The sequence below is a fragment of the Streptomyces sp. NPDC059740 genome (assembly GCF_042733155.1).
Classification (GTDB): domain Bacteria; phylum Actinomycetota; class Actinomycetes; order Streptomycetales; family Streptomycetaceae; genus Streptomyces.
In genome coordinates this window covers 86380-201722 of record NZ_JBHWGP010000009.1, presented here as the reverse complement: position 1 = coordinate 201722, position 115343 = coordinate 86380, and the positions used below count along the sequence as shown (strand labels likewise).

The window sequence follows — 115343 nt, the reverse complement described above, 5'->3', positions numbered from 1 at the left end:
ACCCTCCAGGTCCCGCCGACCGGGGCCGCGGCGCCGAAGCTGCCGGTCACCTTCCAGCCGGATCACAACGGATGATAAGGGGCGAAACCGACAAAGGAGTACCACCATGACCACCATGACCACTCCTGGCCCCGCGGGCCCCGAGAACACCCCCCACCACCCCCGCGGCGACCGGGCCTCACTTCGCCCCGAGCCGGTGGGGCCCGGTACGCTCACCGCCGTGTCACATGCTGAGAAGTCCCACCACGCGCCACCGGGCGGCACCTCCCACCCGGGACCGCCCCGCCCCGAGAAGGTCCGGCCCACGCCCCTCGCGGAGCTGGCGGAGCTGCTGGGCACCCCCGTCCCCGCGGGCGGCCCGGCCACCCGGCCCGGCGTCTCCGACATCGCGGTCACCGGCATCACGCACGACTCGCGCGCGGTGCGCCCCGGCGACGTCTACGCAGCCCTCCCGGGAGCCCGTGTCCACGGCGCGGACTTCGCCGCCCAGGCCGCCGACCTCGGCGCCGCGGCGATCCTGACCGACCCGACCGGCCACGACCGGGCCGCGGCGACCGGGCTGCCCGTCCTCACCGTCGAACGGCCCCGTGCCCGGATGGGCGAACTGGCCGCCGCCATCTACGGCGAACCGGGCGCGGACCTGCTGCAGATCGGCATCACCGGCACCTCCGGCAAGACCACCACGGCCTACCTCGTCGAGGGCGGCCTGCGGGCCGCCTCCCGTGCCGCCGGCGGCGGACTGACGGGCCTCATCGGCACCGTGGAGTCCCGCATCGGTGACGAGCGCCTGAAGTCCGAGCGCACCACCCCGGAGGCCACCGACCTCCAGGCGCTGTTCGCCGTCATGCGCGAGCGCGGCGTCACCTCGCTCGCCATGGAGGTCTCCAGCCACGCGCTGGTGCTCGGCCGGGTCGACGGCTGCGTCTTCGACGTGGGCGTCTTCCTCAACCTCAGCCCCGAGCACCTGGACTTCCACCCCGACATGGAGGACTACTTCCAGGCCAAGGCGCAGCTCTTCACCCGGGCCCGCAGCCGCGTCGGCGTGGTCAACCTCGACGACGAGTACGGCCGCCGCCTGGCCGGCGGCGCCAGCGAGGTCCCGGTCACCACCTTCTCGGCCGAGGGCCACCCCGACGCCGACTGGCGGGCCGAGGACGTCGAGATCGGCGTGCTCGGCTCCACCTTCACCATTCTGGGTCCCGACGGGCAGCGGGTGAAGGCGGCCTCCCCGCTCTCCGGGCCCTTCAACGTCGCCAACGCGCTGGCCGCGGTCACCGCCCTCATCGTCGCCGGCGTCGACCCGCAGACCGCCGCCGACGGTGTCGCGGCGGTACCCGGCGTCCCCGGCCGGCTGGAGCGCGTCGACGCGGGCCAGCCCTACCTCGCCGTCGTCGACTACGCGCACAAGACCGACGCCGTGGAGTCCGTGCTGCGGGCGCTGCGCAAGGTCACCGACGGCCGCCTGCACGCCGTCCTCGGCTGCGGCGGCGACCGCGACCCGCACAAGCGCGGCCCGATGGGCGCGGCTCTGGCACGGCTGGCGGACACCGCCGTGCTCACCTCCGACAACCCCCGCTCCGAGGACCCCCTCGCCATCCTCGCCACCATGCTGGCGGGCGCCGCGGAGGTCCCCAGCCACGAACGCGGCACCGTCCTGGTGGAGGAGGACCGGGCCGACGCCATCGCGGCGGCCGTGGCCCGGGCCGAACCGGGCGACACCGTCGTCGTCGCCGGCAAGGGGCACGAGCAGGGCCAGGACGTCGCCGGGGTGATCCGCCCCTTCGACGACCGGGTGGTGCTGCGCGAGGCCATCGCGGCACGCACCGGCGCAGGCCCCGCGGCCGTCCCCCATGCCGGCGCCGGACACCGCGAACCGACACCGCCCGACCCCCAGGGATGACCTGCCCGATGCGCGCACCACGCCCACCCCGGCCCGCCCGCGGCCGGGGCCCCCGTCCCCCTCGCGACGCCCGCCCCCAGCGACGCCGCACGCACCGCACCGGAGGCACCCAGTGATCTCCCTGACCCTGGCCGAGATCGCGGACATCGTCGACGGCCGGCCCCACGGCATACCGGACCTGGCGGCCGCAGTCACCGGACCCGTCGTCATCGACTCCCGGAGGGTGGTGCCCGGCGGCCTGTTCGCCGCGTTCGCCGGCGAACGCGTCGACGGGCACGACTTCGCCGCCGGCGCGGTCAAGGCCGGCGCCGTCGCCGTGCTCGCCACCCGTCCGGTCACCGTCGACGGCACCCCCGTCCCCGCCCTCGTCGTGGAGGACATGCTCGCCGCGCTCGGCGCCCTGGCCCGCGCCGTGGTGGGGCGGCTCGGCGCGTCCGTCGTCGCCCTCACCGGGTCGGCCGGCAAGACCTCCACCAAGGACCTCATCGCGCAACTGCTCCAGCGCGACGCACCCACGGTGTGGACGCCCGGCTCGCTCAACAACGAGATCGGGCTGCCCCTGACGGCCCTGACCGCCGACGAGACCACCCGTCACCTCGTCCTGGAGATGGGCGCCCGTGGCATCGGCCACATCCGCTACCTCACCGGGCTCACCCCGCCGCGGGTCGGCCTGGTGCTGAACGTGGGCAGCGCGCACATCGGGGAGTTCGGCGGCCGGGAGCAGATCGCCCAGGCCAAGGGCGAACTGGTCGAGGCGCTGCCCGCGGCCGAGGACGGCGGCGTGGCGATCCTCAACGCCGACGACCCCTACGTGCGGGCCATGGCCTCCCGCACCCGCGCCCGCGTCGTCTACTTCGGGGAATCCGGCACCGCGGACGTCAGGGCGGAAAACGTCCGTCTCACGGGCAGGGGTTGCCCTGCCTTCACGCTTCACACACCCTCCGGGTGCGGTGACGTGACCATGCGCCTGTACGGTGAGCACCACGTGTCGAACGCGCTCGCCGCTGCCGCCGTCGCCCATGAGTCCGGCCTGTCCGCCGACGAGATCGCCCAGGCGCTCTCCGAAGCCGACTCCCTCTCACGGTGGCGGATGGAGGTCACCGAGCGCGCGGACGGCGTGACGATCGTCAACGACGCCTACAACGCGAATCCGGAGTCCATGCGGGCCGCGCTGCGCGCGCTGGTGGCGATGGGTGAGGCCTCCAAGGCAACGGGGGGCCGCACGTGGGCGGTGCTCGGCCCGATGGCCGAACTCGGTGAGGAGTCACTGGCCGAACACGACGCGGTCGGACGGCTGGTCGTCCGGCTCAACGTCAGCAAACTCGTGGCGGTCGGCGGCACGGAAGCCGCCTGGCTCGACATGGGTGCCAAGAACGAGGGTTCGTGGGGTGAGGAGTCGGTGCACGTGTCCGACGCGCAGGCGGCGGTGGACCTGCTGCGAGCGCAGTTGCGGCCGGGAGACGTCGTGCTGGTGAAGGCGTCCAGGTCGGTGGGGCTGGAGAAGGTGGCCGCAGGCCTGCTGGAAGGCGACGGAGCAAAGGGCGGGGCCGCCGACCGATGAACTCGATGAAACAGATCCTCTTCTCGGGGACGATCGGGCTCTTCCTGACCCTGATCGGCACGCCTTTGCTGATCAAGCTGCTGGCCCGCAAGGGCTACGGCCAGTTCATCCGCGACGACGGTCCCCGCGACCACCACAGCAAGCGCGGTACGCCCACCATGGGCGGCATCGCCTTCATCCTGGCCACGCTCATCGCGTACGCCCTGACGAAGGTGATCACCGGAGCGGTCCCGACCCTCTCCGGCGTGCTGGTGCTGTTCCTGATGACCGGCATGGGCCTGGTGGGCTTCCTCGACGACTACATCAAGATCGTCAAGCAGCGCTCGCTGGGCCTGCGGGCCAAGGCCAAGATGGCCGGCCAGCTCATCGTCGGCATCGCCTTCGCCGTGCTCTCGCTCCAGTTCGCCGACCTGCGGGGACAGACCCCGGCCTCGGACCGGCTCTCCTTCACCCAGGACTTCGGCTGGTCCATCGGCCCGGTGCTCTTCGTGGTCTGGGCACTGTTCATGATCCTGGCCATGTCCAACGGCGTGAACCTGACGGACGGTCTGGACGGCCTGGCCACCGGCGCCTCGGTGATGGTCTTCGGCGCCTACACCTTCATCGGCATCTGGCAGTGGCAGGAGTCCTGCGCCAACCAGCTCTCCGCCGGACCGGCCTGCTACGAGGTACGCGACCCACTCGACCTCGCCGTCGTCGCCTCCGCCCTCATGGGCGCCTGCTTCGGCTTCCTGTGGTGGAACACCTCGCCCGCGAAGATCTTCATGGGCGACACCGGGTCCCTCGCGCTGGGCGGCGCCCTCGCGGGCCTGGCGATCTGCTCCCGCACCGAGCTGCTCATCGCCGTCCTCGGCGGCCTGTTCGTGCTCATCACCATGTCCGTGGTGATCCAGGTCGGTTCCTTCCGGATGACCGGCAAGCGCGTCTTCCGCATGGCACCGCTCCAGCACCACTTCGAGCTGAAAGGCTGGAGCGAAGTCCTGGTCGTGGTCAGATTCTGGATCATCCAGGGCATGTGCGTGATCGTCGGACTCGGCATCTTCTACGGCGGCTGGCAGGCGGCGAAGTGATGACGCGACCAGGTCCCCTCCCTCCGGACGTCCCCGGGCTCGGACTCGCCGGACGCCACGTGACCGTCGCCGGCCTCGGCGTCAGCGGCGTACCCGCCGCCCGCGCCCTGGCCGCCCTCGGCGCCCGCGTCACCGTCGTCAACGCGGGCGACGGCGACCGCGACCGCGCCCAGGCCGGCGAACTGGAGGCGCTCGGCGTCACCGTGCGCCTGGGCGAGGGCGACACGCTGCCGGAGGGCACCGACCTGGTCGTCACCACCCCCGGCTGGAAACCCACCAGCCCGCTCTTCCGCGCCGCGGAAGCGGCCGGCGTCCCGGTCTGGGGCGACGTGGAGCTCGCCTGGCGGCTCCGCGCCCCCGACGCCCCGCCCTGGCTGGCCGTCACCGGCACCAACGGCAAGACCACCACCGTCCGCATGCTCGCCGCGATCCTGACGGCCGCCGGACTGCGCACCGCCGCCGTCGGCAACATCGGGGTCTCCCTGGTCGAGTCGGTCCTGGAGCGGGCGGAGGACGGCGGCCCGGCCCACGACGTACTGGCCGTGGAACTCTCCAGCTACCAGCTGCACTGGGCCCCCTCGCTGCGCGTCCACTCCGGGGCCGTACTCAACCTGGCACCGGACCACCTGGACTGGCACGGCTCCATGGACGCCTACGCCGCCGACAAGGGCCGCATCTACGAGGGCAACCAGGTCGCCTGCGTCTACAACGCGGTCGACCCGGCCGACGCCGCCACCGAGAAGCTGGTCCGCGCCGCCGACGTGGCAGAGGGGTGCCGCGCCGTCGGCTTCACCCTCGGCGCGCCGGCCCCCTCCCAGCTCGGCGTCGTCGACGGACTGCTGGTGGACCGCGCCTTCGTCGCCGACCGGCAGCGCCAGGCGCAGGAACTGGCCGAGACCACCGACATCGCCCCCGGCTCCGGGCCCGCCGCTCCCCACACGATCGCCAACGCGCTGGCCGCCGCGGCCCTCGCCCGGGCCTACGGCGTGCCGCCCACCGCGGTGCGCGAGGGCCTGCTCGCCTTCCACCCCGAGGCGCACCGCATCCAGCTGGTCGCCGAGACCGGCGGCGTGCGGTGGATCAACGACTCCAAGGCCACCAACACACACGCCGCGCAGGCCTCCCTCGCCGCGTACGAGAGCGTGGTGTGGATCGCCGGCGGCCTCGCCAAGGGCGCCACCTTCGACGAACTGGTCGCCGAGACCGCCCACCGGCTCCGGGGCGTGGTCCTCGTCGGCGCCGACCGCGCCCTGATCCGGGAGGCGCTGGCGCGACACGCCCCGCAGGTCCCCGTCGTGGAGCTGGAGCGGACCGACACTGGGGCGATGCCGGAGGCCGTCGCCGAGGCCGCACGACTGGCCCGGCCGGGCGACACGGTCCTGCTCGCCCCGGCCTGCGCCTCCATGGACATGTACCTGAACTACACCAAGCGCGGCGAGGCCTTCGCCGAGGCGGTGGGGGACCTGGTGGCCGCGGGCCGGCGGTAGGGTCGCCTCCCCGCCGCACCGCCGCCCGCGGCGGCAGACCCGTGGAGGGGAGCAGATGACGGCCCGACCGCCCACTCCTGCCAAGGCCGCGGCCACCCGCCGCCCGCAGCCGCGCCCGGCCCGGTCCGCCGGCACCCCCAATGCGGTCCGCCGTGGCCGCCGCAACCCCCTCGACCAGGCACGCCGTGCCTGGGACCGGCCGCTGACCGCCTACTACCTCATCCTCGGCGGCAGCGCACTGCTCATCACCCTCGGCCTGGTGATGGTCTACTCCGCCTCGCAGATCAAGGCCCTGCAGTCCGGGCTCGGGCCGACGTACTTCTTCCGCAAGCAGCTGCTCGCCGCGCTCATCGGCGGCGTCCTGCTGCTGACCGGGGCCCGCCTGCGGGTGCGCACCCACCGCCGCCTCGCCGTGCCGCTGCTGCTCGGCTCGGCCCTGCTGATGGCCCTGGTGCAGGTGCCCGGCATCGGCGTGGCCGTCAACGGCAACCAGAACTGGCTGGGCTTCGGCGCCTTCCAGATGCAGCCCAGCGAGTTCGGGAAGCTGGCGCTGGTGCTGTGGGGCGCGGACCTGCTGGCCCGCCGCCAGCAGCGCGGCCAGCTCACCCAGTGGAAGCGGCTGCTGGTGCCGCTCACCCCGGTCGCCTTCGCCCTGCTCGCCCTCATCATGCTCGGCGGCGACATGGGCACCGCCATCATCCTCACCGCGATCCTCTTCGGGCTGCTGTGGCTGGCCGGGGCGCCCACCCGCCTCTTCGCCGGCGTCCTGGCGGGGGCGGCGGCGCTCGGCGCCCTGCTCATCGCCACCAGCGCCAACCGCCTCTCCCGGCTCGCCTGCATCGGCGCCACCGACCCCGGCCCGGGCGACTCCTGCTGGCAGGCGGTCCACGGCATCTACGCCCTGGCCTCCGGCGGCATCTTCGGCTCCGGCCTCGGTGCCAGCGTGGAGAAATGGGGCGAACTACCCGAACCGCATACCGACTTCATCTTCGCCATCACCGGGGAGGAACTGGGACTTGCGGGGACGCTGTCCGTGCTCGCCCTCTTCGCGGCTCTAGGCTATGCGGGTATCCGCGTGGCCGGACGCACGGAGGACCCCTTCGTGAGGTACGCCGCGGGAGGTGTGACCACCTGGATCACCGCTCAGGCGGTGATCAACATCGGTGCGGTGCTCGGCCTGCTGCCGATCGCCGGTGTCCCCCTCCCGCTGTTCTCCTACGGAGGCTCCGCCCTGCTGCCCACCATGTTCGCCGTCGGTCTCCTCATCGCCTTCGCGCGCGACGAGCCCGCGGCACGGGCGGCGCTGGTCACCCGGCAGCCGGTCTTCGCCAGGAGACTGGCCGCGGTGAGAAGGAAGACGATGAGACGGCTCGTCAAGGTACGACCGTCCGGAGAGCGGTGAATTTCGGTGCACGTCGTACTCGCCGGTGGGGGGACCGCCGGCCACATCGAGCCCGCGCTCGCCCTCGCGGACGCCCTGCGCAGGCAGGACCCGACCGTGGGGATCACGGCACTGGGCACGGAACGGGGCCTGGAGACGCGCCTGGTCCCCGAGCGCGGCTACGAACTCGGCCTCATCCCGGCCGTGCCACTGCCCCGCAAACCCACCCCTGAGCTGATCACCGTCCCCGGACGGCTGCGCGGTACCATCAAGGCGGCCGAGCAGATCCTGGAGCGCACCAAGGCCGACGCCCTCGTCGGCTTCGGCGGCTACGTGGCGCTCCCCGGCTACCTGGCCGCCAAGCGCCTCGGCGTGCCGATCATCGTCCACGAGGCCAACGCCCGCCCCGGTCTGGCCAACAAGATCGGCTCCCGGTACGCCGCCTACGTCGCCGTGAGCACACCCGACAGCAAGCTGCGCGGCGCCCGCTACGTCGGCATCCCGCTGCGCCGCTCCATCGCCACCCTGGACCGCACCGCCGTCCGGCCCGAGGCGCGCGCCGCCTTCGGCCTCGACCCGCGGCTGCCCACCCTGCTGGTCTCCGGCGGGTCCCAGGGCGCCCGGCGCCTGAACGAGGTCATCCAGGCCGCCGTCCCCACGCTGCAGCGCTCCGGCATCCAGGTGCTGCACGCCGTCGGCCCGAAGAACGACATGCCCCAGGTCGACAACATGCCCGGCATGCCCCCCTACGTGCCGGTACCGTACGTGGACCGGATGGACCTGGCCTACGCCGCGGCGGACATGATGCTCTGCCGGGCCGGCGCCATGACCGTCGCCGAACTCTCCGCCGTCGGGCTCCCGGCCGCCTACGTCCCGCTGCCCATCGGCAACGGCGAGCAGCGGCTCAACGCCCAGCCGGTGGTCAACGCCGGCGGCGGGCTGCTGGTGGACGACGCGCAGCTCACGCCCGAGTGGGTGCAGTCCCAGGTGCTGCCGGTCCTCGCCGACCCGCACCGGCTGCTGGAGATGTCCCGCGCCGCCGCCGAGTTCGGCCGCCGGGACGCCGACGACCTGCTGGTCGGCATGGTCTACGAGGCGATCGCCCAGCGCGGGTAGCGCGACGGGGCCGCACGGCGGCCGAGGGAGACGGGAAGGACGCAAGGTGGCCCAACCGACGACCGCGTCGCGGGGCGGAGACGGAACCCGGCACGGCTCCGGCCGCCCCCGGCAGGGCGCCGGTCCCGGCCGGCGCCCCCCGGCTCCCGACCGCCGCCGCTTCGCCCGCCGCCGCGCAACCCTCGCCTCCCTCGCGATCGCCGTGCTCGCCGCGGCCTTCGTCTCCTGGGCCCTGTACGGCTCCTCCTGGCTGCGGACGGAACGGGTCCGGGTGGGCGGGACACGGGTGCTGACGGCGACACAGGTGGCGCGGGCCGCGGACGTCCCCCTGGGCGGCCCGCTGGCCTCGGTGGACACCGCCGCGGTCGCCCGCCGGGTGCGCGCCGCCCTGCCCCGGGTGCGCACCGTCAGGGTGGTCAGGTCCTGGCCCCACACCCTCTCGGTGCGGGTGGCCGAACGCACCCCGCTGCTGTCACTGCGGCGCGGCGGGAAGTACGGCGAGCTGGACGCCGACGGCGTGTTGTTCGCCACGGTCGCCGCCCCGGCCCGCGGCGTCCCGCTGCTGCACCTGGCCGGCCGGGTGCCGAGCGGTGCCGGCCGGGCGTACCGCTCGCGGCCCTACCGGGAGGCGGCGGAGGTGGTGTCCGCCCTGCCGTCGCGGCTGCGCACCCAGGTCCTTCAGGTCCGCGTCGGCTCCTTCGACGACGTCACCCTGGAGCTGACGGGGGATCGGAGCGTGGTGTGGGGGAGCAGCGAGGAGGGCGCCGCCAAGGCCCGGGTGCTGGCCGCGCTGATGAAGGCGGCGCCCCACGCCCGGCGGTACGACGTCGAGGCGCCGTCGGCTCCGGCCGCGGCGGGGAGTTGACGATCTCGCCGACCGGCCAGCACCCTGGATGACTACCCTTATGGGTGATCACATAGGGTGAAAAGAAAAACGGGAGGTTCGGCGTGTTCGTTGAACGCGCGCCGCTTGTCGACTTAGTGTCTCGTTCCAAAGCACCCTGAGGGCCATCGGAAACCGTGGAAGCCATGGAGTCCGTCGGACTCGTGGAGCACAAACGAGAACACGTCTGACCCTCAAGTAGAGGTTCAGAGTTCGGGTCGGCGCGAGGACATGGCGAGCCAACCCATCGGCATCAGTCGGCGTCCGCACGGAATGTGGGGCGGCGACACGTAACTCGAGGCGAGAGGCCTTCGACGTGGCAGCACCGCAGAACTACCTCGCAGTCATCAAGGTCGTCGGCATCGGCGGCGGTGGCGTGAACGCCATCAACCGGATGATCGAGGTCGGGCTCAAGGGCGTCGAGTTCATCGCGATCAACACCGATGCGCAGGCGTTGCTCATGAGCGACGCCGACGTCAAGCTGGACGTCGGCCGGGAGATGACCCGCGGACTTGGTGCCGGCGCCAACCCGGACGTCGGCCGCAAGGCGGCAGAGGACCACCGCGAGGAGATCGAAGAGGTGCTCAAGGGCGCCGACATGGTCTTCGTCACGGCGGGCGAGGGGGGCGGCACCGGCACCGGCGGCGCACCCGTGGTCGCCAACATCGCGCGCTCGCTGGGTGCCCTGACGATCGGAGTGGTCACCCGGCCGTTCACCTTCGAGGGCCGCCGCCGCGCCAACCAGGCCGAGGACGGGATCGCCAGCCTCCGTGAGGAGGTCGACACCCTCATCGTCATCCCCAACGACCGCCTGCTGTCCATCTCGGACCGCCAGGTCAGCGTGCTGGACGCCTTCAAGTCCGCCGACCAGGTGCTGCTCTCCGGTGTCCAGGGCATCACCGACCTCATCACCACGCCCGGCCTGATCAACCTGGACTTCGCCGACGTGAAGTCGGTCATGTCCGAGGCCGGTTCGGCGCTGATGGGCATCGGCTCGGCCCGGGGTGACGACCGTGCGGTGGCCGCCGCCGAGATGGCCATCTCCTCGCCGCTGCTCGAGGCGTCCATCGACGGCGCCCGTGGCGTGCTGCTCTCCATCTCGGGCGGCTCCGACCTGGGGCTCTTCGAGATCAACGAGGCCGCTCAACTCGTCTCCGAGGCGGCCCACCCCGAGGCGAACATCATCTTCGGCGCGGTCATCGACGACGCCCTGGGCGACGAGGTGCGGGTCACCGTCATCGCCGCCGGCTTCGACGGCGGCCAGCCCCCGGCCCGCCGCGACACCGTGCTCGGCGCCGGCTCCGCCAAGCGTGAGGAGAGCGCGCAGTCCACCGCCTCCTCGCGGTGGCCGCAGCAGGAGACCCGGCCGTCCTCCGGAACCCTGGGCACCGTGCCCACCCGCGAGGAGGAGCCGGTCGCAACCGAGAGCGGAGTCGCGGAGGTTCCGCCGCCGGCCGCCCCTCACGTCCCCCAGGCCCGTCCCTACTCCGACCCCTCTGCCGAGGAGCTGGACGTACCGGACTTCCTGAAGTAGCCGAACCTTCCGACGTGATAGAGCAGCAGCAGGACGTGGGCGGCGCCCACTTCGCCTTCACCGACAGGTGGGGCGGGGTGAGCGCCGCTCCGTATGACCAGCTCAACCTGGGTGGCGCGGTCGGTGACGACCCCGCCGCGGTACGGACCAACCGCGAACGGGCAGCCCGGGCCCAGGGCCTGGACCCCGCGGACGTGGTCTGGATGAACCAGGTCCACGGCCGCGAAGTGGCCCTGGTGGACCGCCCTTGGCCCGCGGACCCCGACCAGGTGCCCCCCGGCGACGCGGTGGTGACCACGCGTCGGGGGCTGGCCCTCGCCGTCCTGACCGCCGACTGCACCCCCGTCCTGCTGGCCGACCCCGTCGCGGGGGTGGCCGGCGCGGCCCACGCCGGCCGGCCCGGCCTGGTCGCCGGCGTGGTGCACGCCGTGGTCGAGGCGATGGTGGCGGCGGGCGCGCAGCCCTCCCGCATCCTCGCCAGGACCGGCCCCGCGGTGTGCGGTGGCTGCTACGAGGTGCCGGCCGCCATGCGGGACGAGGTCGCGGCCGTCGTCCCCGAGGCCCGGGCGACCACCCGCTGGGGGACTCCGGCCGTCGACGTGGTGGCCGGGGTGGCGGCGCAACTCGCCCACCACGGTGTGCGGGACATCACCCACTCCGCCGTCTGCACCCTGGAGTCGGCGGACCACTTCTCCTACCGGCGGGACCGCACCACGGGCCGCCTGGCGAGCTACGTCCGGCTCGACCCCGCGGCGGCACCGGGTGCCGCCCCCCGCACCGACCACCCCGACTCCGACCGGAGGGACCACCCGTGACCGATCGCCGCAGCGAACTGGCGAGCAACCTGGCACGGGTGGAGGAGCGCATCGCGCAGGCGTGCGACCGGGCGGGCCGGGCACGCGAGGAGGTGACGCTCGTCGTCGTCACCAAGACCCACCCGGCCCAGGACGTCCGGCTCCTCGCCGAGCTGGGGGTGCGGCACGTCGCCGAGAACCGCGACCAGGAGGCCGCAGCGAAGGCCGCGGACTGCGCGGACGCCGACCTGACCTGGCACTTCGTCGGCCAGTTGCAGACCAACAAGGTCCGCTCCGTCCTCGGGTACGCCGACGTCGTGCAGTCCGTCGACCGCGTGCGGTTGGTGAGCGCGTTGTCGAAGGAGGCCGAGCGGCGGGGCCGCGAGGTGGACTGCCTGATCCAGGTGGCCCTCGACGCCGGGACCGACGAACGGGCCGGGGTGGAGCAGACCGGTGAGCGCGGCGGGGTGGCGCCCGCCGGTGTGGCGGCCCTCGCCGAGGCCGTCGAGGCCGCGGCGAGTTTGCGACTGCGTGGTCTCATGACGGTCGCGCCGCTCAGCGGACAGTATGCCGGGCGTCAACAGGAGGCGTTCGAGGCGCTGGTGGAAATGTCATCCCGCCTGCGCCTGGAGCATCCGGCTGCGAACATGGTGTCCGCCGGGATGAGCGGGGACCTCGAACAGGCCGTGGCCGCCGGAGCGACACATGTACGCGTCGGCACCTCGGTACTCGGAGTCCGTCCACGGCTCCGGTAACGTCGCCAAGCAGTCGGACCACAGTAGAAAATATGGTCATTACCACCCGAAGGTGGCAGGCCGAACGTGGATCCACGGCCCCCGGTGACCGGTTGACGGGCCTGATCCACCACAGAGCGGAGGATGCGGAGAATGGCCGGCGCGATGCGCAAGATGGCGGTCTACCTCGGCCTCGTGGAGGACGACGGGTACGACGGCCGGGGGTTCGACCCCGACGACGAGTTCGAACCGGAGCTCGACCCGGAGCCCGCCGCTCACGACCGAGGTCGGCGGATGGCGACCCAGGCGCCCACGGAGGCGCACCCGGAGCACGAGGAACCTGTGCGCCCGCGGGAGTCGGTGCTGCCGCCGGCCCAACGGGAGGCCCCTCCGCAGGCTTCCGAAAACGGGCGCTCTGCCCGAATCGCCCCCGTGGCGTCCATCACACCCGAACGTCCGAGTCTGGAGAAGAACGCGCCGGTGATCATGCCCAAGGTCGTGTCCGAGCGGGAGCCCTACCGCATCACCACGCTGCACCCCCGGACCTACAACGAGGCCCGTACCATCGGGGAACACTTCCGCGAGGGCACCCCGGTGATCATGAATCTGACCGAGATGGACGACACCGACGCGAAGCGACTTGTCGACTTTGCGGCGGGTTTGGTCTTCGGTCTCCACGGAAGTATTGAGCGGGTGACGCAGAAAGTGTTCCTGTTGTCGCCTGCTAACGTCGATGTCACGGCGGAGGACAAGGCCCGTATCGCTGAGGGTGGGTTCTTCAACCAGAGCTGAGACGCAACACCGGGCAGACTGTGGCGTGAAGGGCACGCACGACGGCCGTCGGCAGACGACGGGTGAAGGGGAGAGGGACGCGCGAGATGAGTATCGCTGGCCAAGTGATCTACATCGCGCTGTACTGCTTCCTGTTCGTACTGATCTTCCGCCTGGTGATGGACTACGTGTTCCAGTTCGCCCGTTCATGGCAACCCGGCAAGGCGATGGTGGTCGTCCTGGAGGCCACCTACACTGTCACTGATCCGCCACTCAAGCTTCTGCGGCGATTCATCCCGCCGCTGCGTCTCGGGGGCGTGGCGCTCGACCTGTCCTTCTTCGTATTGATGATCATCGTCTACATCCTGATCACTGTCGTGAGGACGGTGTTGTTGGTGTGAACGATACGGTCTTGCCGATTGCCGACGACTACGTTGAGGTGAAGTAGAGATGCCGTTGACCCCCGAGGACGTGCGGAACAAGCAGTTCACGACCGTCCGCCTCCGAGAAGGCTATGACGAGGACGAGGTCGATGCCTTCCTCGACGAGGTGGAAGCGGAGCTGACGAAGCTGCTGCGCGAGAACGAGGACCTGAGGGCGAAGCTGGCTGCCGCCACGCGCGCCGCCGCCCAGTCCCAGCAGCAGAACATGCGCAAGCAGCAGCAGGAGCAGCAGGAGCAGCAGCACCAACAGCAGCAGCAGCGCGGTGGGGCTCCGGTGCCCGCCGCCATATCGGGCCCGCAGCCGGTCCCGCCGCAGCAGCAGGGGATGGGTGGCCCTCCCCAGCTTCCCGGCGGTGCACCGCAGCTGCCCGCAGGCCCCGGTGGACACGGCGGCCCCCAGCAGGGCGGCCCGCACGGTCCCATGGGGCACGGTGGTCCGATGGGCGGCCCGATGGGCGGTCCCGGCGGACCCCAGCTGCCGCAGCCGGGTCAGGGCCCCGGCGGCGACAGCGCCGCGCGTGTGCTGTCCCTCGCACAGCAGACCGCGGACCAGGCGATCGCGGAGGCCCGTTCCGAGGCCAACAAGATCGTCGGTGAGGCGCGCAGCCGCGCCGAGGGCCTGGAGCGGGACGCCCGCGCCAAGGCCGACGCCCTGGAGCGGGACGCGCAGGAGAAGCACCGCGTGGCGATGGGCTCGCTGGAGTCCGCGCGCGCCACGCTGGAGCGCAAGGTCGAGGACCTGCGGGGCTTCGAGCGCGAGTACCGCACCCGCCTGAAGTCGTACCTGGAGAGCCAGTTGCGCCAGCTGGAGAACCAGTCGGACGACTCGCTGGCTCCGCCGCGCACCCCGGCCGCCGCGTCGCTGCCGGCGTCGATGGCCTCGGCCGGTGCCGGTTCCATGAACGGCGGCCACACCATGGGCGGCCAGTCCATGGGGAGCCAGCAGTCCATGGGCGGCCCGTCCTCGGGCAACGGCACCTACGGCAGCCAGCAGCAGATGTCGCCCGCCATGACGCAGCCGATGGCTCCGGTGCGCCCGCAGGGCCAGTCGATGCAGGGCGCGCCCTCGCCGATGCGCGGCTTCCTCATCGACGAGGACGACAACTGACGTCCTCCGGCGCGATGACGCGTCGCTGACAGTTCGGCAATCGGAGACCGGGCCCCGGGAGAGTGATCTCCCGGGGCCCGGTCTCCGTGTGTGCGGGGTGCCCCGGGCGGTGCGCCCTTGGGGCTGTCGCGGCTGCGGCGGCCACCGGTCCCGCCTCGGGGCCGCCCGCCACGCCGGCCTGCCCGGTGCAGGGGGCGCCGGCTCCGGCGGAGTGAGGCGGACATGCAGGAGGGACGCACCCCGGCGGGATGCGTCCCTCCTGCGTCTGCCTGCCGGGACCCGTTACGCCTCGACGCGGCGGAGCCGGAAGGTCAGCCCGAGCGCCTCGTCGGTGAACGGCTCGCCGTAGGAGGCCTCGGCCCCACCCCGGGCGAAGTCGGTGGCGAGGACCTCGTCGGAGACCAGGCCTGCGTGGTCGGTGAGCGCGCGCGCCACCTCCTCGTCGGCCGACTCCCAGCGCAGCGCGATCCGGTCGGCGACGTCCAGGCCGCTGTTCTTCCGCGCCTCCTGGATCAGCCGGATGGCGTCGCGGGCCAGGCCCGCCCGGCGCAGCTCCGGGGTGATCTCCAGGTCGAGCGCCACGGTGGCACCGGAGTCGGACGCCACCGACCAGCCCTCGCGCGGGGTCTCGGTGATGATGACCTCGTCCGGGGCCAGGTCGACGAGTTCGCCGTCCACCTCGACCTGGGCCATGCCCGAGCGCAGCGCGACGGAGAGCGCCGCGGCGTCGGCGGCGGCGACGGCCTTGGCGACCTCCTGGACCCGCTTGCCGAACCGCTTGCCCAGCGCACGGAAGTTGGCCTTGGCCGTGGTGTCGACCAGCGAGCCCCCCACCTCGGAGAGTGAGGCGAGCGCGGTGACGTTCAGCTCCTCGGTGATCTGGGTGCGCAGGTCCGCGTCGAGGCCCTCGAAGCCGGTGGCCGCGATCAGCGCGCGGGAGAGCGGCTGGCGGGTCTTGACACCCGACTCGGCGCGGGTGGCGCGGCCCAGTTCCACCAGGCGGCGCACCAGCACCATCTGCGTGGAGAGCACCGGGTCCACCAACGCGTCGTCGGCCTCCGGCCAGGACGCCAGGTGCACCGAGTCCGGCGCGTCCGGCGTGACCGGCACGACCACGTCCTGCCAGACCCGCTCGGTGACGAAGGGCGTCAGCGGCGCCATGAGGCGGGTGACGGTCTCCACCACGTCGTGCAGGGTGCGCAGGGCCGCCTTGTCGCCCTGCCAGAAGCGGCGGCGGGAGCGGCGCACGTACCAGTTGGAGAGGTCGTCGACGAAGGCGGAGAGCAGCCGTCCGGTGCGCTGCGTGTCGTAGGACTCCAGCGCCTGGGTCACCTGTGCCACCAGCGTGTTCAGTTCGCCCAGCAGCCAGCGGTCCAGCACCGGGCGGTCCGCCGGCGCCGGGTCGGCCGGGCTCGGTGCCCAGCCGGCCGTGCGGGCGTACAGGGCCTGGAAGGCGACGGTGTTCCAGTAGGTGAGCAGGGTCTTGCGCACCACCTCCTGGATGGTGCCGTGGCCCACCCGCCGCGCGGCCCAGGGGGAGCCGCCGGCTGCCATGAACCAGCGCACCGCGTCGGCGCCGTGCTCGTCCATCAGTGCGATGGGCTCCAGGAGGTTGCCCAGGTGCTTGGACATCTTGCGGCCGTCCTCGGCGAGGATGTGGCCCAGGCAGACCACGTTCTCGTAGGAGGACTTGTCGAAGACCAGGGTGCCGACCGCCATCAGCGTGTAGAACCAGCCGCGGGTCTGGTCGATGGCCTCGGAGATGAACTGCGCCGGGTAGCGCTTCTCGAAGAGCTCCTTGTTCTTGTACGGGTAGCCCCACTGCGCGAACGGCATCGAGCCGGAGTCGTACCAGGCGTCGATGACCTCCGGCACCCGCGTCGCGGTGGCCGAGCAGGTCGGGCAGGGGAGGGTGACCTCGTCGATGAAGGGGCGGTGCGGGTCCAGCCCCGACTGGTCGGTGCCGCTGAGCTCGGAGAGCTCGGCGAGCGAGCCCACGCAGGTCAGGTGGCCCTCCTCGCAGCGCCAGATCGGCAGCGGGGTGCCCCAGTAGCGGTTGCGGGAGAGCGCCCAGTCGATGTTGTTCTTCAGCCAGTCGCCGAACCGGCCGTGCTTGACGGCCTCGGGGAACCAGTTGGTGTGCTCGTTCTCCCGCAGCAGCGCGTCCTTGACGGCGGTGGTGCGGATGTACCAGGAGGGCTGCGCGTAGTACAGCAGCGCGGTGTGGCAGCGCCAGCAGTGCGGGTAGCTGTGCTCGTAGGCCAGGTGGCGGAAGAGCAGGCCGCGGGCGTCGAGGTCGGCGACGAGCGCCTCGTCCGCCTTCTTGAAGAACTGCCCGCCGACCAGGCCGAGCCCTTCCTCGAACGTGCCGTCGGGGCGGACCGGGTTGACCACCGGCAGATCGTAGCGGCGGCAGGTCTCCAGGTCGTCCTCACCGAAGGCGGGGGACTGGTGGACCAGGCCGGTGCCGTCCTCGGTGGTGACGTACTCGGCGTTGAGGACGAAGTTGGCGCCCTCCAGCTCCACGAGGTCGAAGGGGCGCCGGTAGGCCCAGCGCTCCATCTCGGCCCCGGTGTAGGTCTCGCCGGTCGCGCTCCACCCCTCGCCCAGCGCCTTCTCCAGCAGCGGCTCGGCGACGACCAGCTTCTCGGCGCCGTCGGTGGCCACCACGTAGCGGACCTCGGGGTGGGCGGCCACCGCGGTGTTGGAGACCAGCGTCCACGGCGTCGTCGTCCACACCAGCAGGGACGCCTGTCCGGCCAGCGGGCCCGAGGTCAGCGGCATCCGGACGTACACCGAGGGGTCGACGACCGTCTCGTAACCCTGCGCCAGCTCGTGGTCGGACAGGCCGGTGCCGCAGCGGGGGCACCAGGGGGCGACGCGGTGGTCCTGGACCAGCAGGCCCTTGTTGAAGATCTGCTGGAGTGACCACCACACCGACTGGACGTAGTCGGGGTCCATGGTGCGGTACGCGTCGTCCAGGTCGACCCAGTAGCCCATGCGGGTCGTCAGCTCGGAGAAGGCGTCGGTGTGCCGGGTCACCGAATCGCGGCACCGGGCGTTGAACTCGGCGATGCCGTACGCCTCGATGTCCTTCTTGCCGTTGAAGCCCAGCTCCTTCTCCACGGCCAGCTCCACCGGCAGGCCGTGGCAGTCCCAGCCGGCCTTCCGCGGCACGTGGTAGCCGCGCATGGTGCGGAAGCGCGGGAAGACGTCCTTGAAGACGCGGGCCTCGATGTGGTGGGCGCCCGGCATGCCGTTGGCGGTGGGCGGGCCCTCGTAGAAGGTCCACTCGGGCCGGCCCTCGGACTGTTCGAGGGAGCGCGCGAACACCTTCTGCTCGCGCCAGAAGTCGAGCACCGCGTGCTCCAGCGCGGGCAGGTCGACCTGCGCGGGCACCTGGCGGTACTGCGGGGTGGGACTCATCGGGGTGTGCCTCCGGCGGACATCGTCTGACGTTCTCCGACCGGAGGGACGAGCGCCGGTTCACCGGCTCCCGCGGTACCACCCTCCTTGACCCGGCGCGGCTCCCGCACCGGGCCCCCTCATTGGGGCGGCGAACGCCGGGTCTACTCGCCGAGCCGGCCGCTGTCGCGGCCCGCGGGCTTTCTTCCGGCGGCTCCGGGGTGATCTTCACGTCGTGCTCGCCCCCGGGCTCCCACCGTCCCCGGGTCGCTCTGGGCCGCCTGCGACGCTACTCGTCCCATCCACGCCTCTCGCCGCCCTCAGTGTAAGGCGCCCGCGACGCACTGCCGACCGCATTACCGCGGACCCCGCCGCGGGCCCGGCCGACCCGCCGCCGCCGGGGCCGTCACTCCACCAGGTGACCGTCCGGTGACGGTGCGTCCCGTTGCTGTCGGCCTATGGGCGTTTTATCGTTCCGCTCACGATTTGCCTCCGCGAACGCGGAGGCCGGGACCGAGGAGGGAGGCGCGGCGAACGGGGCCTGCCGGGGCGGGCCGCCGCGCCACGGAGCCGGCGTTGCGGGCCGGACCGGCCACTGTGAGGAGTGCCGCACCCCGGCCCGGGAAGAAGAGGGCCCCGGAAACGGTTGCGGAGCCCGTCGCCGCGGGTACTGCCGAAGGCGACGGCGGAGCCGGGGCGCCCCGTGCCGCGCCGCGCGCGGGTACCGCCCGCAAGGGAGCACCGCACCCACCACGACGGCCGGCAGGAGCCCGGCCCACCAGACCGCACCGGCGAAGTCGACGGTGCCCGCGAGGAAGACGGGAGCCAGAAGGACGATGGCTAAGAAGACGTCCCAGGACGCGCCGGCGGCGACAGCCGAGCTGGACGAGAGGTCCACCACGGCGGCACCGGCCGCCCCCGAGGACCTGCCCGTCCGCCCGGGGGAGGACCCCTGGTCGGCACAGGAGATCGAGGAGGCGCGCACCGCCCTCACCGAGGAGTCCGAGCGGCTGCGCGGTGAGATCGCCGCCTCCGAGGAGGTGCTGGCCGGACTGCTGCGGGACGGCGAGGGCACCGGTGACGAGGCGGACACCGGCACCGCCAACATCAGCCGGGAGCACGAGATGGCCCTGGCCTCCGGCGCCCGCGAACGGCTGGAACAGTCCGAGCGGGCCCTGGCCCGCATCGACGCCGGGACCTACGGCCGCTGCGAGAGCTGCGGCAACGCGATCGGCAAGGCCCGGATGCAGGCCTTCCCCCGCGCCACCCAGTGCGTGGACTGCAAGCAGCGGCAGGAGCGGCGCTGACCGGCCCCTGCCGCCCGGGCGGGTGAGCTGCCTTCCGGTTGCGGCGTCCCGGGGGCGGCCGGCCGGTGTGCCCGCCGCCCCCGCGGCTCCCCGCCGGGGCCGGGCGGCAGGCGCCGCGGCCCCCGCCGCCCGGTGGTCGGCACCGCGGCGGTGACCTCGGGCTGCGCGGGCGCCGTGCCGTACCCTCGTGCCTGGCGGGCACAGCCCGCCGCGCTGATCTCCTAACGGGCTTGAGGACACGACGTGGCAGAGGCGGAGCGCATGAACGTGCCGGACACCGGCGAGGGGCGGCGCCCGGGCGGCGGAAAGGTGTCGCCTGCCGGCGAGGCGCCACCGGAGCCGACCGGAGCGAGCACCGCACCACCGTCCGAGCCCGCGAAGGCGGCCAAGGCCCCGGAGGCGGCGACGGCGACGGAAACCGCAGCACCACCGTCCGAGCCCGCGAAGGCGGCCAAGGCCCCGGAGACGGCGACGGCGACCGGGACCGCGGAGTCACGGCCGACTGAGCCCGCCGGGACCACTGAGCCCGCCAAGCCCGCCGAGCCGTCCGCCGCCGCCCCCCTCACCCCCGAGGACCGGCCGGCCGAGGAGTCCGCAAAGGCGGCGCAGCCGGCGCCCGCCACCGGCCCCCGGCGCGTCGGCCTGCTGCTGGTGGTCGCCGCCGTGGCCTACCTCCTCGACCTCGGCAGCAAGATGCTGGTGGTCGCCAAGCTGGAGAACGGGCCCGGCGTCGAGGTGGTCGGCAAGCTGCTGCGCCTGTACGTCATCCGCAACGCCGGCGCCGCCTTCAGCATGGGGCAGGCGCTGACCGTCTTCCTCACTCTGATCGCCGTGGTGGTGATCGTGGTGATCGCCCGGATGGCCCGCAGGCTGCGGAGCCTGCCGTGGGCGATCGCGCTCGGCCTGCTGCTCGGCGGCGCCCTCGGCAACCTCACCGACCGGATCTTCCGCAAACCCGGAGTCTTCCGCGGCGAGGTCGTCGACTTCATCGCCCCCGCCCACTACGCCGTCTTCAACCTCGCCGACACCGCCATCGTGTGCGGGGGCATCCTCGTCGTGCTGCTCTCCTTCCGCGGCCTGAACCCGGACGGCACCCGGCACCGCGACTGAAGGCCCCGCGGGGCGTCGTCTCCCCGGCCGGGACCGGCCGGGAAGCGGGGTGTTCCGTCCGTCACAGGCGGGCGGGACGGCGTGCTCCCGGTGGCTGACATACTCGTGGTGTGAGCACCATTCCCGAGACCCGCAGCCTGCCCGTGCCCAACGGCCTGGAGGGCGAGCGCGTCGACGCAGCCCTGGCCCGCATGTTCGGCTTCTCCCGTACGAAGGCCGCCGAACTCGCGAGCGCCGGCAAGGTGCGGATCGACGGCGCCGAGGTGATGAAGTCCGAGCGGGTCACCGCGGGCGCCTGGCTGGAGGTGGAGCTGCCGGCGGCGGCCGCCCCGGTCGAGGTCGTCGCCGAGCCGGTCGAGGGCATGGAGATCGTCCACGACGACGAGGACGTCGTGGTCATCGTCAAGCCCGTCGGCGTGGCGGCGCACCCCAGCCCCGGCTGGAACGGCCCCACGGTCATAGGCGGGCTGGCCGCGGCCGGGTACCGCATCTCGACCTCCGGCGCCGCCGAGCGCCAGGGCATCGTCCACCGCCTGGACGTGGGCACCTCCGGCCTCATGGTCGTCGCCAAGTCCGAGCGCGCCTACACCCTGCTGAAGACGCAGTTCCGGGAGCGGACGGTCGACAAGAAGTACCACGCGCTGGTCCAGGGCCACCCGGACCCGCTGAGCGGCACCATCGACGCACCGATCGGCCGGCACCCGCAGCACGACTACAAGTGGGCCGTGACCGCCGACGGCAAGCCCTCCGTCACCCACTACGACCTCGTCGAGGCGTTCCGGGCGGCCAGCCTGCTCGACATCAAACTGGAGACGGGGCGCACCCACCAGATCCGCGTCCACATGTCGGCCCACCGCCACCCCTGCGTGGGCGACCTCACCTACGGCGCCGACCCGACGCTGGCCAAGCGCCTCGGTGTCACCCGCCAGTGGCTGCACGCCGTGCGGCTCGGCTTCGAGCACCCCTCGGACGGCCGCCGGGTGGAGTTCACCAGTGACTACCCCGACGACCTGCAGCGGGCCCTGGACCGGGTGCGCGCCGAGAGCGCCTGACCGACCGGACCGCACCCGCCCCGAGCCGCACCCGTACCGCAGCCCGCGCCGAAGGACCCCCGCATGACCGAGACCGCCGCCGACCGGCCCACCGCTCCCGCCCACACCCTCACCAGCGTCCGCGGTGACGGTGACCTGACCGCCTGCCACGCGGTGCGCCGCGAGGTGTTCGTCCGCGAGCAGGGAGTCGCCGAGGAGCACGAGATGGACGAGTACGACGTCCACGCCGTGCACCTGCTCGCGCGCACCGCGACCGGCGAGGCCCACGGCACCGCCCGGGTCCTGTTCGGGCCGGCGGCGCAGCGCAAGTACGCCGCCTACGGGCTCGGGCCGGACACCGCGGTGCTCGGCCGGCTCGCGGTCGTCGGCGCGGCCCGCGGCACCGGTCTGGGGGCGACGCTGGTCCGCGCCGTCGAGGCGGAGGCCCGGAGGCTGGGTGCCACGGAGGTCTACCTCCAGGGCCAGGTGCAGGCCCTCGGCTTCTACGAGCGGCTGGGGTACACCGCCTACGGCCCGGAGTTCGACGACGGCAGCGGCATAGCGCACCGGGCGATGCGCCGCCGCGTCGACGCCTGAGGCGGTCCGGGCCGAACCGGCCCGGTCTGCGCCGCCGGGTGCCCGGCCTGCCTACCGGTGGCAGGTGACAACTCCTGCTTCAGGCATGTTCGTGTGCTTTCGTGGCAGGCTTGTGATCGGCCGCCGCACAGAACTGACCGGAGCGTAACTCTCGATGGACCAACTGGCCCTGCTCTTCGTCCTGCTCATCGGGGCGGTGGTCATGGTCCCGGTCGGAGACCGGCTCCGGCTCCCGCCGCCGGTGCTGATGACCCTGGCCGGCGTGGTCCTCGCGCTCCTGCCGTTCGTACCGAACGTCGACGTGCCGCCGCAGTACATCCTCCCCCTGGTCCTGCCGCCCCTGCTGTACGCGGCGGTGCAGCGCACCACCTGGCGCCAGTTCACCGCCAACCTGCGGCCGATCCTGCTGCTCGCGGTCGCCCTGGTGCTGGCCACGACGGCCGCCGTGGCCGCCGTCGTGCAGGCCGTGGTCCCGGGCCTGCCGGTCGCGGTGGCCGTGGTGCTGGGCGCCCTCGTCGCACCGCCCGACCCGGTGGCCGCCACCGCGGTGGCCGGCAAGCTCGGCCTGCCGCGGCGCCTGGTCTCCATCCTGGAGGGCGAGGGCCTCTTCAACGACGTGACGGCCATCGTCCTGTACAACGTGGCGCTGTCCGCGGCGGTCGGCGGAAGCTTCTCCTGGCCCTCGGCGCTCGGCGCCCTGGTGCTGTCCGCGGTGGTGGCCGTCGTGGTGGGCCTTGCGCTCGGCTGGGGCACCAACAAGCTGATGTCGCTGCTGAACGACCCCACGCTCCAGATCGGCATGACGCTGCTGGTGCCCTTCGTCGCCTACGTGCTGGCGGAGGAACTGCACGGCTCGGGCGTCCTCGCGGTGCTCACCTCGGCGCTCTTCCTGGCCGAGTACGCCGCCGACGCCGACGACGTGATGGGCAGGCTGGCCGGCTACACCTTCTGGGAGGTCGTCGACACCCTCGTCACCGGCATCGCCTTCGGCCTCATCGGCCTGGAGCTCCACAACGTGCTGGGCGCGGTGCGCGGCCACTGGACGCAGTGGCTGGGGGCGGCCGGGGCCGTGGTGGGCGTCGTCGTCGCCCTGCGCCTGGTCTGGTTGCTGCCCGCGGCCTGGCTGGCGCAGCGGATACACGCCCACCGCTTCGACGAGGAGATCCCCACCAGCTGGCGCGAGACGCTCATCATGTGGTGGTCCGGCATGCGTGGGGTGGCCTCGGTGGCACTGGCCCTGGCCATCCCGTACACGGTCTCCGGCGGCGGCGACTTCCCGCACCGCGACGAGATGCTCTTCATCGCCTTCGCCGTGGTCCTCGCCACCCTCGTGATCCAGGGCCTCACCCTGCCGCGGCTGGTGCGGATGCTGAAGGTGCGCGGCGACACCGACGCGGAGGACGCTTTGGAGCACGAGCTGGCGCTGCGCGTCGTCAAGGCCGCCAAGCGCAGGCTCAAGGAGATCCAGGAGGTCGAGGAACTCCCCGACGACATGGCCGACCGCCTCTCCCGCGCGGCGCACGACATGGGCGCCCGCATCGCGCCGGACATCGTCGACGAGGAACGGCGCGAGTTCTACGAGCAACGGGTCACGCGGATGAAGAAGGCGCAGCGCCTCCAGCAGGAGCTCCTGTCGGCCGCACGCCACGAGGTGCTGTCGGCCCGCAGCGAGCCGGGCGCCGACCCCGAGGTCGTCGACCGGGTGCTGCGCCACCTCGACCTGCGCAGTCTGCGGATGGCCCCGGGCTCGCCCAACCCGCCGTCGGTGTAGGCGGGGCGGCGCGGCCTCGGCGGCTCAGTCCTCCGGCAGGTCCGACCGGCCGTCCGACAGGCCGGGCGTGAGACCTGCGCCGTCCACCCGGCCGGCCGCGAAGCCCCCGCCGTCCCCCCGCGCCCGGCCGCCGTCGGCCGTCCACTCCCGCCAGCCGGCGGCCGGGGCGGTGGGCAGCCGCGGCAGCGCGTAGGGGTGCTCGGCGTACAGCCAGGAGATCATGCGCTCGCGGACCTCGCAGCGGACCGTCCACAGCGCGTCGGAGTCCCGCGCGGTCATCAGGGCGCGGACCTCCATCGTGGTCGGCGTCGTGTCGGTCACCACCAGGCTCCAGGCGCGCCCGTCCCACGCCTCGCACTCCTTGAGCAGCTGCGGCAGCCGTTCGCGCATGAGCTCCACCGGCGCGGAGTGGTCGAGCTGGAAGAAGACGGTGCCCGTCAACTGGGTCCCGCCGCGGGACCAGTTCTCGAAGGGCTGGCCGGTGAAGTAGGACACCGGCATGGTGATGCGCCGCTCGTCCCAGGTGCGGACGGTCAGGAAGGTGAGGGTGATCTCCTCCACGATGCCCATCTCGTCCCCGACCACCACGGTGTCGCCGATGCGCACCATGTCACCGAAGGCGATCTGCAGCCCCGCGAAGACGTTGCCCAGCGTCGACTGGGCGGCGATGCCGGCGACGATGCCCACCAGACCGGCCGAGGCCAGCATCGAGGTGCCCAGCGCCCGCATGCCGGGGAAGGTCAGCAGCATCGCCGCCACCGCCACCACGGCCACCACCGCGGTGACGATCCGCTGGATCAGCGTGACCTGGGTCCGCACCCGCCGGACCCGCGCGGCGTCCCGGGCGCCGGCCGCGTACCGCGAGTAGCCGGACTCCACCACCGCCGCCGAGACGCGTATCACCAGGTAGGCGGTCGCCCCGATGAGGATCAGCGACAGCAGCCGGCCCATGCCCTCCGCGTGGCGTTCCACCACGTCCAGGCGGGACTTGTCGAAGGTCCCCCGCAGCAGGGCCGTGAGGAGCACCACCTGCAGCGGGACCCGGCAGCGACGCAGCAGGTTCCACAGCGGGGCCTGCGGGTGTGCCGCCGCGCCCCGGCGCAGCACCTGGTCGGCCAGCCAGCCCAGCACCAGCGTGACGACGACCGAGCCGCCCACGACGATCAGCGGACGCAGCACGTCCTCCATCCGTTACCCACCTCAAGCCCTGTCGGGTCGTGTGTGCAGGGACCGGCCCCGCGGGCCGGCCGCCCCTGACACGTCTCTCCACTCCCGCCCGACCGTAACTGGCAGGATGGTGGCAGTGTGATCCGCCGCCGGGGCGGGTCCGTCGATGCGAAGGCGAGTCCCGTGGCCTCCCCAGGCGCCTCCACCGTGATCCTCTTCCACTCCATGTACGGTCTGCGGCCGGCCGTGCACGCCGCCGCCGACCGGATGCGGGGCGCGGGCCACGAGGTGATCGTCCCCGACCTCTTCGACGGGCGGACCGCCGAGAACGCCGAGGACGGCCTGGCGATCCGGGACGAGTTCGGCAACGACGAACTGCTGCGGCGGGCGGTGACGGCCGCCGCGCCCTACTCCGAGAGCGGCCTGGTCTACGCCGGCCTCTCCCTGGGCGGCGCCCTCGCACAGAACCTCGCCCTCGCCGACGAGCGGGCCCGCGGTCTGCTGCTGCTCCACGGCACCTCCGACATCGCCGACGACGCGGCCGTCGACGACCTGCCCGTCCAGCTCCACGTCGCCGACCCCGACCCGTTCGAGCCGCACGACTGGCTGAACGCCTGGTACCTGCGGATGCAGCGGGCCGGCGCGGACGTGGAGGTCTTCCGCCACGCCGGCGCCGGGCACCTCTACACCGACTTCGACCTGCCCGACCACGACGCCGCGGCGGCCGAGGAGACCTGGCGGGTGGTGCTGGGGTTCCTGGCGTCCCTGTGACCCGTAGCCACGACGACTGAAAGGGGCGCGCCGGCTGTGCCGGCACGCCCCTTTTCGTCACTCCGCCCCGCCCGCCTCGGCGGCCGGGGGCCGGAGCGTCACTTCTTCAGCGCGGCGCTCAGCTGCGACTGGAAGGACTGGAGCATCTGCGTCGTGGTGTTGCCGGTCGGCGAGATCTTGGTGCCGTCCATGATGATCGTCGGCGTGCTCTGGACGTCCTTGTTGGCGTTGAACGCGGCCGACATCTGCAGCGCCCAGCGGTCGTAGGTGCCCTTCTTCAGGGCGTTCTCGAACGAGGCGTTGTTCTTCAGCGCGGGCACGGTGTCGGCGACCTGCGTCAGGTACTTGTCGTCCGCGAACTTGTCGGGCCCGGTCTCCTCGGGGTGGTACTTCGTGGAGTACAGCGCCTCCTTGTACTGCAGGAACGCGTCCGGGCTGACGTTGAGGGCGGCGCCCAGCGCACTGATGGCGTTCTTCGAGCCGACGCCGTGGAGCCTGTCGTCCAGGAAGGCGCCGAGGTGGTAGGACGCCTTGTACTTCCCGCCGTCGACGTCCTTGACGATCTGGGACCCCGCGGACTGCTCGAAGGCAGCGCAGGAGGGGCAGCGCGGGTCCTCGTACAGGTCCAGCGTCTTCTTGGCGCCGGACTTGCCGATCACGATGGTGGTGCCCATGTCGCCGCTGGTGTGGGCGGGCTTGACGACCTTGTTCTTCTTGGCCTTCGTCCACGCCGCGTCGGTGGAGACGCCGGTGTTGCTGGCGCCGTCGACGTCGGCCGCAGAGGTCTTGGCGTCGTCCCCGCCGCCCGAGTTGGCGACGGCCACGCCGATGCCGACGGCCGCGGCGATGACCACCACGACGGTGCCGCCGACTATGAACTGGCGCTTGAGGGCGTCCTTCTTCTTCTGCTTCTCGCGCTCGGCGCGCAGCCGCTCGCGGGCTGCCTGCTTGTTGGCCTGGTTGTTGCGGTTGCTCATGGGGTGACCTGCTCCGTGTGGGATGCGGCGTGACGCCGTCGACCGGCCGGGTGCGGCGGGACGGGTCGGGGACCGGGTGCTGCGGGCTCGCCTCAGGCGGCGAGCAGGGAGCGGGGCGGTCCGCGGCGTACGACGCTGTGCACCAGCACGGTGGGGGAGGAGGGCGCGCCCGCCGCGGAACGGAACCGTGGCGGGCGGACCGGAAGGCGGCCGGCCGCGGTACGGGCCGCGGCCACCGCGACCAGCAGCGGCCGGAAGGCGAAACCGGCGGTCGCCCGCACCAGGCCGACCAGCGCGGCCTCGCCGCGGCGCAGCCAGGCGGCGGCCAGCAGCGCCACCGTGACGTGGGCGACCAGCAGGGCGAGCCAGGAGGTCGGCCCCTGGACCGCGGTGGGGTCGGCGGGCAGCTTGGCCAGCGGCGAGCCGACGTCACCGCCGCCGCACAGGAGGTGGACGCCCATCGACCGCAGCGGTCCGGTGACCGGGCCGCCGGCGGGGCCGTAACAGGTGTGCTGCCCGCCGCTGAAGACGGTGTCGGCGGCCAGTTCCAGCGGTACCAGCAGCGCGGCGATGCGGCCGAAGCCGCGTTCCCGTCCCGCGAGGCGGTAGGCCAGCGCGAAGACGGCCACGCCAAGGGCGGCGACCACGGTCAGCGGCAGCGGCGTACGGGACAGCAGGACGTGCGAGGCGGTGGACAGCGTCAGGCACAGCGCGGTGAAGAGCGCCGCGCGCGCTGCCCTGAGTGGAGCCGCCGTTATGTCCATCGCACACGAGTCTGCCATGACGCAGGCCGCCACCGTCTGAGAGATCCCTGAGAACTCCGCGGAGGCGGCGGCCCGGCGGTCACAGCCCCGGGATGCGCCCGTTGCGGAAGAGGTCCACGAAGATCTGGTGGTCGGCGCGGGCCCGGGCGCCGTAGGCGTGGGCGAAGTCGACCAGGTGATCGGCGAAGCCCTCCTCGTCCGCGGCGATGGCTGCCTCGATGGCACGCTCGGTGGAGAACGGCACCAGCGAGTGGCCGCTCTCGTCGTCGGCGGCGGCGTGCATGGCCGCCGTGGCCCGGCCCAGGTCGGCGACGACCGCGGCGATCTCGTCCAGGTCGTCCAGGTCGGACCAGTCCAGGTCGACGGCGTACGGCGAGACCTCCGCCACCAGCTGCCCGGCCCCGTCCAGCTCGGTCCAGCCCAGCCAGGGGTCGGCGTGGGCCTGGAGGGCGCGCTGGGAGATGACGGTGCGGTGGCCCTCGTGCTGGAAGTACTCGCGCACCCGCCGGTCGGCGACGTGCCGGGAGACCGCCGGGGTCTGGCCCTGCTTCATGTAGATCACGACGTCGTTCTCCAGGGCGTCGCTGGTGCCCTCCAGCAGGATGTTGTACGAGGGCAGCCCCGCCGAACCGATGCCGATGCCGCGCCGCCCCACGACGTCCTTGACGCGGTAGGAGTCGGGCCGGGTCAGGCTCGCCTCCGGCAGCGTCTCCAGGTAGCCGTCGAACGCGGAGAGCACCTTGTAGCGGGTCGCGGCGTCCAGCTCGACCGCGCCGCCGTCGGCCGCGAACCGCCGCTCGTACTCGGTGATCTGCGTCATGGTCTCCAGCAGGCCGAAGCGGGTCAGCGAGCGGGCCGCGCGGAGCGCGCCGAGGAGCGGGCCCTCGGCGGTGTCCAGCGTGAAGGGCGGCACGTCGTCGTCCTTGGCGCCGGTGGCGAGCGCCCGGATCCGCTCCCGGTAGGCCGCCGCGTAGGTGCGCACCAGGTCGGTGATCTGCTCGTCGCTGAGCGCCTTCGCGTAGCCGAGCAGCGCCACCGACGCCGCGAACCGCTTCAGGTCCCAGGTGAACGGGCCGACGTAGGCCTCGTCGAAGTCGTTGACGTTGAAGATCAGACGGCCGGTGGAGTCCATGTACGTGCCGAAGTTCTCGGCGTGCAGGTCACCGTGGATCCACACCCGCGAGGTCCGCTCGTCCAGGAACGGGCCGGTGTGGCCGCCGTCCTCGCCCCGCGTCCCGGCGGCCTCCAGATCCCGGTAGAACAGGCAGGCCGCACCGCGGTAGAAGGCGAAGGCGGACGCCGCCATCTTGCGGAACTTCACGCGGAAGGCAGCCGGGTCCGCGGCGAGGAGTTCCCCGAAGGCGGTGTCGAAGACGGCGAGGATCTCCTCGCCGCGCTCCTCGGCGTTCCGGGACGGGACGGGCACGGAAGGCGTGGACGGCATCGGGGGACTCCAGGGGTGGGACGGGTGGATCGCGGACCCCTCCTGCCGCCCTCCCGTCGGACACCGTCAAAGCTGACACAGCGCACCGTCGAAAGGCCCGGCAGGACCAGGTCGTCGGCCGACTCAACGGCTGAGATCTGCGATTGGTGCCCGCGTGTACGCGCAGTGGATCTTACAGGTGGAGGCCCGGCCCCCGGTGGGCTGCACGAACTCAGAGCAATGTGGTCAGCGAGGCGCCCCCACTGGGTCCGGCCGGTCCGTCGAATATGGCGACGACCGGCCGGACTGCCCGTGAGAAAGGTCTTCTTCTCACACCTGCTCACCGCGCATACTGCGACGGTTGGACGTGGGAAATCCTCCTCTGTGCTTTCCCCGGCGACGACCGGATTCACCTGGTGCCGGTCGGAGAAGAACGCTGCGGACTTCGCTGGGATCCATCAGCACATGTAAAGGTTTCCGGACTGCTGCTTGAGGTTCGAGGTGTAGTACCAGCCTTTGGTCTGAGTTCCGGCAATACGCCCGTACACCCAGTAGTTCCCGTAGTCGTTTATCTTCTGGCACCAAGCGTAGAAGATGGTGCCGTAAGGAGCGCTCGCCACCGAACTGCACTCGTTGGCCGGACCGGACTTCAGGCTTCCGGTGCCGCTGCTCAACTTGAAAACGGCGTCGGAGTAGTTGCCGACCGGGCCGTTGGTGCAGGCGGACGTGGCGGCGGCGGTTGCGGTGCCCCCCGTCGCCACCGAGCCGGCGAACACGCTCCCCAGAATCGAAATCGCAGCGATGCTCTTCCTGATCCTCATGATTCCCCTCCCGTCGAGGCTCTTGCGGCCGCCTAGATCATAGGCACCGCCCACCGGGTGAGCGAGGGGTTTGTGTGTGATGGCCAGTGGACCTCTGTGTGAATGGCTGAAATGTGGGCTCGCGTCGCTGAAGGGGGAATGGGTGATGTGGGTGGGTCATTTCGATTGCCGGTCGTCCTGGAGGTTCGGCGAGGCGTCTGGCCCGGAGCCCGGGCGGCCCCGGCCGGCCGTGACCGCTGCTGAGCACGGAGCTCTGCCGATCGGAGCGTCGAGACCGTCCTGAACGGGGCGGGAAGGGCGGCCGGGTCCCCGCCGCTTCCGGACGACTGCCGGCCGCTTGAACGCGGAGCACCCGCCTCGGTCGCCAGTGCGGACAGTGGTGCACCCCTTGCGGGAACGGGGACGCCTTCAGGTTGCCCCGCCCGTTGATCACCCGCCCCGGACGCGGCTTCCGTCGCCGCGCCGCAGGTCGCCGCCCGGACACCCACCCACTGGTGTCACCGGGCCGCCCGCACCCCCTCGCGCCGGTCCGCCGGGACGTAGAATTCCCACCCGTCGTCCGATCCCCGCCGCCCCCTTCCGGAGGTCTCCCACCGTGGCAGCCCCGTCCTCGTCCAAGGCACCCTTCACGCACCTGCACGTCCACACCCAGTACTCGCTGCTGGACGGCGCGGCCCGGCTGAAGGACATGTTCAAGGCCTGCAACGAGATGGGCATGACGCACATCGCGATGACGGACCACGGCAACCTCCACGGGGCCTACGACTTCCACGGGCAGGCGGTGAAGGCTGGCGTCACGCCGATCATCGGGATCGAGGCGTACGTGGCGCCGGAGTCGCGCCGCAACAAGCGCAAGATCCAGTGGGGCCAGCCGCACCAGAAGCGCGACGACGTCTCCGGCTCCGGCGGTTACACCCACAAGACGCTGTGGGCGTCCAACAAGACCGGGCTGCACAACCTCTTCAAGCTCTCCTCCGACGCCTACAAGGAGGGCTTCCTCCAGAAGTGGCCGCGGATGGACAAGGAGACCCTCGCCCAGTACTCCGAGGGGATCATCGCCTCCACCGGCTGTCCCTCCGGCGAGCTCCAGACCCGGCTGCGGCTCGGCCAGTACGACGAGGCGCTGCGCGCGGCCGGCGAGTACCAGGACATCTTCGGCAAGGACAAGTACTTCCTGGAGCTGATGGACCACGGCATCGAGATCGAGCGCCGGGTCCGCGACGGCCTGCTGGAGATCGGCAAGAAGCTCGGCATCCCGCCGCTGGTCACCAACGACTCGCACTACACCTACAGCCACGAGTCGTCCGCCCACGACGCGCTGCTGTGCATCCAGACCGGCAAGAACCTCTCCGACCCGGACCGCTTCCGCTTCGACGGCACCGGCTACTACCTGAAGTCCACGGAGGAGATGTACGCCATCGACTCCTCCGACGCCTGGCAGGAGGGGTGCGCCAACACCCGGCTCATCGCGGACATGATCGACCCCGAGGGGTGGTTCGAGAAGCGCGACCTGATGCCGAAGTTCGACATCCCCGAGGGCTACACCGAGGTCACCTGGTTCAAGGAGGAGGTCCGCAAGGGCATGCACCGCCGCTACCCCGGCGGCATCCCCGAGGACCGGCAGCGCCAGGCCGACTACGAGATGGACATCATCATCCAGATGGGGTTCCCCGGCTACTTCCTCGTGGTCGCCGACTTCATCATGTGGGCCAAGGAGAACGGCATCCCGGTCGGCCCCGGCCGAGGCTCGGCCGCCGGCTCGATCGTCGCCTACGCCATGGGCATCACCGACCTCGACCCGATCACCCACGGCCTGATCTTCGAGCGGTTCCTCAACCCCGAGCGCGTCTCCATGCCCGACGTCGACATCGACTTCGACGAGCGCAGGCGCGGCGAGGTGATCCGCTACGTCACCGAGAAGTACGGCGCCGACAAGGTCTGCATGATCGGCACCTACGGCACCATCAAGGCCAAGAACGCCATCAAGGACTCCTCACGGGTGCTGGGCTACCCGTACGCCATGGGCGACCGCATCACCAAGGCCATGCCCGCCGACGTCCTCGGCAAGGGCATCGACCTCGACGGCATCACCAACCCGCAGCACCCCCGCTACAGCGAGGCGGGCGAGGTCCGGGCGATGTACGAGAACGAGCCGGACGTGAAGAAGGTCATCGACACCGCCAAGGGCGTCGAGGGCCTGGTGCGGCAGATGGGCGTGCACGCCGCCGGCGTCATCATGTCCAGCGAGCCCGTCACCGACCACATCCCGGTCTGGGTGCGCCCCTCCGACGGCGTCACGATCACGCAGTGGGACTACCCGACCTGCGAGACGCTCGGCCTGCTGAAGATGGACTTCCTGGGCCTGCGCAACCTCACGATCATGGACGACGCCCTCAAGCTCATCAAGAAGAACAAGGACGTCGACGTCGAGCTGCTCGAAGTGCCGCTGGACGACCCCAAGACCTACGAGCTGCTGTGCCGCGGTGACACCCTCGGCGTCTTCCAGTTCGACGGCGGGCCCATGCGCTCCCTGCTGCGCCTGATGAAGCCCGACAACTTCGAGGACATCTCCGCCGTCTCGGCCCTGTACCGGCCGGGCCCGATGGGCATGAACTCGCACACCAACTACGCGCTGCGCAAGAACGGCCAGCAGGAGATCACCCCGATCCACCCGGAGCTGGAGGAGCCGCTCAAGGACGTCCTCGGCATCACCTACGGCCTCATCGTCTACCAGGAGCAGGTGCAGAAGGCCGCACAGGTCCTCGCCGGCTACACCCTGGGCCAGGCCGACCTGCTTCGCCGCGCCATGGGCAAGAAGAAGAAGGAGGTCCTGGACGCCGAGTTCGTCAACTTCCAGAAGGGCGCCCGGGAAAAGGGCTACAGCGACGCGGCGATCCAGGCGGTCTGGGACGTGCTGGTCCCCTTCGCCGGCTACGCCTTCAACAAGGCGCACTCCTCCGCGTACGGCCTGGTCACCTACTGGACCGCCTACCTCAAGGCCAACTACCCGGCCGAGTACATGGCGGCGCTGCTGACCTCGGTGCGCGACGACAAGGACAAGTCGGCGGTCTACCTCAACGAGTGCCGCCGCATGGGCATCAAGGTGCTGCCGCCCAGCGTCAACGAGTCCGAGGGCAACTTCATCGCCCAGGGTGACGACGTCATCCTGTTCGGCCTCACCGCGGTCCGCAACGTCGGCCAGAACGTCGTCGACGCGATCATCCGGTCCCGCAAGGCGAAGGGGAAGTACACCTCCTTCCCCGACTACCTGGACAAGGTCGAGGCGGTCGTCTGCAACAAGCGCACCACGGAGTCGCTGATCAAGGCCGGCGGCTTCGACGAGCTGGGCCACACCCGCAAGGGGCTGATGGCGCACTACGAGCCGATGATCGACAACGTGGTGCAGGTCAAGCGCAAGGAGGCCGAGGGCCAGTTCGACCTCTTCGGCGGCATGGGCGGCGACGAGAGCGAGGACACCCCCGGCTTCGGCATGGACGTCCAGTTCACCGACGAGGAGTGGGAGAAGACCTACCTCCTCGCCCAGGAACGGGAGATGCTCGGCCTCTACGTCTCCGACCACCCCCTCTTCGGCCTGGAGCACGTCCTGTCCGAGAAGGCCGACGCGGGCATCTCCCAGCTCACCGGCGGCGACTACTCCGACGGCTCGATCGTCACCATCGGCGGCATCATCTCCGGCCTCCAGCGCAAGATGACCAAGCAGGGCAACGCCTGGGCCATCGCCACCGTCGAGGACCTCGCCGGCTCCATCGAGTGCATGTTCTTCCCCGCCACCTACCAACTCGTCTCCACGCAGCTCGTCGAGGACGCCGTGGTGTTCGTCAAGGGCCGCCTGGACAAGCGCGAGGACATCCCGCGGCTGGTGGCCATGGAGCTGATGGTCCCCGACCTCTCCGAGGCCGGCACCGACGCCCCGGTGACCATCACCATCCCCACCGTCCGGGTCACGCCGCCGCTGGTGGAGAAGCTGGGCGAGGTCCTCACCAGCCACCGCGGCCACACCGAGGTCCGCATCAAGCTCCAGGGAGCGCGCAAGACGACGGTGCTGCGCCTGGACCGCCACCGCGTCCAGCCCGACCCCTCGCTCTTCGGCGACCTCAAGGTGCTCCTCGGCCCCTCCTGCCTGGCGGGCTGAGAGCGGCGGCCCCCGAGGAGGACTCCTGCCGGGGCCCCGGGAACACAGGGCGGCGGCCGGTCACCGCGCGGGCGGCCGGCCGCCGCGTCCACCCCGGTCGGCGCCCCGCGGGCCGGCCGGGGCGGCGGAGCGGCTCAGTTGTGGCCGAAGCGGCGCCGCTGCTTGCGGCCCGGGACGGTGGTGCCGATCTGCGCGGTCGGGTCCGCGGGCGTGGGAGCCTCGGTCGCGGTGCCCGCGGCGCGCGGCGCCTTGCGCTCGGTGGTCCCCGGTTTCTTCTGGTTCCGGTTCTTGGCCATCGTGGTGCCTCCCTGGTCGGGGGTAGCGGCTGCGACGAGCCTGCCACGCAGGGAGGAACATCGCATTTCGGGCGTGTCGCCGCGGAATGCCGCCGGTCACCGGCCTCGCCCCCCTGCCTCCACCCCCGCCACCGGACGGCCCCCACCGCGAGGACGCGGCGGCCGAACGCCGCTCCCCGCGCGGCAGCCGGCACGAAATCCGCCACGCCGAAGATCCAGTTCGGGCTGATAACGCCCCCCGCGTCGGGCAGACTCGCTGCAAGCCGGAGAGCCGGGGGGCCGCCCACAGCGCCCCCGGCGGCGACGGTGGGCCGGGGGGCGACCGGAGACAACACCTGTAGGGAAGAGGGTGGAACGTGGATCGCTGCGTCGTGCTCGTGGACGCCGGATACCTTCTCGGCGCCGCCGCCAGCCTGCTCGCCGGGGAACCCGCCCGCTCCCGCATCACCGTCGACCACGCCTCCCTCATCCGGCAGTTGCGGGAGCGGGCCGAGGCCGACACCGAGAAACCCCTGCTGCGCATCTACTGGTTCGACGGGGCACCGGACCGGGTGCCGCAGCCCGAACACCGCCGACTGCGCGTCATGTCCCGGGTGACCGTGCGGCTCGGCGCCCTCACCCGCAGCGACGGTCGCTGGGCGCAGAAGGGCGTGGACGCGGCGATGCACGCCGAGTTGACCGAACTGGCCCGCAACCGGGCCTGCTCGGACATCGTGTTGGTCACCGGCGACGGCGACCTGCTGCCCGGCCTGATGTCGGCCAAGGAGCACGGGGTCGCCGTCCACCTCTGGGCGGTGCAGGCCGCCGACGGCGACTACAACCAGTCCGAGGACCTCGTCGCCGAGGCCGACGAACGACGGGTGCTGGACCGCTCCTGGATCACCCGCGCCATGCGGGCCAAGGACATCGGCGGCCCCTGCGCACCGCCCCCGGTGCCGCGCCCGGAGATCGCCGCCATCCTCTCCGCCCCCCTCCCCGAGTCCGCAGTCGCCGCCCAGCGCGCCGCCGCCCGCCGGGAGGACGGCCGGGACGCCGCGCCGAAGACCGAGGAGGCGGCACAGGAGGACGCCCGCACCCCCGCCCCGCAACCGGCCCGACCGGCGGCGGACACCCCCGCGGTGAAGGTGGTGCCCACCCCCAAGGACCTCGCCGACCTCGGCAAGGGCGGCCCGCTCGCCGGCACCGCGGCGGCCGCCGCCACCGCGGGCGCCGCCGCCACCCTGCGCTGGTCCTCCGACAAAGGGTGGGTCGACCGGGGCGGCCCGGCCGGCGAGTCGCCCGAGACCGCGGCCCTGCCCACGCTCGCCCAGCTGACCACCGCCGAGCAGCGCTGGGCCGACCGCGAGGAGGACATCACCGCCGTCAGCGGCGACCCCTTCGAGGTCGGCCAGGTCTTCGCCCGCCGCTGGACCGACCGCCTCACCGGCACCGCACACCTGCAGAACCTCTCCACCGAGTACCCCCGCATCCCCCACCGCATCGACGGGGAACTGCTGCGCTACGCCGCCCGGTTCGGCCTGCTGGCACACAAGGACGACCAGATCGACGAGCACGACCGCTACGCGATCCGGGCCGGCTTCTGGCGCGAGATCGACCTGCGCACGGCCGCCGGGCACGCCGCGGTCGGGGACTGACACACCCTCCCGGCCGCCGTCACCACCCGCCACCTCGCGTTCGCCCGTCCGGGTCCGGCCGCGGGCAGGCGCGGCGCCCGGCCCCAGCGCAGCAGCGCCGCGACCGACCGGGCCCGGTCAGACCACGCACCCCCCACCCGCCACGGTAGGGGCTCCGCAGCACCGCACAGCGGCGGCGCGTACCCTCATAGCTCGTGAGCACGGGCACAAAACAGGCCGAGCACGGCGAGATCGTCTGTGCCGTGAGGGACCTGGTCAAGACCTACCCGGCGGTCCGCGGCCGTCGCGGCAGCGCGCCGACCCCCGCGGTGCGCGCCAGCGACGGCGTCAACCTCCAGGTGCGGCGCGGCGAGATCTTCGGACTGCTCGGCCCCAACGGCGCCGGCAAGTCCACCCTCGTCCGCCAGATCACCGGGCTGCTGCGGCCGGACTCCGGCAGCGTCACCGTCCTCGGACACGACCTGGTCCGCCACCCCGAGCGGGCCGCCCGCCTGCTGGGCTACCTCGGCCAGGAGTCCACGGCCCTCGACGAGCTGACCGTCTCCCTCGCCGTGGAGACCACCGCACTGCTGCGGGGCCTGGAAAGGGCGGCCGCCCGCGCCGAGCGCGACGCCGTCCTGGCCGAACTGGGCCTGGTGGAGATCGCCGGCCGGCCCCTGAAGAAGCTCTCCGGGGGGCAGCGCCGGCTCGCCTGCTTCGCGACCGTCCTGGTGGGGGAGCGGCCGCTGCTGGTCCTGGACGAGCCCACCACCGGCATGGACCCGGTGGCCCGGCGCGCCGTCTGGGCCGCCGTCGACCGCCGCCGCGCCGAACGCGGCACCACCGTCCTCCTGGTCACGCACAACGTCATCGAGGCCGAGACGGTACTGGACCGCGTCGCCGTCGTGGACTGCGGCCGGGTCGTCGCCTGCGACACCCCGGCCCGGCTGAAGGAGAGCGTCGCCGGCGAGGTGCGGCTGGACCTGGTGTGGCGCGCCGCGCCGCCGCTGTCCGTCCCCGAGATCGCCGCGCTGGGCGCCAGGGCCCACACCACCGGCCGCCGCTGGACGCTGCGGATGGCGCCGGAGGAGGCCCGGGCGGCGGTCGCCAGCGTCACCGCGGGCCCCGCCTTCGCCGCGCTGGACGACTTCACCCTCGCCACCCCCAGCCTGGAGGACGTCTACCTCGCGCTCGGTGGCGCGGCGGAGAAGGGCCTGGTGAAGGCATGAGCCCCCACGGCACCGGCACGGCCCCCGCCGCGTCGCCCGCCGCCGGTGCGGAACGGGACGGCGACCGGCTCCCGCACCGCCCCGCCGCCCTCGCGCCCCGCGCCCGCCTGGTCCCCGCGCTGGTCGCCGTCTACCGCGCCCAGCTCAGCCGCGCCCGGGTCGCCCGCATCCCGCTGCTGTTCGTCGCCACCTTCCAGTCGGTGGGGATCATGGTGCTGATGCGCGGCGTCGTCGACGGCGGGTCGGAGGCCCGCGCGGTCGTCTCCGGCGCCAGCGTGCTGGTCGTCGCCTTCGTCGCCCTCAACCTGCTCGCCCAGTACTTCGGGCAGCTCCGCGCCGCCGGCGGCCTCGACCACTACGCCACCCTGCCGGTGCCGCCCGCCGCCGTGGTGCTCGGCGCGGCGGCGGCCTACGCCTCCTTCACCGTCCCCGGCACGATCCTGACCGCGGTGGCCGGCAGCCTCCTCTTCCAGCTGCCGCTGGCCCACCTGTGGGTCCTGGTCGCCGTGGTCCCCCTCGCCGGCGCCGCCCTCGCCGGACTCGGCGCCGCCCTCGGCCTGCTGGCCCCCCGCCAGGAGCTGGCCACCCTCGGCGGCCAGCTCGGCATGTCGGCCGCGCTGCTGCTGGGCGTACTGCCGCCCGACCGCCTGCCCGTCCTCGTCGACTGGGCGCGGGACCTGCTGCCCTCCACCTACGGCGTCCAGGCGCTGGCGGACAGTTTCGACGCCAGCCCCGACTGGACGGCCGTGGGCGGGGACCTCGGGGTGTGCGCCGCGGTCGGGCTGCTGTCGCTGACCCTGGCGACCTGGGCCTACCGGCGCGCCGCGGTGCGCTGAGCGGCGACACCGCCGCCAACCGGCCTCCTGCTGCCGGTCGTCCCCGGGCCACCTGGCACGATGGCGGGGTGACCGCACCGCAGCCGCCCTCCGAGCCACCGTCCGAGCGCGCAGCGCACGCCGCGACCGAACCGCCCCCTGGCGCCACCCCGGCGGGGCACCCTGCGCCCAGGACGGGTGCGGCGGAGGCCCTGCTGGGCCCGCGGCCCGCCGTCGAGGCCGCCCGCGCCCTGCTGATCGCCGCGGTGCTGACCGCCTGCGGGCTGCTGCTGGGCCTGCTCTGGGCCCACCTCGCCCCCGCCGTCCCGCTCGTCTCCGACGGCCAGGACGTGTACTACAAGGACACCGAGGGCGAGCAGGCCATCGGCGCCGACGGCACCTTCGCGCTGCTGGGCCTGGCCTTCGGGCTGCTCAGCGCACTCGTCGTCTTCCTGCTGCGGCGCAAAGCCGGCGTGCTGGTCGTCGTCGGCCTGGTCGTGGGAGGACTCGCCGGCTCCTTCGTGGGCCGCGAGATCGGCCAGCTCCTCGGGCCCGCCGCCGACGTCGCGGCGCACGCCCGGCAGCTCGGCAAGGGCGTGGTCTTCGGAGCCCCGCTGCGGCTCCAGGCGCGCGGCGTGCTGCTGGCCTGGCCGGTGGGCGCCGTGATCGGCCAGCTCCTCCTCACCGGCTTCTTCGGGCCGCGGGACCCGGAACCCTGGCAGCCGTCCCTCGACGCCGCGCAGTGGCCGCAGGCCGCGCCCGGCGGGGGAGGGGCCCACCTGGCCGGCGCCCCGGCGGACAGGCAGCACCACCAGGAGGGAGACGGCACGGCACCGGACGGCGAGCGGCCGCACCAGGCACCGGAGCACCACCACGGGGACCACCGGCCCCCCAGGCCCTGAGGAACCGCCCCGGGGGACGTGACGGGACGGGGCGGGACGCCCGGCCTGCCGGGCCCGCACAGGAGGCCGCGCCTTCCCGGGCCGCGGCCGGTCCCGGCCCTCAGGCCCGGGCGATCGGTGCCAGCACGCCGTCCACCAGGCCCACCAGCGCCGCGGGCGCCAGCTCGACCTCCAGGCCCCGCCGCCCCGCGGAGACGCACACCGTCTCGAAGGACTCCGCGGAGACGTCCACGACCGTGCGCAGCCGCCTGCGCTGCCCCAGCGGCGAGATGCCGCCCAGGACGTAGCCGGTGGCCCGCTCGGCCGCCGCCGGGTCGGCCATCACCGCGCGCTTGCCGCCGGCTGCGGCGGCGAGCGACTTCAGGTCCAGCGACCCGGACACCGGGACGACCGCCACCGTCAGGGCGCCGTCCACCTCGGCCAGCAGGGTCTTGAAGACCCGCTCCGGTTCCATGCCCAGCGCCGCGGCGGCCTCCTCGCCGTACGAGGGCGCCGCCGGATCGTGCGCGTAGGAGTGGACGGTGAACGGCACCCCCGCGCCGGTCAGCGCCACCGTCGCCGGCGTCCCCGCGCCGCCCTGGGCCCTGCGGTCCCGCTTCGCCGTGCCGGCCTTCCTCGCCATGCCGGTCCTCCCGCTCGCCGTGCCGGTGTCAGTTGGGGTGCGTGGGTCGGCGGGTGAGCTCGGTGGCCGGCAGCGACGGGAGCTTACCGATCAGGGCCGTCTCCCGGCGCAGCGTCTTCAGCTCGTCCGCCAGCCGCGTGGCGGTGTCGGGGGCCTGGAGCAGCCGCTGCTTGGCCGGGACGTCGAGCACGGTGGCCGCCGCCACCAGGTAGGAGAGCACCGCGGGCTCGTCGGGCAGCTCCTGGCCGCTGCTCAGCGTCCGCTCGTTCGCCCAGGCCAGCCGCTGCTGGTAGGCGCGGAAGGCCCGCTCCACGCCGGCGGCCAGCGCCCCGGCCTCGTCGCCGTCCTCCTCGGCCAGCTCGGTGACCTCGCCCACCAGGTACGGGCCGGAGGCGTCCACCGAGTGCAGCCGGAAACGCGTGGTGCCGGTGGCCAGCACCTCGTAGCCGGGTGCGCCGTCGTCACCGGCCCCGGGCAGCTCCTCCTCGCCGGGCAGCGCGTCCGCCTCCGCCACCGACTCCGCGTCCTTGACCCGGATCGTCGCCGCGTCGGCCACACACCCCACCTGGTGGAAGGCGCGGATCGGCTCGGGTCCGAAACCGGCCGCCGGCCCCACCGCCTGCGCCACCGTCGTGTCCGGCATACCGGTCCCGGTGTGCGCCACCTCGCGGCCGTCGCGGATGGCCACCACCCCGAAGCGGCGCTCGTCCTCCGGCAGGTCGAGAAGATCGCGCATGAGCGCCCGGTACCGGGCCTCGAACACGTTCAGCGGAAGCACCAGCCCGGGGAAGAGCACCGAGTTCAGTGGGAAGAGTGGCAGGCGAACGGAGGTCACAGCCCGCAAGCCTAGAGGAGTGGCCGATCCGCCACACGATGCGGCGGCCCGCCGTCGGGGCGGGGCCCGGGCCGGGCGGACAGCGGAAACCCCGCCAGGAGGGTCCCTGAGGGGTCCTTGCCATATGCCCGCCCGGGTCGCGGACGGCTCATATGGCAAGGACCCCTAAGCCCGCCGCAGGAGGCGTGAGGCGCCCGCCGCGACCGTCGTCGCCAGTACCCAGCCTGTCATGATCAGCCCGGCGGCCAGCCACTGCGAGGTGCCCGTCGGCCGCCAGGCCGCGTCCTGGTGGAGGTCGATGACCGGGAGCAGCAGGTCGGCGCAGTACAGGTACGGGTTCCAGGCGGGCACCTCGTCCGGGTTGAGGGGCTGGGGCGGACGTACCGAGAAGTAGATGGTGGCCAGCGCCCACAGCACCGCCATCCACACCGCGGCCCGCCCGGGGCGGTAGCCGTAGGCCACCGTCACGTCCTGCAGCACCCCCCACGCCTTGCCGGCCAGCGGCAGCGTCTCCCGGCGGCGCCGCTGCTTGGCCAGCAGCACCTCCCGCGCCTCGGCGTCCTCACCGCTGCCGCGCAGCGCCGTCGCCAGCATCTCGTACGGTTCGGGCGCGTACTCCGGGGTAGCCGCCGCCACCCACTCCAGCCGGCGGGTCAGCGGGAAGTGGCCGCGCGGGATGAGGTTCTCGTAGGCGAACCCGGCCATCCACAGCCCGCCCAGGCCCGGCCAACTCGCCGCCTGGTCGACGAGGTTGACGACCTTGGCGCCGGAGAGGACGACCCGGCCCCGCTGCGGACGCTCGCACAGGAACCGCAGCTCGGGCGTCTGTATGCGCCGCAGCGACAGCTCCTGCTCGGACTCCATGACGAAGCGCGCCGCGTCGCAGTCCACCGCGTCGCCGAACCGCCCGTCGTCCAACCGCACCCCGCCCACGCACTCGAAGCGCCGCACCACGGTGCCGCGGGCGGGCGTGTGCGTGGCGGTGTAGGGCGGGGTGGCGCCCGCGCCGGTCGGCGGGGTGAGGCCCGCGGCGTCCAGGTAGAGGGTGCGCTCCACCGTCAGCTGCGGCGCGTTGAGGGCCCGGCGGCCGTGCGGGTTGTCCAGCCGGCTGCCGCGCAGGCTCAGCGACACCCCCACCGTCGCCCCCCGCAGCGACAGCTCACCGTGCGACTCCAGCAACTCCGCCTGGAGGTCCTGGGCGACCGTGAGGCCGTCGGCGGTCACCGAGCGGCCGCGGCGGTCCGCGTACACCACGCTCTCGCTCAGCAGCAGGTCGGTGCCGATGTGCGCGTCGGTCAGCCGTATCCCCGCACGCACCACGCAGCGCGGCAGGTGCAGGTCGCCCTCGGTGGTCAGCCGCGCCGCCTCCACCCGGGGCAGCGCGCACTCGACGATCCGCAGCGTGGTGAACCGGCTCTCCGGCAGCAGCAGTTCCCGCTCGAAGCGGCAGCCGCGCAGCTCCACGAACGGCTCGATGGTGCCGCCCGCCAGGTTCAGCGTGCCCGTGACGCGGGCGCCGGTGAGCTTGAGGGCGCTGACCCGGCCCGGTCGGGGCGGCGGCCCCTGGAGCAGAAGCAGCGCCAGCACCCGCGCCCGGACTGTCCGCTCTGGCCCCCACTCCACGCCCTCCTCGTGCGGGTCGTCGAGTTCGGGGTCGAAGGTGCGCAGGTCGCAGGTGCCGCCCTCGCGGAACGCCTGCCACAGGCTCCGCTCCGCCGGGCTCAGCTCCAGCCCGGCGGGCAGCTCTTCCGCCCCCTCGTCCCCGTCGTGTGTCTCCCGCGGCGTGATCACGCCGGCCCCCTCCTGTGCGTCGCCGGCCTTCGGCCGGATGCCGTGTCCCGTGGTCGCCCGCCTCCTTGAGTCCACCGGGCCGCGGGAGTCGCCCGTGGCGGTCCCGGCCGGTGGCCGTCCGTGTCCACACGGTCTCCCGTGGTCCCTTTCACCCCTCCCCTACCCGCCAGGGTGATTGTTCGAACACGCAGAGTGAGATCGACTCCGGAGTGTCACACGGTGTGTATCACCACCCGATACGCGCGCGTGAACGCATGGACCGGTCTGAGACACTGGAGAGGTGATCTCCCGAATCGATCTGCGCGGCGAGCCCCTCCCCGAAGGCGCCGCACTCCGCGACCTGCTGCCCCGAGCCGAGTTCGACGTGGAAGCCGCCCTGGACAAGGTGCGGCCCATCTGCGACGACGTGCGCCATCGCGGCACCGCGGCGCTGATCGAGTACGCGCGGCGGTTCGACGGGGTCGACATCGAGCGGGTCCGGGTCCCGCAGCAGGCGTTGACCGACGCCCTTGACACCCTCGACCCCCAGGTCAGGGCCGCGCTGGAGGAGTCGATCCGCCGCGCCCGGATCGTCCACCGCGAGCAGCGCCGCACCGACGTCACCACCAAGGTCGTCCCCGGCGGCACCGTCACCGAACGCTGGGTGCCCGTCGAACGCGTCGGCCTGTACGTGCCCGGCGGCCTCGCCGTCTACCCGTCCTCCGTGGTCATGAACGTCGTCCCCGCACAGGAGGCCGGCGTCGACGCGGTCGCCGTCACCTCCCCGCCGCAGGCCGGTTTCGGCGGTCTGCCGCACCCCACCATCCTCGCCGCCTGCGCCCTGCTCGGCGTCGACGAGGTGTACGCCGCCGGTGGCGCCCAGGCCATCGCGATGTTCGCCTACGGCACCGAGGAGTGCCGCCCGGTCAACCTCGTCACCGGCCCCGGCAACATCTACGTCGCCGCCGCCAAGCGCCACCTCAAGGGCCGCATCGGCATCGACGCGGAGGCCGGCCCCACCGAGATCGCCGTCCTCGCCGACGGCAGTGCCGACCCCGCCCACGTCGCCGCCGACCTCATCAGCCAGGCCGAGCACGACACGCTGGCCGCCGCCGTCCTGGTCACCGACTCCGAGGCGCTGGCCACCGCCGTCGAGGCCGAACTCGTCCCGCAGGTGAAGGCCACCAGGCACACCGAACGCATCACCGAGGCGCTCGGCGGCAGGCAGTCCGCGATCGTGCTGGTCGACGGGCTCGACGAGGGCCTCAAGGTCGTCGACGCGTACGGCGCCGAGCACCTGGAGATCCAGACCGCCGACGCCGCCGAGGTCGCCGCCCGCGTCCGCAACGCCGGCGCGATCTTCGTCGGCCCCTGGGCGCCGGTCTCCCTCGGCGACTACTGCGCCGGCTCCAACCACGTGCTGCCCACCGGCGGCTGCGCCTGCCACTCCTCGGGGCTGTCCGTCCAGTCCTTCCTGCGCGGCATCCACGTCGTGGACTACAGCCGTGACGCACTGGCCGAGGTCACCCACCACGTGGTCGCCCTCGCCGAGGCCGAGGACCTCCCGGCCCACGGCGCCGCACTCAAGGCGCGTTTTGCCGGAGGCGAACAAGACCGGCACAGTGACTGGAAGGTCCCCGGCGAGAAGTGAGCGAGAACAGCACCCGCATCGACGACCTGCCCATCCGCGAGGAGCTGCGCGGGAAGTCGCCCTACGGCGCCCCCCAGCTCGACGTGCCGGTACGGCTCAACACCAACGAGAACCCCTACCCGCTGCCCGAGGAACTCGTCGCCCGCATCGCCGAGCGCGTCACCGAGGCGGCCCGCGGCCTCAACCGCTACCCCGACCGGGACGCCGTCGAGCTGCGCAGCCGCCTCGCCGAGTACCTCAGCCGCACCGCAGGCCACCGGGTCAGCACCGAGCAGGTCTGGGCCGCCAACGGCTCCAACGAGGTCCTCCAGCAGCTCCTGCAGGCCTTCGGCGGGCCCGGACGCACCGCCCTCGGCTTCGAGCCCTCGTACTCCATGCACGCCCTCATCTCCCGCGGCACCGGAACCGCCTGGCTCAGCGGTCCCCGCAACGACGACTTCACCATCGACGTCGACGCGGCGGTCGCCGCCATCGCCGAGCACCGGCCCGACGTGGTCTTCGTCTGCTCGCCCAACAACCCCACCGGCACCGCCGTGGACGCCGAAACAGTCCTCGCGCTGCACGACGCCGCGCAGGCCGTCAAGCCCACCATGGTCGTCGTCGACGAGGCCTACGGCGAGTTCAGCCACCGGCCCTCGCTGCTGCCCCTGATCGAGGGCCGCCCCACGCTGGTGGTCTCCCGCACCATGTCCAAGGCGTTCGGCGCCGCCGGCCTGCGCCTGGGCTACCTCGCCGCCGACCCGGCCGTCGTCGACGCGGTCCAGCTGGTGCGGCTGCCCTACCACCTCTCGGCAGTCACCCAGGCCACCGCGCTCGCCGCCCTGGAGCACACCGACACCCTGCTGGGATACGTCGAGCAGCTCAAGGGCGAACGCGACCGACTGGTGGCCGAACTCACCGCGCTGGGCCTGGAGGTGACCCCCTCCGACGCCAACTTCGTCCAGTTCGGCGTCTTCGAGGACGCCCACGCCACCTGGCAGGCGGTACTCGACCGCGGGGTGCTCATCCGCGACAACGGCGTCCCCGGCCGGCTGCGCGTCAGCGTCGGCACCCCCGAGGAGAACGACGCGTTCCTGGACGCGGTACGCGCAGTGACGAAGGAGAACCAGCGATGACCCGCGCAGGCAGCGCCCCGACGCCCGCGACCGGCAACCGCGTCGGCCGGATCGAGCGCACCACCAAGGAGACCTCCGTGGTGGTCGAGATCGACCTCGACGGCACCGGGCAGGTGGACGTCGCCACCGGCGTCGGCTTCTACGACCACATGCTCGACCAGCTCGGCCGCCACGGCCTGTTCGACCTCACCGTCAAGACCGACGGCGACCTGCACATCGACACCCACCACACCATCGAGGACACCGCCCTCGCGCTCGGTGCCGCCTTCCGGCAGGCGCTCGGCGACAAGGTGGGCATCTACCGCTTCGGCAACTGCACCGTCCCGCTGGACGAGTCCCTCGCCCAGGTCACCGTCGACCTCTCCGGCCGCCCCTACCTGGTGCACACCGAGCCGGAGAACATCGCGCCGATGATCGGCACCTACGACACCACGATGACCCGGCACATCCTGGAGTCCTTCGTGGCCCAGGCACAGGTCGCCCTGCACGTCCACGTGCCCTACGGCCGCAACGCCCACCACATCGTCGAGTGCCAGTTCAAGGCCCTCGCCCGGGCCCTGCGCTACGCCAGCGAGCGCGACCCGCGGGCCGCCGGCATCCTGCCCTCCACCAAGGGCGCCCTGTGATCCCCGGCGCACCGCGCGCCACGAACCGAACGGAGCCGCCGCAGTGAACGGCCTGTCGACCGTCTTCATCCTCCTCGGCCTGTTCCTCGTCGGCGGCGTCGTCTCCTTCGTCCGGCAGGGCATGGGCAAGAGCGTCATCGTCCTGCTCGGCGTCGCCTCCGTGATGTGCCTGGTCGCCGGAGTGCTCCGACTCAACGTGTGGAACTGAGGTGAACCCGTGAGCCCCGCCAAGAAGGTCGTCGTCTTCGACTACGGCTTCGGCAACGTCCGCTCCGCCGAGCGCGCCCTGGCCGCGGCCGGCGCGGACGTCACCATCACCCGCGACTACGACGCCGCCATGAACGCCGACGGACTCCTCGTCCCCGGCGTCGGCGCGTTCGGCGCCTGCATGAGCGGTCTGCGCGAGGCCCGCGGCGACTGGGTCGTCGGGCGCCGCCTGGCCGGCGGCCGGCCCGTGATGGGCATCTGCGTCGGCATGCAGATCCTCTTCGCGCGCGGCATCGAGCACGGCGTGGAGAGCCACGGCCTGGACGAGTGGCCCGGAACCGTCGGCCCCCTCAAGGCCGACGTGGTGCCCCACATGGGCTGGAACACCGTCGAGGCGCCCGCCTCCTCCCGCCTCTTCGCCGGCCTCGACGCCGAGGAGCGCTACTACTTCGTCCACTCCTACGCGGTCCACGACTGGGAGCTGGAGAGCGGCAACCCCGCCCTGCGCAGCCCCCAGGTCACCTGGGCCACCCACGGCGAACGCTTCGTCGCCGCCGTCGAGAACGGCCCGCTGTGGGCCACCCAGTTCCACCCGGAGAAGTCCGGCGACGCCGGCGCCGCCCTGCTGCGCAACTGGATCGACACCCTGTAGGCCCGCCGGGCGCCCACCGCGGTGCCCGGCAGACCACGTCCCCGCCCCTCCAGCCGCCCGAAGGTTGACCGACACACCGATGACCAGCAACCGCCTCGAACTGCTCCCCGCCGTCGACGTCCGCGACGGCCAGGCCGTACGTCTCGTCCACGGCGAGTCCGGATCCGAGACCTCCTACGGCGACCCGCTGGAGGCCGCCCTCGCCTGGCAGCGCGCCGGCGCCGAGTGGCTCCACCTCGTCGACCTCGACGCCGCCTTCGGCACCGGCGACAACCGCGAGCGGATCGCCGAGGTCGCCCGCACCATGGACATCAAGGTCGAGCTGTCCGGCGGCATCCGCGACGACGCCTCGCTGGCCGCCGCCCTCGCCACCGGCTGCACCCGCGTCAACCTGGGCACCGCCGCCCTGGAGTCCCCCGAATGGGTGGCGAAGATCATCGCCGAGCACGGTGACAAGATTGCCGTCGGCCTCGACGTGCGCGGCACCACCCTGCGCGGCCGCGGCTGGACCCGCGACGGCGGCGACCTGTACGAGACCCTCGCCCGCCTCGACTCCGAGGGCTGCGCCCGCTACGTCGTCACCGACATCAACAAGGACGGCACCCTCCAGGGCCCCAACCTGGAACTGCTGCGCGGCGTCTGCAAGGCCACCGACAAGCCCGTCGTCGCCTCCGGCGGCGTCTCCTCCCTGGAGGACCTGCGGGCCCTGGCCACCCTCGTGCCCGAAGGTGTGGAGGGCGCCATCGTCGGCAAGGCTCTCTACGCCAAGGCGTTCACCCTGGAAGAAGCGTTGGAGGCTGTGAAGTCATGACCGTGGAGCGCGTGAGGGCAGGCAGTGGCTGGGCAGAGACCATCGGCTCCTCGCGCGCGGTCGCGGCCGGCGACCGGGTCCTGGTCGCCGGCACCATGCCGCTCGTGGAGGGCGTCCTCTACGGCGAGGGCGACCCCTACGAGCAGACGAAGGTCGCCTTCACCAGCGCCCTCGCCGCCCTCGAACCCTTCGGCCTCGACGCCTCCGCGGTCATCCGCACCCGGATGTACCTCACCCATGTGAGGGATGTCGACGCGGCCGGCCGGGCACACCGCGAACTCTTCGGCGAGGTGGGCCCCGCCGCCACCCTGGTGGTGGTCTCCGGCTTCGTCGACTCCCGCGTCCTGGTCGAGGTCGAACTCGAAGCCCACCGCGGCGAGCACTGAGCCCGCCCACCACCACCGAAACCGGAGCCGAAGCACCCATGACCCTCGCGGTCCGAGTCATCCCCTGCCTGGACGTGGACAACGGCCGGGTCGTCAAGGGCGTCAACTTCCAGAACCTCCGCGACGCCGGTGACCCGGTGGAGATGGCCCGCCTCTACGGGCAGGAGGGTGCCGACGAGCTGACCTTCCTCGACATCACCGCCTCCTCCGGCAACCGCGAGACCACCTACGACGTGGTGCGCCGCACCGCCGAGCAGGTCTTCATCCCGCTCACCGTCGGCGGCGGCGTCCGCACCCCCGACGACGTCGACAAGCTGCTGCGGGCCGGCGCGGACAAGGTGGGCGTCAACACCGCGGCCATCGCCAACCCCGACGTCATCCGGGAGATCGCCGAGCGGTTCGGCCGGCAGGTCCTGGTGCTCTCCGTCGACGCCCGCCGCACCGACGCCGGCACACCCTCCGGGTTCGAGGTCACCACCCACGGCGGCCGGCGCGGCACCGGCATCGACGCCGTCGAGTGGGCGCACCGCGCCGCCGAACTGGGCGCCGGCGAGATCCTGCTGAACTCCATGGACGCCGACGGCACCAAGGACGGCTACGACACCGAGATGATCGCCGCGGTCCGCCGCCACGTCACCGTCCCGGTCATCGCCTCCGGCGGCGCCGGCCGGCTGGCGGACTTCGCGCCCGCCGTCGGCGCGGGCGCCGACGCGGTGCTCGCCGCCTCCGTCTTCCACTTCGGCGACCTGCGCATCGGCGAGGTCAAGGGCGCCCTGCGGGAGGCCGGCCACCCGGTGCGCTGAGGCACCGACCGCACCGGTCACGGAGGCGGCGCACCGCCTCCGTGACCGGCCCGCCCCGCCGGCTCAGACCCCCAGTTCGGCCTCCAGGAGCCGGCCCACGGCCTCCTTGTCCCCGTCGAGCTGCACGTCGGCCGCGCCCTGCCGGCCGAAGGCGAACAGGGTCAGCTCGGCCGGCTCCCCGGTGACCGTCACCACCGGCGTACCCCGGTTGGCGACCGCCGTCTGCCCGTTGGGCCGGCGCAGCACCAGCCCCACCGGCGCCTTGCGGCCCAGCAGCCGGCCCATGCGCTCCAGCCGCCGCCACAGCGCGTCCGAGAGCACCGGGTCGGGCTCCCGCGGCTCCCAGCGCTCACCGGCCCGCCGCACGTCCTCACCGTGGACGAAGAACTCCACCGTGTTCGACGCCTCGTCCACCTGCTTCAGCGAGAACGGCGACATCCGCGGCGGTCCGGCCCGGAACATCCGCACCAGCTCGCCGTAGGGCTTCGCGGTGAACTCCGCCTGCACCCGCTCCAGCCGCGGCGCCAGCGGCTTGACGAACATCCCGCCGGCCGCGTCCAGCCGGCGCTCCCGCACCACCAGGTGGGCGGCGAGGTCCCGGGTGGTCCAGTCCGCGCAGAGCGTGGGGGCGTCGGGTCCGGCGCCCTCCAACAGATCGGCCAGCAGGGTTCGTTCACGTTTGGCATGGGTCGTCATACGCCCAGCGTATGCCCGCAGGAGGCCGGGAGGTGGGGAGCGGCCCACCCGTTCGCCCACCCCGCACGACCCGGCCCCCGCAGCCGCCGGGGGGCGGCCCCGACCGCGGTCCGCCGGGGCCGCCCGACCCTCAGTGCCGCAGCAGGTACAGCACGACGGTGACGACCACCGCCGCGACGAAGACGACCGCCAGCACGACGGTGGCGATCCGCGCGTGGCGGTCCAGGTCCGGGGGCGGCGGCAGCAGGTTCACAGCAGCAGCATGCCGCACGGCACAATGGACGGCATGAGCAGCAGCGCCGCCCCGGCCCCCGCGACCCCCGGCACCACCTCCCTGGACCCGGCCGTCGCCGCCCGTCTGAGCAGGAACGCCGACGGGCTCCTCCCAGCCGTCGCCCAGCAGTACGACACCGGCGAGGTGCTCATGATGGGCTGGATGGACGACGAGGCACTGCACCGCACCCTGACCACCGGCAGGTGCACCTACTGGTCCCGCAGCCGCAAGGAGTACTGGGTCAAGGGCGACACCTCCGGCCACGTCCAGCACGTGAAGTCCGTGGCGCTGGACTGCGACGGCGACACCCTGCTGGTCCGCGTCGACCAGGTCGGCGCGGCCTGCCACACCGGCGAGCGGACCTGCTTCGACGCCGACGTGCTGCTGGCGGAGGCGGATGCACCCGGGCCGGCACAGGGTCGGTAGCATCCCTCGGCATGACCGGAACCACTGGAACCGCCACCCCCGACCTCGAGCAGTTCCGCACGCTCGCCAAGGACCGCCGGGTCGTCCCGGTCACCCGCCGGCTGCTCGCCGACGGCGACACCCCCATCGGCCTGTACCGCAAGCTCGCCGGTGAACGCCCCGGCACCTTCCTGCTGGAGTCGGCGGAGGCCGGCAGCTGGTCGCGCTACTCCTTCGTCGGCGTCCGCAGCTCGGCCACCCTCACCGTCCGCGACGGCCAGGCCCACTGGCTCGGCACGCCCCCGGTCGGCGTCCCCACCGACGGTGACCCGCTCCAGGCGCTGCGAGCCACCGTGGAGACCCTCCACACCCCGCGCGACCTGCTGGAGGGCCAGGGCCTGCCGCCCTTCACCGGCGGCATGGTCGGCTACCTCGGCTACGACATCGTGCGCCGCCTGGAGAAGGTCGGCGACCACACCGGCGACGACCTCGGGCTGCCCGAGCTGACCATGCTGCTCACCTCTGACCTGGCCGTCCTGGACCACTGGAGCGGCACGGTCCTGCTCATCGCCAACGCCATCAACCACAACGACCTGGACACCGGCGTCGACGAGGCCTACGCCGACGCGGTGGCCCGGCTCGACGCCATGGCCGAGGACCTCACCCGGCCCACCCCGGCCGGCGCCACCTCGCTGCCCGCCTCCGAACTGCCGCAGTTCACCGCCCGCTGGGGGAGCGAGGGGTACCGGGCCGCCGTCGAGCAGGTCAAGGAGCACATCCGGGCCGGCGACGCCTTCCAGGTCGTCCCCTCGCAGCGGTTCGAGACGCCCTGCGAGGCGAGCGCACTCGACGTCTACCGGGTGCTGCGCACCACCAACCCCAGCCCTTACATGTACCTCTTCCGCTTCGAGGACGGCGTGGACGTCGTCGGCTCCAGCCCCGAGGCGCTGGTGAAGGCGGAGAACGGCGAGGCGCTGCTGCACCCCATCGCCGGCACCCGTCCCCGCGGCGCCACACCGCAGGCCGACCAGGCGCTGGCCGAGGAACTGCTCGGCGACCCCAAGGAGCGGGCCGAGCACCTGATGCTGGTCGACCTCGGCCGCAACGACCTGGGGCGGGTCTGCGAGCCGGGCAGCGTCGAGGTCGTCGACTTCATGTCGATCGAGCGCTACAGCCACGTCATGCACATCGTCTCCACCGTCACCGGCCGCATCGCCCCGGGACGGACCGCCTTCGACGTGCTCACCGCCTGCTTCCCCGCCGGCACCCTCTCCGGGGCGCCCAAGCCCCGCGCGCTCCAGCTCATCGAGGAGCTCGAACCCACCCGCCGCGGCCTGTACGGCGGCTGCGTCGGCTACCTCGACTTCGCCGGCGACCTCGACACCGCCATCGCCATCCGCACCGCCCTGCTGCGCGAGGGCACCGCCTACGTGCAGGCCGGCGCGGGCGTCGTCGCGGACTCCGACCCGGTGGCCGAGGACACCGAGTGCCGCAACAAGGCCGCCGCCGTGCTGCGCGCCGTCCACACCGCCAACCGCCTCGGCCAGGGCTGAGGCGGGGCCCCACCGGTCCGCGGACGGCCGACGGCAAGCTCCGCCGGCCGGTGGGGGATAGTGGTAGGCGTGAGTGCCGCACCCCAGCCCCGTACCAGCCCCGAGACCGACGCAGCCCCCGACGGCCCCGGTGACGCCCCCCGGGCCGCACCGCAGGCCCCGGCCACGCCCTCCGCCCGCCGCTCCCGTGCCGCCGGACGCAGCCTGGCCGTGGCGCTGCTGCTCGGTGCCGCCGGCGCCGCGCTGGCCCTGGTGGCCTCCGGCCGCGTCTGGGCCAAGGCCACCGCCGTCGTCGCGCAGGGCACCCTGCCGCAGACCGCCGACGGCGCCGACGTGACGGGGGTGCCCGGCGCCCTCGCGGTGGTGGGCCTGGCCGCCCTGGTGGCGGTCTTCGCCGTCCGCCGCGTGGGGCGCGTCGTCGTCGCGGCGCTCCTCGCGCTCAGCGGCGCCGGTGTCGTGGCCACCGCGGCCCGCGGCGCCTTCGACGTCTCCGCGCTGCGCGCCAAGGCGGCCACCGCCACCGGCATCACCGGCGCCGCCGTCCACCACGTCACCCACACGCCCTGGCCGTGGGTCGCCGCGCTCGGTGGTCTCCTGCTGCTCGGCGCGGGCCTGCTCGCCCTCGGCTACGGCCGCCGCTGGCCCGCCATGTCCGGACGGTACGAGCGCGCCGGCGCCGCCCCCCGCCCGGCCCGGCCCGCCGCGTCCTCGGGCCCCGAGAGGCCCGAGGACCTCTGGAAGTCGCTGGACCGGGGCGAGGACCCCACCCGGTAGCGGACGGACCCGGCACGTCGGCGACAATGGAGACGAGCGATCACGGCGCCCTGGGGGCGCGAGAAGAGCAACGAGGAGCACTCATGTCGAGCAGTGGCCACGGACACACCCCCGCCGCGTGGACCGGCGTCATCATTTCGTTCATCGGCTTCTGCGTCGCCGGTGTCTGCACGGTGCTGGCCGTCGTGCCCGGGTTCTGGGCCGGACTGGCGATCGTCGCGGTCGGTGCCGTCGTCGGCGGTGCCATGAAGATGGCGGGCCTGGGCCAGAAGCACGAGCTCCCCTCCGCCGAGGTGGCGCAGCGGGCCCGCCAGGCCCAGCCGCAGCGAGGCTGAGAGCCGCCTCCCTCCCGTCGTGACCGTGCGGGCGGGCCCGCGCGCCGGACGGCGTGAGCGCCGCCCGGACACCGGGGAAGCGGCCCCGGGCCCGCCCGTCGCTCACCGGCCCCCGCAGGCCCGCCGGGCCCGGGGCCGCCGCCCGCCCGCGCGCCGCCCGCCCGCGGCGGGACCGACTCGGACGGCCGTCATGGGGCTGCGCGCCCTCGTGCGCCGGCGGACGCTGGCCACTGTGAGCCGCCAGCAGCCCCGCATCACCCGTCCGGGCGAGTCCCCGCCGGGCTTCCCGCCACCGGCGCCCCCTCGGCCGGGTGGCCCGCCCCCCGGCCGTCCCGCCCCCTCCCCGGCCCCCCGCAGCCGCGCGCGCCGGCTGGCCGCCCCACTCGGCGCCCTCGCCGCCGCCGCGGTACCCCTCGCCTGGGTCGGCGTCGTCGACCCGCACGTCCCGGGCCGCTACCCGCCGTGCCTCCTGCTGCGCCTGACCGGCCTGTACTGTCCCGGCTGCGGCGGCCTGCGCGCCACCCACGACCTGCTGCACGGCCACCTCACCGGCGCGCTCCGCGACAACGCCCCCGCCGTCGCCCTCTACGCCCTCCTCGCGGTGGGCTGGGCGGTGTGGACGGCCGCAGCCGCCGCGGGCGCCGGGCGGGTACTGCCGCCGCGGCTGCGGCCCCGCCCCGTGCACGCCTGGGTGCTCGGTGTGCTGCTGCTGGTCTTCTCGGTCCTGCGCAACCTGCCCGCCGGGTCCTTCCTGCGGCCCTGAGCCACCGTCCGCCGGCAGGCACGCCCGGCGCACCCGGCGCGTGGCGCGAAACGCCCCGCACGGGCCGCCGCACCGGTCGCCGGGCGGTTGTCACGCAGCCCGCGTCCACGCAGGTCGGCGCGGTGGGACCCACCGGATGCACGGCACCGGCCGCCGGGCGGATACCATCGGAAAGAAGCCCGTCCAAGCGTCCGGCCCGCCCCGGTCCGGACGCCCCGCAGTCGCAGAAGGAGGCCGCTCGGTGAGTGTGCTCGACGAGATCATCGACGGAGTCCGCGCCGACCTCGCCGAGCGACAGCAGCGGGTGAGCCTGGAGGACCTCAAGGAGCGCGTCCGCATCGCGCCGCCGGCCAAGGACGGCCTCGCGGCCCTCAAGGGCGACGACATCCGCGTCATCTGCGAGGTGAAGCGCTCCAGCCCCTCCAAGGGCGCGCTGGCGGCCATCGCCGACCCCGCGGGGCTCGCCGCCGACTACGAGGCCGGGGGCGCCGCCGTCATCTCCGTCCTCACCGAGCAGCGCCGTTTCGGCGGCTCCCTCGCCGACCTGGAGGCCGTGCGGGCCCGCGTGGACATCCCGGTGCTGCGCAAGGACTTCATCGTCACCGCCTACCAGCTCTGGGAGGCCCGCGCCCACGGCGCCGACCTGGTGCTGCTGATCGTCGCGGCGCTGGAGCAGGAGGCGCTGGTCTCGCTGATCGAGCGCGCCGAGTCGCTCGGCCTGACGCCGCTGGTCGAGGCGCACGACGAGGACGAGGTCGCCCGCGCCGTCGACGCCGGGGCGAAGATCGTCGGCGTCAACGCCCGGAACCTCAAGACCCTTGAGGTGGACCGCGGCACCTTCACCCGGGTGGCGCCCGAGATCCCCGACCACATCGTCAAGGTCGCCGAGTCCGGTGTCCGCGGCCCCCACGACCTCATCGCCTACGCCCACGACGGCGCCGACGCCGTCCTCGTCGGCGAGTCGCTGGTCACCGGCAAGGACCCCAGGACCGCCGTCGCCGACCTGGTCGCCGCCGGCTCCCACCCCGCGATCCGCCCGTGACCGCGACGCCGACCGCCCGCGCCCACCGGACGAGCCCCCGCTCGCGCCGGTGCGTGGCGCGCCCGGCGGTCGGCGTGGCCCGCGACCCGCACGGTGCCCTCGGTCGCGGCTGCCGCCCCCGGGGCTGCCGCGCCCCCGCCCGCCGCATACACGGCCGCCGCGTGCGCTACCACATCGGCAACGAGCCCGGGCAGATCAACGGTCGCCGATGGCGCGGCCGCGGCGCCGCCCCCCGGACCGGCCGCACCGCCGGCTGACGTCCACCGGACGTTCCCGCCGCCGGCCACGGCCCGTCCCGCCCGCCGCCAGGCACCCCCGCACCGCACCCACCCGGTCCTCCCGGGCCCGGGTGCGCCAGGAGCACGCCGCGGCTCGCACGACGGCCGGCGCCGCCGCACAGCAGGCCCCCTCGCAGCCACCGGCAGCCCGCCGGCGGAGCGCCGCGGCCGGGCCGCCACGACCCTGCTTCCCGACATCGACATCCCGGGACGCCGCACGTCCCGAACGAGGAGCCAACACCGATGCCCTCCGAGTACTTCCTCCCCGACCCCGCGGGGCAGACCCCCGACGCGCGGGGGTACTTCGGCGCGTTCGGCGGCAAGTTCATCCCCGAGGCGCTGGTCGCCGCGGTGGACGAGGTCGCCGTCGAGTACGAGAAGGCCAAGGCCGACCCGGCCTTCGCCGCCGAGCTGGACGACCTCATGGTCCACTACACCGGTCGTCCCAGCCCGCTGACCGAGGTGCCGCGGTTCGCCGAACACGCCGGCAGCGCGCGGGTCTTCCTCAAGCGCGAGGACCTCAACCACACCGGGTCCCACAAGATCAACAACGTGCTGGGGCAGGCGCTGCTGACCCGGCGCATGGGCAAGACCCGGGTCATCGCCGAGACCGGCGCCGGGCAGCACGGCGTGGCCACCGCCACCGCCTGCGCCCTCTTCGGCCTGGAGTGCACCATCTACATGGGCGAGATCGACACCGAGCGCCAGGCGCTCAACGTCGCCCGGATGCGGATGCTCGGCGCCGAGGTCATCGCGGTCAAGTCCGGCAGCCGCACCCTGAAGGACGCCATCAACGAGGCGTTCCGCGACTGGGTCGCCAACGTCGACCACACCCACTACCTCTTCGGCACCGTCGCCGGCCCGCACCCCTTCCCGCTGCTGGTCCGCGACTTCCACCGGGTCATCGGTGTGGAGGCCCGCCGCCAGATCCTGGAGCGCGCCGGCCGCCTCCCGGACGCCGCACTGGCCTGCGTCGGCGGCGGCTCCAACGCCATCGGGCTCTTCCACGCCTTCCTCGACGACGCCGACGTGCGGCTCGTCGGCTGCGAGCCCGCCGGCCACGGCGTGGAGACCGGCGAGCACGCCGCGACCCTCAGCCACGGCACCCCCGGCATCCTGCACGGCTCCCGCTCCTACGTCCTGCAGGACGAGGACGGCCAGATCACCGAGCCCTACTCCATCTCCGCCGGCCTGGACTACCCGGGCATCGGACCGGAGCACGCCCACCTCAAGGACTCCGGCCGCGGCGAGTACCGCGCGGTCACCGACGACGAGGCGATGCAGGCGCTGCGGCTGCTGTCCCAGACCGAGGGCATCATCCCCGCCATCGAGAGCGCCCACGCCCTGGCCGGCGCCCTGACCGTGGGGCGCGAACTCGGTCCGGAGGGCGTCCTCCTGGTCAACCTCTCCGGCCGCGGCGACAAGGACATGGACACCGCCGCCCGCTACTTCGGCCTCTACGACGGCCGGGGCGACCACCACACCGAGAACGGCGACGCAGCCGAGGGGGAGCAGCGATGAACAGCGCGACCGTGGAGAACGCGGCCCGGACCACCGGCAACCTCGCCGGCCTGCGCAGTGTCCTGGCCGAGGCGAAGGCCGAGGGGCGGTCCGCCCTCGTCGGCTACCTCCCCGCCGGGTTCCCGACCGTCGAGGCGGGCGTCCGGGCGGCCACCGCCATGATCGAGGGCGGCTGCGACATCGTCGAGATCGGCCTGCCGCACAGCGACCCCGTCATGGACGGCCCGGTCATCCAGACCGCCGACACCATCGCCCTGCGCGGCGGCGTCCGCATCTCCGACGTCATCGCCACCGTCGGCGAGGTCCACGCCGCCACCGGTGCGCCGGTGCTCTGCATGACCTACTGGAACCCCGTCGACCGCTACGGCCAGGAGCGGTTCGCCGCGGACCTCGCCGCGGTCGGCGGCGCCGGGTGCATCCTGCCCGACCTGCCGGTCGAGGAGTCCGCCACCTGGCGCGCCGCCGCCGAGAAGCACGACCTGGCGACCGTCTTCGTCGTGGCGCCCAGCAGCCGCGACGAGCGGTTGGCGACGATCACCGCCGCCGGCTCCGGCTTCGTCTACGCCGCCTCCATCATGGGCGTCACCGGCACCCGCCAGTCGGTGGGCGAGGGCGCCCGCGGCCTGGTGGAGCGCACCCGCGCCACCACCGACCTGCCGGTCTGCGTCGGGCTCGGGGTCTCCAGCGGCGCGCAGGCCGCGGACGTCGCCTCCTTCGCCGACGGCGTGATCGTCGGCTCCGCCTTCGTCAAGCGGCTGCTGGACGCCGGCGACGACCTGGCCGGCGGCCTGGCCGGGGTCCGCGAACTCGCCGGTGAGCTGGCGGCCGGAGTGCGCGGCCGCCGCTGAGGCGCGACGTCCGAGGGCCGGGCCGGTGACCGCTCGCCGGCCCGGCCCTCCGCGTCCGCGGTCCGGCCCGCTGCCCGCCGTCGGTCCCCCGTCCGGGCGAACTTGGCGGGCCGGGGGGTGCGCAGGGGCCGCGGGCTCTCGTTGGTCAGGCTTGTGAGCGAGAACAAGCACAACGAGAAGTCCAGCGCCCGGCAGCGGCTCCAGGAGCAGCGTGAGAAGGAGAAGGCGCGCGCCCGCCGCGGGCGGCAGCTGAAGGTGGCGGGAGCGGTCGTCGCGGTGCTGGCGATCGCCGGCGGCATCGCCGCGTGGTCGGCCTCCCGCGGCGGCAACGGCGAAGGCGGCGACTTCGCCATGGCCAAGGGCACCAGCGACGGCGACAAGCCCGCGGTCCCGGTGGGCCAGGCCCAGGCCCCCGCCACCCTCCAGGTCTGGGAGGACTTCCGGTGCCCGGCGTGCCGGCAGTTCGAGGTCCAGTTCCGCGACGTCGTCCACGAACTGGTCGACTCCGGGCAGCTGCGCGTCGACTACCACCTCGCGACGATCATCGACAACAACACCTCCGGCACCGGCTCCCTCAACGCCGGCAACGCGGCCCTGTGCGCCCAGGACCAGGGGAGGTTCCGCGACTACCACGACGTGCTGTACGCCAACCAGCCCGACGAACGCCAGGACACGTTCGCCGACAAGAAGTACCTGGTCAAGCTCGCGGGGAAGGTGCCGGGGCTGGGCACCGGGCGCTTCCGGAACTGCGTGGAGCACGGCACCTACAACGCCTTCGTCACCAAGTCGGCGAAGGCGTTCAGCTCCTCCGGCTTCTCCGGGACGCCGACCATCCTGCTCAACGGCAAGAACCTCTTCGAGGACCAGTCGGCGCAGATCACTCCGCAGAAGTTCAAGGAGATGGTCCTGGCGGCGGCCAAGGGCTCGGCTCCCTCCACGGGCGCCTCGCCCACCGCCACCCCGCCCTCCGGCTCCCCCTCCTGACAGCCGCCCGGTCACCAGGCCGGCCGTGACCTCCGGGCAGTGGGGGACACGGCCGGTCACCGCCCGTTTACCATTCCGTTGCCTGCGGGGTTTCCGCGGTCGCGGGCGGGCGCGGTAGCGTCGGACCCGCCATGGACCTCGCATACATTCCCAGCCCCTCGACGGGCGTCGTGCATCTCGGCCCGATCCCGCTGCGCGGCTACGCCTTCTGCATCATCATCGGCGTCTTCCTCGCCGTCTGGCTCGGCAACCGGCGTTGGCAGCGGCGCGGCGGCCTGCCGGGCACGGTCACCGACATCGCGGTCTGGGCGGTGCCCTTCGGACTGGTCGGCGGACGGCTCTACCACGTCATCACCACCTACCAGCCGTACTTCGGCGAGGGCGGCCACCCGCTGGACGCCTTCAAGGTGTGGAACGGTGGACTCGGCATCTGGGGGGCCGTGGCGCTGGGCGCCGTGGGCGCCTGGATCGGCTGCCGGCGCCGCGGCATCCCGCTGCCCGCCTACGCCGACGCGGTGGCGCCGGGCCTCGCCCTGGCACAGGCCGTCGGGCGCTGGGGCAACTGGTTCAACCAGGAGCTCTACGGCAAGCCGACCACCGTGCCGTGGGCGCTGAAGATCGACTCGGACCCGGCCATCGGCCGGGTGGGCGGCTTCTACCACCCCACCTTCCTCTACGAGTGCCTGTGGTGCATCGGAGTGGCGCTGCTGGTCCTCTGGGCCGACCGGCGGTTCCGCCTCGGGCACGGCCGGGTCTTCGCCCTCTACGTCGCCGCCTACTGCGTCGGCCGGGCCTGGATCGAGTACATGCGCGTCGACGAGGCCAACCACATCCTCGGCCTGCGCCTGAACGACTGGACCGCGCTGGTCGTCTTCCTGCTGGCCGTGGCGTACATCGTGGTCAGCTCCCGCCGGCGGCCCGGCCGCGAGGAGGTCGTCGAACCCGCCGCGCAGGCCGGCCGGACGGGGACGGGGCCGGGCACCGGCGCCGGCAAGGAGACCGGGGCGGACGCCGAGGGCGGTGAGGACGCCGAGGGCGGTTCCGGCGAGGAGGGCACCGGCTCCGCAGGCGGGGCCCCGCAGGCCCGGCGACCGGAGGACGGGCCCACCGCGGAGAAGTCCGCCAAGGGCCCGGAGCGGGCCACGCAGGAGACCTGAGACCGCGAGCGCCACCGGCGCCGCGCGTCGTGAGGGGCCGCCACTCCCGTCGGGGAGCGGCGGCCCCTCCGTCATGCCCGCCCCGTCCCCACTCCACCGCCCGCAGCTGGGACCGCAGGCCCCTTGGAGCTCCCTGGTTTTCGGTAAAACCGCAGGTCAGCGAAGTAAGTTCGGCCTTCCTTGCTGGCGCGGCCCGGGCTGATCCGCCTACCGTCGAACCCACGCAGAGGCAGGCGCCACCCGGGCCCACGCCTCGCGACCCTCGAGGCAGGTCCGTCACGATGTCCGTCATACCAGCCACCGGGACGATCGGCACCGGCGCGCCCACCCCCGCCACCCCGGGCGACGGGTCGAACGCCGCCGCCCCCCACGACCTCTCCACCCACCGCGACAACCACACCCACCGCGACGTCAACGGCGGCTGGCTGCGCCCCGCGGTCTTCGGCGCCATGGACGGCCTGGTCTCCAACCTGGCGCTGATCACCGGTGTGGCCGGCGGCTCGGTGGCACCGCACACCATCGTCATCACGGGCCTCGCGGGACTGGCGGCCGGCGCCTTCTCCATGGCGGCCGGCGAGTACACCTCGGTGGCCTCGCAGGCCGAGCTGGTCCAGGCCGAGCTGGACGTGGAGCGCCGCGAGCTGCGCAGCCACCCGCAGGACGAGCTCGACGAACTCGCGGCCCGCTACGTCTCACGGGGCGTGGACCCCGACCTCGCCCACCAGGTGGCCGCCCAGCTCTCGGCCGAACCGGAACGGGCGCTGGAGGTGCACGCCCGTGAGGAGCTGGGCGTCGACCCCACCGACCTGCCCTCGCCGCTGGTCGCCGCCGTCTCCTCGTTCGGCTCCTTCGCACTGGGCGCGCTGCTGCCGGTGCTGCCGTTCCTGCTGGGGGCCGCCGCCCTGTGGCCGGCAGTGCTGCTGGCGCTGGTGGGGCTGTTCGGGTGCGGGGCGATCGTGGCCCGGGTGACGGCCCGGAGCTGGTGGTTCAGCGGACTGCGGCAGCTCACCCTGGGGGGTGCGGCAGCCGGTGTGACCTACGCCCTGGGCGCCCTGTTCGGTACGGCCGTAAGCTAGCAGGGCTATGCAAAGTATGCGGCCTCCCGCATAATTAAAGTGTTACTTCTCGGTTTCGTCACAGCCGACCACGGGCATAAGGCCCTGGCCCCTGCCAGCAACGAGGCTCGCGGGGCGCAACCACGCCGGTGCCGTGGGTGTCGGCCGACAGGCGACCCCGCCCGGATCACGCCGATCTGACGGTCTGTCTGTCCGCATCCTGGAAGGCCCTTTCCGGTTTTCGAGAAGGCCTTCATCCTGTAACCTGCTCGAAAATTTTGCGGAGGGCCAGCGTCGTCCCTCGGCACGCCACATGCCACGACGACGTTGGGAGAGCCGATGCGTTCCGCGTCCACGCACTCCGCGATCACCGGCGCCAGCGCCGCCTGGTCGCCCATGGACGGGCGCCCCGCCCAGCAGGGGATGTACGACCCGCGCAACGAGCACGACGCCTGCGGTGTCGGCTTCGTCGCCACCCTGACGGGCGAGGCGAGCCACGCGCTGGTCGACCAGGCCCTCACCGTCCTGCGCAACCTCGAGCACCGCGGCGCCACCGGCGCCGAGGCCGACTCCGGAGACGGCGCGGGCATCCTCGTCCAGGTGCCGGACGCCTTCCTGCGCGAGAACGTCACCTTCGAGCTCCCCGAGGCCGGCGCCTACGCCGTCGGCATCGCCTTCCTCCCGGCCGAGGCCCAGGAGGCCTCCGAGGCCGTCGCCCGCATCGAGGCCATCGCCGCCGAGGAGGGCCTGACCGTCCTCGGCTGGCGCGTCGTGCCCGTCGCGCCGCAGATGCTCGGCAACGGCGCCCGCGCCACCATGCCGGCCTTCTCCCAGCTCTTCGTCGCCGACCGCGACGGCGCGGCCACCGGCATCGCCCTGGACCGCAAGGCCTTCTGCCTGCGCAAGCGCGCCGAGCGCGAGGCCGGGACCTACTTCCCCTCGCTCTCCGCGCGCACCCTCGTCTACAAGGGCATGCTCACCACCGGACAGCTCGAGCCGTTCTTCCCCGACCTGTCCGACCGCCGCTTCGCCACCGCCATCGCGCTGGTCCACTCGCGGTTCTCCACCAACACCTTCCCCTCCTGGCCGCTGGCGCACCCCTACCGCTTCGTCGCCCACAACGGCGAGATCAACACGGTGCAGGGCAACCGCAACTGGATGCGCGCCCGCGAGTCGCAGCTGCGCTCGGCGCTCTTCGCCGGCCCCGACGGCGGCGACAGCCTGGAGCGGCTCTTCCCCCTGTGCACCCCGGACGCCTCCGACTCCGCCACCTTCGACGAGGTCCTGGAACTCCTCCACCTCGGCGGGCGCTCGCTGCCGCACTCGGTGCTGATGATGGTCCCCGAGGCGTGGGAGAACAGCCCCGCCATGGACCCGGCCCGCCGCGCCTTCTACCAGTACCACTCCACGATGATGGAGCCCTGGGACGGCCCGGCCTGCGTCACCTTCACCGACGGCACCCAGGTCGGCGCCGTCCTGGACCGCAACGGCCTGCGCCCCGGCCGCTACTGGGTCACCGACGACGGCCTCGTCGTCCTCTCCTCCGAGGTCGGCGTGCTCGACATCGACCCCTCCCGGGTCGTCCGCAAGGGCCGCCTCCAGCCCGGCCGCATGTTCCTGGTCGACACCGCCGAGCGCCGCATCGTCGAGGACGACGAGATCAAGGCCGGCCTCGCCGCCGAACACCCCTACCAGCAGTGGCTGGACGAGGGGCTCATCGAGCTGCCCGAGCTGCCCGAGCGCGAGCACGTGGTCCACACCCACGCCTCCGTCACCCGCCGCCAGCAGACCTTCGGCTACACCGAGGAGGAGCTGCGCGTCCTGCTGGCCCCGATGGCCAAGGCCGGCGCCGAGCCGATCGGCTCGATGGGCACCGACTCGCCGATCGCCGCGCTCTCCGACCGGCCCCGGCTGCTCTTCGACTACTTCACGCAGCTCTTCGCGCAGGTCACCAACCCGCCGCTGGACGCCATCCGCGAGGAGCTGGTCACCTCCCTGATCTCCTCGCTCGGCCCGCAGGGCAACATCCTGGCGCCCACCGCGGAGTCCTGCCGCAGCGTCACCCTGCCCTTCCCCGTCATCGACAACGACGAGCTGGCCAAGCTCATCCACGTCAACGCCGACGGCGACATGCCCGACATGCGCGCGGTCACCCTCTCCGGGCTCTACCGCGTCTCCGGCGGCGGCGAGGCGCTCGCCGCCCGCATCGCCGAGATCTGCTCCGAGGCCGAGTCCGCGATCGCCGACGGCGCCAGCCTCATCGTGCTCTCCGACCGGCACTCCGACGCCGAGCACGCCCCGATCCCGTCGCTGCTGCTCACCTCCGCCGTCCACCACCACCTCATCCGCACCAAGCAGCGCACCCAGGCGGGCCTGCTGGTGGAGGCCGGTGACGTCCGCGAGGTCCACCACGTCGCGCTGCTCATCGGCTTCGGCGCCGCCGCCGTCAACCCCTACCTGGCGATGGAGTCGGTCGAGGACCTGGTCCGCGAGGGCACCTTCCTGCCCGGCGTCGACGTCGAGCAGGCCCAGCGCAACCTCATCAAGGCGCTCGGCAAGGGCGTCCTGAAGGTCATGTCCAAGATGGGCATCTCCACCGTCGCCTCCTACCGCGGCGCCCAGGTCTTCGAGGCCGTCGGCCTGGACCAGGCGCTGGTGGACACCTACTTCCACGGCACCACCACCAAGATCGGCGGCGCCGGCCTCGACGTCATCGCCGAGGAGGTGGCCCGCCGCCACGCCAAGGCCTACCCGGCCACCGGCATCAGCGCCAGCCACCGCCGCCTGGACATCGGCGGCGAGTACCAGTGGCGCCGCGAGGGCGAGCCGCACCTCTTCGACCCCGAGACGGTCTTCCGCCTCCAGCACTCCACCCGCTCCGGCCGCTACGACGTCTTCAAGCAGTACACGGCCCGGATCAACGAGCAGTCCGAGCGCCTGATGACGCTCCGCGGCCTGTTCGGCTTCAGGAGCGAGCGGCCCTCGGTCCCGCTGGACGAGGTCGAGCCGGTCAGCGAGATCGTCAAGCGGTTCTCCACCGGAGCCATGTCCTACGGCTCCATCTCCCGCGAGGCCCACGAGACCCTCGCCATCGCCATGAACCAGCTCGGCGCCAAGTCCAACACCGGCGAGGGTGGCGAGGACCCCGAGCGCCTCTACGACCCGGCGCGCCGCTCGGCCATCAAGCAGGTCGCCTCCGGCCGCTTCGGCGTCACCAGCGAGTACCTCGTCAACTCCGACGACATCCAGATCAAGATGGCCCAGGGCGCCAAGCCCGGCGAGGGCGGCCAGCTGCCCGGCCACAAGGTCTACCCCTGGGTCGCCCGCACCCGGCACTCCACCCCGGGCGTCGGCCTGATCTCGCCGCCGCCGCACCACGACATCTACTCCATCGAGGACCTCGCCCAGCTCATCCACGACCTGAAGAACGCCAACCCCCGGGCCCGCATCCACGTGAAGCTGGTCTCCGAGGTCGGCGTCGGCACGGTCGCGGCGGGCGTCTCCAAGGCCCACGCGGACGTCGTCCTGGTCTCCGGCCACGACGGCGGCACCGGCGCCTCCCCGCTGACCTCCCTCAAGCACGCGGGCGGACCCTGGGAGCTGGGCCTGGCCGAGACGCAGCAGACGCTGCTCCTCAACGGCCTGCGCGACCGCATCGTCGTGCAGACCGACGGCCAGCTCAAGACCGGCCGCGACGTCGTCATCGCCGCCCTCCTCGGCGCCGAGGAGTACGGCTTCGCCACCGCCCCGCTGGTCGTCTCCGGCTGCGTCATGATGCGCGTCTGCCACCTCGACACCTGCCCGGTCGGCATCGCCACCCAGAACCCGACGCTGCGCGAGCGCTTCAGCGGCAAGCCCGAGTTCATCGTCAACTTCTTCCAGTACATCGCCGAGGAGGTCCGCGAGCTCCTCGCCGAGCTGGGCTTCCGCTCCCTGGACGAGGCGGTCGGCCACGCCGAACTCCTCGACACCCAGCGCGCGGTGGACCACTGGAAGGCCCAGGGACTCGACCTCGCCCCGCTGCTGCACGTCCCGGACCTGCCCGAGGGTGCGGTGCGCCACCAGGTCGTCCCGCAGGACCACAGCCTGGAGAAGGCGCTGGACAACCAGCTCATCAAGCTGGCCGCCGACGCCCTGAACGCCGAGAGCGCCGAGGCCGCCCAGCCGGTGCGCGCCCAGGTCGCCATCCGCAACGTCAACCGCACCGTCGGCACCATGCTGGGCCACGAGGTGACCAAGCGGTTCGGCGGCGCGGGACTGCCCGACGACACCGTCGACATCACCTTCACCGGTTCCGCGGGCCAGTCCTTCGGCGCCTTCGTGCCCCGCGGCATCACGCTGCGGCTGGAGGGCGACGCCAACGACTACGTCGGCAAGGGCCTCTCCGGAGGCCGGATCGTGGTCCGCCCCGACCGCGCCGCCGACCACCTCGCCGAGTACTCCGTCATCGCCGGCAACACCCTCGCCTACGGCGCCACCGGCGGCGAGATGTTCCTGCGCGGCAAGGTCGGTGAGCGGTTCTGCGTCCGCAACTCCGGCGCGCTGGTCGTCTCCGAGGGCGTCGGCGACCACGGCTGCGAGTACATGACCGGTGGCACCGCCGTCGTCCTCGGCGAGACCGGCCGCAACTTCGCCGCCGGCATGTCCGGTGGCACCGCCTACGTCATCGACCTCGACCCCGCCCGCGTCAACCCCGAGCTGAGCAGCGCGGTCACCCCGGTCGGCGACGAGGACTCCCAGTGGCTGCACGACGTCGTGCGCCGCCACCACGAGGAGACCGGCTCGACCGTCGCGCAGCGGCTGCTCGCCGACTGGGACGCGGCCCTGCCCCGGTTCAGCAAGGTGCTCCCCGCCACGTACAAGGCAGTGCTCGCCGCCAAGGACGCCGCCGAGCAGGCCGGACTCTCCGAGTCCGAGACCCACGAGAAGATGATGGAGGCGGCGACCAATGGCTGACCCCAAGGGCTTTCTGACCACTGACCGCGAGGTCGCCAAGACCCGCCCCGTCCAGGAGCGCGTCAGGGACTGGAACGAGGTCTACGTCCCCGGCTCGCTGCTGCCGATCGTGAGCAAGCAGGCCGGCCGCTGCATGGACTGCGGCATCCCCTTCTGCCACAACGGCTGTCCGCTGGGCAACCTCATCCCCGAGTGGAACGACTACGCCTACCGGGAGGACTGGGCCGCGGCCATCGAGCGGCTCCACGCCACCAACAACTTCCCGGAGTTCACCGGCCGCCTGTGCCCGGCGCCCTGCGAGTCGGCCTGCGTCCTGGGCATCAACCAGCCGCCGGTGACCATCAAGAACGTCGAGGTCTCCATCATCGACAAGGCGTGGGACAACGGCGACGTGACCCCGCAGCCGCCCGAGCGCCTGTCCGGCAAGACCGTCGCCGTCATCGGCTCCGGTCCCGCCGGCCTCGCCGCCGCCCAGCAGCTCACCCGCGCCGGCCACACCGTGGCGGTGTACGAGCGCGCCGACCGCATCGGCGGCCTGCTGCGCTACGGCATCCCCGAGTTCAAGATGGAGAAGCGCCACATCAACCGCCGCATCGAGCAGATGCGCGCGGAGGGCACCAAGTTCCGCACCGAGACGGAGATCGGCCGCGACATCGACGCCGCCAAGCTCCGCAAGCGCTACGACGCCGTCGTCATCGCCGCGGGCGCCACCACCAGCCGCGACCTGAAGGTGCCCGGGCGCGAGCTGAACGGCATCCACTTCGCGATGGAGTACCTGCCGCCGTCCAACAAGGTGCAGGAGGGCGACTACGTCACCTCCCCGATCACCGCGGAGGGCAAGCACGTCGTCGTCATCGGCGGCGGCGACACCGGCGCGGACTGCGTGGGCACCGCCCACCGCCAGGGCGCCAAGTCCGTCACCCAGCTGGAGATCATGGGCAAGCCGGGGGAGGAGCGCGCCGCCCACCAGCCCTGGCCGACCTTCCCCATGCTCTACAAGGTGACCTCCGCGCACGAGGAGGGCGGCGAGCGGCTCTACTCCGTCTCCACCACCCACTTCGAGGGCGACGAGGACGGCAACGTCCAGTGGCTGCACCTGACCGAGGTCGACTTCGTCGACGGCAAGATCGTGCAGCGCGAGGGCAGCGAGCGGAAGATCCCCGCCCAACTCGTCACCCTGGCCATGGGCTTCACCGGCACCGACCAGGAGAACGGCCTCGTCGAGCAGTTCGGCCTGGAGCTCGACGCCCGCGGCAACATCGCCCGCGACGAGCACTTCGCGACCAACGTCCCCGGCGTGTTCGTCGCCGGTGACGCCGGCCGCGGCCAGTCCCTCATCGTCTGGGCCATCGCCGAGGGCCGCTCCGCGGCCAAGGCCGTGGACGCCCACCTGACCGGCACGCGCAGCACCCTGCACGCGCCGATCCGGCCCACCGACCGGGCCCTGGCCGTCTAGCCACCCGCACCGGGCCCGCGCCGCCGACACGGCCTCGCGCGGGCCCGCCACGGATGTCCCGTACAACGGCGTACGGAACACGGCACGGCGTCCGTCCGCCACCCCGACCGGCGGGCGGACGCCGTGCACCGCCCACCCGCGCCCCGGCTCAGCCCTCCTGCTCGACCAGGTGCGCCGGGAAACCGCCGGTGGCCACCGGCCCCCACCGCCGCGGCGTGACCCGGATGATCGACTTGCCCTGGCGGACCATCGCCTCGCGGTACTCGTCCCAGTCGGGGTGCTCACCGGAGATGTTGCGGAAGTACTCCACCAGCGGCTCCACCGACTCCGGCGTGTCGATCACCTCGGCCTCGCCGTCCACCTGCACCCACGGCCCGTTCCACTCGTCGGAGAGCACCACCACGCTCACCGACGGCGTGTGGCGGGCGTTGCGCGTCTTGGCCCGCTCCGGGTAGGTCGACATCACGATGCGGCCGGAGTCGTCGACCCCACAGGTCAGCGGCGAGGCCTGCGGCGTGCCGTCGGAACGGCGGGTGATCAGCAGCGCGCGGTGCCGGGGGCGGACGAAGTCCAGCAGCCCCGCCAGGTCGACGCGGGTGTTGGTGGCGATGGACGGACTCATGCGGAACACTCCCGGAAGCGGTACGGACGGGCCCCGGCCGGCCGGCCGGTGCGCCCGAGTCTAGGGACCGCCTGCCCACAGCGGCGCGTCCGCAGCCCCGCAGCGCCCCCTCAGGCCGGCGCTTCCGGCGCCAACACCCCGACCCCGCCGCCCTGTTCGCCCTCAGGGGTCCTTGCAATATGCCCGCCCGGGCCGCGTGGTCTGGCACCGCACCTCGCGGCGTTGCCGAAAAGCCCTGGTAGCTCCGCTACGAGGACTCTCCGGCGTCTTGCGATGCACGGCACCGGACCACGCGACCTCATCGGACGCTCATATGGCAAGGACCCCTGAGCGCGATCCGCCCACGGCGCAACCGCGTTCGCGCGGAGTGCCCGCCGGAAAGAGCTCCGGCATGGAGACCCCCGCACCGCGCCGCCTCGCCCCCGACCTCTGGCACCTCCCCTTCCCAGTCGGCCACGTCTACGCCCTGACCCTGCCGGACGACGGCTGGGCACTGGTCGACACCGGCGTCCCCGGATCGGCACCCGCGATCCTCGACGCACTGGCACAGCTCGGCGCCCACCCCGCCGACCTGCGGCAGATCGTCCTCACCCACTCCCACATCGACCACATGGGCTCGGCCGCCGACCTCGTCGAGGCCACCGGCGCACGCGTCCTGGCGGGAGCTGCCGACGCACCCGTCATCCAGGGCCACACCCCCGAACTGCCCCCCGCCCTCACCGACGGCGAACGGCCCCTGCTGGCACAGGTGCAGGCCGGGCTCGCCGCGGCCGGGCAGCCCCCGCTGCGCCACGTCACCGTCGACACCGTCCTCCACGACGGCGACACCCTCGACGGCTGGGGCCGACCGGTGCACGTCCTGCACGTCCCCGGCCACACCCCCGGCAGCATCGCCCTCCACCTGCCCGGCACCGGCACCCTCCTGACCGGCGACACCGTCGGCGCCGCACCCGGCCGCGCCGTTCTCGGCCCCTTCAACACCGACCGGGCGCAGGCGATCGCCTCCTTCCACCGGATGGCGGCGCTCGACGGCCTGCGAGCCGTCTGCGTCGGTCACGGCACACCGCTCACCGGGGACGCCACAGCCCTGATGCGGCAGGCCACACCGGAGAAGGACTGGCTGCACGGCATGCCGTGACCCGCCCGCCGGAGCACCGGGCACGGACACCCGCGCGGGACGGACGGTCGGGGCGGGGCGAGCGCCCCAGGGCCGGGCCCGCAGGCGGACCCCGCCGCGACCGGTGCTGCGCAGCGCCCGGAGCACCCGGGGGAGTGGGCGGACCGGCAACGCCGACGCTCTCAGGTGTCGCACTCCAGCACCGTCCGGCACAGCGGGCACCGCGCCCGGACCCGGCCCCGTACCGGCAGGCGGTTGCGGCGGCAGCAGGTCGGGCAGGGGAAGGTCACCCGCAACCCGCCGGGGCCACCCTCGAACGTGTAGTCGACCGCGTCCGGTGCGCTCGGCGGACGCCCCTCGCCCGCCGCCCTGCGGTCCCTGGCGTACCGGCGCCGGCCGGCCCACCCCGCGGCGGCCAGCGGCGGACGCCGCCACTCCTGGCGTGCCCGCGCCGCACCCGCGGTGTACGCCTCGTACCCCTGCGGGCTGGTGAACCACGGCCGCGGGTCCTCCCCGAAGAAGTCGGCCCGCTTCGCCATGACGTACCCGAACTCCTCCGGCGTCAGGTAGCCGAACTTCTGCGAGGCCTCGCCCCACTCCCGGTAGGCGTCCAGCAGCAGCCACCCGGCCCCGAGGAAGGTGGCGACGGTGTCGGTGAGGATCTCGTCGGCCCGCTCGTCCGCGAGCCTGAGCCCCAGCCGGTGCAGGTAGACATGGGTGACCTCGTGGGCCAGCGCCGCCCCCACGTCCTCCGGATGGGAACGGAACCGTTCGTTCAGCTCGACGAAGTACTCCGGCCCCGAAGCCAGTTCGACATTGGCCGCGAACTCCATGTCCCGGAAGGAGACGATGATCCGCGCGTCCGGCAACCGCAGGTGCGAGGTCATCACCCGCGCCACCCGCTGCACCCCCAGGACCAGGTCGTCACCGTCGGCGAAGGTCACCTCCGCACGCGCCACGCTGAGCGGGAAGGTGCTGACCGTCTCCTGGGACACCCGCGTGAACAACGCCGTCAGCGCCTCACCGACCGTGGCGAGGTGAGGGAAACCATGGGCGACCGCGCCGCCCCGAGCACCGGCTGGCACACCCCGACTGTACGCCCGCCGGCACCGCACGCACCCGGCACGCACGCACCCGGTGTCCGACACGCCGGTGTCCGGCACCCGCCACCGCACCGTTCACCCGCCAGGCCCGCCACGCCTTGCGACACACCCGGCACCGCCCGACGATCGACCGACGACGGTGCCCGCCCCGACGGACGCGGGACGGGCGCGCAGCCCCGCACCGAAAGGCAGTCCCTTGCGCAGCGCGCTCGCCCACCCCGCAACGGTCCTCCTCACCGCGGCCCTGGCCCTGGCCGCCGCACTCCCCGGCACCACGGCCCAGGCCGCGGCCGGCCCCCGCCCCCTCCCGCCGCCCCCGGCCGGCGGCCCCGCCCACCACAGCCGTCCCGGCGGCCCCGCGCCCCGCCCGGAGGAGACCGACGGCCCCGGCGTGGTCGGCGGCACCCCCGCGATCCAGGGCGAGTTCCCCTTCGTCGTACGCCTCTCCGTGGGCTGCGGCGGAGCCCTCTACAGCAAGGACCTCGTCCTCACCGCCGCCCACTGCGTCGACCGCAGCGGGCCCGACACCTCCCTGACCGTCACCGCCGGCGTCGTCCACCTCGACAACCCCGCAGCCCTGCGCACCACCTCCACCCGCGTGGTGCGCGCCCCCGGCTACGAAGGGAAGGGCCGGGACTGGGCCCTGGTGAAACTCGCCAAGCCGCTCGACCTGCCGACGCTCCCCATCGCCGACACCACCACCTGGAACAACGGCACCTTCTTCGTCGCCGGGTGGGGCGCCGCGGGTGAGGGCGGCGAACAGCAACGCGCCCTGCTCAAGGCCCAGGTGCCCTACGTCGAGGACGCGGTGTGCGCCCGCGCCTACGGCTCCGCGTTCCTGCCCTCCGACGAACTGTGCGCCGGACAGGTCAGGCTGGGCGGCGTCGACACCTGCCAGGGCGACTCCGGCGGACCCCTCTTCCGCAGGTCCGGTCCCGGCGCCTGGGTCCAGACCGGCATCGTCAGCTGGGGCGACGGCTGCGGCGCCCCCGGCAAGCCCGGCGTCTACAGCGAACTGAGCACTTTCGCCCCCGACATCCGGAAGGCGGCGGCGGAACTGGGGGGCTGACGGGCCCCGGCCCCGGGCCGCCGCCGTCCCCCGCGGCCGGCCCGGCCCCGCCCCCGACGGCCCGGGGCCGCCCCGAGCCGTGCCCACGGCGAGAGCACACAGGCCGCGGCAGCCGACCTCCACAGGAGGCAGGACCCCGCCCGCGCACTTCCCTCCGGCTGCCGCCCGGACCCGACCGTTAGGGGTCCTTGCCATATGAGCGTCCGATGAGGTCGCGTGGTCCGGTGCCGTGCATCGCAAGGCGCCGGAGGGTCCTCGTAGCGGAGCTACCAGGGCTTTTCGGCAACGCCGCGAGGTGCGGTGCCAGACCACGCGGCCCGGGCGGGCATATGGCAAGGACCCCTAAGTCCAACACAGCCCGCTCCTTTGTCCATAGCGCCCCTCACGCCCCCACCCCACCCTGGGCGGACCAGACCCACCGCCGGTGCGAGGAGGACACGCGCGTGAACGACGCGAGAGAACCGAAGGACGCCCCCAGCCGCCACCCCCGGCCGGCACCGGACGCGGCGGCCGGGCCGGCCGGCGCCGGGCACGGGCCCACCCGCCGGGGCGTCGTCGTCACCACCGCCCTCACCGGCATCGCCACCGCCCTGCCCCTGGCCACCGCCCCCGACGCGGTCGCAGCCGACGCCGGTACCGCCGTGCTCCGGTCCGACACCCTCCGGGTGACGGTCGACCGCGCCTTCCCCCGCATCGTCGACTACACCGACCGCGCCACCGGCGCCACCCTGCACGGACACGACGAGAGCGTCACCCAGGTCGTCATCGACTCCACCGCCCGCACCCCGGCCGTCACCACCACCCTCGCCGCCGACCACGCCCGCTACCTCCTCACCTTCGACGGCGGCACCCGGATCACCGTCGAGATACGCGTCCACCACTCCACCGTGACCTGGCGCGTCACCGACATCCACGAGACCGAGGCGCTGCGCGTGGGGACCCTGCACCTCCCCGAACTCGCCTTCCTCGCCGTGCGGGAGGACCAACCGGGAGCGACGCTCCTCGCCGCCCGCCTCGAACTCGACAAGGCCCAAAGCGGCGACACGAAGGTGACGGTCAGCGCCGACACCCCGCTCCAGACCACCGCCACCGGCTGCGCCTACGCCGTCCTCGCCACCGACCACCTCGCCGCCGCCATCGAGACCAACACCGTCTGGGACCAGCCCAGCGGCGCCGACCAGACCTGGGAGAACGGCCGGCTGTGGCGGCGCACGGTCCGCAGCGGCGGCAAGGTCACCGCCCGCCTCGGCTGCGGCCAGTTCACCCACCGCGCGGCCGGGCAGCCCCTCGCCGCCACCGAACCGCTGCCGCAGGTCACCGTCATCGTCACCGGCGACCGCAACGGCGACGGGAAGACCGACTGGCAGGACGCCGCCATCGCCTTCCGCGACATCATGACCGACCCGCCCGGCGCCGAGGAGACACACCTGCGCGTCGTCTCCCACATCCCCTACAACTTCGCCAGCCAGGCCACCACCCCGTTCCTGGCCGCCCTCGACAACGTCAAACGCATCGCGCTGGCCACCGACGGACTACGCCAGTTCACGCTGCTCAAGGGCTACCAGTCCGAAGGCCACGACTCCGCGCACCCCGACTACGGCGGCAACTACAACACCTGCGCCGGCGGCCTCGCCGACCTCAACACCTGCGTGCGGGCGGGAAAGAAGTGGAACAGCGACTTCGCCGTCCACATCAACGCCACCGAGTCCTACCCCGTCGCGCACGCCTTCTCCGAGACCCTCGTGGACAAGGACGACCCGCAGTGGGACTGGCTCGACCAGTCCTACCGCATCGACCCGCGCCGCGACCTCGTCTCCGGCGACATCGCCGCCCGCCTCCGGCAACTGCGCCGGGAGACCGACCCGGCCCTGAACATGCTCTACATCGACGTCTTCCGCGAGTCCGGCTGGAACTCCGACGCCCTCCAGGCACACCTGCACGAACAGGGCTGGCAGCTCGCCACCGAGTTCGCCAACGGCCTGGAACGCTCCGCACTGTGGTCCCACTGGGCCAACGAGACCGACTACGGCCCCGACACCTCCCGCGGCGTCAACTCCCAGCTCATCCGCTTCGTCCGCAACCACCAGAAGGACGTCTTCGCCGACAGGTGGCCCACCCTGCTCGGCGCCGGACGCATGGGCAACTTCGAGGGCTGGACCGGCAAGACCGACTGGAACGCCTTCCTCGACATCGTCTGGCGCGACGCCCTGCCCGCCAAGTACCTCCAGGCCTACCCCATCAGCACCTGGACCGAGCACACCGTCACCTTCGAGGGTCCCACCCGTACCCGGGTCACCGACGCCGACGGGACCCGCCGCATCATCACCGACGACCGCCTCGTCTACGAGGACGGCCGCTACCTGCTGCCCTGGGAGCCCCGCAACGCCACCGACCCGGACAAGCTGTACCACTACCACCCCGGCGGCGGCACCAGCACCTGGCAGCTGCCCCGCGGCTGGGCGAAGGCCACCACCGTCCACGTCCACCGCCTCACCGACCAGGGCCGCTCCGACGAACAGCGCCTCGCCGTCCACGACGGGCACCTCACCCTCACCGCCGAGCCGAAGACCGCCTACGTCGTGTACCGGCACCGGGCCCCCGCACAGCCCGACCCCGGCTGGGGCGAGGGCACCGCGCTGGCCGACCCCGGCTTCCACTCCGGCACCCTCGACGCCTGGCAGGTCACCGGCGCCGCCGAGGTCCGCCGCAACGACCTCGGCGACTACGAACTGGTCCTGCCCGCCGGCGCCCCGGCCACCGTCTCGCAGCGGCTGCGCCGCCTGACGCCCGGCCGGTACGTCGCGAGCGCCGACGTCGAGGTGGGCACCGAGGCCGGACAGCGGCGCCGCGCCGAACTCGCCGTCACCACCGCCGACGGCGTCCGGGCCGTCAACTGGACGCAGACCTCCACCGCCGCCAACTTCGTCGCGGCCGACCGCAAGTCCGGCACCCGCTTCCAGCGCATGTTCACCCTCTTCACCGTCCCCGAGGGCGGCGGCCCCGCCACCCTCACCCTCGGCGCCGGCAAGGGCGAGGCGCGCGTCCGCTTCGACAACGTCCGCGTCGTCGCGACCGGCAGACCGCAGCCCGCTGCCGGCCTCGTGGCCGCCGAGGACTTCGAACACGTCCCGCAGGGCTGGGGCGTCTTCTACAAGGGCGACGCGGGCGGCACCACCGACCCCCGCACCCACGTCGCACAACGCCACGCCCGCTACACCCAGCGCGGCTGGAACGGCAAGGCGATCGACGACATCGTCGACGGCACCCAGTCGCTGAAGTCCCGCGGCGAGAACACCGGCCTGGTCTACCGGACGGTGCCGCACAGCGTCCGCTTCCTCCCCGGCAGGCGCTACCGGGTGACCTTCCGCTTCGAGAACGGCGTCGCCGACCAGTACGCCTGGATCACCGCCGCCGACGCGCCCGCCACCCGGGAACTGAGCCGCGAGCCCCTGCCCGTCGCCCACGAACCCGCCACCCACAGCTACGAGTTCACCGCCCCCGCCGACGGCGAGGCGTGGGTCGGGCTGCGCAAGACCGGGGACGACGGCACCGCCGAGTTCGCCCTGGACGCCTTCGAGGTGCGCGAGGTCTGACACGCCACCCGCCCCGGTCCGGCCGCACCCCTCACCGCGGTGCGGCCGGACCCGCCCCACACGGCCCGCCGCCCACCGCGCCCCGACTGCGACACTGGTCCCATGGAGAAGCGTGCAAGCGACAAACTGGACAAGCCGCTGTCGGTCGTCGGCCTCGGCACCTGGCAGCTCGGCGCCGACTGGGGCGAGGTCGAGGAGAAGGACGCCCACGCCGTCCTCGACGCCGCCCTGGAAGCCGGCGTGACCTTCCTGGACACCGCCGACGTCTACGGCGACGGCCGCAGCGAGCAGACCATCGCCGCGTTCCTGGCCGGCCGGACCGCCGCGGAACGCGAAGCCGTCACCGTCGCCACCAAGATGGGCCGCCGCGCCGAACAGCTCCCGGAGAACTACGTCCTGGACAACTTCCGCGCCTGGACCGACCGCTCCCGCCGCAACCTGGCCACCGACCGCCTCGACCTGGTCCAGCTCCACTGCCCGCCCGGCCCCGTCCACGCCAGCGACGAGGTCTTCGACGCCCTGGAGACCCTCGTCGCCGAGGAGCGCATCGCCCGCTACGGCGTCAGCGTCGAAACCTGCCAGGAAGCCCTGACCGCGCTGGCCCACCCGAACCTCGCCAGCCTCCAGATCATCCTCAACCCCTTCCGCACCAAGCCGCTGGAGCGGGTCCTCCCCGCGGCCCGGGAGGCAGGCGTCGCCGTCATCGCCCGCGTCCCCCTCGCCTCCGGCCTCCTCAGCGGCAAGTACACCGCCGACACCGTCTTCGCCGCCGACGACCACCGCACCTTCAACCGCCACGGCGAGGCCTTCGACCAGGGCGAGACCTTCTCCGGCGTCGACTTCGCCACCGGCGTCGAGGCCGCCGCCGAGTTCGCCGCCCTCGCCCCCGAGGGCGCCACCCCGGCCCAGACCGCCCTGCGGTGGATCATCCAGCAACCCGGCGTGACCACCGTCATCCCCGGCGCCCGCGCCCCCGAACAGGCCCGCGCCAACGCCGCCGCCGCCGACCTGCCCCCGCTCGACCAGAACACCCTCACCGCGATCAGCGACCTCTACGACCGCCGCATCCGCGCCCAGGTCCACCACCGCTGGTGAGCCCCCGGGCCCCGGAGCGCCGGCAACACCCGGGGCGTCCGCCCACCCCGCCCCCTCAGGGCACCAGCCGCACCGCCCCCGCCGCCGCGCCCACCCCGGCCGGCGGCGGGGAACCCTCCAGCTCCCACAGCCACACCTCGTTACGCCCCTCCCGCACCACCGGCCCCGGCACATACAGCGAAACCTGCGGCCCCACCGCCCGGTAGCGGCCCACGCAGAAACCGTTGACCCACGCGAAACCGTGCTCCCAGCCCGGCAACTCCAGCGCGGCGTCACCCGCCCCCGCCACCTCGCACACCCCCCGGAACAGCCCCGCCGGCCCCGGACCACCCGGCACCTCCTCCCCGGCGTCCGGCAACGCCCGCCACGGCAGCCGAGCCACCGCCGCCGCGTCCTCCCACGCGTCCAGCCGCAGCCCGCGCGAGCGCACCCCGTGCAGGTACTGCCGCTCGTGCAGCAGCCCACCGGTCAGCCCCTTCGCCTCACCGGTGCGCGGCCCGTAGTTCACCCGCCCCAGCGAGGACACCCACAACTCCACCACGGCAGGGCCCGCGACCTCCCCGAGCAGCACGTCCTCCCCCTCCACCACCCCGCGCCGCACCCCGTCCACATACACCACCGCCCGGTCCCGCAACCCCACCGCCCGCAACGGATACGGCTGCCGCGGCCCGGGCACCTCGAAGCGGTACCGCACCACCCCCCGGTCCACGTCCAGCTCCTCGAAGGCCGGTGCCACGCCCGAGACCACCTCCGGGCCACCCAGCCCCGCCAGCAACTCCGGCGCAGCCACCCACTGCGTCAACTCCACCGGCACCGGCCGCTCCAGCACCGGCTCCGCAGCGGGCACCGGCGGCAGCGGACCGGCCGCGTACCCGGCGAGCACCTCCCGGAACAGCCGGAACTTCTCCGTCACCCGGCCCCGCTCGTCAATCGGCGCGTCGTAGTCGTAAGAGGTCACCGTCGGCTCCAGCGCCCCGTCGTGCAGGGCGCCCGCCCGGTTGGCCCCCGCCCACCCGGCGAAGTTCGTCCCCCCGTGCGCCATGTAGACGTTCACCGACGCCCCGCACTCCAGCACCTGAGCCAACGCCCCCGCCGCGTCCGCCGCCTCCCGCCGCACCACCGGCTCCACCGTGCCGTCCGCCGCCGCCCAGTGCGAGAACCAGCCGCACCAGAACTCCATGCACATCAGCGGCCCCACCGACCGGTGGCGGCGCACCACCTCGAACGCCTCCCGCGCCCCCGCCCCGAAATTCGCCGTCGCCAGCACACCCGGCACCGAACCCCCGCTGAGCATGTGGTCCTCCGGCCCGTCCGAGGTGAACAGCGGCACCTCCACCCCCAGCCCCCGCAACCGCGCCGCCAGGTGCTCCAGATACACCCGGTCGCTGCCCCAGGAGCCGTACTCGTTCTCCACCTGCACCATCAGCACCGGCCCGCCCCGCGACACCTGCCGCTCCACCACCTGCGGCAGCAACCGCTCGAACCAGCCGTCCAGCAGCCGCAACCACTCCGCGTCCCGGGTCCGCACCCGCCGCCCCAACGGCCCCGTCACCCAGTGCGGCAACCCGCCGTTCTCCCACTCCGCGCAGATGTACGGCCCCGGCCGCACCAGCGCCCACAACCCCGCCCCCGCCACCGCGTCCAGGAACCGCCCGAGCGCCGCCACGTCCCGGTACCGGCCCGGCGACGGCTCGTGCAGGTTCCACGGCACGTAGGTCTCCACGCAGTTCAGGCCCATCGCCCGCACCATCGCCAGCCGGTGCCCCCACTGCGCCTCGTGCACCCGGAAGTAGTGCAGGGCCCCGGAGAGCAACCGCACCGGCTCACCGTCCAGCGCGAACCCCCGCTCCCCGACCGCGAAACGGGCACCGCCCCCACCACCGCCACCGACCATGCCGACTCCTCGCCACCCCTGTGTGCGTCGCTTCTCACAACCCGCGCCCACCCTCGCCCCTGGCCCGCACGGCGTCCATGGACAAAGATCGACACCGGTTGGACGGAAGACCCGCAGCCCCGAACCCCGAGCCGGAAACACCGAGGCCGAGAGGAGCCAGGGATGTACCACACCTGGATGCGGTACTTCACGCCCGGCCCGGCCCTCCACCGGCTCGGCCTGGTCTGCCTCGGCGTGGGCCTGCAACACGGCACCCTGCCGCCGGTCGGGCCCCGCGTCCTGGACCACCACGTCGCCGTCGTCATCAGCGCCGGCCGCGGCTGGTACACCACCCCCGACGGACGACGCCGCACCGTCACCGCCCCCGCCCTGCTGTGGCTGGTCCCCGGCGTCCCCCACCACTACGGCGCCGACCCCGACACCGGCTGGGACGAGAGCTTCGTCGACTTCACCGGCCCCGCCACCACCGCCTGGACCGAACTCGGCTACATCGAACCCGACCGCCCCGTCGTCCCCCTCACCGACACCGCCACCCCCCGCGCCGCCGTCTCCCGCATCGCCCGCGCCGCCCGCCGCGGCAACCCGCTGCTGGAGGTGGAGACCGCCGCCGCCGTCCCCGAACTGCTCGTCGCCCTGCGTCGGGCCCGCGCCGACACCGACGCCGACGGCGACCCCGTCCTCACCGCCCTGGCCCGCGACGCCTTCCTCCCCCTCACCATCGCCGGCCACGCCGCCCGCCACGGCATGACCCCCGCCGAACTGCGCCGCGCGGTACGCCGCGGCGCCGGCTGCAGCCCCAAGGACTACCTCCTGGGCATCCGCCTCGGCCGCGCCAAGGAACTCCTGGCCGCCACCGAACTCCCCGTCGCCGCCATCGCCCGCCGCGTCGGCTACGACGACCCCGCCTACTTCAGCCGCCTGTTCACCCGCCGCGTGGGCACCGCCCCCGTCCGCTTCCGCGCCCAGGCCGGCCGCGCCGTCCCCGGCGGCTGGTCCACCCGGATACCCGACCCCGACGACCCGCCCCTGCTGCGCACCACCGACCCGGCACCACCCGCCGCCACCGCGCACCGCCCCCCGCACCACCGCCCCACCCCACCGTGACCGCCCCGCGGCGACCGCCCCGGTTCCCGTGCGGGCCCTCGGCCCCATGAGGCAGCATGACGGCATGCCCGCACTACAGCGCGAAGAAGCGCAGAACCGCTCCGGTCTCCTCGACGTCCACCACTACGACGTGCACCTCGACCTCACCGGCGGCCAGGAGCACTTCACCTCCTCGACCACCATCCGCTTCAGCGTGCGGGCGGGCGCCGCTCCCACCGAGGCCGACGCTCCCGGAACCTTCGTCGAACTCAAACCCGTCCACCTCCACGGCGCCACCATCGACGGCGCCCCCCTGGACACCACCACCCTCGACGACAACCGCCTCCCCCTGCCCGCCCTGGCCGCCGGCGAGCACGAACTCCACGTCGAGGCCACCATGGCCTACTCCCACACCGGTGAGGGCCTGCACCGCTTCACCGACCCCGCCGACGGCGAGGACTACGTCTACACCCAGCTCTTCCTCGACGACGTCCAACGCGTCTTCGCCGCCTTCGACCAGCCCGACCTCAAGGCCACCTTCGACCTCGGCGTCACCGCCCCGCAGGGCTGGACCGTCCTCGGCAACGGCATCGCCACCCAGGACCCGCAGAGCCCCGGCCACTGGAGCCTGGCCACCACCCCGCCGCTCCCCACCTACCTCGTCGCCCTCGCCGCCGGCCCCTGGCACTCGGTGCGCACCGAGCACGCCGGCCTCCCCTTCGGCGTCCACTGCCGCCGCTCCCTCGCCCCCCACCTGGACGCCGACGAGATCCTCGACCTCACCCGCCGCTGCTTCGACCGCTACCACGTCCTCTTCGACGAGCCCTACCCCTTCGACTCCTACGACCAGGCGTTCGTCCCCGAGTTCAACGCCGGCGCCATGGAGAACCCCGGACTGGTCACCTTCCGCGAGGACTTCGTCTTCCGCTCCGCCGTCACCGACACCGAACGCCAGAGCCGCGGCATGGTCATCGCCCACGAGATGGCCCACATGTGGTTCGGCGACCTCGTCACCCTCGCCTGGTGGGACGACATCTGGCTCAACGAGTCCTTCGCCGAGTACATGGGCTACCAGGTCCTCACCGAGGCCAGCCGCTTCACCGACACCTGGACCCAGTTCGCCGTCAGCCGCAAGGGCTGGGGCTACGACGCCGACCAGCGCCCCTCCACCCACCCCGTCGCCCCCACCGACGTCCTCGACACCGCCTCCGCGCTCCTCAACTTCGACGGCATCTCCTACGCCAAGGGCGCCTCCGCGCTGCGCCAACTCGTCGCCTGGATCGGCGAGAAGGACTTCCTCGCCGGCATCAACGCCCACTTCTCCCGGCACCGCTTCGGCAACGCCACCCTCGCCGACTTCCTCGACTCCCTCGCCGGCGCCACCGACCGCGACGTCCACGCCTGGGCCGCCGCCTGGCTGCGCACCACCGGCGTCGACACCCTCACCACCCGCACCACCGGCGGGTCCGACGGCCGCTGGCACCTCAGCCTCGGCCACACCGACCCCACCGGACCCGCCCGCCCCCACCGCGTCGCCGTCGGCCTCTACGACCACGACCCGACCACCCCCGGCCGCCTCACCGCCCGCCCCCGCCTCGAACTCGACGTCCCCGCCGACCCCGCGCACCCCGCCCGGCACGACGCGGCAGGCAGCCGCCCCGCCCTCGTCCTCCCCAACGACGGTGACCTCACCTACGCCAAGGTCCGCCTCGACGAGGCCTCCTGGCGCACCCTGCGCACCAGCCTCTCCGGCCTGCCCGCCCCGCTCAGCCGGGCCGTGGCCTGGAACACCGCCCGCGACATGGTCCGCGACGGCCTCCTCGACCCCCGCGAGTACCTGGAGACGGTCCGCGCCCACCTCCCCACCGAGAGCGACACCGCCGTCGTCCAGGGCGTCCTCGCCTTCGCCCGCAACCAGGTGGCCGACCGCTACCTCCCGCCGGCCGACCGGCCCGCCGCCCTCACCACCCTCAGCGAGACCTGCCGCGCCATCCTGCGCCACACCGAAGGACCGGCCCACGGCAGCCGGCAGGGCCTGCGACTCGCCGCCACCCGCACCTTCATCGACAGCGCCGCCGTCCCCGACCCGCTCGCCGACTGGCTGTCCGGCGAGTCCGTACCCGGCGGACCGGCCCTCGACCCCGAACTGCGCTGGCGCATCCTGGGACGCCTCGCGGTCCTCGGCGCCCTCACCCCCGAGGACGTCCAGGCCGAAGAGGAACGCGACCCCAGCGCCGTCGGACAGCAGGGCGCGGCCCGCTGCCGCGCGGCACTGCCCGACCCCGCCGCCAAACAGGCCGCCTGGGAAGCCCTGTTCACCGACGACCCGGACGCCGAGCTCTCGAACTACCTCTTCAACGCGACGGCCGCCGGCTTCTGGAACCCCGAACAGCTCGATTTGCTCGGGGAGTACGTCCCCCGCTACTTCCCGGCGGCCCTCACCCTCGCCGCCCGACGCGGCCCCACCCTCGCCCGCGCCGCCGGCCGCCAGGCGTTCCCCGCACCCTTCGTGGACGCTCACCTCCTCACCCTCGGCCGCCGGCTCCTCGACGACCCCGCCCCCGGCACCGAGCCGACCCCCGCACTCCGCCGCGAACTGGACGACCAGCTCGACGACCTGGCGCGGGCCCTGCGCGTCCGCGAAGCCTGGGGGAGGGGCACCGCCGTCTGAGGCCGCACGGCGGTACCGGCACGCCGAGCGACGCGGGGCCCCGCCCTTCCGGGGCGGCCCCGCGTCGCTCGGCGTGCCGGGGACTCTCCCCTCCCGCGCCCGGGGACCGTCGCCCGGCCGGTCGCCCCGGCGCTCTGCCCGGGCTCCGGTGCCCGGCGGGGGACTTCGCCGTCCTGCTCCCCGCCGCCCGAGGACGCCCCCGCAAGCCGGTCCCGTCGTGATCCCACCCGAGCCGAAAGCAGCCCCTCCCGCAGTAGGTGCAGCCCCGGCCGAGCCGTGGGTCACCCGAGCCGGACGCAGTCCCCGAGCCCGGGACGGGCAACCTCACCCGGGGCGGGCGCTGCCCCCACCCGGGACGGCGGCGGGGCCGGCGCGGGAGCCACCCACCCGCACCGCGCCCCATAGCAGACTCCCGCGGCCCACTCGAACCGCTGTCCCACGTACGAGTGGTCGCGTGCCGAACGAGCGGCGACACGGAACCACTGACGCTAGCTTAGGTAACCCTAAGTCAGCTCCTGCGCTGCACGTTCCGTGCAAGAAGGGCGCGTCGATGTCCGTCCCCGCCACCGCCGCCGGCGCACTCGCCGGCGGCCCCCGAGGCCCGGAAGCGCTGCGTCCGCTCCTCGCCACCGTCCTCGACGCCCTCGCCCAGGGCGCCGCCGACCGTGCCGGACCCCTCCCGCCCGGCGGCCCGGACGCCGTCGCCCGCTCCCTCCGCGCCGCCTGGCCCGAGACCCTCCCCGAACAGGGCGTCGGCCCCCACCGAGCCCTGCGCACCCTGGTCCGCGCCCTCGCCCGCGGCGCCGCCGACCCCGCCGACCCCCACTGCGCCGCCCACCTGCACTGCCCGCCGCTCGCCGTCGCCACCGCCGCCGACCTCGCCGCCAGCGCCCTCAACCCCTCCATGGACTCCTGGGACCAGGCCCCCGCCGCCTCCGCCCTGGAGAGCCGCGTCACCCGCACCCTCGCCGCCCTCGTCTACCCCGCCACCGCCACCCGGCTCCCCGGCGTCCCCGCGCCCCGCACCACCACCGGGCCCTCCCCGGGCGCCGCCCCCAGCGCGGACGCTCTCGTCACCACCGGCGGCACCGAGTCCAACCTGCTCGCCGTCCTCCTCGCCCGCGAGGCGCACCCCCGCCGCACCACGACCACCCCGCCCCTGCGCATCGTCTGCGGCGCCAACGCCCACCACAGCATCCACCGCGCCGCATGGCTGCTCGGCCTCCCCGAACCCGTCACCGTTCCCACCCCCGACGGCACCCTCGCCCCCCAGGCCGCGGCAGCAGCCCTCCACACCCTGCGGCGCGCGACCACCACCGAGGAGCCCCCGCCGCTGCTGCTCGTCGCCACCGCCGGCACCACCGACGCCGGAGCCGTCGACCCGCTGCCCGCCCTCGCCGACACCGCCCAAACCCACGGCGCCCGCTTCCACGTCGACGCCGCCTACGGCGCCCCCCTCCTCCTCAGCGACACCCACCGGGCAGTGCTCACCGGCCTCCACCGCGCCCACACCGTCACCCTGGACCTGCACAAACTCGGCTGGCAGCCCGTCGCCGCAGGCCTCCTCGCCGTGCCCGACAGCCGCGACCTCGCCCCCCTCGACCACCGCGCCGACTACCTCAACGCCGACGACGACACCGACGCCGGCCTCCCCAACCTCCTCGGCCGCTCCCTGCGCACCACCCGCCGCCCCGACATCCTCAAGGTCGCCGTCACCCTCGGCGCCCTCGGCCGCCGCGGCCTCGCCGAACTCGTCGACCGCACCCTGGCCCGCGCCCAGACCCTCGCCGACCTCGTCGAGGCCCACCCCGCCCTGGAACTCCACTCCCGCCCGCCCCTGACCACGGTCCTCTTCCGCCCCACCGGCAGCGACGACACCACCCTCGCCACCATCCGCCGCGACCTCCTGCGGTCAGGCGACGCCGTGCTGGGCCGCGCCACCACCGCCACCGGCCTCTGGCTCAAGGCCACCCTGCTCAACCCCCACACCAGCGACGACGAACTCGCCACCCTGCTCAAACTCGTGGAAGGCGCCCGCCCCGCATGACCATTCCCAGCCAACGCCCCACCAGCGAACCCAGCACCACCCCCCGCGCCGCCGCCCGCCCCCTGCCGCCGGCCGCCACCAGCCCCACCGACCCGCTGGACCTCGCCGGCATCGGCATCGGCCCCTTCAACCTCTCCCTGGCCGCCCTCGCCCACCCCCTGGACCACCTCCGCACCGCCTTCTACGACAGTCGCCCCGACTTCCGCTGGCACCCCGGCATCCTCATCGAAGGCGCCACCCTCCAGGTCCCCTTCCTCGCCGACCTCGTCACCCTCGCCGACCCCACCAGCCCCTGGACCTTCCTCAACTACCTCAGAACCCGCGAACGCCTCTTCCCCTTCTACTTCGCCGAACGCCTCCACACCGAGCGCACCGAGTACGACGCCTACTGCCGCTGGGTCAGCGAGAACCTGCCCGACCTGCACTTCCGCCACCACGTCGACGCCGTCCGCTGGAACCACGAACACCAGGTCTTCGAGATCGACTACACCCACCTCGACGCCGCCGGCGAAGCCCACGCACTCGGCCGCACCCACGCCCGCAACCTCGTCCTCGGCATCGGCACCGAACCCCACATCCCCGAACCGCTGCGGCCGCTCGCCGAAACCCCCCAGGCCCCGGTCCTCCACTCCGCCGACTACCTCGACCACCGCGCGCGCCTGCTGGCCGCCGACCACGTCACCGTCATCGGCTCCGGACAGTCCGGTGCGGAGATCTTCCTCGACCTCCTCACCCACCGGCCCGCCGGCCACGAAGGCCTGCACTGGCTCACCCGCACCCCCGCCTTCGCGCCCATGGAGTACAGCAAGCTCGGCCTGGAGCACTTCACCCCCGACTACACCCGCTACTTCCACGCCCTCCCCGAAGCCGTACGGAACGACCTGCTACCCCGCCAGTGGCAGCTCTACAAGGGCATCGACCACGACACCATCGCCGCCATCCACGACGCGCTCTACCACCGCACCCTCGACGGCGGCTGGCCCGACGCCCACCTCACCCCCGGAGTCCGGGTGCGCACCGCCGGTCGCGTGGGCACCACCAAGGTCGAACTCCACCTGGAACACGACCAGCAGGGCACCCGCTCCCGCCTCACCACCGACGCCGTCGTCCTCGCCACCGGCTACCGCGAACGCCGGCTGGACACCCTGCTCGCCGCCCTCGACCCCTACCTGCGGCGCGACAACTCCGCCCGCCCCCGCGTCGACGACCGCCACCGGCTCGTCCTGGACCCGGCCGTCACCGGTTCCGTCTTCGTCCAGAACGCCGAACGCCACACCCACGGCGTCGGCACCCCCGACCTCGGCCTCGCCGCCTGGCGCAGCGCCACCATCCTCAACACCCTCAGCGACACCCCCGCCTACCCGCTGCCCTCCCGCACCGCCTTCACCACCTTCGGACTCCCCACCTCCGGCGGACGGACCGCCCACGACCTGGCCCACGCCCCCCACGCCCGCCACTGACCACCCACCCGGGCCGCAGCCACCGGAGCCCCCGCCCTTGCCGAGACCGGCCCCGGCCGCCCCGCCCGACCTGCCGGCGACGCCCCTCAGGACACCAGCCCCACCACCAGCGACACCACGCCCCCCACCGCGAGGACCGACCCGGAGATCCAGAAGTACCGGCTCCGGTTCCGCTCCGCCCGGAGCAACTCCTCCTCCGTCCGCACCGACATCACGAAGACACCACCCCCGGCGGGCTCCGCCATCACCAACCGCCCCCGGTCGTCCGAAGCCGCCCCGTGCACGTAGAAGAAGCTCCCCGGGCGCACCACCCACTCCTCCTGCCGGAACCCCAGAGTCCGCTCACGGCTCGGCAACTGCAACCGCAACGGCCCCAGCTGCAACACCCCGCCCTCGTCCGGCAACTGCCGCTCGAAACGGTCCAGAACCTTCTCCGCCCCCACCACCTCGCCGTCCCCCGGACTGACGGCCACCTGCCCCGTCGCGTCCGCCACCGCGAAGTCCGTCATGCTCGACGCCTCCGACACCGTCTCCGTACGCGTCCGCGTCCGCCGGTTCCCGCGGGCGTCCCGGTACCGCTCCTCGTACTTCCGCGTCACCACATGCCGGTGCCACACGCACTCCGTCTCCGACAACGGCGACCGCAGCACCCGCTCTCCGGCTCCACCGCACGCCCCACCACCTCGCAGCCGTACCGGAACACCCCCGGACCCGCCGCCTCGGCCGCCGCCTGCTGCAAGGACCGCAACTCCGCCACCGAGACCGTCTCCGTGCCCGCCAGCCGCCGCATCCGCAACTGCGCCATCCGCGCCCGGAACCCCAGCACGCCCGCCGCCACCAGCAGCACGCACCCCAACAAGACCGCCATGACCACCCCCGAGAAGTCCTCCACCGACCCGGAAACCCTATCCACCGCCCCCGCCACCCCCCGGGACTACCGTCTCCCCGGACGGCAACCGCCCCACCCCCGGGAGACGACGATGACCGACACCGCCCCGCAAGCTCCGCCCCACGGCACCCCCGACGCCCCCCACCTCACCGTCCGCGGCCACGCCCGCATCGAGGCGGACCCCGACACCGCATGCATCCGGATCACCGTCACCGCCCGCAACGCCGACCGGACCGCCGCCCTCGCCGACCTCACCCGGCGCAACGACCGGGTCCGCGCACTCGTCACCTCCCACGGCACCGCCGTGACCGCCCTGGAGACCGGCGCCCTCGCCCTCACCCCCGAACTCTCCGAACGCTCCCGCGGCGAACGCGTCCGCGCCCACCACGGCCGCGTCCACCTCACCGCCCAGCTCACCGACTTCACCGCCCTCGCCGAACTGGCCGCCCGCCTCGGCGACGAGGACCTCACCGAGGTCGCAGGCCCGTGGTGGACCCTGCGGCCCGACAACCCCGCCCACCGCGCCGCACGTGAGCAGGCCGTACACGACGCCCTGACCCGCGCCCGCGAGTACGCCCACGCCCTCGGCGGCGACCTCGCGGCACTTCTCGAACTCACCGACACCGAGGGTGGCATCCACGCCTACGGCACCCCGCCCCCCGGCGGGCTCACCCGCAGCGCCGCCCCCGCCCCGCTCGTACTCGAACCGGAACGCCAGGAGGTCCACGCCACCGTCACCGCCCGCTTCACCATGACCCGCCCCCGCCTGTGAGGTGCCGCCGCTCCGCAGGCCGACCCCACCCGCATGCTCATCAGAGCGGTGTACCGCGCATTCACACGTTGTCAAAACCCCTTCACTCAAAGGCCGTTGGGCAGTAACCGGCACACAGTTCCCTACTCGACAGTAGGTCTTAGGCTCGGTACATGCGCCGAGCAAAGATCGTCTGCACACTGGGCCCCGCCACCGACTCGTACGAGCAGATCAAGGGGCTCGTCGAGGCCGGTATGGACGTGGCCCGCCTCAACCTCAGCCACGGCACCTACGCCGAGCACGAGGCACGTTACGAACGGGTCCGCCAGGCCGCCGAGGACACCGGCCGCAGCGTCGGCGTCCTCGCCGACCTTCAAGGTCCGAAGATCCGCCTCGGTCGTTTCCGTGAAGGGCCCGTACTCCTCGAACGCGGCGACGAGTTCACCATCACCGTCGAAGACGGCGTCGAAGGCGACCGCAAGGTCTGCGGCACCACCTACTCCGGCCTCGCCTCCGACGTCACCACCGGTGAACGCATCCTGGTGGACGACGGCAAGGTCACCCTCCAGGTCACCCAGGTCGACGGACCGCAGGTCCGCACCCTCGTCGTCGAGGGCGGCATGGTCTCCGACCACAAGGGCCTCAACCTCCCCGGTGTCGCCGTCTCCGTCCCCGCCCTCTCCGAGAAGGACCGCGAGGACCTGCGCTGGGCGCTGCGCACCGGCGCCGACGTCATCGCCCTCTCCTTCGTCCGCAGCGGCCGCGACATCGAGGACGTCCACCGCATCATGCGGGAGGAGGGCCGCTTCCTCCCGGTGATCGCCAAGGTCGAGAAGCCGCAGGCCGTCGAGAACATCGACGACATCGTCGCGGCCTTCGACGGCATCATGGTCGCCCGCGGTGACCTCGGCGTCGAGATGCCGCTGGAGAGCGTCCCGATGGTGCAGAAGCGGGCCATCAAGCTCGCCCGCCGCAACGCCAAGCCGGTCATCGTCGCCACGCAGATGCTGGACTCGATGATCGACAACAGCCGCCCCACCCGCGCCGAGGCGTCCGACGTCGCCAACGCCGTCATCGACGGCACCGACGCGGTGATGCTCTCCGGCGAGACCAGTGTCGGCAAGTACGCCGTCGAGACGGTGAAGACGATGAGCCGTATCGTCACCGCGGCCGAGGAGGACCTCCTGGCCCGGGGGCTGCCGGTCCTCACCGAGAGCGGCAAGCCCCGCACCCAGGGCGGGGCGGTGGCCCGCGCGGCGGCCGAGATCGGCGACTTCCTCGGTGCGAAGTTCCTCGTCGCCTTCACCCAGTCCGGCGACACCGTCCGCCGCCTCTCCCGCTACCGCTCGCCCATCCCGCTCCTGGCCTTCACCCCGGACCCGGCCACCCGCTCGCAGCTCGAGGTGAGTTGGGGAGTGGAGACCTTCCTCGGCCCGATGGTGGACTCCACGGACGAGATGGTCGCCCAGGTCGACGAGCAGCTCCTCAAGCTTGGCCGCTGCCAGAAGGGCGACATGGTCGTCATCACCGCCGGCTCCCCGCCCGGCGTCTCCGGCTCCACCAACCTCGTCCGCGTCCACCGCATCGGCGAGAACGACGGCGGCAACGCCTGAGGCTGCTTCCGTACGGGCCCGGGTCCCGGCCCGGGCCCCGCCACGGAACGGGCGTCCTCAGTACTTGGGGCCGATGTGGGCGTCCATGAGCGCTACGGAGGCACGGCGGGCCACGGAGACGACGGAGGGGCGCCCCTGTCTGCGGTGCGACAGGCGCCATTCGACCCCCACCGCGTCGAGCGTGCCCGTGCACAGTGCGTTGATGTCCGCCGACTTGTTGGTGAAGAAATACCGCGGATACTCGTACCGTTTGGGCTCCCCGCCGATGAGCCGGGTGGTCCAGTTCGTGATGCGACACCCGTCGGAATGGAACAGGCCGCGCAGGAACGACCAGGGATGTTCCGCCACGATCTCCTGCTGCCAGTCGGCCAGGACGATAGGCCGGCTGTGCTTCTTGCCGGGCCCGTGCTGTGGGAAAAGGCACGGCAGGTGTTTCGAGGTCACGTACAGGTAGCTGCATCCCGTTCCGCGGACTCGGCCGACGCGATTGGCCGGGAACACCGCGGCCAGTGCGTTCGCCGCCAGTTCGACGAGTCCGGGCCAGGCGTCGCCGCAGGCCACCGAGAGCTTGGGAACCCTGTGGGCGCGATGGTGGACGATGTAGCCGTCCCCCAGATACAGGCCCAGCAGATAGCTGTAGTCCCCGGTGACCTGTCGCAGATGGCCGTCGACGGGATGACGGGGACAGGTGGCACGAGGGTTTCGCCGGATGCCCGGATCGGATGCGACCAGCCAGGAGCGGAGGGTGGAACGAGAAATTCCGGTTTCTTTGCTGGCGGAATTCAGACTGTGTCCGTCACGGACGAGACGAAGAGCGTTCCTGCGGGCTGCTGTGTCGTACACGCTGCATATCGTCGCCTGCGGCGTCGAGCTGGCGGAGCGCGAACTCCGGGTAATCACCGAGAAGAGTGGAATGGCTCGACATGTCAGCGAGCGAGTGCCCCGGGTCGGACTCGAACCGACACTGTATGGGTTTTGAATCCATTGCCTGCTGCCAATTGGGCTACCGGGGCGAGCCGGTGTTCAGGGAGATCCCCCACCTGCTGTGGGAACACCATACAGGAGGTAGGTAGGCTCTAGGGGCACCACCTGCCACAGCCCGGAACGAGGAGTCCCGTGAGCGCCGCCGAGCCCGAGCAGCCCACCGCCCCCACCGGCGAAGACGATCAGTCGCACGTCCCGCCGCACACCACCCGCGTCGTCATCGCCGAGGACGAGGCGCTCATCCGCCTCGACCTCAAGGAGATGCTGGAGGAGGAGGGCTACACCGTCGTGGGCGAGGCGGGCGACGGTGAACGGGCCGTCGAGCTGGCCCGCGAGCACCGCCCGGACCTCGTCATCCTCGATGTGAAGATGCCGGTCCTGGACGGCATCTCCGCCGCCGAGAAGATCGCCGAGGAGAGCATCGCGCCGGTACTGATGCTCACCGCCTTCTCCCAGCGGGAGCTGGTGGAGCGGGCGCGCGACGCCGGGGCGATGGCCTACCTCGTCAAGCCGTTCTCCAAGAGCGACGTCGTGCCGGCCATCGAGATGGCCGTCAGCCGCTTCACCGAGCTGCGGACGCTGGAGCAGGAGGTCGCCGACCTCACGCAGCGGCTGGAGACCCGCAAGCTGGTCGACCGGGCCAAGAGCATCCTGCAGACCCAGTACGGCCTGACCGAGCCGGCGGCCTTCCGCTGGATCCAGAAGACCTCGATGGACCGCCGCCTGTCCATGCAGCAGGTCGCGGAGGCCGTCATCGAGGACGCCGAGGAGAAGAAGCAGCAGCGGGAGCGGAAGCAGGAGGGCTGAGCCCCCACTCTCCCGAGGGCCCGCCTCCGCTTCTCGCGGGGGCGGGCCCCGTGCGTCCGGTCGCCGGTCTCAGTCGGTCTTCGGGGCGTCCCGCAGCAGGCAGGTCAGGCGGGCCGTGCACACCCGGGCGCCGCTCTCGTCGGTGATCACGACCTCGTAGGTGGCGGTGGAGCGCCCCCGGTGCACGGGGGTGGCGACCCCGGTGACCAGCCCGGACCGCACGCCGCGGTGGTGTGTGCAGTTGAGGTCCACGCCGACGGCGATCCGCCCCGCCCCGCCGTGCAGCATCGAGCCGACCGAGCCCAGGGTCTCGGCCAGGACCGCCGAGGCCCCGCCGTGCAGCAGACCGTAGGGCTGGGTGTTGCCCTCCACCGGCATCCGGCCGACCACGCGCTCGGCGGCGGCCTCGACGATCTCGATGCCCATCCGGGTGCCGAGGTGCCCCGCCGAGAACAGCGCGGGGAGGTCGACCCCGAGCGCCGCGTACTCGTCGACGACCTCCTGCGGGAAGGTGGGGGACTGCTGCTCGCCCATGACTGGCCACTCCGTTCGTCTCTTCGCGGTGCGGTGGTGTGCGGCTCTCGGCGGACGAGGGCCCAACGGTCAGGGAGCGTCCCACCACCCCGCACTCAACCGTGGCTGAGCAAACGCTCAGCCGCGCGGGGATTGTTCCAGCCGCACCACCACGGACTTGCTGGCGGGGGTGTTGCTGACGTCCGCGGTGGCCTCCAGCGGCACCAGCACGTTGGTCTCCGGGTAGTAGGCGGCCGCGCAGCCCCGGGCGGTGGGGTAGTGGACGAGCCGGAAGCCGGCGGCGCGGCGCTCCACCCCGTCGTGCCACTCGCCGACCAGGTCGACGTAGTCGCCGTCGGCGAGGCCGAGGGCGGTGGCGTCCTCGGGGTGGACGAGCACCACCCGGCGGCCGCCCCGCACGCCGCGGTAGCGGTCGTCCAGGCCGTAGACGGTGGTGTTGTACTGGTCGTGGGAGCGCAGGGTCTGGAGCAGTAGCCGGCCCTGCGGCACGCGGGGCCACTCCAGTGCGGCGGCGGTGAAGTTGGCCTTGCCGGTGGCGGTGGGGAAGGTGCGCGAGTCGCGGGGGGCGTGGGGGAGGGCGAACCCCTCGGGGCGGGCCACGCGGGCGTTGAAGTCCTCGAAGCCGGGGACGACGCGGGCGATGCGGTCGCGGATGGTGCCGTAGTCCTTCTCGAACTGTTCCCATGGGGTGGTGCTCGCGGAGCCGAGGGCGCGGCGGGCCAGGCGGCAGACGATGGCCGGTTCGGAGAGGAGCTCGGGGCTCGCGGGGCGGAGTTTGCCGCGGGAGGCGTGGACCATGCCCATGGAGTCCTCGACGGTGACGAACTGGTCGCCGGCGGCCTGGGTGTCGCGTTCGGTGCGGCCGAGGGTGGGGAGGATGAGGGCGCGTGCGCCGGTGACGACGTGGGAGCGGTTGAGCTTGGTGGAGACGTGCACGGTCAGGCGGGCCCGGCGCATGGCCGCCTCGGTGACGTCGGTGTCGGGGGAGGCGGCGACGAAGTTGCCGCCCATGGCGAAGAAGACCTTGGCCTCGCCGTCGCGCAGTGCCCGGATGGCGCGGACGACGTCGAAGCCGTGTGCGCGGGGCGGTGTGAAGCCGAACTCGCGTTGGAGGGCGTCGAGGAAGGCGGGGGCGGGGCGTTCGAAGACGCCCATGGTGCGGTCGCCCTGGACGTTGCTGTGGCCGCGTACCGGGCAGACGCCGGCGCCGGGGCGGCCGACGTTGCCGCGCAGCAGCAGGAAGTTGACGACCTCGCGGATGGTGGGGACGGAGTGCTTGTGCTGGGTGAGGCCCATGGCCCAGCAGACGATGGTGCGCTCGGAGGCCAGGGTCATCTCCAGCGCGCGGTCGATCTCCTCGCGGGTGAGGCCGGTGGCGGTGAGCACCTCGTCCCAGTCGAGGTCGGCGGCGGCTGCGGCGAACTCCTCGTAGCCGTGGGTGTGTGCGTCGACGAACTGGCGGTCGACGGCGCCCTCGGTGGCGAGGATGAGGTGGTTCAGGGCGCGGAAGAGGGCCTGGTCACCGCCGATGCGGACCTGGAGGAAGAGGTCGGTGAGGGCGGTGCCGCCGCCGGCCAGGCCCTTGGGGGTCTGGGGGTTGCGGAAGCGTTCCAGGCCGGCTTCGGGGAGGGGGTTGACGGAGATGATCTTCGCGCCGCCGGCCTTCGCCTTCTCCAGGGCGCTGAGCATCCGGGGGTGGTTGGTGCCGGGGTTCTGGCCGGCGACGATGATCAGGTCGGCGCGGTGGAGGTCTTCGAGCAGGACGCTGCCCTTGCCGACGCCGAGGGTCTCGGTCAGTGCGGAGCCGGAGGACTCGTGGCACATGTTGGAGCAGTCGGGGAGGTTGTTGGTGCCGAACTCGCGGGCGAAGAGCTGGTAGAGGAAGGCGGCCTCGTTGCTGGTGCGGCCGGAGGTGTAGAAGACGGCCTGGTCGGGGTGGTCCAGGGCGGTGAGTTCCCCGGCGACGATGTCGAAGGCGCGCTCCCAGCTGACCGGTGTGTAGTGGTCGGCGCCTTCGTCGAGGTACACGGGGTGGGTGAGGCGGCCCTGCTGGCCGAGCCAGTAGCCGCTGCGGTCGGCCAGTTCGGAGACGGGGTGGGTGGCGAAGAACTCCGGGGTGACGCGCCGCAGGGTCGCCTCCTCGGCGACGGCCTTGGCGCCGTTCTCGCAGAACTCGGCGGTGTGGCGGTGGTCGGGGTCGGGCCAGGCGCAGCCGGGGCAGTCGAAGCCGTTCTTCTGGTTGACGTTGAGGAGGGTGAGGGCGGTGCGGCGGGTGCCCATCTGCGCGTGGGACATGCGCAGGGCGTGGGTGATGGCCGGCAGGCCGACGGCGGAGTGCTGGGGGGAGGTGACCTCCGGGGCGTCCTGGACGGGGTCGGACGCGGGGGGCTTCGCTGCCATGGGGGCTCTCCTCGGGTGCGTGCGGTCGCTGCCGGCGGGCGGCGGGGCTCCTGGGGCGGGCGGCCGGGTGACCGGTCGGGTGCGGTGCGTGGCGGGTCGGTCGCGGCGGGGCGGGGTGTGGGATCAGGTGCTGGGTGAATCCTGTCACGGACCACTGACGGTGCGTACGTCTGTGCGTGCTGCCCGTGCGGTGGGGGTGGTGGAGCGGGGAGGCGCGGTGGGTGGGCGGGCGGCGCCGTGGCGGGATTGTCGGTGGGGCGTGGCAGGATCGGGGACGTGGCAGCAAAGGCAGCGAAGAAGACGGAAGCGACCGGCACCGACACCGCGGGGGGTGAGCGTCCGCGGCTGTTGTTGATGGACGGGCACTCCATGGCCTACCGGGCGTTCTTCGCCCTGCCGGTGGAGAACTTCTCCACCGCGACGGGCCAGCCCACCAACGCCGTCTACGGGTTCGCGTCGATGCTGGCCAATACCCTGCGTGACGAGGCGCCCACGCACTTCGCGGTGGCCTTCGACGTCTCCCGCAAGACCTGGCGGTCGCAGGAGTACCCGGAGTACAAGGCGAACCGCTCCAAGACGCCGGACGAGTTCCGCAGCCAGGTGGGGCTCATCGGGGAGCTGCTGGACGCGATGGGGGTGCGCCGGTTCGCGATCGAGGGGTTCGAGGCGGACGACGTCATCGCCACGTTGACCACCCGCGCCACCGAGCTGGGCTTCAAGGTGTCCATCGTCACCGGTGACCGGGACTGCTTCCAGCTCGTCAGCGACGACGTCACGGTGCTGTATCCCACCAAGGGCGTCTCGGAGCTGACGCGCTTCACGCCGGAGAAGGTCGCGGAGAAGTACGGCCTGACCCCGGCGCAGTACCCGGACTTCGCGGCGTTGCGCGGCGACCCGTCGGACAACCTGCCGGGCATCCCCGGGGTGGGGGAGAAGACGGCCACGAAGTGGATCACTCAGTTCGGGTCGTTCGCCGAGCTGGTGGAGCGGGTCGACGAGGTGAAGGGCAAGGCGGGCCAGAACCTGCGGGACCATCTGGAGTCCGTGCAGCGCAACCGCCGGCTGACCGAGATGGTCCGGGACGTCGAGTTGGAGTGCGGCCCGGCCGACCTGGTGCGCGGTGCCTACGACCGGCACGCGCTCACGACGTTCCTGGAGGGCGTCGAGATCCGTAACCAGAGTCTGCGGGAGCGGCTGCTGGCGGCGGACCCTGGGGCTGCCGAGGCGGCGGCCGAGCCGGTCGCGGAGCCGGGTGTCGCCGTGGACGGCACGATCCTGTCCCCGGGTGGGCTGGCCCCGTGGCTGGCCGAGCACAGTGACGCCCTGATCGGCGTCTCCACCGTGGACACCTGGTCGGTGGGTTCGGGGAGTGTTGCGGAGGTGGCGCTGGCGACGGCCGACGGTCCGGCGGTGTGGTTCGACCCGGCGCAGCTTGACGAGACGGACGAGAAGGCGTTCGCCGCGTGGAGCGCCGATCCGGAGCGGCCCAAGGTGATGCACAACGCCAAGGGTCTGATGCGGGTCTTCGCCGAGCACGGCTGGCGCATCGAGGGTGTCGGCATGGACACCGCGCTGGCGGCCTACCTGGTCAAGCCCGGGCGGCGGTCCTTCGCGCTGGACTCGCTGTCGGTGGAGTACCTGGGGCGGGAGCTGGCGCCGGCTGCGGACGAGGGCGGCCAGCTCGCCTTCGGTACCGAGGAGGGCGACGAGCACGCCGAGGCGCAGGCGCTGATGGTCAAGGCCCGTACGGTCGTGGACCTGGGGGAGGCGTTCGCCGCGCGGCTGGCCGAGGTGGGTGCGGCCGACCTGCTGCGGGAGGTGGAGCTGCCGACCAGTGCGCTGCTGGCCCGTATGGAGCGGGACGGTATCGCGGCGGACCGCGGGTGGCTGGAGCGTCTGGAGCAGCAGTTCGCGGGTGCGGTGCAGCAGGCGGTCCGTGAGGCGCACGAGGCGGCGGGGCACGAGTTCAACCTGGGCTCGCCCAAGCAGTTGCAGGAGGTGCTCTTCGGCGAGTTGGGGCTGCCGAAGACGAAGCGGACGAAGACGGGCTACACCACGGACGCCGACGCCCTGGCGTGGTTGGCCACGCAGACGGACAACGAGCTTCCGGTGATCATGCTGCGGCACCGTGAGCAGTCCAAGATGCGGGCCACGGTCGAGGGGCTGATCAAGACGATCGCGGCCGACGGCCGCATCCACACCACGTTCAACCAGACGGTGGCGGCAACGGGGCGGCTGTCCTCCACCGATCCCAACCTGCAGAACATTCCGGTCCGTACCGACGAGGGGCGGGCGATCCGGCGCGGCTTCGTCGTCGGTGAGGGGTACCAGACGCTGCTGACGGCCGACTACAGCCAGATCGAGCTGCGGGTGATGGCGCACCTCTCGGAGGACGAGGGGCTGATCGAGGCGTTCACCTCGGGGGAGGACCTGCACACCACGGTCGCCTCGCAGGTGTTCGGCGTCGCCAAGTCCGAGGTGGACCCGGAGATGCGGCGGAAGATCAAGGCGATGAGCTACGGCCTGGCGTACGGGCTGTCCGCGTTCGGCCTCTCCCAGCAGCTCGGCATCGGCCCGGAGGAGGCCCGCCGGCTGATGGACAACTTCTTCGAGCGGTTCGGCGGTGTGCGCGACTACCTGCGCACCGCGGTGGACGAGGCGCGGGCCACGGGGTACACCGAGACGATGCTGGGCCGTCGCCGGTACCTGCCCGACCTGAGCAGCGACAACCGCCAGCGTCGTGAGGCGGCGGAGCGCATGGCGCTCAACGCCCCGATCCAGGGGTCGGCGGCCGACATCGTGAAGATCGCGATGCTGCGGGTCGACGCGGCGCTGCGTGCGGCGGAGCTGACTTCGCGCATGTTGCTGCAGGTCCACGACGAGATCGTGGTGGAGATCGCGCCCGGTGAGCGGGGGCGCGTCGAGGAGCTGGTGCGGCGCGAGATGGCCGGTGCCGTCGAACTGCGGGCTCCGCTGGATGTGTCGGTGGGCTACGGCGATGACTGGGAGTCCGCGGCGCACTGACGAGGTGGTGTGGCCGGTGGCGTCCCCGGGTGCGGGGCGCGCCGCCGGCCTTTCCTCGGTCCCGGTCTCCTCAGCCGGTGGAGGTGCGGTCCCGGGGTGGTGCCGGCGTGGCTTCCCGGTGGCCCGGGCGGCGGCCCCGTCCGGCGGTGCGGGCGGTGACCGCGGCGTGTGCGAGTGCGGCGGCGGTGAGTCCGGCTCCGGCGCCGAAGCAGACGGCGGGCAGGTACTCCTCCGGGCGGGCAGTTCCCGCCGAGGCCGCGTACAGGCCGGCGCAGCGGTGGGCCGCGCCGAGCCCGATGCCGGCGGCGAGCAGGAGGACGCCGGTGCGCCGGGCCCGGGGCGTGAGGGCGGCAAGGCTCGGGGGAGTGGGGCGTGTGCCGACGCGCCGGAGGACGTGGGTGCCGTAGCGGGCGAGGACGAGCAGGGCCAGCGCCGAGGTGCCGTACTGCAGTGCCGAGTACCACGGCATGCCGGCCACGGGGGTGTTCAGTGCGGGGAAGGCGCGTACCCCTGCGCGCCCCTGGTGGGTGAAGGCGTCCCACAGGAGGTGGGTGCCGGCGCCCACGGCGGCGGAGACCGCGAAGCGCACGGCACGCCCCGGTGCCCCCGGTCGTCGGATGCGGCGGTGCTCGGTGGCTCCTGTGCGTGGCGGGCGGGGTGGAGCGGCCGTCGCCGAGTCGGCCGGGCGGCCGGTGAGTGTGCGGAGGGCGGCGGGCTGTGCGGCCGGGGCGCCGCGGCCGGTCAGCGCTGCGTGGACGCGGCCCTGTGCGGTGGCGGGCAGCAGGGCGACGAGGGGGTCGCGGACCAGGAGCCAGCAGCCGACGAGCGCTGCGGCGACGGCGACGTCCACGGTGGCCGCGGCGGCCGGGGAGTGGGTGATCCGGCCGAGGGCCATGGCGTGTGCGTCGAGGGAGGCGGCGAAGTAGGGCACGTCGGGGGCGAAGGAGCCAGCGACGAGGGCCGAGGCGCACAGGCCGCTCCGTGCTGTGCCGTCGGCGCGGAGGGCGGGCAGGACTGCGGCAGCATGGCTGAGAGTGAACGGCATGCACGTCTCCTGATCGATTGCGATCAGTATGTCGCCAATCTGAACTGTGGAGGCTCATAGGAAGTTGTCGTAGTGTCACCTCCTGTCCAGGGCGTCGGTGTTCACCCGACGGGCACGAGCGAGTTCGGCATCGGCACTTTTCCCTCCTCGCCCGGGGCGGGGGGAAGCGGAGGAGATCGGCGTATGGCACCCAGGATTCGGCGACGTCACTACCGGGGCGCGGCGACCGCAGCCGTCACGGCCCTCGCCCTGGCGGCACTCACCGCCTCGCAGGCACCGGGGGAGGCCCGGCCCACCGCCGACCGGGCGGCGAGCAGCGAGGAGAGCACCCCCATAGACGGTGGTGGTTCGCAGTACCACGGTGAACTGCCGCCCCCCAGGGGGACCGCGGGACCGGCGACACCGGACCCGGCCGTCACCACCGCGCCCGCGACGCCCGGCAGCGACGGCATCCCGGCCACCGTGCTCGCCGCCTACAGACGGGCGCAGACCCGCCTCGCCGCGTCCCAGCCGGGCTGCCACCTGCCCTGGCAACTCCTCGCCGCCATCGGGAAGGTGGAGTCGGGGCACGCCTCGGGCGGCCGGGTCGACTCCGCGGGGACCACGCTCAGTCCGATCCTCGGGCCGGTGCTCGACGGCGACGGCTTCGCCCGTATCACCGACACCGACGGCGGCCGGCTCGACGGCGACACCGTCCACGACCGGGCGGTGGGGCCCATGCAGTTCATCCCCTCCACCTGGGCCCGCTGGGGCGCCGACGGCAACGGCGACGGCCGCAGGGACCCGAGCAACGTCTACGACGCGTCGCTGGCGGCCGGTTCCTACCTGTGCGCGAACGACCGCGACCTCGCCGTCGCCGCCGACCGCGACGCCGCCGTTCTCGGCTACAACCACTCCGACGCGTACCTGCGTACGGTCCTGGCCTGGTACGGGTACTACCGCAACGGCAGCCGTGAGGTGCCCGACGCCGGCGGTTCCCCGTCCGGGGCCGGCTCGTCGCACGGCAGCCCCACGCCCTCCGCCCCGGCTTCGCCTTCGCCGAGCGGCTCCGCCCCCTCCGAGCCCGGGCCCGCGAAGCCGCACGACCCGGGCAAGCCCGACCCCGGAAAGCCCGACCCGTCCGACCCGTCCGATCCTTCCGGGCCGGCCGCCCTGGAGCGGCTCGGCGACGCCCGCGGCGAGGCGGTCGCCGGCACCCGGTTCGCGCAGAGCGCGCGGGTCCGCGTGACGGACAGCGCCGGGAAGGCGGTGGCCGGCGTCACCGTCCGGTTCACGATCAGCGGCGCCACCGGCAGCACCTTCCCGGGCGGGGCCGACCACGCCGCGGTCGCCACCGGCGCCGACGGCACCGCGACCGCGCCCGCCCTCACCGCGGGGAAGAAGCCCGGCACCTTCACCGTCCGCGCGGAGCTGAGCGGTGACGCCGCCGGGAGCGTCGAGGCCGTCACCTTCACCCGCACCGTCACCGCCGTGCCCGCACCGAAGGCCGACGCCCTCGCCCGCACCACGGACGACGAACTGACCGCCACCACCGACTCCACCTTCGCGGACGACGTGCAGGTGCGCGCCACCTACCAGGGCAAGGCCGTCGCGGACCTGCCGGTGACGGCGACCATGATCGACCCCGACTCCACGGCGGACGGCAAGGAACCGGAGGAGAACGACGAGGGCCCCTTCTTCCTGCCCGAGGACGGCGACGGCAAGCCGGTGCGCACCCTGGCCGGCCTGAAGACCGGCGAGGACGGCACTCTCACCCTCCCGGCCATCCACACCGACGGGAAGACCGGCACCTTCAAGCTCCGCCTCACCACGGCCGACGGCGTCGCCCTCGTCATCGACCTGAAGGTGACCGCCGCCGACCCCGACGGCACGGCGACGGCCCCCGCCTCACCGTCCCCGAGCGGCTCCGCGTCCCCCGCCGCGACGGCAACCGGAGCCCGCAAGGAGTGAGACCGGGGCGGGGCGTGCGCGGCACGCCCCGCCCGGGCCGCACCACAGTGCCGGGCAGACCCCGGCCCCCGACGCAACCGCGGTGCCGACGCACCGCTCAGCGGCGGCGACGGGCCGTGGTGTGCCGGGTCGGTTCCGCCGAGACCGGGTCCTCCGGCCAGGGGTGACGCGGGTAGCGACCCCGCATCTCGGCGCGCACCGAGCGGTAGCCGTCCCGCCAGAACGAGGCGAGGTCGGCGGTGACGGCCAGCGGCCGGCCGGCGGGCGAGAGCAGGTGGACCACCACGGGGACCCGGCCGCCGGCGACCACCGGCGAACTCCGGCAGCCGAACATCTCCTGCAACTTCACTGCCAGGACCGGCTGTTGCCCTGAGTAGTCCACCCGCACCCGGGAACCGCTGGGCACCTCCAGCCGCTCCGGGGCCAGTTCGTCGAAGCGGGCGGCACTGCCGTCCGCCCACGGCAGCAGGGTCTCCAGCGCCCGCCCGGCGTCGAGGGCGGCCAGGTCCGCGCGGCGCCGGGCGGCCGACCACCGCGGCTCCAGCCACGAGGAAGGGTCCGACAGCAGCGCGGCGTCCGAGACGTCGGGCCAGGGGGCGCCCAGCACCTGGTGCAGGAAGGCCAGGCGTTCCCGCAGGCGCACCGCGTGCTCCGGCCACCGCAGCAGCCCCAGGCCCTCGCGGCGGAGCCCCTCGTGCAGCGCCGCGGTCACCAGCCGGGGCTCGGGGCTGCGCAACGGGCGCGAGACCAGTTCGAGGGCGCCCAGCCGCTCCACCTCCCGGGCCACCACGTCGCCGCCCTGCCAGTGCACCTCCCGCTCCCGCGCGTGCAGGGCCGAGGCTGCGGCGCGGGCCGTCTCCTCGTCGACGACGGCGGCCAGCCGCACCCGGGCGGAGGCGGCGGCCACCGGCCGGTCCGCCACGGCCACCGCCAGCCACTCGGCGGCGGCCAGCGCCGAGCCGGCCGGGAGCTGCGCGCCGGTGCCCGAGGCCATCAGGTAGGAGCCGCCGCCCCTGGTACGCGCCACCCGCTCCGGGTACGCCAGGGCCGCGACCAGCCCGGCCACGGCGTCGTCCCCGCGCCCGCCGGCCTCCGGCGACCCGCCGTGCCCCGCGTCCGCCCCGCGCGGCGGACGCCCCTCGCGTGGTCCGTCCGCTCCGGCCAGCGCCGAGCGCAGCCGCCGGGACTCCTGCCGCCAGCGCGCCGCATACCCGTCCCCGCCGCGGCCTGCCGCACGCCAGGCCGCCGCGAGGTCGTCGCCGTACTCCCGCGGCGGCTCCTCGCTCAGCAGCGCCACCACCTCCGCCGCGCGCCGCGCACCGACCTCCGGTGCGGCGTCCAGCAGCGCCCGCGCCAGCCGGGGCGGCAGTCCGGTGCGGGCCATGCGCTCCCCGCGGGGCGTCGCCCGTCCCGCGGCGTCGACGGCGCCGACGGAGACCAGCACCTCCTGGGCGGCGGCCAGCGCGCCGGGCGGCGGCGGGTCGAGCAGCGCCAGCCCCCGCGCCCCGGGGTCGCCCCAGCAGGCCGCCCGCAGCGCGAAGGAGCCGAGGTCGGCCACGGCGATCTCCGGCGAGGGGAAGCGGGGCAGCCGCTCGTGCTCCGCCTCGCTCCAGCAGCGGTAGACGGTGCCGGGCGCCTCACGGCCGGCGCGTCCCGCCCGCTGCCGGGCGGCGGCCCGGGAGGCGCGTACGGTCGTCAGCGCGCTGAGCCCCCGCGCGTGGTCCACCCGGGGTTCCCTGGCGAGGCCGCAGTCCACCACCACGCGCACCCCGGGGACCGTCACGCTCGACTCGGCCACCGACGTCGCAAGCACCACCCGCCGCTGCCCCCCGCCGCCGGCCAGGACCCGGTCCTGCACCGCCGCGGGGGCACCGCCGTGCACCTGGAGGACCTCCGCGTCCAGCCCGCCGAGCAGGCCCGCGAGCCGGGCGATCTCGCCGACGCCGGGCAGGAAGCAGAGCACGTCCCCGGTCTGCTCCCGCAGGGCCCTGCGGACCACCGAGGCCAGGTGCGTCAGCAGCGCCGGGTCGACGCGGGTGCCGTGGGCGGGGCGCACCGGCCGTGGCGGCGGCGCCCACACGGTGGTCACCGGGTAGGCGGTACCGGCCGCCGTGACCACGGGCGCAGGGCCGGCCTCGCCGCCCAGCAGGGCCGCCCATCCTTCGGCGTCCGTGGTCGCCGACGCGGCCACCAGACCCAGGTCGGGGCGGAGCGTGGACCGTACGTCCAGCAGGAACGCGGCCGCGGTGTCGGCGTCCAGGTGGCGTTCGTGGCACTCGTCGAGCACCACCACGTCGACCCCGGGGAGCTCCGGGTCGCGCTGGACGCGTTGCAGGAGCACGCCGGTGGTGACGACCTCGACGACGGTGCGCGGTCCGGCCCGCCGCTCCCCGCGCACCGAGAAGCCGACGCGTTCGCCGACCTCCTCGCCCAGCAGCCACGCCATGCGCCGGGCCGCGGCCCGCGCCGCCATCCGCCGCGGCTCCGCCACCACCACGCGGCGCGTGCGGCCCGGGCCGTCCGCGGTCCCCGTCAGGCCGGCGAGCGCGGGCGGCACCAGTGTCGTCTTGCCGGTGCCCGGCGGCGCGCACAGCACGGCGGCGCCGGGTCCGGCCAGCGCCGCCTCCAACTCGGGCAGCGCGGCGCGCACCGGAAGGTCCTCGACGGCGTCCAGACGGCTCATCCCGCCATTGTCCTGCGGCGCCGCGCGGCGTTCGGCCTCAGGTCGCGCCCCCGGGCCCGGGGGTCAGGCTGCGGGCTCGGCGATGCACACGAAGACCGCGGTGCCCGGCAGCAGGTTCCCGCGCAGCGGCGACCAGCCGCCCCACTCCTGGGTGTTCCAGGCCGGCCACTCCGGTTCGACGAGGTCGACGAGGCGGAAACCCGCGGTGACCACGTCCCGCACCCGGTCGCCCAGGGTGCGGTGGTGCTCGACGTAGACGGCGCGGCCCTCCTCGTCCTGCTCGACGTAGGGCGTGCGGTCGAAGTAGGAGCCGGAGACGCTCAGCCCCTCGGGCCCGGGCTCGTCGGGGAAGGCCCACCGCACGGGGTGGGTCACGCTGAACACCCAGCGTCCGCCGGGCCGCAGCACCCGGCGGACCTCGCGCAGCACACCGGCCGGGTCGGCGACGAACGGCAGCGCGCCGTAGGCCGAGCAGGCCAGGTCGAAGGAGGCGTCGGCGAAGGGCAGCGCCCCGGCGTCGGCCTCCACCAGCGCCACCCCGGGCCCCTGCCCGGCCGGGCCTGCGGCGTCGGCGAGGCGCAGCGCGTGCTGGAGCTGGCGGTGGGACAGGTCCAGCGCCACCGCGCGGGCGCCCTGGGCGGCGAGCCAGCGCGAGCACTGGGCGGCGCCGGCCCCGATCTCCAGGACCCGCGCGCCGCGCAGCGAGCCGGCGGGGCCGAGGAGGCGGGCGTCCGCCTCGTCGAGGCCCTCGGGACCCCACACGAAGCGGTCGTCGCCGAGGAAGGCGCCGTGCTCGCTCTGGTAGTCGTCCGCGTTCCGGTCCCACCAGCCGCGGCTGGCGCGGCTGGACTCCGCGGCGCCGACCGTGCGGCGCACGGCCTCCGCCTCGTCGGGGTCCGCCTCCGGGGCGCTGGGGTGGTCCGGCTGCTGCATCGCGTTCCTCGCCTGCGTTCGGTGACCGACCGGGCGTATCCTCGCCTTCCGGTCCTCGGATCGACGGCCCTTCGCCGGGCCGCGGGGGGCGACGCTACCCGCTGTCGCGGCCCGCTCCGGTGCGTGCCCGGGTCCTGTGGCCTCGCGAAACCGCGTTGCTGCCGGTAATGGGGGGTTTCCTGCCCTTCGGCCCCGGTTGCAACCTTCGCGCATTGACCCCGTCCGGCTGCGCCCGTATGCTACAAGTTGCGCTGCGGGCCTGCGCGCCTCAGACGGAGCAGGTCGCGCTCGCATCTGTTGACTGTCCCCTCGGTTGTCGGGGCGCCAGTCGGGTCCCGATCGGTCAGAGACCGGTTCGGCGCCCGGGTCGCGCGCCTCCAAGGCTGTCCGGCTTCTGCAGAGGCGATACGGGCCTTCGGCGTAGCAGTACCTACGACTTCAATGTCCGTACCGGAGCCCTTTCCCACATGACGAGCAGCACCGAGACCACCGCCACCACCCCGCAGGTTGCGGTCAACGACATCGGTAGCGAGGAAGAATTCCTCGCAGCGATCGACGAGACGATCAAGTACTTCAACGACGGCGACATCGTCGACGGCGTCATCGTGAAGGTCGACCGGGACGAGGTCCTGCTCGACATCGGTTACAAGACCGAAGGTGTCATCCCGAGCCGCGAGCTCTCGATCAAGCACGACGTCGACCCGAACGAGGTCGTCGCCGTCGGCGACGAGATCGAGGCCCTCGTCCTCCAGAAGGAGGACAAAGAAGGCCGCCTGATCCTCTCGAAGAAGCGCGCCCAGTACGAGCGTGCCTGGGGCACCATCGAGAAGATCAAGGAAGAGGACGGCATCGTCACCGGTACCGTCATCGAGGTCGTCAAGGGTGGTCTCATCCTCGACATCGGCCTCCGTGGCTTCCTGCCGGCCTCCCTGGTCGAGATGCGTCGCGTCCGCGACCTCCAGCCCTACGTGGGCAAGGAGCTCGAGGCCAAGATCATCGAGCTGGACAAGAACCGCAACAACGTGGTCCTGTCCCGCCGCGCCTGGCTGGAGCAGACCCAGAGCGAGGTCCGCCAGACCTTCCTCACCACCCTCCAGAAGGGCCAGGTGCGCTCCGGCGTCGTCTCCTCCATCGTCAACTTCGGTGCCTTCGTGGACCTGGGTGGCGTGGACGGCCTGGTGCACGTCTCCGAGCTGTCCTGGAAGCACATCGACCACCCCTCCGAGGTCGTCGAGGTCGGCCAGGAGGTCACGGTCGAGGTCCTGGACGTCGACATGGACCGCGAGCGCGTCTCCCTGTCGCTCAAGGCGACCCAGGAAGACCCGTGGCAGCAGTTCGCCCGCACCCACCAGATCGGCCAGGTCGTCCCCGGCAAGGTCACCAAGCTGGTGCCGTTCGGTGCGTTCGTCCGCGTCGACGAGGGCATCGAGGGCCTGGTCCACATCTCCGAGCTGGCCGAGCGCCACGTGGAGATCCCGGAGCAGGTCGTCCAGGTCAACGACGAGATCTTCGTCAAGGTCATCGACATCGACCTCGAGCGCCGTCGCATCAGCCTCTCGCTGAAGCAGGCCAACGAGTCCTTCGGTGCCGACCCGTCGGCGGTCGAGTTCGACCCGACCCTGTACGGCATGGCCGCGTCCTACGACGACCAGGGCAACTACATCTACCCCGAGGGCTTCGACCCGGAGGCCAACGACTGGCTGCCCGGTTACGAGAAGCAGCGCGAGGAGTGGGAGCGCCAGTACGCCGAGGCGCAGACGCGCTTCGAGCAGCACCAGGCGCAGGTCATCAAGTCCCGCGAGGCCGACGAGCAGGCGGCGGCCGAGGGCGCTGCGGCTCCGACGCCGAGCGGCAACGGCGGCGGCAACGCCGGCGGCGGCGGTGGCTCCTACAGCTCCGAGTCGCAGGACACCTCCGGCGCCCTGGCCTCCGACGAGGCCCTGGCCGCCCTCCGCGAGAAGCTGGCCGGCGGCCAGAGCTGACCTCCTGACGGCCCCGGCCGTACGGAGATCCGCACCGCGGTAGACGGATAGACACTGTGGCCCCACCCGTGACGGGTGGGGCCACAGTGCTGTCCGCAGCCGGGCTGCGCGGGCGGTGAGCGGTGGCCGTCCGGGGCGGGAAGCGCATGCCGCGCCCAGCGCGGACGCGGCGGGCGCATGCAGGCCCGGGCGGCCGTGACAGCCCGCTGAGCGGACTCCGCCGGCCGGCCGCGCACGGAAAGCCGCACGAGTGGGAAAGCCGCACGAGCGGGGGACGTGGCGTGGGGCGCGACGTGGGGCCGGCGGGGAATGCGTGCGTCGCCTCGCATGTTGTTCCCTGACGAACACGAGGAGGAGCGGTCACAGTGCACGATCCGCAGGACTTGTACGCATGGGACCCCAAGGGCCTGTCCGTCGTGGACACGGCGCTCGCCCAGGAGTCGTCGGGGCTGGTCATGCTGTACCACTTCGACGGCTACATCGACGCGGGGGAGACCGGCGACCAGATCGTCGAGGCACTCCTCGACACCCAGCCGCACCAGGTGGTGGCGCGCTTCGACCACGACCGGCTGGTGGACTACCGGGCACGCCGTCCGCTGCTGACCTTCCGGCGCGACCGCTGGGCCGGCTACGAGGTGCCCGCCCTGGAGGTCCACCTGGTGCAGGACGCCACCGGGGCGCCGTTCCTGGTCCTCGCGGGGCCCGAACCGGACGTGGAGTGGGAGCGCTTCGCGGCGGCCGTCGGCCAGATCGTCAAGCGCCTGGGCGTGCGGCTCGCCGTCAACTTCCACGGCATCCCGATGGGCGTTCCGCACACCCGTCCCGTCGGCATCACCCCCCACGGCAACCGCACCGACCTGGTGCCCGGCCACCGCAGCCCGTTCGACGAGGCACAAGTGCCCGGCAGCGCCGAGGCGCTGGTGGAGTACCGGCTGGCCGAGGCCGGCCACGACGTCCTCGGCGTCGCCGCGCACGTCCCCCACTACCTGGCGCGGTCCGGCTACCCCGACGCGGCGCTCACCGCCCTGGAGGCGATCACCGCTGCCACCGGCCTGGTGCTGCCGACCATCGCCCACAACCTGCGGACCGAGGCGCTGCGGGTCCAGGAGGAGATCGAGCGGCAGATCACCGAGGGGGACGAGGAACTCGTCGGCATGGTCAGCGGCCTTGAGCACCAGTACGACGCCGTCGCCGGCGCCCTGACGCGTCCCAGCCTGGTGGCGGAGCCCTCCGAACTGCCCTCGGCGGACGAGATCGGCCGCGAGCTGGAGCGGTTCCTGGCCGAACGGGAGAACGGCGAACAGGGCGGATGAGGTCCGCGTCCGCGCGCCCCGCCGGGACCGGGCGGCCCGCCGCAGGGCCGCGCCGGGCCCCCGCTAGCCTTGCCCCATGGTGAAGGTGGGGCTGACCGGCGGTATCGGTGCCGGCAAGAGCGAAGTGTCACGGCTGCTGGCGTCCTACGGCGCGGTGATCGTGGACTCCGACCGCATCGCCCGCGAGGTCGTCGAGCCGGGCACACCCGGACTCGCCGCGGTCGTCGCGGAGTTCGGCGAGGAGATGCTGCGCGCCGACGGCACGCTGGACCGGCCCCGGCTCGGCGCCCTGGTCTTCTCCGACCCCGAGCGCCTCGCGGCCCTCAACGCCATCGTCCACCCCCTGGTGCGGGAACGCTCCGCCGCGCTGGAGTCGGCGGCCGGGCAGGACGCGGTCGTCGTCCACGACGTGCCGCTGCTGACGGAGAACTCCCTGGCCCCGCTCTACGACCTGGTCGTGGTGGTCGACGCCCGTCCCGAGACGCAGCTGGAGCGGCTGGTGAAGCTGCGGGGCATGTCCGAGGACGAGGCCCGCGCCCGCATGGCCGCCCAGGCCACCCGTGAGGAGCGCCGGGCGGCAGCCGACATCGTCATCGACAACGACGGCCCGCTGGCGGACCTGGAGCCGCGGGTGCGGGAGCTCTGGGAGGACCTGCGCGCCCGCTGAGACCCCGGCGCCGTGGCGCAGCCCGGTGCCCCGGGCCGTCCGGGCGCGGAATCGGGCGGGCGGCCGCGGTGTTGTGCCGGTGTCGTGGGTGCGCGGGAGGTCGGCCGCGCACCGCACTGGCGCGACCGCCCGCGCCGCCGGCGGTACGTACGAGAGGAGCACAACGTGCCGGACCGCAGTCCCGAGACCGACGTCATCGACTTCCGCGCCGCCGAGCAGTTGCTGTCCGCCCGCGATCCCCGCGGCGCGGTGAAGCTGCTCGACCCCCTCATCACCGCCCACCCGGAGAACACCGCGGCCCGGCTGCTGCGGGCCCGTGCCTTCTTCCTCGCCGCCTCCCTGCGCTCTGCCGAGCTGGAGTTCCAGGTGGTGCTGGAGCGCGAGCCGGACAACGCCTTCGCGCACTACGCGCTGGGCCGCACCCTGGAGCGCGCCGCCCGCGTCGACGAGGCCCGTCGCCACTTCCGCCTCGCTGCCGCGCTGGAGCCCCGCCCCGACTTCGTCGCGGCGGCACGTTTCGACGACGAGTGACGGGCGGCCCCAAGGCACCGGCCCGCGGCGCGGTCAGGCCGGGGGGAGCCCGCGCTGCCCGATGTGTGCGTGCAGCAGTGCGGTGAACGCGCGCACCGCAGCGGAGCGGTAGCCGCCGTCCCTGGTCAGCAGGGCCGCGGTGCGGTGGGGCAGTGGCGGGTCCAGGGCCAGCGCCGTCAGCCCGGGCCGGTCCTGGGCCACGGCGCGGGGCAGGACGGTGGCCAGCGGGCCGCCCCGGACGATCTCGGCGAGCGCCAGGACGGAGTCCGCCTCGACGGTGACCCGCGGGCGGACGTCCTGGCCGGCGAAGTAGGTGTCGATCCTGGTCCGGGTCGCGAACTCGGTGCCGAGCAGCGCGAGGTCGCGTCCGGCCAGGTCCGCGACGGGAACGGGGTCGGGGGAGGGCGGTGCGTCGGCGCCGGTCACCAGGGCGAGCGTCTCGGTGAACAGCGGTTCGGCACCGATTCCGGGCGCGTGTGCGCCGAGGAAGCCGATCCCCACGTCGAGGTCGCCGGCGAGCAGCGTCTCCTCCAAGTGGTCCTGGGGGGCCTCGCTCACGGTGAGGCGCAGCCCGGGGTGGTGGGCGTGGAGCGCGCCCAGCAGCGGCCCGACGAGGTAGGCGGTGAAGGTGGGGGTGACGCCCAGCCGCAGGCTTCCCAGGGACAGGTCCTGCACGTCCTGTACGGCCCGGTGCGCGGCGGCCAGCTCCCGTACCGCCCGCCGGGCGTGGCGCAGGTAGACCTCGCCCGCGTCCGTCGGGCGCACCGTACGGGCGGTGCGTTCCAGCAGGGGCAGGCCCACCGCCTTCTCCAGCCGGCGGATCTGCTGGGACAGGGTCGGCTGGGAGACGTGCAGGTCCTCGGCCGCCCGGGTGAAGCTGCCGTGCTCCGCGACGGCGAGCAGGTAACGCAGATGACGCAGTTCCACTGGAGCCATACCGCCAGCCTAACCGCCATAGACGGGAGCTATGGCAGTCATGGGTAAGGCGTCTTGGACTCTATAGGCCCAGCTCATCCACACTGGAACGGTCGGTTCGCCCTGCTGTGCCGGACGGTGACCGACGGACCGGAACCCCGAGGACCCACGAAAGGCACCCCATGGAAACGGATCACGTGCAGCGCACCATCGACCTGGCCCGCCAGAACGTCCTCGAAGGGGGGCGCCCGTTCGCCACCGTGATCGTCAAGGACGGCGAGATCATCGCCGAGCGGGCCAACGAGGTCGCCCAGAGCCACGACCCGACGGCCCACGCGGAGGTCCTCGCCATCCGTGACGCGTGCACCCGCCTGGGCACCGAGCACCTGACGGGCGCCACGGTGTACGTGCTGGCGCAGCCCTGCCCGATGTGCCTGGGCGCCCTCTACTACTGCTCGCCGGAAGAGGTCGTGTTCGTCACCACCCGGGACGCCTACGAGCCGCACTACGTCGACGACCGCCGGTACTTCGAACTGAGCACCTTCTACGAGGAGTTCGCCAAGCCGTGGCAGGAGCGCCGGCTGCCGATGCGCCACGAGCCGCGCGAGGGTTCGGTGGACGTCTACCGGCTGTGGCAGGACCGCAACGGCGGTGACCGGCGGGTGCCGGGCGCGCCGGTCGCCGACAACGGGCGCTGACCGCCCCGGGCGCACGAGGGCCCCTCTCCCTGCGGCCGGTTCCAGGGGCCCTCGGCCTGTCCTCACCTGCCGGGGGGCGGAGGGCTTCCCGCCACGTCCCGGCGTCGCCCTCACCCGCCGCACGTCCCCGCTCGTACCGGGCCGGCCCCCGCGCTCAGCGGTGCCGCGGACCGTCGGGCGGCGGGTAGGGCGGGACGTCGGGGCCCGGCTGGTAGTGCGGCCCCTGGTGGATGTGGCGTACCACCACTGCGAGGTCCACGGCGGCCACGGCCGCCACCGCCGCGCACGCCGCCGCCCAGCCGGGTCGGTCCACCAGCACGAACAGCGCGGTACCGCCCGCGGCCCAGACCAGCCCCCACAGGGCGAGCCACCGCCGGGTCCGCAGCGCGCTGCGTGCCTGCACCGGTTCGTAGCCTGTCCGCATCCCTCTCACCTGCCCCGCCTGACGGTGCCCGCGGCGCCGTGCCCTGTACGTGGCCCCCCTCCATCGTGCGCCCCGCTCCCCGCCGCCGTCACGGTCCGCCTCGGCACGCGGGGCCGGGGCAGAGCCGCCGTGCACGCCGACGAGGAGGGCCGGGCGCCGGTGAGGGCCCGTGCTGCCGCCGTCCGATGTCAGTGGTGCCTGCTTGTATGGGGAGCGGCGGCAGCAGGTGGTGGCGGCCACGCCGGGTCCGGCCACGACGGCCGCGGTCCGCGCCTGGGATGGTGGAAGGGGGAGAGATGGAGCACGCAGCGGCTGAGAGGGTCGCCGGGGCGGTGGGGGCAACCCTGGTACGGCCGGCCGCGGGCGGGAACCGGAGGACGGAAGCAGTGCGCGAGGACGGCCGAGGAGCCGCGCAGGGCGGAGCGCTGTCCCGCTGCGCCGCCGTCTTCCTGCCGGCGGACCCGCCCCGCGCCTCGGTCGTCGCCTTCTGGCGGCCGGACGGCGGCCCCCTGCCCGAGGCCGTGACCGAGACCCCCGCAGCGCCCGCCCGGCGGACGCCGGCGCCCGAGGCCCGCCCCGGCCCGGACGCCCACGACCCCGTACCGGGCGTCACCCGCCTCACCGTGGCACGGCTCGGCGCGGGCGGCGTGCGGCGCCAGGAGGTCCCCGCCCTCACCCTGACCGTCCCGGACGCCGTCCCGCTGCTCGCCCGGGCCCGCCTGGACCCGTCCTCGCACCCCACCGCGGCGTGCTGGGGCGCGGCGGTGCACCACGCCCTCCACCTGGCGGCGCGCGGCCGCCTGCTGCCCGGGCTGACGGGCACCGACGCCGACGCCTGGCGCGCCGGACCGTGGGACGCCGAGGACGTCGCCCATGCCCGCGCCGTCGCCGACGCCCTCCCGCCGGAGGGGTACGCCGTGCCACTGCCGGGCAGCGGACCGCTGCGCGTCCCCGAGCCGCTGGCCCTGGTGCGGGCGCTGTGCGACGCGGTCGTCGACGCGCTGCCGCGCACCCCGGCGGCCGGTCACCTCAGCCCTACGGCTTTCGGCGCCTGGCCCGTCCACCGCCTGCCGGAGGCCCGCCCCTGGGCCGCGCGGGTCGCGGCGGGCACCGACGCCGGGGTGCGGCTCTCGCTCCGCCTCGACCTCGACCCCCACCGGCTCTACGACCGCCGTGCCGAGGACGCCGCCGGCCCGGCGGCGGACGACGGGGCACCGCTCCCACCGCAGGCCGCCGGTCCCGACGCCCCCGAGGCAGGCCCTGACGGCTCCGGGCCCGGCTCCGGCGACCGGGCGCAGGCCCACTCCGGCGGCGGACACGGTCCCGGCGGCGGCATCGGTGACGCCCCGGGTGAGCCGCCCGGTGTCCACCTCGGTACCGGCCCCTCCCGCGGCGCCGGTCCGTCCACCGGCATGGAGGAACGCGCGGCAGCTGCCGTCGTCCCGCAGGTGCACAGCCTCCGGGACCCCACCCTGCTGGCGGACGCCGCAGAGCTGTGGACGGACGAGGCGCCGGCAGGCATGGGGGAGCGTGCCCGGGCCGCGACCCACCTCGCGCTGCGCCGGGCGGCTGACCTCTGGCCGCCGCTCGGACGGCTTCTGGAGCGGCCCGTTCCCGACGTGCTGCCGTTGAGCGAGAACGAACTCCACGACCTGCTGGCCGAGGCCTCTCCGCGACTGGCAGCGGCGGGCGTCGCCGTCCACTGGCCGAGGGACTTCGCCCGCGGGCTCACCACGACCGCCGTGGTGCGGCAGGCGCCGGGCACCGCCGCCGACGGCTTCGGGTTCTTCGACGCCGGGCGGCTCGCGGAGGTCCGCTGGCGCTTCGACCTGGACGGCGTGACGCTCACCGAGGAGGAGGTGGACGCCCTCGCCGAAGCCCACCGGCCCCTGGTGCGGCTCCGCGACCAGTGGGTGCCGGTCGACCCCGCCCTGGTACGCCGGGCGCGCCGCCGCGAGCTGGGGCACCTCGCACCCCCGGACGCCCTCGCCGCCGCCCTCTCCGGCACCGCGGAGCTGCCCGAGGGGCGGCTGGAGGTGATCCCCACCGGTGTCCTCGCCGCCCTGCGCGAGACCCTCGGTGCCCCGCCCGCGCCCTGCGCCGAGCCCGCCGGGCTGACCACCACCCTCCGCGGCTACCAGCGCCGCGGCGTCGGCTGGCTCGACCGCATGACCTCGCTGGGGCTCGGGGGCTGCCTGGCCGACGACATGGGACTGGGCAAGACCGTCACCGTCATCGCCCTCCACCTGCTGCGACGCCCTACCCGGCCGTGGCTCGTGGTGTGCCCGGCGTCGCTGCTCGGCAACTGGCAGCGGGAGATCGAACGCTTCGCGCCCGGCACGGCCGTGCACCGCTTCCACGGCCCGGGCCGCAGCCTGGCCGGCGTCACCGACGGGTTCGTGCTGACGACCTACCAGACCATGCGCTCCAGGGCGGCGGAACTGGCCGGGCACCGCTGGTCGCTGGTGGTCGCCGACGAGGCGCAGCACGTCAAGAACGCGCGCTCCGCCACGGCCCGCGCACTGCGCGACATCCCCGCGCCCGCCCGCGTCGCCCTCACCGGCACCCCGGTGGAGAACAACCTCTCCGAACTGTGGGCGCTGCTGGACTGGACGACGCCCGGCCTGCTCGGACCACTGACCTCCTTCCGGGCGCTGCACGCCCGGGACGTGGAGGGCGGCGAACACCCCGAGGCCGCCGCCCGGCTGGCGCGGCTGGTCAGGCCGTTCGTGCTGCGGCGCACCAAGTCCGACCCCGGCATCGTGCCCGAACTCCCGCCGAAGACCGAGACCGACCACCCCGTCGGCCTGGGCCGCGAACAGGCGGCCCTCTACCGGGCGGTGGTGCGGGAGACGATGGACCGCATCGCGAACGCCCGCGGCATGGCCCGCCGCGGACTGGTGATGTCCCTCCTCACCTCGCTCAAACAGATCTGCAACCACCCGGCGCAGTACCTCAAGGAGACGGTCCCCGGACTGACCGCGCGCTCCGGCAAGCTCGAACTCCTCGACGAACTGCTGGACACCGTCCTGGCCGAGGGCGGGGCCGCGCTGGTCTTCACCCAGTACGTCGAGATGGCCCGGCTGCTGGAACGCCACCTCACCTCCCGTGGCGTGCCCGTCCAGCTCCTGCACGGCGGCACGCCGGTCGCCGCGCGCCAGGAGATGGTCGACAGGTTCCAGTCCGGAGCGGTGCCCGTCTTCCTGCTCTCCCTGAAGGCCGCCGGTACCGGCCTGAACCTCACCCGGGCCGGCCACGTCATCCACTACGACCGCTGGTGGAACCCGGCCGTCGAGGACCAGGCCACCGACCGCGCGTACCGCATCGGCCAGACCCAGCCCGTCCAGGTCCACCGCCTCGTCGCGGAGGGCACGGTGGAGGAGCGGATCGCCGAACTCCTGACCGCCAAGCGCGCCCTGGCCGACGCGGTGCTCAGCGGCGGGGAGGCGGCGCTGACCGAACTCACCGACGCCGAACTGTCCGACCTGGTCCGGCTGCGGAGGCGACCGTGAGCCCGCACCGGCCCGACGAGCGGCCCACCCCGTACCCCGGCCCCGCGCCCCGCCGGCGGCGACAGCCCTTCCGTACCGCACCGGGGGGCGAGGCACCAGGGGCGAACCCACCGGGAAGGCCCGCATGCGGGAACGACCCACTCGGCGCCGACGCACCCGGGAGCAACGCGCCGGACACCGAGACGCGGCCAAACTCCCACGCGACCTCCGCTGACGCACGGACCTGGTGGGGGAGGACGTGGCTTGCGGCATGGGAGGAGGCGGCGACCGACGCCGGGCGCCTTGCGCGCGGCCGCTCCTACGCCAGGGACGGCCACGTCGGCGAGATCACCGTCAGCTCCGGCCGGGTCCAGGCTCCGGTGCACGGCAGCCGGGCCCAGCCCTACCGCGCGGGGTTCCGGGTACCGCCGCTGGCGGATACCGACTGGGAGGCGCTCCTGGAAGGGGTGGCCGCGGCCCCCGAACAGCTCGAAGCCCTGCTCGGCGGACGGCTGCCCGAGGAGCTGACCCTGGGCGGCGTCCCGCTGCTGCCCGCCCCCGGGGAACTCCGCCCGTACTGCTCGTGCCCGGACCGCGGCCACCCCTGCAAGCACGCCGCCGCCCTCTGCTTCAGGACCGCGCGCCTCCTGGACGCCGACCCCCTCCTCCTGCTCCGGCTGCGGGGCCGCGAGGAGCGGACGGTGCTGGCGGACCTCCAGCAGCGCAACGACCGCCTCTCCGCCGCGCCGACCGTCCCCGCCCCCGGCCAGGACACCGGTGTCCCCGCGCTGCACGCCCTGACCCGCGGCCCGTCCCCGGCGGCCCGCCTCGCCCTGCCGCCGCTGCTCCCGCTGCCCGACCTCCCCGGCCCGGCGCCCACCCTCCCGGACACCCGCGGACTGGCCACGCCCGCCACGACGCTGGAGGTGCTCGCCGCCGACGCCGGACGCCGCGCCCACGCGTTCCTGAGCGCCTGCCACGCCGCCTCCCCCACCGCTCGGCAGGAACGGGAGCCCGTCGCCGACACGCCGACGACCGCACCGCGCGAAGCCGATGGCGGGACGCCCGCCGGCGGGAAAGCCGTTGGCGGGACACCCGCGGGCACGAGGACGGGTGCCGCCGGCACCGTCCCGCCGTCCGGGGCACGGCTGTTCGCGGCGGGCCTGGGGACCTGGCGCGACGCCGTGCGGCTGGCCGCGGCCCTGCCCACCTCGGGCCTGACCACGACCACCCGCGGCCTCTACCGCGACCTGGCGGCTGCGACCGGGCGCACCGTGGAGGAACTGGTCCGCTCGGTCGCCGCATGGCGCCAGGGCGAGGAGGAGGGCCTGGCGCTCCAGGAGGAGACCTGGGACCCGCCGGCCGGGGACTTCGACCGGGCTCGCGGTGCCCTCTCGGCCGCGGGCCTGCCGGCGCTGCGTCCCCACCGCAACCGTCTCACCGCCTCCGACCTAGGCGTCCAGCTCCGCTTCGGCCGCGACGGCCGCTGGTACCCCTACGAGTCCGAGCCGGGCACAGCCGACTGGTGGCCGGCGGGCCGCCCCCACCGCGACCCCACCACGGTCCTTCGAGCGCTCCTGGGGTGAACCGGGGAGCGCTCTCGTTCGGTGCGTTGGTGCGTTGGTGCGTTGGTGCGTCGGGGCATTGGCTTGCACCGCTTCGGACACCTGGCACGGCAGGACCCCGCCCGCGACTGACGCAGAATTTCCCATGGCGTGGACCGTAGTGGACCCTCACGAATCCCCGCGGAATCCACATCAGTTGAACCACTCGCCATTACGTCATGTTCACAAGCGAGAACTACCCGTGCGCTTCGGCAAAGGGGCGAACGGTGTAACCCGTGGGTCAATCAGGCTAGTTGCGGACGATTTTAACCCAACCGCCCCGCCAACCTGACGTGGCCACAGGTGGTGATAGGTTCACCCGAACCGCAGCGCCGACTCACGTGGGCGCAGTGCACATTCACGGGGGTCTTTCAGGAATGACCAGCATTGACAGTTTCAGGGTTGACCCGGACGAGCTCCGATCCGGCGCCTCGGATGTATTGAAATGCCTGACGCCCGCCAGGGGTGCCGACTTCTCGACGCTGAACGACGACTTCGACGGTACCGATCAGGGCGACAAGATCCTCGCTGACAAGTTCGAGTCCTTCTGCAACACATGGGACGTGGCTCATCGCGTTCTTGACGACCGATCGGAAGACGTGTCGGACAAGCTGAAGCGCGAAGCTGACACATACGAATTCAACGAAGCCCATATCGGCGAATACATGAAGTATGTCGATCAGCACAAAGACGGTTCGGGGCTGTAGCGAGACGCGGGGGCGGGCATGACACAGGAATTGGGCGGGACCACGGACCCCAGGGAACTGATACCCGGCAATGTCGGGGCCGTGGAGGGTGTCGCGCGGGCCCTGCGGAAGCAGTCCGAAAAATTCGAGACCGTCGCGCGCGGCCTCGGCGCCGTACGCATATCAGGCTGGCACGGTCCGGCCAGTGACCAGTTCTCGGACAGGCTTTCCGGGGAGAAGAAGAACTGGCTCTACGCCTCCGACGCGCTGTCCGACGCAGCCTCGGCGATCAGCAGATATGCCAGTGCGCTCGGCGCGGCACAGGACAAGGCGCAGGACGCCATCGAGTTGTGGGAGGGAGGCGAGAGGGCCCAGGCCCAGCTGGTCCTCCACAACGCCCGGAACTACGTGCGGGAAGAGGCTGACACCGCGGCGGGAAAGCTGGAAAATGCGGCCGGCGGCGCCTCCAACGCACCTTCCTGGCTTCAGAGGGCGAGCAAGACCGCTGAGCAGATGGAGGAGTCGGGAAAGTCAAGCATGCCCTGGAAAGAGCATGAATCCGACCCGCTCAGCGATCAGCGAAAGAGGCATTTCGGCGCCTCAACACCCGACCCGGACGCGTCCACCGACGACACCGAAGGGGGAAAGTCCCGCTCCTTCGAGGCCAAGCTGTGGGAGCGGAAGGGTGAGGCGAAGGTCTGGGGCAAGGAGGCCGAAGGTGAGTCGCAGTTCGGCGACGACGGAAAGGTCTCCGGAAAGGCCGGCGTCAAACTGCTCGGCGTGGACGGAACGGTGGGCGCGTCGGTCAAGGACGGCAGGCTCGAGGCCACGCTCGGAGGTAAGGCGTATCTGGCGCAGGCGTCCGCGGAGGGAGGAGTCGAGTACGGTCCCGCCGCCCTCAAGGCGGACGCGGAGGCTTTCGCCGGCGCCGAGGCTCAAGGCAGTCTGTCAGCAGGAAAGGACGGGGTGCACGCGGGCGCCGAGGCGTTCGCGGGCGCCAAGGCGACGGCCAACGCCCACGCGGACGTGGGCGGCATCGGGGCCGGTGCCACCGCCGAGGGGTGGGCCGGGGTGGGGGCCGAGGCCCACGCGGACCTCGGCGTGAAGAACGGGAAGTTCGAGATCGGCGCCGACGTGGGGGTGGGACTCGGCCTCG

The 115343-nt window shown here is 73.4% G+C and carries 93 protein-coding genes and 1 tRNA gene (2 of these 94 only partly in view); 69 read left to right on the top strand and 25 right to left on the bottom strand.

Going from position 1 to position 115343, the window contains the following annotated elements; genetic code table 11:
• The 14 genes from ACFV3R_RS14365 to ACFV3R_RS14300 form a co-directional block, all read left to right on the top strand.
• Nucleotides 1–75 carry the end of a peptidoglycan D,D-transpeptidase FtsI family protein gene (locus ACFV3R_RS14365; RefSeq protein WP_385581027.1) on the top strand. Its footprint begins 1902 nt before the window's first position, so the window shows 75 of its 1977 coding nt (coding positions 1903–1977); its start codon lies beyond the left edge, outside the window; it ends in the stop codon at nucleotides 73–75.
• Nucleotides 76–106: 31 nt separating this feature from the next.
• On the top strand, nucleotides 107–1900 hold the full coding sequence (locus ACFV3R_RS14360; protein ID WP_385581023.1) for a UDP-N-acetylmuramoyl-L-alanyl-D-glutamate--2,6-diaminopimelate ligase: 1794 nt from the start codon (nucleotides 107–109) through the stop codon (nucleotides 1898–1900).
• Nucleotides 1901–2012: 112 nt separating this feature from the next.
• Complete coding sequence (murF, locus tag ACFV3R_RS14355) at nucleotides 2013–3461, top strand: UDP-N-acetylmuramoyl-tripeptide--D-alanyl-D-alanine ligase (protein WP_385581020.1); 1449 nt, start codon at nucleotides 2013–2015, stop codon at nucleotides 3459–3461.
• Between the two features lie 5 nt (nucleotides 3462–3466).
• Nucleotides 3467–4531 carry a phospho-N-acetylmuramoyl-pentapeptide-transferase gene (mraY, locus tag ACFV3R_RS14350; protein WP_385581017.1) on the top strand — a complete coding sequence of 355 codons (1065 nt, stop codon included), beginning with the start codon at nucleotides 3467–3469 and terminating at the stop codon, nucleotides 4529–4531.
• On the top strand, nucleotides 4531–6018 hold the full coding sequence (murD, locus tag ACFV3R_RS14345) for a UDP-N-acetylmuramoyl-L-alanine--D-glutamate ligase (protein ID WP_385581014.1): 1488 nt from the start codon (nucleotides 4531–4533) through the stop codon (nucleotides 6016–6018). The genes mraY and murD overlap by 1 nt, the downstream gene beginning before the upstream one ends.
• A gap of 55 nt (nucleotides 6019–6073) precedes the next feature.
• Nucleotides 6074–7420: a putative lipid II flippase FtsW gene (ftsW, locus tag ACFV3R_RS14340; protein ID WP_385581012.1), complete on the top strand. Its 1347-nt coding sequence runs from the start codon at nucleotides 6074–6076 to the stop codon at nucleotides 7418–7420.
• A gap of 6 nt (nucleotides 7421–7426) precedes the next feature.
• A complete protein-coding gene (gene murG, locus ACFV3R_RS14335; protein WP_385581008.1) occupies nucleotides 7427–8515 on the top strand; it encodes an undecaprenyldiphospho-muramoylpentapeptide beta-N-acetylglucosaminyltransferase in 1089 nt (362 codons plus the stop codon).
• A 46-nt stretch (nucleotides 8516–8561) separates the two neighbouring features.
• Nucleotides 8562–9380, top strand: coding sequence for a cell division protein FtsQ/DivIB (locus ACFV3R_RS14330; RefSeq protein WP_385581005.1), 819 nt, complete (start codon nucleotides 8562–8564; stop codon nucleotides 9378–9380).
• A gap of 334 nt (nucleotides 9381–9714) precedes the next feature.
• On the top strand, nucleotides 9715–10932 hold the full coding sequence (gene ftsZ / locus ACFV3R_RS14325) for a cell division protein FtsZ (protein ID WP_385581002.1): 1218 nt from the start codon (nucleotides 9715–9717) through the stop codon (nucleotides 10930–10932).
• Nucleotides 10933–10946: 14 nt separating this feature from the next.
• The gene (gene pgeF / locus ACFV3R_RS14320) at nucleotides 10947–11747 is read left to right on the top strand and encodes a peptidoglycan editing factor PgeF (protein ID WP_385580999.1); all 801 of its coding nucleotides are present in this window, start codon (nucleotides 10947–10949) and stop codon (nucleotides 11745–11747) included.
• A complete protein-coding gene (locus ACFV3R_RS14315; protein ID WP_385580995.1) occupies nucleotides 11744–12481 on the top strand; it encodes a YggS family pyridoxal phosphate-dependent enzyme in 738 nt (245 codons plus the stop codon). The genes pgeF and ACFV3R_RS14315 overlap by 4 nt, the downstream gene beginning before the upstream one ends.
• A gap of 132 nt (nucleotides 12482–12613) precedes the next feature.
• Nucleotides 12614–13252 (top strand): cell division protein SepF, encoded by a 639-nt coding sequence (locus ACFV3R_RS14310; protein WP_385580992.1) that lies wholly within the window; start codon nucleotides 12614–12616, stop codon nucleotides 13250–13252.
• An 86-nt stretch (nucleotides 13253–13338) separates the two neighbouring features.
• Complete coding sequence (locus tag ACFV3R_RS14305; RefSeq protein WP_385580989.1) at nucleotides 13339–13632, top strand: YggT family protein; 294 nt, start codon at nucleotides 13339–13341, stop codon at nucleotides 13630–13632.
• 49 nt (nucleotides 13633–13681) lie between these two features.
• A complete protein-coding gene (locus ACFV3R_RS14300) occupies nucleotides 13682–14782 on the top strand; it encodes a DivIVA domain-containing protein (RefSeq protein ID WP_385580986.1) in 1101 nt (366 codons plus the stop codon).
• A 282-nt stretch (nucleotides 14783–15064) separates the two neighbouring features.
• Here the strand turns inward: ACFV3R_RS14300 and ileS are convergent, their stop codons facing one another.
• Nucleotides 15065–18208, bottom strand: a complete 3144-nt coding sequence (gene ileS, locus ACFV3R_RS14295) for an isoleucine--tRNA ligase (RefSeq protein ID WP_385580983.1) — start codon at nucleotides 18206–18208, stop codon at nucleotides 15065–15067.
• Between the two features lie 815 nt (nucleotides 18209–19023).
• Between ileS and ACFV3R_RS14290 the strand changes: the two genes are divergently transcribed.
• The 5 genes from ACFV3R_RS14290 to ACFV3R_RS14270 all read left to right on the top strand — a co-directional run bounded on the left by ACFV3R_RS14290 (nucleotide 19024) and on the right by ACFV3R_RS14270 (nucleotide 24003).
• Nucleotides 19024–19494: a TraR/DksA family transcriptional regulator gene (locus tag ACFV3R_RS14290; RefSeq protein WP_385580980.1), complete on the top strand. Its 471-nt coding sequence runs from the start codon at nucleotides 19024–19026 to the stop codon at nucleotides 19492–19494.
• Between the two features lie 309 nt (nucleotides 19495–19803).
• Nucleotides 19804–20604, top strand: coding sequence for a signal peptidase II (lspA, locus tag ACFV3R_RS14285; RefSeq protein ID WP_385581134.1), 801 nt, complete (start codon nucleotides 19804–19806; stop codon nucleotides 20602–20604).
• 110 nt (nucleotides 20605–20714) lie between these two features.
• Complete coding sequence (locus tag ACFV3R_RS14280; protein ID WP_385580978.1) at nucleotides 20715–21656, top strand: RluA family pseudouridine synthase; 942 nt, start codon at nucleotides 20715–20717, stop codon at nucleotides 21654–21656.
• Nucleotides 21657–21719: 63 nt separating this feature from the next.
• Nucleotides 21720–22232, top strand: coding sequence for a GNAT family N-acetyltransferase (locus ACFV3R_RS14275; RefSeq protein ID WP_385580976.1), 513 nt, complete (start codon nucleotides 21720–21722; stop codon nucleotides 22230–22232).
• Between the two features lie 154 nt (nucleotides 22233–22386).
• The gene (locus tag ACFV3R_RS14270) at nucleotides 22387–24003 is read left to right on the top strand and encodes a Na+/H+ antiporter (RefSeq protein ID WP_385580974.1); all 1617 of its coding nucleotides are present in this window, start codon (nucleotides 22387–22389) and stop codon (nucleotides 24001–24003) included.
• 24 nt (nucleotides 24004–24027) lie between these two features.
• On the opposite strand, the gene ACFV3R_RS14265 is transcribed toward ACFV3R_RS14270, so the two are convergent.
• Nucleotides 24028–25191, bottom strand: a complete 1164-nt coding sequence (locus tag ACFV3R_RS14265) for a mechanosensitive ion channel family protein (protein WP_385580970.1) — start codon at nucleotides 25189–25191, stop codon at nucleotides 24028–24030.
• 162 nt (nucleotides 25192–25353) lie between these two features.
• On the opposite strand from ACFV3R_RS14265, the gene ACFV3R_RS14260 reads away from it, so the two are divergent.
• Complete coding sequence (locus tag ACFV3R_RS14260; RefSeq protein ID WP_385580967.1) at nucleotides 25354–25941, top strand: dienelactone hydrolase family protein; 588 nt, start codon at nucleotides 25354–25356, stop codon at nucleotides 25939–25941.
• Nucleotides 25942–26039: 98 nt separating this feature from the next.
• Here ACFV3R_RS14260 and ACFV3R_RS14255 read toward each other — a convergent pair whose 3' ends face one another.
• From ACFV3R_RS14255 to ACFV3R_RS14240, 4 genes are all read right to left on the bottom strand, one after another.
• The gene (locus ACFV3R_RS14255; protein ID WP_385580964.1) at nucleotides 26040–26918 is read right to left on the bottom strand and encodes a thioredoxin domain-containing protein; all 879 of its coding nucleotides are present in this window, start codon (nucleotides 26916–26918) and stop codon (nucleotides 26040–26042) included.
• Between the two features lie 92 nt (nucleotides 26919–27010).
• Nucleotides 27011–27682, bottom strand: coding sequence for a hypothetical protein (locus tag ACFV3R_RS14250; protein ID WP_385580961.1), 672 nt, complete (start codon nucleotides 27680–27682; stop codon nucleotides 27011–27013).
• Between the two features lie 79 nt (nucleotides 27683–27761).
• Nucleotides 27762–29126: a DUF2252 domain-containing protein gene (locus ACFV3R_RS14245; protein WP_385580958.1), complete on the bottom strand. Its 1365-nt coding sequence runs from the start codon at nucleotides 29124–29126 to the stop codon at nucleotides 27762–27764.
• Nucleotides 29127–29563: 437 nt separating this feature from the next.
• A complete protein-coding gene (locus ACFV3R_RS14240) occupies nucleotides 29564–29926 on the bottom strand; it encodes a hypothetical protein (protein WP_385580955.1) in 363 nt (120 codons plus the stop codon).
• 595 nt (nucleotides 29927–30521) lie between these two features.
• Between ACFV3R_RS14240 and dnaE the strand changes: the two genes are divergently transcribed.
• A complete protein-coding gene (gene dnaE, locus ACFV3R_RS14235; RefSeq protein ID WP_385580952.1) occupies nucleotides 30522–34079 on the top strand; it encodes a DNA polymerase III subunit alpha in 3558 nt (1185 codons plus the stop codon).
• A gap of 134 nt (nucleotides 34080–34213) precedes the next feature.
• Here the strand turns inward: dnaE and ACFV3R_RS14230 are convergent, their stop codons facing one another.
• Entirely contained in the window at nucleotides 34214–34375 is a 162-nt protein-coding gene (locus ACFV3R_RS14230) for a hypothetical protein (protein ID WP_385580949.1), read from the bottom strand.
• 356 nt (nucleotides 34376–34731) lie between these two features.
• On the opposite strand from ACFV3R_RS14230, the gene ACFV3R_RS14225 reads away from it, so the two are divergent.
• From ACFV3R_RS14225 to ACFV3R_RS14210, 4 genes are all read left to right on the top strand, one after another.
• The gene (locus ACFV3R_RS14225) at nucleotides 34732–36009 is read left to right on the top strand and encodes an NYN domain-containing protein (protein ID WP_385580946.1); all 1278 of its coding nucleotides are present in this window, start codon (nucleotides 34732–34734) and stop codon (nucleotides 36007–36009) included.
• Nucleotides 36010–36203: 194 nt separating this feature from the next.
• On the top strand, nucleotides 36204–37217 hold the full coding sequence (locus ACFV3R_RS14220) for an ABC transporter ATP-binding protein (RefSeq protein WP_385580943.1): 1014 nt from the start codon (nucleotides 36204–36206) through the stop codon (nucleotides 37215–37217).
• A complete protein-coding gene (locus tag ACFV3R_RS14215) occupies nucleotides 37214–38053 on the top strand; it encodes an ABC transporter permease (protein WP_385580940.1) in 840 nt (279 codons plus the stop codon). The genes ACFV3R_RS14220 and ACFV3R_RS14215 overlap by 4 nt, the downstream gene beginning before the upstream one ends.
• A 68-nt stretch (nucleotides 38054–38121) precedes the next feature.
• On the top strand, nucleotides 38122–38934 hold the full coding sequence (locus ACFV3R_RS14210; RefSeq protein ID WP_385580938.1) for a hypothetical protein: 813 nt from the start codon (nucleotides 38122–38124) through the stop codon (nucleotides 38932–38934).
• A 100-nt stretch (nucleotides 38935–39034) separates the two neighbouring features.
• Here the strand turns inward: ACFV3R_RS14210 and ybaK are convergent, their stop codons facing one another.
• From ybaK to ACFV3R_RS14195, 3 genes are all read right to left on the bottom strand, one after another.
• Nucleotides 39035–39556 (bottom strand): Cys-tRNA(Pro) deacylase, encoded by a 522-nt coding sequence (ybaK, locus tag ACFV3R_RS14205; protein ID WP_385580936.1) that lies wholly within the window; start codon nucleotides 39554–39556, stop codon nucleotides 39035–39037.
• A 28-nt stretch (nucleotides 39557–39584) separates the two neighbouring features.
• Nucleotides 39585–40391, bottom strand: coding sequence for an LON peptidase substrate-binding domain-containing protein (locus ACFV3R_RS14200; RefSeq protein ID WP_385580933.1), 807 nt, complete (start codon nucleotides 40389–40391; stop codon nucleotides 39585–39587).
• A 165-nt stretch (nucleotides 40392–40556) separates the two neighbouring features.
• Nucleotides 40557–42179: an oxidoreductase gene (locus ACFV3R_RS14195; RefSeq protein ID WP_385581130.1), complete on the bottom strand. Its 1623-nt coding sequence runs from the start codon at nucleotides 42177–42179 to the stop codon at nucleotides 40557–40559.
• 283 nt (nucleotides 42180–42462) lie between these two features.
• On the opposite strand from ACFV3R_RS14195, the gene hisD reads away from it, so the two are divergent.
• From hisD to hisF, 8 genes are all read left to right on the top strand, one after another.
• Nucleotides 42463–43812: a histidinol dehydrogenase gene (hisD, locus tag ACFV3R_RS14190; protein WP_385580930.1), complete on the top strand. Its 1350-nt coding sequence runs from the start codon at nucleotides 42463–42465 to the stop codon at nucleotides 43810–43812.
• Nucleotides 43809–44927: a histidinol-phosphate transaminase gene (locus ACFV3R_RS14185; RefSeq protein ID WP_385580927.1), complete on the top strand. Its 1119-nt coding sequence runs from the start codon at nucleotides 43809–43811 to the stop codon at nucleotides 44925–44927. The genes hisD and ACFV3R_RS14185 overlap by 4 nt, the downstream gene beginning before the upstream one ends.
• Nucleotides 44924–45553: an imidazoleglycerol-phosphate dehydratase HisB gene (gene hisB / locus ACFV3R_RS14180; protein WP_385580924.1), complete on the top strand. Its 630-nt coding sequence runs from the start codon at nucleotides 44924–44926 to the stop codon at nucleotides 45551–45553. The genes ACFV3R_RS14185 and hisB overlap by 4 nt, the downstream gene beginning before the upstream one ends.
• A gap of 43 nt (nucleotides 45554–45596) precedes the next feature.
• Entirely contained in the window at nucleotides 45597–45761 is a 165-nt protein-coding gene (locus ACFV3R_RS14175; protein ID WP_385580921.1) for a hypothetical protein, read from the top strand.
• A 9-nt stretch (nucleotides 45762–45770) separates the two neighbouring features.
• Nucleotides 45771–46412 carry an imidazole glycerol phosphate synthase subunit HisH gene (hisH, locus tag ACFV3R_RS14170; RefSeq protein ID WP_385580917.1) on the top strand — a complete coding sequence of 214 codons (642 nt, stop codon included), beginning with the start codon at nucleotides 45771–45773 and terminating at the stop codon, nucleotides 46410–46412.
• Nucleotides 46413–46491: 79 nt separating this feature from the next.
• Nucleotides 46492–47223, top strand: a complete 732-nt coding sequence (priA, locus tag ACFV3R_RS14165; protein WP_385580913.1) for a bifunctional 1-(5-phosphoribosyl)-5-((5-phosphoribosylamino)methylideneamino)imidazole-4-carboxamide isomerase/phosphoribosylanthranilate isomerase PriA — start codon at nucleotides 46492–46494, stop codon at nucleotides 47221–47223.
• Complete coding sequence (locus ACFV3R_RS14160; protein WP_385580911.1) at nucleotides 47220–47609, top strand: Rid family hydrolase; 390 nt, start codon at nucleotides 47220–47222, stop codon at nucleotides 47607–47609. Before priA ends, ACFV3R_RS14160 begins: the two co-directional genes overlap by 4 nt.
• A gap of 38 nt (nucleotides 47610–47647) precedes the next feature.
• Nucleotides 47648–48412, top strand: coding sequence for an imidazole glycerol phosphate synthase subunit HisF (hisF, locus tag ACFV3R_RS14155; protein WP_385580909.1), 765 nt, complete (start codon nucleotides 47648–47650; stop codon nucleotides 48410–48412).
• Nucleotides 48413–48475: 63 nt separating this feature from the next.
• Here the strand turns inward: hisF and ACFV3R_RS14150 are convergent, their stop codons facing one another.
• Together ACFV3R_RS14150 and ACFV3R_RS14145 are read right to left on the bottom strand one after the other, a co-directional pair.
• Complete coding sequence (locus ACFV3R_RS14150; RefSeq protein ID WP_385580906.1) at nucleotides 48476–49108, bottom strand: TIGR03085 family metal-binding protein; 633 nt, start codon at nucleotides 49106–49108, stop codon at nucleotides 48476–48478.
• Between the two features lie 130 nt (nucleotides 49109–49238).
• Complete coding sequence (locus tag ACFV3R_RS14145) at nucleotides 49239–49361, bottom strand: hypothetical protein (RefSeq protein WP_385580904.1); 123 nt, start codon at nucleotides 49359–49361, stop codon at nucleotides 49239–49241.
• A gap of 24 nt (nucleotides 49362–49385) precedes the next feature.
• Between ACFV3R_RS14145 and hisI the strand changes: the two genes are divergently transcribed.
• The 14 genes from hisI (at nucleotide 49386) to ACFV3R_RS14075 (ending at nucleotide 66509) form a co-directional block, all read left to right on the top strand.
• On the top strand, nucleotides 49386–49808 hold the full coding sequence (gene hisI, locus ACFV3R_RS14140; RefSeq protein WP_385581126.1) for a phosphoribosyl-AMP cyclohydrolase: 423 nt from the start codon (nucleotides 49386–49388) through the stop codon (nucleotides 49806–49808).
• An 11-nt stretch (nucleotides 49809–49819) separates the two neighbouring features.
• Nucleotides 49820–51340, top strand: coding sequence for an anthranilate synthase component I (locus tag ACFV3R_RS14135; protein ID WP_385580901.1), 1521 nt, complete (start codon nucleotides 49820–49822; stop codon nucleotides 51338–51340).
• Nucleotides 51341–51409: 69 nt separating this feature from the next.
• A complete protein-coding gene (locus ACFV3R_RS14130; RefSeq protein WP_385580898.1) occupies nucleotides 51410–52114 on the top strand; it encodes a TIGR02234 family membrane protein in 705 nt (234 codons plus the stop codon).
• An 83-nt stretch (nucleotides 52115–52197) separates the two neighbouring features.
• Nucleotides 52198–52449, top strand: a complete 252-nt coding sequence (locus ACFV3R_RS14125) for an HGxxPAAW family protein (RefSeq protein WP_385580895.1) — start codon at nucleotides 52198–52200, stop codon at nucleotides 52447–52449.
• A 232-nt stretch (nucleotides 52450–52681) separates the two neighbouring features.
• A complete protein-coding gene (locus ACFV3R_RS14120) occupies nucleotides 52682–53212 on the top strand; it encodes a DUF2752 domain-containing protein (RefSeq protein WP_385580892.1) in 531 nt (176 codons plus the stop codon).
• A 241-nt stretch (nucleotides 53213–53453) separates the two neighbouring features.
• The gene (gene trpC, locus ACFV3R_RS14115; protein WP_385580888.1) at nucleotides 53454–54254 is read left to right on the top strand and encodes an indole-3-glycerol phosphate synthase TrpC; all 801 of its coding nucleotides are present in this window, start codon (nucleotides 53454–53456) and stop codon (nucleotides 54252–54254) included.
• Nucleotides 54251–54511 (top strand): tryptophan biosynthesis modulator TrpM, encoded by a 261-nt coding sequence (gene trpM / locus ACFV3R_RS14110; protein ID WP_385580886.1) that lies wholly within the window; start codon nucleotides 54251–54253, stop codon nucleotides 54509–54511. The genes trpC and trpM overlap by 4 nt, the downstream gene beginning before the upstream one ends.
• A gap of 264 nt (nucleotides 54512–54775) precedes the next feature.
• Nucleotides 54776–56053: a tryptophan synthase subunit beta gene (gene trpB, locus ACFV3R_RS14105; protein ID WP_385580883.1), complete on the top strand. Its 1278-nt coding sequence runs from the start codon at nucleotides 54776–54778 to the stop codon at nucleotides 56051–56053.
• Entirely contained in the window at nucleotides 56050–56901 is an 852-nt protein-coding gene (gene trpA, locus ACFV3R_RS14100; protein WP_385580880.1) for a tryptophan synthase subunit alpha, read from the top strand. Before trpB ends, trpA begins: the two co-directional genes overlap by 4 nt.
• 153 nt (nucleotides 56902–57054) lie before the next feature.
• Complete coding sequence (locus ACFV3R_RS14095) at nucleotides 57055–57885, top strand: DsbA family protein (RefSeq protein ID WP_385580877.1); 831 nt, start codon at nucleotides 57055–57057, stop codon at nucleotides 57883–57885.
• A 131-nt stretch (nucleotides 57886–58016) separates the two neighbouring features.
• Nucleotides 58017–59042, top strand: a complete 1026-nt coding sequence (gene lgt, locus ACFV3R_RS14090) for a prolipoprotein diacylglyceryl transferase (RefSeq protein ID WP_385580874.1) — start codon at nucleotides 58017–58019, stop codon at nucleotides 59040–59042.
• Nucleotides 59043–59323: 281 nt separating this feature from the next.
• A complete protein-coding gene (locus tag ACFV3R_RS14085; RefSeq protein ID WP_385580871.1) occupies nucleotides 59324–60118 on the top strand; it encodes a VIT1/CCC1 transporter family protein in 795 nt (264 codons plus the stop codon).
• 318 nt (nucleotides 60119–60436) lie between these two features.
• Nucleotides 60437–65053, top strand: a complete 4617-nt coding sequence (gene gltB, locus ACFV3R_RS14080; RefSeq protein WP_385580868.1) for a glutamate synthase large subunit — start codon at nucleotides 60437–60439, stop codon at nucleotides 65051–65053.
• Nucleotides 65046–66509, top strand: a complete 1464-nt coding sequence (locus ACFV3R_RS14075; protein WP_385580860.1) for a glutamate synthase subunit beta — start codon at nucleotides 65046–65048, stop codon at nucleotides 66507–66509. The genes gltB and ACFV3R_RS14075 overlap by 8 nt, the downstream gene beginning before the upstream one ends.
• 148 nt (nucleotides 66510–66657) lie before the next feature.
• Here the strand turns inward: ACFV3R_RS14075 and ACFV3R_RS14070 are convergent, their stop codons facing one another.
• On the bottom strand, nucleotides 66658–67131 hold the full coding sequence (locus tag ACFV3R_RS14070) for a PPOX class F420-dependent oxidoreductase (RefSeq protein ID WP_385580857.1): 474 nt from the start codon (nucleotides 67129–67131) through the stop codon (nucleotides 66658–66660).
• A 391-nt stretch (nucleotides 67132–67522) separates the two neighbouring features.
• On the opposite strand from ACFV3R_RS14070, the gene ACFV3R_RS14065 reads away from it, so the two are divergent.
• Nucleotides 67523–68269 carry an MBL fold metallo-hydrolase gene (locus ACFV3R_RS14065; RefSeq protein ID WP_385580854.1) on the top strand — a complete coding sequence of 249 codons (747 nt, stop codon included), beginning with the start codon at nucleotides 67523–67525 and terminating at the stop codon, nucleotides 68267–68269.
• Nucleotides 68270–68430: 161 nt separating this feature from the next.
• On the opposite strand, the gene ACFV3R_RS14060 is transcribed toward ACFV3R_RS14065, so the two are convergent.
• A complete protein-coding gene (locus ACFV3R_RS14060) occupies nucleotides 68431–69333 on the bottom strand; it encodes a hypothetical protein (protein WP_385580851.1) in 903 nt (300 codons plus the stop codon).
• Nucleotides 69334–69547: 214 nt separating this feature from the next.
• On the opposite strand from ACFV3R_RS14060, the gene ACFV3R_RS14055 reads away from it, so the two are divergent.
• The 3 genes from ACFV3R_RS14055 (at nucleotide 69548) to ACFV3R_RS14045 (ending at nucleotide 75108) form a co-directional block, all read left to right on the top strand.
• Nucleotides 69548–70420, top strand: a complete 873-nt coding sequence (locus ACFV3R_RS14055) for a S1 family peptidase (protein WP_385580848.1) — start codon at nucleotides 69548–69550, stop codon at nucleotides 70418–70420.
• Nucleotides 70421–70863: 443 nt separating this feature from the next.
• Entirely contained in the window at nucleotides 70864–74013 is a 3150-nt protein-coding gene (locus ACFV3R_RS14050; RefSeq protein WP_385580846.1) for an endo-alpha-N-acetylgalactosaminidase family protein, read from the top strand.
• 102 nt (nucleotides 74014–74115) lie between these two features.
• Nucleotides 74116–75108, top strand: coding sequence for an aldo/keto reductase (locus ACFV3R_RS14045; protein WP_385580843.1), 993 nt, complete (start codon nucleotides 74116–74118; stop codon nucleotides 75106–75108).
• Between the two features lie 55 nt (nucleotides 75109–75163).
• Here the strand turns inward: ACFV3R_RS14045 and ACFV3R_RS14040 are convergent, their stop codons facing one another.
• A complete protein-coding gene (locus ACFV3R_RS14040) occupies nucleotides 75164–77002 on the bottom strand; it encodes a beta-galactosidase (RefSeq protein WP_385580841.1) in 1839 nt (612 codons plus the stop codon).
• 162 nt (nucleotides 77003–77164) lie between these two features.
• On the opposite strand from ACFV3R_RS14040, the gene ACFV3R_RS14035 reads away from it, so the two are divergent.
• From ACFV3R_RS14035 to ACFV3R_RS14020, 4 genes are all read left to right on the top strand, one after another.
• Nucleotides 77165–78106, top strand: a complete 942-nt coding sequence (locus ACFV3R_RS14035; protein ID WP_385580838.1) for a helix-turn-helix domain-containing protein — start codon at nucleotides 77165–77167, stop codon at nucleotides 78104–78106.
• Nucleotides 78107–78170: 64 nt separating this feature from the next.
• Nucleotides 78171–80756 (top strand): aminopeptidase N, encoded by a 2586-nt coding sequence (gene pepN, locus ACFV3R_RS14030; protein ID WP_385580835.1) that lies wholly within the window; start codon nucleotides 78171–78173, stop codon nucleotides 80754–80756.
• 550 nt (nucleotides 80757–81306) lie between these two features.
• Nucleotides 81307–82803, top strand: coding sequence for a pyridoxal phosphate-dependent decarboxylase family protein (locus ACFV3R_RS14025; RefSeq protein WP_385580832.1), 1497 nt, complete (start codon nucleotides 81307–81309; stop codon nucleotides 82801–82803).
• Nucleotides 82800–84263, top strand: coding sequence for a lysine N(6)-hydroxylase/L-ornithine N(5)-oxygenase family protein (locus tag ACFV3R_RS14020; protein WP_385580829.1), 1464 nt, complete (start codon nucleotides 82800–82802; stop codon nucleotides 84261–84263). Before ACFV3R_RS14025 ends, ACFV3R_RS14020 begins: the two co-directional genes overlap by 4 nt.
• 86 nt (nucleotides 84264–84349) lie before the next feature.
• Here ACFV3R_RS14020 and ACFV3R_RS14015 read toward each other — a convergent pair whose 3' ends face one another.
• The gene (locus ACFV3R_RS14015) at nucleotides 84350–84790 is read right to left on the bottom strand and encodes a GIDE domain-containing protein (protein ID WP_385581123.1); all 441 of its coding nucleotides are present in this window, start codon (nucleotides 84788–84790) and stop codon (nucleotides 84350–84352) included.
• 81 nt (nucleotides 84791–84871) lie between these two features.
• Here ACFV3R_RS14015 and ACFV3R_RS14010 point away from each other — a divergent pair, with 81 nt between their 5' ends.
• Together ACFV3R_RS14010 and pyk are read left to right on the top strand one after the other, a co-directional pair.
• Complete coding sequence (locus ACFV3R_RS14010; protein ID WP_385580826.1) at nucleotides 84872–85924, top strand: SIMPL domain-containing protein; 1053 nt, start codon at nucleotides 84872–84874, stop codon at nucleotides 85922–85924.
• A 152-nt stretch (nucleotides 85925–86076) separates the two neighbouring features.
• On the top strand, nucleotides 86077–87516 hold the full coding sequence (pyk, locus tag ACFV3R_RS14005; protein ID WP_385580823.1) for a pyruvate kinase: 1440 nt from the start codon (nucleotides 86077–86079) through the stop codon (nucleotides 87514–87516).
• A 57-nt stretch (nucleotides 87517–87573) separates the two neighbouring features.
• On the opposite strand, the gene ACFV3R_RS14000 is transcribed toward pyk, so the two are convergent.
• Both ACFV3R_RS14000 and ACFV3R_RS13995 read right to left on the bottom strand, forming a co-directional pair.
• Complete coding sequence (locus ACFV3R_RS14000) at nucleotides 87574–88359, bottom strand: transcriptional regulator (protein WP_385580820.1); 786 nt, start codon at nucleotides 88357–88359, stop codon at nucleotides 87574–87576.
• 95 nt (nucleotides 88360–88454) lie between these two features.
• Nucleotides 88455–88529 (bottom strand) — tRNA-Leu (locus tag ACFV3R_RS13995).
• 103 nt (nucleotides 88530–88632) lie between these two features.
• Here ACFV3R_RS13995 and ACFV3R_RS13990 point away from each other — a divergent pair.
• On the top strand, nucleotides 88633–89307 hold the full coding sequence (locus ACFV3R_RS13990; RefSeq protein WP_385580817.1) for an ANTAR domain-containing response regulator: 675 nt from the start codon (nucleotides 88633–88635) through the stop codon (nucleotides 89305–89307).
• 69 nt (nucleotides 89308–89376) lie between these two features.
• Here the strand turns inward: ACFV3R_RS13990 and ACFV3R_RS13985 are convergent, their stop codons facing one another.
• Both ACFV3R_RS13985 and ACFV3R_RS13980 read right to left on the bottom strand, forming a co-directional pair.
• Nucleotides 89377–89841: a PaaI family thioesterase gene (locus ACFV3R_RS13985; RefSeq protein ID WP_385580814.1), complete on the bottom strand. Its 465-nt coding sequence runs from the start codon at nucleotides 89839–89841 to the stop codon at nucleotides 89377–89379.
• A 117-nt stretch (nucleotides 89842–89958) separates the two neighbouring features.
• A complete protein-coding gene (locus ACFV3R_RS13980; RefSeq protein ID WP_385580812.1) occupies nucleotides 89959–92241 on the bottom strand; it encodes an FdhF/YdeP family oxidoreductase in 2283 nt (760 codons plus the stop codon).
• A 276-nt stretch (nucleotides 92242–92517) separates the two neighbouring features.
• Between ACFV3R_RS13980 and polA the strand changes: the two genes are divergently transcribed.
• The gene (gene polA, locus ACFV3R_RS13975; RefSeq protein ID WP_385580809.1) at nucleotides 92518–95265 is read left to right on the top strand and encodes a DNA polymerase I; all 2748 of its coding nucleotides are present in this window, start codon (nucleotides 92518–92520) and stop codon (nucleotides 95263–95265) included.
• Nucleotides 95266–95335: 70 nt separating this feature from the next.
• Here polA and ACFV3R_RS13970 read toward each other — a convergent pair whose 3' ends face one another.
• Nucleotides 95336–96310, bottom strand: coding sequence for a DUF4184 family protein (locus ACFV3R_RS13970; protein WP_385580806.1), 975 nt, complete (start codon nucleotides 96308–96310; stop codon nucleotides 95336–95338).
• A 183-nt stretch (nucleotides 96311–96493) separates the two neighbouring features.
• On the opposite strand from ACFV3R_RS13970, the gene ACFV3R_RS13965 reads away from it, so the two are divergent.
• Nucleotides 96494–98260, top strand: coding sequence for a lytic murein transglycosylase (locus tag ACFV3R_RS13965; protein ID WP_385580804.1), 1767 nt, complete (start codon nucleotides 96494–96496; stop codon nucleotides 98258–98260).
• A 97-nt stretch (nucleotides 98261–98357) separates the two neighbouring features.
• Here the strand turns inward: ACFV3R_RS13965 and hrpB are convergent, their stop codons facing one another.
• A complete protein-coding gene (gene hrpB, locus ACFV3R_RS13960; protein ID WP_385580801.1) occupies nucleotides 98358–100943 on the bottom strand; it encodes an ATP-dependent helicase HrpB in 2586 nt (861 codons plus the stop codon).
• Nucleotides 100944–101006: 63 nt separating this feature from the next.
• Nucleotides 101007–101876, bottom strand: a complete 870-nt coding sequence (locus ACFV3R_RS13955; RefSeq protein ID WP_385580798.1) for a class I SAM-dependent methyltransferase — start codon at nucleotides 101874–101876, stop codon at nucleotides 101007–101009.
• Between the two features lie 467 nt (nucleotides 101877–102343).
• On the opposite strand from ACFV3R_RS13955, the gene rpsA reads away from it, so the two are divergent.
• From rpsA to ACFV3R_RS13935, 4 genes are all read left to right on the top strand, one after another.
• Entirely contained in the window at nucleotides 102344–103858 is a 1515-nt protein-coding gene (gene rpsA / locus ACFV3R_RS13950; RefSeq protein WP_385580795.1) for a 30S ribosomal protein S1, read from the top strand.
• 365 nt (nucleotides 103859–104223) lie between these two features.
• Nucleotides 104224–105171, top strand: coding sequence for a PAC2 family protein (locus ACFV3R_RS13945; RefSeq protein ID WP_385580792.1), 948 nt, complete (start codon nucleotides 104224–104226; stop codon nucleotides 105169–105171).
• Nucleotides 105172–105247: 76 nt separating this feature from the next.
• A complete protein-coding gene (coaE, locus tag ACFV3R_RS13940; protein WP_385580789.1) occupies nucleotides 105248–105838 on the top strand; it encodes a dephospho-CoA kinase in 591 nt (196 codons plus the stop codon).
• 165 nt (nucleotides 105839–106003) lie between these two features.
• Entirely contained in the window at nucleotides 106004–106369 is a 366-nt protein-coding gene (locus ACFV3R_RS13935; RefSeq protein ID WP_385580786.1) for a tetratricopeptide repeat protein, read from the top strand.
• Nucleotides 106370–106402: 33 nt separating this feature from the next.
• Here the strand turns inward: ACFV3R_RS13935 and cynR are convergent, their stop codons facing one another.
• On the bottom strand, nucleotides 106403–107305 hold the full coding sequence (gene cynR, locus ACFV3R_RS13930) for a transcriptional regulator CynR (protein ID WP_385580783.1): 903 nt from the start codon (nucleotides 107303–107305) through the stop codon (nucleotides 106403–106405).
• A 161-nt stretch (nucleotides 107306–107466) separates the two neighbouring features.
• On the opposite strand from cynR, the gene ACFV3R_RS13925 reads away from it, so the two are divergent.
• A complete protein-coding gene (locus tag ACFV3R_RS13925) occupies nucleotides 107467–107982 on the top strand; it encodes a nucleoside deaminase (RefSeq protein ID WP_385580780.1) in 516 nt (171 codons plus the stop codon).
• A gap of 154 nt (nucleotides 107983–108136) precedes the next feature.
• On the opposite strand, the gene ACFV3R_RS13920 is transcribed toward ACFV3R_RS13925, so the two are convergent.
• Nucleotides 108137–108406: a DUF6343 family protein gene (locus ACFV3R_RS13920; protein ID WP_385580777.1), complete on the bottom strand. Its 270-nt coding sequence runs from the start codon at nucleotides 108404–108406 to the stop codon at nucleotides 108137–108139.
• 296 nt (nucleotides 108407–108702) lie between these two features.
• Here ACFV3R_RS13920 and ACFV3R_RS13915 point away from each other — a divergent pair, with 296 nt between their 5' ends.
• From ACFV3R_RS13915 to ACFV3R_RS13900, 4 genes are all read left to right on the top strand, one after another.
• Nucleotides 108703–111918 (top strand): SNF2-related protein, encoded by a 3216-nt coding sequence (locus ACFV3R_RS13915; protein ID WP_385580774.1) that lies wholly within the window; start codon nucleotides 108703–108705, stop codon nucleotides 111916–111918.
• Nucleotides 111919–112277: 359 nt separating this feature from the next.
• Nucleotides 112278–113483: an SWIM zinc finger family protein gene (locus ACFV3R_RS13910; protein WP_385580771.1), complete on the top strand. Its 1206-nt coding sequence runs from the start codon at nucleotides 112278–112280 to the stop codon at nucleotides 113481–113483.
• Between the two features lie 395 nt (nucleotides 113484–113878).
• Entirely contained in the window at nucleotides 113879–114208 is a 330-nt protein-coding gene (locus tag ACFV3R_RS13905) for a hypothetical protein (protein ID WP_385580769.1), read from the top strand.
• Nucleotides 114209–114226: 18 nt separating this feature from the next.
• Nucleotides 114227–115343, top strand: the 5' portion of a protein-coding gene (locus ACFV3R_RS13900; protein ID WP_385580766.1) for a putative T7SS-secreted protein. The gene runs 134 nt beyond the window's last position; only the first 1117 of its 1251 coding nucleotides appear in the window; the start codon lies at nucleotides 114227–114229; the stop codon falls past the right edge of the window.

Excerpts from the sequence above, each read along its gene's own strand:
- ACFV3R_RS13905 (WP_385580769.1), top strand. The coding sequence starts at position 113,879 with ATGACCAGCATTGACAGTTTCAGGGTTGACCCGGACGAGCTCCGATCC.
- ACFV3R_RS14360 (WP_385581023.1), top strand. The coding sequence starts at position 107 with ATGACCACCATGACCACTCCTGGCCCCGCGGGCCCCGAGAACACCCCC.
- ACFV3R_RS14085 (WP_385580871.1), top strand. The coding sequence starts at position 59,324 with ATGTCCGTCATACCAGCCACCGGGACGATCGGCACCGGCGCGCCCACC.
- trpB (WP_385580883.1), top strand. The coding sequence starts at position 54,776 with ATGCCCTCCGAGTACTTCCTCCCCGACCCCGCGGGGCAGACCCCCGAC.
- ACFV3R_RS13970 (WP_385580806.1), bottom strand. The coding sequence starts at position 96,310 with ATGCCGTTCACTCTCAGCCATGCTGCCGCAGTCCTGCCCGCCCTCCGC.
- ACFV3R_RS13915 (WP_385580774.1), top strand. The coding sequence starts at position 108,703 with ATGGAGCACGCAGCGGCTGAGAGGGTCGCCGGGGCGGTGGGGGCAACC.
- priA (WP_385580913.1), top strand. The coding sequence starts at position 46,492 with ATGACCAGCAACCGCCTCGAACTGCTCCCCGCCGTCGACGTCCGCGAC.
- ACFV3R_RS14035 (WP_385580838.1), top strand. The coding sequence starts at position 77,165 with ATGTACCACACCTGGATGCGGTACTTCACGCCCGGCCCGGCCCTCCAC.
- ACFV3R_RS14245 (WP_385580958.1), bottom strand. The coding sequence starts at position 29,126 with ATGCCGTCCACGCCTTCCGTGCCCGTCCCGTCCCGGAACGCCGAGGAG.
- rpsA (WP_385580795.1), top strand. The coding sequence starts at position 102,344 with ATGACGAGCAGCACCGAGACCACCGCCACCACCCCGCAGGTTGCGGTC.
- ACFV3R_RS14275 (WP_385580976.1), top strand. The coding sequence starts at position 21,720 with ATGACCGAGACCGCCGCCGACCGGCCCACCGCTCCCGCCCACACCCTC.
- ACFV3R_RS14255 (WP_385580964.1), bottom strand. The coding sequence starts at position 26,918 with ATGAGCAACCGCAACAACCAGGCCAACAAGCAGGCAGCCCGCGAGCGG.
- ACFV3R_RS14215 (WP_385580940.1), top strand. The coding sequence starts at position 37,214 with ATGAGCCCCCACGGCACCGGCACGGCCCCCGCCGCGTCGCCCGCCGCC.
- ACFV3R_RS13965 (WP_385580804.1), top strand. The coding sequence starts at position 96,494 with ATGGCACCCAGGATTCGGCGACGTCACTACCGGGGCGCGGCGACCGCA.
- pyk (WP_385580823.1), top strand. The coding sequence starts at position 86,077 with ATGCGCCGAGCAAAGATCGTCTGCACACTGGGCCCCGCCACCGACTCG.
- ACFV3R_RS13925 (WP_385580780.1), top strand. The coding sequence starts at position 107,467 with ATGGAAACGGATCACGTGCAGCGCACCATCGACCTGGCCCGCCAGAAC.
- ACFV3R_RS14250 (WP_385580961.1), bottom strand. The coding sequence starts at position 27,682 with ATGGACATAACGGCGGCTCCACTCAGGGCAGCGCGCGCGGCGCTCTTC.
- ACFV3R_RS13985 (WP_385580814.1), bottom strand. The coding sequence starts at position 89,841 with ATGGGCGAGCAGCAGTCCCCCACCTTCCCGCAGGAGGTCGTCGACGAG.
- pepN (WP_385580835.1), top strand. The coding sequence starts at position 78,171 with ATGCCCGCACTACAGCGCGAAGAAGCGCAGAACCGCTCCGGTCTCCTC.
- ACFV3R_RS14125 (WP_385580895.1), top strand. The coding sequence starts at position 52,198 with ATGTCGAGCAGTGGCCACGGACACACCCCCGCCGCGTGGACCGGCGTC.
- ACFV3R_RS14240 (WP_385580955.1), bottom strand. The coding sequence starts at position 29,926 with ATGAGGATCAGGAAGAGCATCGCTGCGATTTCGATTCTGGGGAGCGTG.
- ACFV3R_RS14135 (WP_385580901.1), top strand. The coding sequence starts at position 49,820 with ATGACCGGAACCACTGGAACCGCCACCCCCGACCTCGAGCAGTTCCGC.
- ACFV3R_RS14305 (WP_385580989.1), top strand. The coding sequence starts at position 13,339 with ATGAGTATCGCTGGCCAAGTGATCTACATCGCGCTGTACTGCTTCCTG.
- ACFV3R_RS14040 (WP_385580841.1), bottom strand. The coding sequence starts at position 77,002 with ATGGTCGGTGGCGGTGGTGGGGGCGGTGCCCGTTTCGCGGTCGGGGAG.
- coaE (WP_385580789.1), top strand. The coding sequence starts at position 105,248 with ATGGTGAAGGTGGGGCTGACCGGCGGTATCGGTGCCGGCAAGAGCGAA.
- gltB (WP_385580868.1), top strand. The coding sequence starts at position 60,437 with ATGCGTTCCGCGTCCACGCACTCCGCGATCACCGGCGCCAGCGCCGCC.
- ACFV3R_RS14070 (WP_385580857.1), bottom strand. The coding sequence starts at position 67,131 with ATGAGTCCGTCCATCGCCACCAACACCCGCGTCGACCTGGCGGGGCTG.
- lgt (WP_385580874.1), top strand. The coding sequence starts at position 58,017 with ATGGACCTCGCATACATTCCCAGCCCCTCGACGGGCGTCGTGCATCTC.
- ACFV3R_RS13920 (WP_385580777.1), bottom strand. The coding sequence starts at position 108,406 with ATGCGGACAGGCTACGAACCGGTGCAGGCACGCAGCGCGCTGCGGACC.
- ACFV3R_RS14300 (WP_385580986.1), top strand. The coding sequence starts at position 13,682 with ATGCCGTTGACCCCCGAGGACGTGCGGAACAAGCAGTTCACGACCGTC.
- murD (WP_385581014.1), top strand. The coding sequence starts at position 4,531 with ATGACGCGACCAGGTCCCCTCCCTCCGGACGTCCCCGGGCTCGGACTC.
- ACFV3R_RS13955 (WP_385580798.1), bottom strand. The coding sequence starts at position 101,876 with ATGCAGCAGCCGGACCACCCCAGCGCCCCGGAGGCGGACCCCGACGAG.
- ACFV3R_RS14265 (WP_385580970.1), bottom strand. The coding sequence starts at position 25,191 with ATGGAGGACGTGCTGCGTCCGCTGATCGTCGTGGGCGGCTCGGTCGTC.
- cynR (WP_385580783.1), bottom strand. The coding sequence starts at position 107,305 with ATGGCTCCAGTGGAACTGCGTCATCTGCGTTACCTGCTCGCCGTCGCG.
- ACFV3R_RS14290 (WP_385580980.1), top strand. The coding sequence starts at position 19,024 with ATGGCTAAGAAGACGTCCCAGGACGCGCCGGCGGCGACAGCCGAGCTG.
- ACFV3R_RS14065 (WP_385580854.1), top strand. The coding sequence starts at position 67,523 with ATGGAGACCCCCGCACCGCGCCGCCTCGCCCCCGACCTCTGGCACCTC.
- hrpB (WP_385580801.1), bottom strand. The coding sequence starts at position 100,943 with ATGAGCCGTCTGGACGCCGTCGAGGACCTTCCGGTGCGCGCCGCGCTG.
- ACFV3R_RS14230 (WP_385580949.1), bottom strand. The coding sequence starts at position 34,375 with ATGGCCAAGAACCGGAACCAGAAGAAACCGGGGACCACCGAGCGCAAG.
- hisI (WP_385581126.1), top strand. The coding sequence starts at position 49,386 with ATGGACGGCATGAGCAGCAGCGCCGCCCCGGCCCCCGCGACCCCCGGC.
- ACFV3R_RS14045 (WP_385580843.1), top strand. The coding sequence starts at position 74,116 with ATGGAGAAGCGTGCAAGCGACAAACTGGACAAGCCGCTGTCGGTCGTC.
- mraY (WP_385581017.1), top strand. The coding sequence starts at position 3,467 with ATGAAACAGATCCTCTTCTCGGGGACGATCGGGCTCTTCCTGACCCTG.
- trpA (WP_385580880.1), top strand. The coding sequence starts at position 56,050 with ATGAACAGCGCGACCGTGGAGAACGCGGCCCGGACCACCGGCAACCTC.
- ACFV3R_RS14075 (WP_385580860.1), top strand. The coding sequence starts at position 65,046 with ATGGCTGACCCCAAGGGCTTTCTGACCACTGACCGCGAGGTCGCCAAG.
- ACFV3R_RS13980 (WP_385580812.1), bottom strand. The coding sequence starts at position 92,241 with ATGGCAGCGAAGCCCCCCGCGTCCGACCCCGTCCAGGACGCCCCGGAG.
- ACFV3R_RS14025 (WP_385580832.1), top strand. The coding sequence starts at position 81,307 with ATGTCCGTCCCCGCCACCGCCGCCGGCGCACTCGCCGGCGGCCCCCGA.
- ACFV3R_RS14150 (WP_385580906.1), bottom strand. The coding sequence starts at position 49,108 with ATGACGACCCATGCCAAACGTGAACGAACCCTGCTGGCCGATCTGTTG.
- ybaK (WP_385580936.1), bottom strand. The coding sequence starts at position 39,556 with ATGGCGAGGAAGGCCGGCACGGCGAAGCGGGACCGCAGGGCCCAGGGC.
- ACFV3R_RS14310 (WP_385580992.1), top strand. The coding sequence starts at position 12,614 with ATGGCCGGCGCGATGCGCAAGATGGCGGTCTACCTCGGCCTCGTGGAG.
- hisF (WP_385580909.1), top strand. The coding sequence starts at position 47,648 with ATGACCCTCGCGGTCCGAGTCATCCCCTGCCTGGACGTGGACAACGGC.
- ACFV3R_RS14160 (WP_385580911.1), top strand. The coding sequence starts at position 47,220 with ATGACCGTGGAGCGCGTGAGGGCAGGCAGTGGCTGGGCAGAGACCATC.
- hisB (WP_385580924.1), top strand. The coding sequence starts at position 44,924 with ATGACCCGCGCAGGCAGCGCCCCGACGCCCGCGACCGGCAACCGCGTC.
- ftsW (WP_385581012.1), top strand. The coding sequence starts at position 6,074 with ATGACGGCCCGACCGCCCACTCCTGCCAAGGCCGCGGCCACCCGCCGC.
- ACFV3R_RS14270 (WP_385580974.1), top strand. The coding sequence starts at position 22,387 with ATGGACCAACTGGCCCTGCTCTTCGTCCTGCTCATCGGGGCGGTGGTC.
- ileS (WP_385580983.1), bottom strand. The coding sequence starts at position 18,208 with ATGAGTCCCACCCCGCAGTACCGCCAGGTGCCCGCGCAGGTCGACCTG.
- ACFV3R_RS14020 (WP_385580829.1), top strand. The coding sequence starts at position 82,800 with ATGACCATTCCCAGCCAACGCCCCACCAGCGAACCCAGCACCACCCCC.